At 71.2% G+C, this 112,643-nt stretch carries 99 protein-coding genes, 11 tRNA genes and 1 riboswitch (1 of these 111 cut by a window edge); of the genes, 47 read left to right on the forward strand and 63 right to left on the reverse strand.

The features are described from left to right. Positions 1-335: 335 nt before the first annotated feature. From ABZ463_RS12510 to ABZ463_RS12520, 3 genes are all read right to left on the reverse strand, one after another. Complete coding sequence (locus ABZ463_RS12510; protein ID WP_352011566.1) at positions 336-1,142, reverse strand: enoyl-CoA hydratase family protein; 807 nt, start codon at positions 1,140-1,142, stop codon at positions 336-338. 92 nt (positions 1,143-1,234) lie between these two features. Beyond that, positions 1,235-2,965, reverse strand: a complete 1,731-nt coding sequence (locus ABZ463_RS12515; RefSeq protein ID WP_362775730.1) for a protein kinase — start codon at positions 2,963-2,965, stop codon at positions 1,235-1,237. Between the two features lie 92 nt (positions 2,966-3,057). Continuing rightward, positions 3,058-4,419, reverse strand: a complete 1,362-nt coding sequence (locus ABZ463_RS12520; protein WP_362775732.1) for an FAD-linked oxidase C-terminal domain-containing protein — start codon at positions 4,417-4,419, stop codon at positions 3,058-3,060. 163 nt (positions 4,420-4,582) lie between these two features. On the opposite strand from ABZ463_RS12520, the gene ctaD reads away from it, so the two are divergent. The 3 genes from ctaD (at position 4,583) to ABZ463_RS12535 (ending at position 10,474) form a co-directional block, all read left to right on the forward strand. Further along, positions 4,583-6,256: a cytochrome c oxidase subunit I gene (gene ctaD / locus ABZ463_RS12525; protein WP_352011569.1), complete on the forward strand. Its 1,674-nt coding sequence runs from the start codon at positions 4,583-4,585 to the stop codon at positions 6,254-6,256. Positions 6,257-6,623: 367 nt separating this feature from the next. Continuing rightward, complete coding sequence (locus tag ABZ463_RS12530) at positions 6,624-9,356, forward strand: immune inhibitor A domain-containing protein (protein ID WP_352011570.1); 2,733 nt, start codon at positions 6,624-6,626, stop codon at positions 9,354-9,356. A gap of 179 nt (positions 9,357-9,535) precedes the next feature. Next, on the forward strand, positions 9,536-10,474 hold the full coding sequence (locus tag ABZ463_RS12535) for a diacylglycerol kinase family protein (RefSeq protein ID WP_352011571.1): 939 nt from the start codon (positions 9,536-9,538) through the stop codon (positions 10,472-10,474). A gap of 187 nt (positions 10,475-10,661) precedes the next feature. On the opposite strand, the gene ABZ463_RS12540 is transcribed toward ABZ463_RS12535, so the two are convergent. Further along, positions 10,662-12,077, reverse strand: a complete 1,416-nt coding sequence (locus tag ABZ463_RS12540) for an NERD domain-containing protein kinase family protein (RefSeq protein ID WP_352011572.1) — start codon at positions 12,075-12,077, stop codon at positions 10,662-10,664. A 113-nt stretch (positions 12,078-12,190) separates the two neighbouring features. Between ABZ463_RS12540 and ABZ463_RS12545 the strand changes: the two genes are divergently transcribed. Continuing rightward, on the forward strand, positions 12,191-12,724 hold the full coding sequence (locus ABZ463_RS12545) for a GNAT family N-acetyltransferase (protein WP_362775904.1): 534 nt from the start codon (positions 12,191-12,193) through the stop codon (positions 12,722-12,724). Between the two features lie 22 nt (positions 12,725-12,746). Here ABZ463_RS12545 and ABZ463_RS12550 read toward each other — a convergent pair whose 3' ends face one another. Both ABZ463_RS12550 and ABZ463_RS12555 read right to left on the reverse strand, forming a co-directional pair. Further along, entirely contained in the window at positions 12,747-13,415 is a 669-nt protein-coding gene (locus tag ABZ463_RS12550; protein ID WP_352011573.1) for a response regulator transcription factor, read from the reverse strand. Next, a complete protein-coding gene (locus tag ABZ463_RS12555; protein WP_362775736.1) occupies positions 13,412-14,608 on the reverse strand; it encodes a sensor histidine kinase in 1,197 nt (398 codons plus the stop codon). The genes ABZ463_RS12550 and ABZ463_RS12555 overlap by 4 nt, the downstream gene beginning before the upstream one ends. Before the next feature lie 475 nt (positions 14,609-15,083). Here ABZ463_RS12555 and ABZ463_RS12560 point away from each other — a divergent pair, with 475 nt between their 5' ends. The 3 genes from ABZ463_RS12560 (at position 15,084) to ABZ463_RS12570 (ending at position 17,070) form a co-directional block, all read left to right on the forward strand. Next, the gene (locus tag ABZ463_RS12560; protein ID WP_352011575.1) at positions 15,084-15,485 is read left to right on the forward strand and encodes a phage holin family protein; all 402 of its coding nucleotides are present in this window, start codon (positions 15,084-15,086) and stop codon (positions 15,483-15,485) included. Next, positions 15,482-16,174 (forward strand): DUF3618 domain-containing protein, encoded by a 693-nt coding sequence (locus tag ABZ463_RS12565; RefSeq protein ID WP_362775739.1) that lies wholly within the window; start codon positions 15,482-15,484, stop codon positions 16,172-16,174. The genes ABZ463_RS12560 and ABZ463_RS12565 overlap by 4 nt, the downstream gene beginning before the upstream one ends. Before the next feature lie 305 nt (positions 16,175-16,479). Next, positions 16,480-17,070, forward strand: a complete 591-nt coding sequence (locus ABZ463_RS12570; protein WP_362775741.1) for a hypothetical protein — start codon at positions 16,480-16,482, stop codon at positions 17,068-17,070. 44 nt (positions 17,071-17,114) lie between these two features. Here ABZ463_RS12570 and ABZ463_RS12575 read toward each other — a convergent pair whose 3' ends face one another. Continuing rightward, positions 17,115-17,852, reverse strand: a complete 738-nt coding sequence (locus tag ABZ463_RS12575) for a TenA family protein (protein WP_352011578.1) — start codon at positions 17,850-17,852, stop codon at positions 17,115-17,117. 68 nt (positions 17,853-17,920) lie between these two features. On the opposite strand from ABZ463_RS12575, the gene ABZ463_RS12580 reads away from it, so the two are divergent. The 9 genes from ABZ463_RS12580 to ABZ463_RS12620 all read left to right on the forward strand — a co-directional run bounded on the left by ABZ463_RS12580 (position 17,921) and on the right by ABZ463_RS12620 (position 26,038). Further along, complete coding sequence (locus tag ABZ463_RS12580) at positions 17,921-18,367, forward strand: HIT family protein (protein WP_362775744.1); 447 nt, start codon at positions 17,921-17,923, stop codon at positions 18,365-18,367. Between the two features lie 126 nt (positions 18,368-18,493). Continuing rightward, entirely contained in the window at positions 18,494-19,690 is a 1,197-nt protein-coding gene (locus tag ABZ463_RS12585) for a histidine kinase (protein WP_352011580.1), read from the forward strand. A gap of 99 nt (positions 19,691-19,789) precedes the next feature. Continuing rightward, positions 19,790-20,551 (forward strand): LytTR family DNA-binding domain-containing protein, encoded by a 762-nt coding sequence (locus ABZ463_RS12590; RefSeq protein WP_352011581.1) that lies wholly within the window; start codon positions 19,790-19,792, stop codon positions 20,549-20,551. Next, positions 20,548-20,955: a hypothetical protein gene (locus tag ABZ463_RS12595; protein ID WP_362775747.1), complete on the forward strand. Its 408-nt coding sequence runs from the start codon at positions 20,548-20,550 to the stop codon at positions 20,953-20,955. The genes ABZ463_RS12590 and ABZ463_RS12595 overlap by 4 nt, the downstream gene beginning before the upstream one ends. Then, positions 20,952-22,451 carry a cation acetate symporter gene (locus tag ABZ463_RS12600; protein WP_362775749.1) on the forward strand — a complete coding sequence of 500 codons (1,500 nt, stop codon included), beginning with the start codon at positions 20,952-20,954 and terminating at the stop codon, positions 22,449-22,451. The genes ABZ463_RS12595 and ABZ463_RS12600 overlap by 4 nt, the downstream gene beginning before the upstream one ends. A gap of 78 nt (positions 22,452-22,529) precedes the next feature. Then, a complete protein-coding gene (locus ABZ463_RS12605) occupies positions 22,530-22,670 on the forward strand; it encodes a hypothetical protein (RefSeq protein WP_352011584.1) in 141 nt (46 codons plus the stop codon). A gap of 5 nt (positions 22,671-22,675) precedes the next feature. After that, positions 22,676-23,926, forward strand: a complete 1,251-nt coding sequence (locus ABZ463_RS12610) for a YcaO-like family protein (RefSeq protein WP_362775751.1) — start codon at positions 22,676-22,678, stop codon at positions 23,924-23,926. 169 nt (positions 23,927-24,095) lie between these two features. Next, positions 24,096-24,431 (forward strand): DUF485 domain-containing protein, encoded by a 336-nt coding sequence (locus ABZ463_RS12615; protein ID WP_352011586.1) that lies wholly within the window; start codon positions 24,096-24,098, stop codon positions 24,429-24,431. Continuing rightward, on the forward strand, positions 24,428-26,038 hold the full coding sequence (locus tag ABZ463_RS12620; protein ID WP_352011587.1) for a cation acetate symporter: 1,611 nt from the start codon (positions 24,428-24,430) through the stop codon (positions 26,036-26,038). The genes ABZ463_RS12615 and ABZ463_RS12620 overlap by 4 nt, the downstream gene beginning before the upstream one ends. A gap of 59 nt (positions 26,039-26,097) precedes the next feature. Here ABZ463_RS12620 and ABZ463_RS12625 read toward each other — a convergent pair whose 3' ends face one another. Then, the gene (locus ABZ463_RS12625) at positions 26,098-27,021 is read right to left on the reverse strand and encodes an aldo/keto reductase (protein ID WP_352011588.1); all 924 of its coding nucleotides are present in this window, start codon (positions 27,019-27,021) and stop codon (positions 26,098-26,100) included. A gap of 187 nt (positions 27,022-27,208) precedes the next feature. On the opposite strand from ABZ463_RS12625, the gene ABZ463_RS12630 reads away from it, so the two are divergent. Next, positions 27,209-27,784: a TetR/AcrR family transcriptional regulator gene (locus tag ABZ463_RS12630; protein WP_352011589.1), complete on the forward strand. Its 576-nt coding sequence runs from the start codon at positions 27,209-27,211 to the stop codon at positions 27,782-27,784. A gap of 6 nt (positions 27,785-27,790) precedes the next feature. Here the strand turns inward: ABZ463_RS12630 and ABZ463_RS12635 are convergent, their stop codons facing one another. The 7 genes from ABZ463_RS12635 to ABZ463_RS12665 all read right to left on the reverse strand — a co-directional run bounded on the left by ABZ463_RS12635 (position 27,791) and on the right by ABZ463_RS12665 (position 35,230). Next, a complete protein-coding gene (locus ABZ463_RS12635) occupies positions 27,791-29,335 on the reverse strand; it encodes a wax ester/triacylglycerol synthase family O-acyltransferase (protein ID WP_362775754.1) in 1,545 nt (514 codons plus the stop codon). A 179-nt stretch (positions 29,336-29,514) separates the two neighbouring features. Then, the gene (gene polX, locus ABZ463_RS12640) at positions 29,515-31,197 is read right to left on the reverse strand and encodes a DNA polymerase/3'-5' exonuclease PolX (RefSeq protein WP_362775756.1); all 1,683 of its coding nucleotides are present in this window, start codon (positions 31,195-31,197) and stop codon (positions 29,515-29,517) included. A gap of 24 nt (positions 31,198-31,221) precedes the next feature. Then, positions 31,222-31,656, reverse strand: coding sequence for a hypothetical protein (locus ABZ463_RS12645; RefSeq protein WP_352011592.1), 435 nt, complete (start codon positions 31,654-31,656; stop codon positions 31,222-31,224). A 255-nt stretch (positions 31,657-31,911) separates the two neighbouring features. After that, a complete protein-coding gene (locus ABZ463_RS12650) occupies positions 31,912-33,297 on the reverse strand; it encodes a phenylacetate--CoA ligase family protein (RefSeq protein WP_362775759.1) in 1,386 nt (461 codons plus the stop codon). Between the two features lie 212 nt (positions 33,298-33,509). After that, entirely contained in the window at positions 33,510-33,953 is a 444-nt protein-coding gene (locus tag ABZ463_RS12655; RefSeq protein ID WP_352011594.1) for a pyridoxamine 5'-phosphate oxidase family protein, read from the reverse strand. Positions 33,954-33,962: 9 nt separating this feature from the next. After that, positions 33,963-34,583: a DUF4142 domain-containing protein gene (locus tag ABZ463_RS12660; RefSeq protein WP_362775761.1), complete on the reverse strand. Its 621-nt coding sequence runs from the start codon at positions 34,581-34,583 to the stop codon at positions 33,963-33,965. Positions 34,584-34,822: 239 nt separating this feature from the next. Then, on the reverse strand, positions 34,823-35,230 hold the full coding sequence (locus ABZ463_RS12665) for an aegerolysin family protein (RefSeq protein WP_362775906.1): 408 nt from the start codon (positions 35,228-35,230) through the stop codon (positions 34,823-34,825). An 862-nt stretch (positions 35,231-36,092) separates the two neighbouring features. Here ABZ463_RS12665 and ABZ463_RS12670 point away from each other — a divergent pair. The 4 genes from ABZ463_RS12670 (at position 36,093) to ABZ463_RS12685 (ending at position 40,435) form a co-directional block, all read left to right on the forward strand. After that, on the forward strand, positions 36,093-36,770 hold the full coding sequence (locus tag ABZ463_RS12670; protein ID WP_362775763.1) for an MOSC domain-containing protein: 678 nt from the start codon (positions 36,093-36,095) through the stop codon (positions 36,768-36,770). Positions 36,771-36,805: 35 nt separating this feature from the next. Then, positions 36,806-37,744: an MBL fold metallo-hydrolase gene (locus tag ABZ463_RS12675; RefSeq protein ID WP_362775765.1), complete on the forward strand. Its 939-nt coding sequence runs from the start codon at positions 36,806-36,808 to the stop codon at positions 37,742-37,744. A gap of 114 nt (positions 37,745-37,858) precedes the next feature. Further along, complete coding sequence (locus ABZ463_RS12680; protein ID WP_362775767.1) at positions 37,859-39,289, forward strand: glutamate--cysteine ligase; 1,431 nt, start codon at positions 37,859-37,861, stop codon at positions 39,287-39,289. Positions 39,290-39,391: 102 nt separating this feature from the next. After that, positions 39,392-40,435 carry a hypothetical protein gene (locus tag ABZ463_RS12685; RefSeq protein WP_362775769.1) on the forward strand — a complete coding sequence of 348 codons (1,044 nt, stop codon included), beginning with the start codon at positions 39,392-39,394 and terminating at the stop codon, positions 40,433-40,435. A 20-nt stretch (positions 40,436-40,455) separates the two neighbouring features. Here the strand turns inward: ABZ463_RS12685 and pcp are convergent, their stop codons facing one another. The 8 genes from pcp to ABZ463_RS12725 all read right to left on the reverse strand — a co-directional run bounded on the left by pcp (position 40,456) and on the right by ABZ463_RS12725 (position 45,132). Further along, a complete protein-coding gene (gene pcp / locus ABZ463_RS12690) occupies positions 40,456-41,094 on the reverse strand; it encodes a pyroglutamyl-peptidase I (protein WP_352011602.1) in 639 nt (212 codons plus the stop codon). Beyond that, entirely contained in the window at positions 41,091-41,468 is a 378-nt protein-coding gene (locus ABZ463_RS12695) for a DUF393 domain-containing protein (protein ID WP_362775771.1), read from the reverse strand. The genes pcp and ABZ463_RS12695 overlap by 4 nt, the downstream gene beginning before the upstream one ends. 44 nt (positions 41,469-41,512) lie before the next feature. Then, positions 41,513-42,400 (reverse strand): hypothetical protein, encoded by an 888-nt coding sequence (locus tag ABZ463_RS12700; RefSeq protein ID WP_352011604.1) that lies wholly within the window; start codon positions 42,398-42,400, stop codon positions 41,513-41,515. 319 nt (positions 42,401-42,719) lie between these two features. Next, a tRNA-Val gene (locus ABZ463_RS12705) sits at positions 42,720-42,794 on the reverse strand. A 14-nt stretch (positions 42,795-42,808) separates the two neighbouring features. After that, positions 42,809-42,880 (reverse strand) — tRNA-Gly (locus ABZ463_RS12710). Positions 42,881-42,957: 77 nt separating this feature from the next. Then, a tRNA-Cys gene (locus ABZ463_RS12715) sits at positions 42,958-43,028 on the reverse strand. A 25-nt stretch (positions 43,029-43,053) separates the two neighbouring features. After that, a tRNA-Gly gene (locus ABZ463_RS12720) sits at positions 43,054-43,125 on the reverse strand. Between the two features lie 90 nt (positions 43,126-43,215). After that, positions 43,216-45,132, reverse strand: a complete 1,917-nt coding sequence (locus tag ABZ463_RS12725; protein ID WP_362775773.1) for an N-acetylmuramoyl-L-alanine amidase — start codon at positions 45,130-45,132, stop codon at positions 43,216-43,218. A gap of 153 nt (positions 45,133-45,285) precedes the next feature. Here ABZ463_RS12725 and ABZ463_RS12730 point away from each other — a divergent pair, with 153 nt between their 5' ends. The 6 genes from ABZ463_RS12730 (at position 45,286) to ABZ463_RS12755 (ending at position 53,216) form a co-directional block, all read left to right on the forward strand. Beyond that, on the forward strand, positions 45,286-45,561 hold the full coding sequence (locus tag ABZ463_RS12730) for a hypothetical protein (protein ID WP_352011606.1): 276 nt from the start codon (positions 45,286-45,288) through the stop codon (positions 45,559-45,561). Between the two features lie 11 nt (positions 45,562-45,572). Further along, a complete protein-coding gene (gene glmS, locus ABZ463_RS12735; RefSeq protein WP_352011607.1) occupies positions 45,573-47,393 on the forward strand; it encodes a glutamine--fructose-6-phosphate transaminase (isomerizing) in 1,821 nt (606 codons plus the stop codon). 91 nt (positions 47,394-47,484) lie between these two features. Next, entirely contained in the window at positions 47,485-48,507 is a 1,023-nt protein-coding gene (locus ABZ463_RS12740; RefSeq protein ID WP_352011608.1) for a tripartite tricarboxylate transporter substrate-binding protein, read from the forward strand. 4 nt (positions 48,508-48,511) lie between these two features. Next, a riboswitch (cobalamin riboswitch) is annotated at positions 48,512-48,712 on the forward strand. A 150-nt stretch (positions 48,713-48,862) separates the two neighbouring features. Further along, the gene (locus ABZ463_RS12745) at positions 48,863-51,106 is read left to right on the forward strand and encodes a ribonucleoside-diphosphate reductase subunit alpha (protein ID WP_362775776.1); all 2,244 of its coding nucleotides are present in this window, start codon (positions 48,863-48,865) and stop codon (positions 51,104-51,106) included. 34 nt (positions 51,107-51,140) lie between these two features. Beyond that, positions 51,141-52,136 carry a ribonucleotide-diphosphate reductase subunit beta gene (locus ABZ463_RS12750; RefSeq protein ID WP_352011610.1) on the forward strand — a complete coding sequence of 332 codons (996 nt, stop codon included), beginning with the start codon at positions 51,141-51,143 and terminating at the stop codon, positions 52,134-52,136. 60 nt (positions 52,137-52,196) lie between these two features. Further along, a complete protein-coding gene (locus tag ABZ463_RS12755; protein ID WP_352011611.1) occupies positions 52,197-53,216 on the forward strand; it encodes a mechanosensitive ion channel domain-containing protein in 1,020 nt (339 codons plus the stop codon). 25 nt (positions 53,217-53,241) lie between these two features. Here ABZ463_RS12755 and ABZ463_RS12760 read toward each other — a convergent pair whose 3' ends face one another. Beyond that, on the reverse strand, positions 53,242-54,813 hold the full coding sequence (locus ABZ463_RS12760) for a hypothetical protein (protein ID WP_352011612.1): 1,572 nt from the start codon (positions 54,811-54,813) through the stop codon (positions 53,242-53,244). A 62-nt stretch (positions 54,814-54,875) separates the two neighbouring features. Here ABZ463_RS12760 and ABZ463_RS12765 point away from each other — a divergent pair, with 62 nt between their 5' ends. Beyond that, the gene (locus ABZ463_RS12765; RefSeq protein ID WP_352011613.1) at positions 54,876-55,643 is read left to right on the forward strand and encodes an enoyl-CoA hydratase-related protein; all 768 of its coding nucleotides are present in this window, start codon (positions 54,876-54,878) and stop codon (positions 55,641-55,643) included. A gap of 7 nt (positions 55,644-55,650) precedes the next feature. On the opposite strand, the gene ABZ463_RS12770 is transcribed toward ABZ463_RS12765, so the two are convergent. After that, positions 55,651-56,025 carry a VOC family protein gene (locus ABZ463_RS12770; protein WP_352011614.1) on the reverse strand — a complete coding sequence of 125 codons (375 nt, stop codon included), beginning with the start codon at positions 56,023-56,025 and terminating at the stop codon, positions 55,651-55,653. Positions 56,026-56,044: 19 nt separating this feature from the next. Next, the gene (locus ABZ463_RS12775; protein WP_352011615.1) at positions 56,045-56,674 is read right to left on the reverse strand and encodes a TetR/AcrR family transcriptional regulator; all 630 of its coding nucleotides are present in this window, start codon (positions 56,672-56,674) and stop codon (positions 56,045-56,047) included. 248 nt (positions 56,675-56,922) lie between these two features. Here ABZ463_RS12775 and ABZ463_RS12780 point away from each other — a divergent pair, with 248 nt between their 5' ends. Then, positions 56,923-57,594, forward strand: coding sequence for a hypothetical protein (locus tag ABZ463_RS12780; RefSeq protein WP_362775780.1), 672 nt, complete (start codon positions 56,923-56,925; stop codon positions 57,592-57,594). 41 nt (positions 57,595-57,635) lie between these two features. On the opposite strand, the gene glgC is transcribed toward ABZ463_RS12780, so the two are convergent. Continuing rightward, positions 57,636-58,886 (reverse strand): glucose-1-phosphate adenylyltransferase, encoded by a 1,251-nt coding sequence (gene glgC, locus ABZ463_RS12785; RefSeq protein ID WP_352011617.1) that lies wholly within the window; start codon positions 58,884-58,886, stop codon positions 57,636-57,638. A gap of 25 nt (positions 58,887-58,911) precedes the next feature. On the opposite strand from glgC, the gene glgA reads away from it, so the two are divergent. Further along, a complete protein-coding gene (gene glgA, locus ABZ463_RS12790; protein WP_352011618.1) occupies positions 58,912-60,096 on the forward strand; it encodes a glycogen synthase in 1,185 nt (394 codons plus the stop codon). A gap of 19 nt (positions 60,097-60,115) precedes the next feature. Here glgA and ABZ463_RS12795 read toward each other — a convergent pair whose 3' ends face one another. Then, positions 60,116-60,484 carry a PH domain-containing protein gene (locus ABZ463_RS12795; RefSeq protein WP_362775783.1) on the reverse strand — a complete coding sequence of 123 codons (369 nt, stop codon included), beginning with the start codon at positions 60,482-60,484 and terminating at the stop codon, positions 60,116-60,118. A gap of 97 nt (positions 60,485-60,581) precedes the next feature. Here ABZ463_RS12795 and pgeF point away from each other — a divergent pair, with 97 nt between their 5' ends. Beyond that, positions 60,582-61,268 carry a peptidoglycan editing factor PgeF gene (pgeF, locus tag ABZ463_RS12800; protein WP_352011731.1) on the forward strand — a complete coding sequence of 229 codons (687 nt, stop codon included), beginning with the start codon at positions 60,582-60,584 and terminating at the stop codon, positions 61,266-61,268. 22 nt (positions 61,269-61,290) lie between these two features. Here the strand turns inward: pgeF and ABZ463_RS12805 are convergent, their stop codons facing one another. From ABZ463_RS12805 to ABZ463_RS12825, 5 genes are all read right to left on the reverse strand, one after another. After that, positions 61,291-62,106 (reverse strand): hypothetical protein, encoded by an 816-nt coding sequence (locus ABZ463_RS12805; protein ID WP_352011620.1) that lies wholly within the window; start codon positions 62,104-62,106, stop codon positions 61,291-61,293. A 58-nt stretch (positions 62,107-62,164) separates the two neighbouring features. After that, the gene (locus tag ABZ463_RS12810; protein ID WP_362775785.1) at positions 62,165-65,461 is read right to left on the reverse strand and encodes a BTAD domain-containing putative transcriptional regulator; all 3,297 of its coding nucleotides are present in this window, start codon (positions 65,459-65,461) and stop codon (positions 62,165-62,167) included. A 54-nt stretch (positions 65,462-65,515) separates the two neighbouring features. Beyond that, complete coding sequence (locus ABZ463_RS12815; protein WP_362775787.1) at positions 65,516-66,073, reverse strand: GNAT family protein; 558 nt, start codon at positions 66,071-66,073, stop codon at positions 65,516-65,518. A 93-nt stretch (positions 66,074-66,166) separates the two neighbouring features. Then, positions 66,167-66,601, reverse strand: coding sequence for an Lrp/AsnC family transcriptional regulator (locus ABZ463_RS12820; RefSeq protein ID WP_352011623.1), 435 nt, complete (start codon positions 66,599-66,601; stop codon positions 66,167-66,169). Between the two features lie 191 nt (positions 66,602-66,792). Then, positions 66,793-67,698: a LysR family transcriptional regulator gene (locus tag ABZ463_RS12825; RefSeq protein WP_352011624.1), complete on the reverse strand. Its 906-nt coding sequence runs from the start codon at positions 67,696-67,698 to the stop codon at positions 66,793-66,795. Between the two features lie 71 nt (positions 67,699-67,769). Between ABZ463_RS12825 and ABZ463_RS12830 the strand changes: the two genes are divergently transcribed. After that, the gene (locus ABZ463_RS12830) at positions 67,770-68,642 is read left to right on the forward strand and encodes a 4-hydroxy-tetrahydrodipicolinate synthase (RefSeq protein ID WP_362775790.1); all 873 of its coding nucleotides are present in this window, start codon (positions 67,770-67,772) and stop codon (positions 68,640-68,642) included. 12 nt (positions 68,643-68,654) lie between these two features. On the opposite strand, the gene ABZ463_RS12835 is transcribed toward ABZ463_RS12830, so the two are convergent. The 7 genes from ABZ463_RS12835 to ABZ463_RS12865 all read right to left on the reverse strand — a co-directional run bounded on the left by ABZ463_RS12835 (position 68,655) and on the right by ABZ463_RS12865 (position 79,060). Continuing rightward, positions 68,655-69,464, reverse strand: coding sequence for a DNA-formamidopyrimidine glycosylase family protein (locus ABZ463_RS12835; RefSeq protein ID WP_362775792.1), 810 nt, complete (start codon positions 69,462-69,464; stop codon positions 68,655-68,657). 32 nt (positions 69,465-69,496) lie between these two features. Beyond that, complete coding sequence (locus ABZ463_RS12840; protein ID WP_362775794.1) at positions 69,497-69,904, reverse strand: DUF2809 domain-containing protein; 408 nt, start codon at positions 69,902-69,904, stop codon at positions 69,497-69,499. A 21-nt stretch (positions 69,905-69,925) separates the two neighbouring features. Further along, on the reverse strand, positions 69,926-71,182 hold the full coding sequence (locus ABZ463_RS12845; protein WP_362775796.1) for a sigma-70 family RNA polymerase sigma factor: 1,257 nt from the start codon (positions 71,180-71,182) through the stop codon (positions 69,926-69,928). A gap of 53 nt (positions 71,183-71,235) precedes the next feature. Beyond that, positions 71,236-72,531 carry a M1 family metallopeptidase gene (locus tag ABZ463_RS12850; protein ID WP_362775798.1) on the reverse strand — a complete coding sequence of 432 codons (1,296 nt, stop codon included), beginning with the start codon at positions 72,529-72,531 and terminating at the stop codon, positions 71,236-71,238. A gap of 36 nt (positions 72,532-72,567) precedes the next feature. Beyond that, the gene (locus tag ABZ463_RS12855) at positions 72,568-76,395 is read right to left on the reverse strand and encodes a Pls/PosA family non-ribosomal peptide synthetase (RefSeq protein ID WP_362775800.1); all 3,828 of its coding nucleotides are present in this window, start codon (positions 76,393-76,395) and stop codon (positions 72,568-72,570) included. 525 nt (positions 76,396-76,920) lie between these two features. Then, a complete protein-coding gene (locus ABZ463_RS12860; RefSeq protein ID WP_352011631.1) occupies positions 76,921-78,072 on the reverse strand; it encodes an LLM class flavin-dependent oxidoreductase in 1,152 nt (383 codons plus the stop codon). Next, on the reverse strand, positions 78,062-79,060 hold the full coding sequence (locus ABZ463_RS12865) for an LLM class flavin-dependent oxidoreductase (protein WP_352011632.1): 999 nt from the start codon (positions 79,058-79,060) through the stop codon (positions 78,062-78,064). Before ABZ463_RS12865 ends, ABZ463_RS12860 begins: the two co-directional genes overlap by 11 nt. 926 nt (positions 79,061-79,986) lie before the next feature. Here ABZ463_RS12865 and ABZ463_RS12870 point away from each other — a divergent pair. After that, positions 79,987-80,604, forward strand: a complete 618-nt coding sequence (locus ABZ463_RS12870) for a transposase family protein (RefSeq protein ID WP_362775803.1) — start codon at positions 79,987-79,989, stop codon at positions 80,602-80,604. 123 nt (positions 80,605-80,727) lie between these two features. Here the strand turns inward: ABZ463_RS12870 and ABZ463_RS12875 are convergent, their stop codons facing one another. The 7 genes from ABZ463_RS12875 to ABZ463_RS12905 all read right to left on the reverse strand — a co-directional run bounded on the left by ABZ463_RS12875 (position 80,728) and on the right by ABZ463_RS12905 (position 83,826). Then, the gene (locus ABZ463_RS12875; protein ID WP_362775805.1) at positions 80,728-81,492 is read right to left on the reverse strand and encodes a VOC family protein; all 765 of its coding nucleotides are present in this window, start codon (positions 81,490-81,492) and stop codon (positions 80,728-80,730) included. A 120-nt stretch (positions 81,493-81,612) separates the two neighbouring features. Continuing rightward, entirely contained in the window at positions 81,613-82,281 is a 669-nt protein-coding gene (locus tag ABZ463_RS12880; RefSeq protein WP_362775807.1) for a hypothetical protein, read from the reverse strand. Further along, the gene (locus ABZ463_RS12885) at positions 82,278-82,820 is read right to left on the reverse strand and encodes an RNA 2'-phosphotransferase (RefSeq protein ID WP_352011635.1); all 543 of its coding nucleotides are present in this window, start codon (positions 82,818-82,820) and stop codon (positions 82,278-82,280) included. Before ABZ463_RS12885 ends, ABZ463_RS12880 begins: the two co-directional genes overlap by 4 nt. 129 nt (positions 82,821-82,949) lie before the next feature. Next, positions 82,950-83,444 (reverse strand): hypothetical protein, encoded by a 495-nt coding sequence (locus tag ABZ463_RS12890; RefSeq protein ID WP_362775809.1) that lies wholly within the window; start codon positions 83,442-83,444, stop codon positions 82,950-82,952. A gap of 124 nt (positions 83,445-83,568) precedes the next feature. Continuing rightward, a tRNA-Val gene (locus tag ABZ463_RS12895) sits at positions 83,569-83,643 on the reverse strand. Positions 83,644-83,658: 15 nt separating this feature from the next. Then, a tRNA-Cys gene (locus ABZ463_RS12900) sits at positions 83,659-83,729 on the reverse strand. A gap of 25 nt (positions 83,730-83,754) precedes the next feature. Then, positions 83,755-83,826, reverse strand: a tRNA-Gly gene (locus ABZ463_RS12905). 237 nt (positions 83,827-84,063) lie between these two features. Between ABZ463_RS12905 and dusB the strand changes: the two genes are divergently transcribed. Continuing rightward, a complete protein-coding gene (gene dusB, locus ABZ463_RS12910; RefSeq protein ID WP_362775811.1) occupies positions 84,064-85,179 on the forward strand; it encodes a tRNA dihydrouridine synthase DusB in 1,116 nt (371 codons plus the stop codon). Positions 85,180-85,203: 24 nt separating this feature from the next. Here dusB and ABZ463_RS12915 read toward each other — a convergent pair whose 3' ends face one another. Continuing rightward, on the reverse strand, positions 85,204-85,728 hold the full coding sequence (locus ABZ463_RS12915) for a DUF2087 domain-containing protein (RefSeq protein WP_352011638.1): 525 nt from the start codon (positions 85,726-85,728) through the stop codon (positions 85,204-85,206). A 54-nt stretch (positions 85,729-85,782) separates the two neighbouring features. Between ABZ463_RS12915 and ABZ463_RS12920 the strand changes: the two genes are divergently transcribed. Next, entirely contained in the window at positions 85,783-86,160 is a 378-nt protein-coding gene (locus ABZ463_RS12920; protein WP_352011639.1) for an MmcQ/YjbR family DNA-binding protein, read from the forward strand. Positions 86,161-86,168: 8 nt separating this feature from the next. On the opposite strand, the gene ABZ463_RS12925 is transcribed toward ABZ463_RS12920, so the two are convergent. Continuing rightward, positions 86,169-88,661 carry a DUF3516 domain-containing protein gene (locus tag ABZ463_RS12925; RefSeq protein ID WP_352011640.1) on the reverse strand — a complete coding sequence of 831 codons (2,493 nt, stop codon included), beginning with the start codon at positions 88,659-88,661 and terminating at the stop codon, positions 86,169-86,171. 72 nt (positions 88,662-88,733) lie between these two features. Continuing rightward, entirely contained in the window at positions 88,734-90,035 is a 1,302-nt protein-coding gene (locus ABZ463_RS12930; protein ID WP_352011641.1) for an acyltransferase family protein, read from the reverse strand. Between the two features lie 196 nt (positions 90,036-90,231). Here ABZ463_RS12930 and ABZ463_RS12935 point away from each other — a divergent pair, with 196 nt between their 5' ends. Genes ABZ463_RS12935 through ABZ463_RS12945 form a run of 3 tightly spaced genes read left to right on the forward strand, consistent with a single transcriptional unit; the run spans position 90,232 to position 93,123 of the window. Next, positions 90,232-91,479, forward strand: coding sequence for a sensor domain-containing protein (locus ABZ463_RS12935; RefSeq protein WP_352011642.1), 1,248 nt, complete (start codon positions 90,232-90,234; stop codon positions 91,477-91,479). Further along, positions 91,470-92,117: a response regulator transcription factor gene (locus tag ABZ463_RS12940; protein ID WP_352011643.1), complete on the forward strand. Its 648-nt coding sequence runs from the start codon at positions 91,470-91,472 to the stop codon at positions 92,115-92,117. The genes ABZ463_RS12935 and ABZ463_RS12940 overlap by 10 nt, the downstream gene beginning before the upstream one ends. Before the next feature lie 4 nt (positions 92,118-92,121). Continuing rightward, complete coding sequence (locus ABZ463_RS12945; protein ID WP_352011644.1) at positions 92,122-93,123, forward strand: phosphotransferase; 1,002 nt, start codon at positions 92,122-92,124, stop codon at positions 93,121-93,123. On the opposite strand, the gene ABZ463_RS12950 is transcribed toward ABZ463_RS12945, so the two are convergent. The 5 genes from ABZ463_RS12950 to ABZ463_RS12970 form a co-directional block, all read right to left on the reverse strand. Continuing rightward, entirely contained in the window at positions 93,102-94,202 is a 1,101-nt protein-coding gene (locus ABZ463_RS12950; protein ID WP_352011645.1) for a HesA/MoeB/ThiF family protein, read from the reverse strand. The genes ABZ463_RS12945 and ABZ463_RS12950 overlap by 22 nt on opposite strands. A 90-nt stretch (positions 94,203-94,292) precedes the next feature. Further along, on the reverse strand, positions 94,293-94,421 hold the full coding sequence (locus tag ABZ463_RS12955; RefSeq protein ID WP_352011646.1) for a hypothetical protein: 129 nt from the start codon (positions 94,419-94,421) through the stop codon (positions 94,293-94,295). 53 nt (positions 94,422-94,474) lie between these two features. Then, positions 94,475-95,767 carry an MFS transporter gene (locus tag ABZ463_RS12960; RefSeq protein ID WP_362775816.1) on the reverse strand — a complete coding sequence of 431 codons (1,293 nt, stop codon included), beginning with the start codon at positions 95,765-95,767 and terminating at the stop codon, positions 94,475-94,477. A 42-nt stretch (positions 95,768-95,809) separates the two neighbouring features. Next, positions 95,810-97,663, reverse strand: coding sequence for a tetratricopeptide repeat protein (locus tag ABZ463_RS12965; protein ID WP_362775818.1), 1,854 nt, complete (start codon positions 97,661-97,663; stop codon positions 95,810-95,812). Positions 97,664-98,551: 888 nt separating this feature from the next. Continuing rightward, a complete protein-coding gene (locus tag ABZ463_RS12970; protein WP_362775820.1) occupies positions 98,552-100,327 on the reverse strand; it encodes a phosphatidylglycerol lysyltransferase domain-containing protein in 1,776 nt (591 codons plus the stop codon). 134 nt (positions 100,328-100,461) lie between these two features. Here ABZ463_RS12970 and ABZ463_RS12975 point away from each other — a divergent pair, with 134 nt between their 5' ends. Further along, positions 100,462-101,640 (forward strand): alpha/beta hydrolase-fold protein, encoded by a 1,179-nt coding sequence (locus ABZ463_RS12975; protein WP_362775822.1) that lies wholly within the window; start codon positions 100,462-100,464, stop codon positions 101,638-101,640. Positions 101,641-101,681: 41 nt separating this feature from the next. On the opposite strand, the gene ABZ463_RS12980 is transcribed toward ABZ463_RS12975, so the two are convergent. From ABZ463_RS12980 to ABZ463_RS12990, 3 genes are all read right to left on the reverse strand, one after another. After that, positions 101,682-101,756 (reverse strand) — tRNA-Val (locus ABZ463_RS12980). Positions 101,757-101,771: 15 nt separating this feature from the next. Further along, positions 101,772-101,842: transfer RNA gene (locus ABZ463_RS12985), tRNA-Cys, on the reverse strand. A 24-nt stretch (positions 101,843-101,866) separates the two neighbouring features. Next, positions 101,867-101,938: transfer RNA gene (locus tag ABZ463_RS12990), tRNA-Gly, on the reverse strand. A 147-nt stretch (positions 101,939-102,085) separates the two neighbouring features. Between ABZ463_RS12990 and ABZ463_RS12995 the strand changes: the two genes are divergently transcribed. After that, the gene (locus ABZ463_RS12995; RefSeq protein ID WP_352011651.1) at positions 102,086-102,817 is read left to right on the forward strand and encodes a winged helix-turn-helix domain-containing protein; all 732 of its coding nucleotides are present in this window, start codon (positions 102,086-102,088) and stop codon (positions 102,815-102,817) included. A 28-nt stretch (positions 102,818-102,845) separates the two neighbouring features. After that, a complete protein-coding gene (gene hutH / locus ABZ463_RS13000) occupies positions 102,846-104,393 on the forward strand; it encodes a histidine ammonia-lyase (protein WP_352011652.1) in 1,548 nt (515 codons plus the stop codon). Here hutH and ABZ463_RS13005 read toward each other — a convergent pair. Beyond that, a complete protein-coding gene (locus ABZ463_RS13005) occupies positions 104,374-105,690 on the reverse strand; it encodes an NAD(P)-binding domain-containing protein (RefSeq protein ID WP_362775825.1) in 1,317 nt (438 codons plus the stop codon). The two genes, hutH and ABZ463_RS13005, sit on opposite strands and share 20 nt — an antisense overlap. On the opposite strand from ABZ463_RS13005, the gene ABZ463_RS13010 reads away from it, so the two are divergent. Continuing rightward, the gene (locus ABZ463_RS13010; RefSeq protein WP_362775826.1) at positions 105,647-106,606 is read left to right on the forward strand and encodes a LysR family transcriptional regulator; all 960 of its coding nucleotides are present in this window, start codon (positions 105,647-105,649) and stop codon (positions 106,604-106,606) included. The genes ABZ463_RS13005 and ABZ463_RS13010 overlap by 44 nt on opposite strands. 70 nt (positions 106,607-106,676) lie before the next feature. Beyond that, positions 106,677-107,507, forward strand: coding sequence for an aminotransferase class IV (locus tag ABZ463_RS13015; protein ID WP_362775827.1), 831 nt, complete (start codon positions 106,677-106,679; stop codon positions 107,505-107,507). 72 nt (positions 107,508-107,579) lie between these two features. On the opposite strand, the gene ABZ463_RS13020 is transcribed toward ABZ463_RS13015, so the two are convergent. Further along, on the reverse strand, positions 107,580-107,996 hold the full coding sequence (locus tag ABZ463_RS13020) for an SsgA family sporulation/cell division regulator (RefSeq protein WP_089210725.1): 417 nt from the start codon (positions 107,994-107,996) through the stop codon (positions 107,580-107,582). Between the two features lie 461 nt (positions 107,997-108,457). Between ABZ463_RS13020 and ABZ463_RS13025 the strand changes: the two genes are divergently transcribed. Then, positions 108,458-108,529 (forward strand) — tRNA-Val (locus ABZ463_RS13025). Here ABZ463_RS13025 and ABZ463_RS13030 read toward each other — a convergent pair. Continuing rightward, entirely contained in the window at positions 108,503-108,973 is a 471-nt protein-coding gene (locus ABZ463_RS13030) for a hypothetical protein (protein ID WP_362775830.1), read from the reverse strand. The two genes, ABZ463_RS13025 and ABZ463_RS13030, sit on opposite strands and share 27 nt — an antisense overlap. A 61-nt stretch (positions 108,974-109,034) precedes the next feature. Here ABZ463_RS13030 and ABZ463_RS13035 point away from each other — a divergent pair, with 61 nt between their 5' ends. Beyond that, on the forward strand, positions 109,035-109,658 hold the full coding sequence (locus ABZ463_RS13035) for a DUF4232 domain-containing protein (protein WP_362775832.1): 624 nt from the start codon (positions 109,035-109,037) through the stop codon (positions 109,656-109,658). 79 nt (positions 109,659-109,737) lie between these two features. Further along, positions 109,738-110,634 carry a TIGR03564 family F420-dependent LLM class oxidoreductase gene (locus ABZ463_RS13040; RefSeq protein WP_362775834.1) on the forward strand — a complete coding sequence of 299 codons (897 nt, stop codon included), beginning with the start codon at positions 109,738-109,740 and terminating at the stop codon, positions 110,632-110,634. A 26-nt stretch (positions 110,635-110,660) separates the two neighbouring features. Here ABZ463_RS13040 and ABZ463_RS13045 read toward each other — a convergent pair whose 3' ends face one another. Both ABZ463_RS13045 and dapD read right to left on the reverse strand, forming a co-directional pair. After that, positions 110,661-111,257 (reverse strand): hypothetical protein, encoded by a 597-nt coding sequence (locus ABZ463_RS13045; protein ID WP_352011659.1) that lies wholly within the window; start codon positions 111,255-111,257, stop codon positions 110,661-110,663. Between the two features lie 118 nt (positions 111,258-111,375). Then, on the reverse strand, positions 111,376-112,353 hold the full coding sequence (gene dapD / locus ABZ463_RS13050) for a 2,3,4,5-tetrahydropyridine-2,6-dicarboxylate N-succinyltransferase (protein WP_352011660.1): 978 nt from the start codon (positions 112,351-112,353) through the stop codon (positions 111,376-111,378). A 93-nt stretch (positions 112,354-112,446) separates the two neighbouring features. Between dapD and ABZ463_RS13055 the strand changes: the two genes are divergently transcribed. Continuing rightward, positions 112,447-112,643, forward strand: the 5' end (the start) of a protein-coding gene (locus ABZ463_RS13055) for a GH25 family lysozyme (protein ID WP_352011661.1). 442 nt of this gene lie beyond the right edge of the window; only the first 197 of its 639 coding nucleotides appear in the window; the start codon lies at positions 112,447-112,449; the stop codon falls past the right edge of the window.

Genomic DNA, 112,643 nt, shown 5'->3' on the forward strand with positions numbered 1-112,643 from the left:
GCCCGTTCCGCGCGCCCGTCGAATCTCCCGCATGGTTCGCACGAGGGTAGACCGAGCGCGCGGATCGTGCCATAGCCGTCTCCCCAATCGTGATCAATATGTGTGGGAACGTCCGGCGAGCGGGCTCCTGGCTCCGCCTCCCGGGGTGCGGCGCGGGCCGGAGGGGGTCGGAAAGCGCGAACGCATGACTGATTCCTTCCCCAATCCAGCATCTTCGGACAATTGCGCGCAATCCTAGACTTCGGAAGGTTGCATGAGGGTTTCAAATCCTGAAATGCCCATATTTCATGAAATATGGGATTAATAGGACTTTTGGCGCGCGACCGCCGTACGGCTCAGGATCGCTCGGGCACCCAGGAGGGGGCGCGCTTCTGCATGAAGGCCGTGATCCCCTCCTGCCCCTCGGCGGAGGTGAACCGCTGCGCCGACAGCTCGGCCATGCGCCGCGTCCCCTCCTCGAAGGACAGCGCGGGCACCTCGCGCACCAGCCGCTTGGTGAGCGCCAGCGCCTCAGGGCCGCCGCGCAGCAGCATCCCGGCGTAGTGGGCGACCGTCTCGTCGAGCAGTTCCCCGGGTACCGCCCTGGTCAGCAGGCCTATCTCCTGCGCCCTGGCCGCGTCGAAGGTCTCACCCGTCAGGAAGTACTCGGCCGCGGCCCTGGGGTCGAGCCTGCGCAGCACGGTCACCGAGATCATCGCCGGGACCACGCCGAGCCGTACCTCGGTGAACGCGAACGACGCCGTGTCGGGGGCGATCGCGAAGTCGCAGGCCGCGACCAGGCCGAGACCCCCGGCGCGGGCGGTGCCGTTCAACCGGCAGACGACCGGTTTCGGGCTCTCCCAGATCAGGCGCATGATCTCCGGGAACGAGGCGGTCACCGGGGCCCCGGGCGCGCCGCCGGGCTCGGTCCGCTGCTCCTTCAGGTCCGCGCCCGCGCAGAAGACCGGCCCCGTCCCGGTGAGCACGACGACACGCACCTCCTCGTCGGCGAGCGCCTGGGTGAGCAGGTCCTCCAGGTCGCCGAGAAGCCGCACGGACAGCGCGTTCCGGTTGCGCGGGGAGTCCAGGGTGATCGTGGCGATCCCGCCGGACACCTCCTTGCGCACCAGGCGCTCCACTGGCCGGTCCGTGTCGGTGTTCATCCACGCTCCTTGGTCGCTCCCGGCCCCGGGTTCGGCGCCGACGCGCAGAACGGTACCCGGCGCGGCCCGGGGCGAGGCGGGCGGGACTCCTGTCAGCCGCAGTGGCTCCAGCCGCTCTTCCAGGTCGCCGTGCCGTACGTGCCGCCCCAGATGACGCACTTCTTGACGGCGGCGATCCGCACCGGGCCCGCGTAGGCGGTGAAACTGCCCGGGTTCGAGCCGGAGGCGCCCCCCTTCACCTGGAGGATCGCGTTCATCTTGATCTTCCCGGGGACCATGTACCTCGACATGGTGACGACGCAGTTCTTGCCCGCCGCGGAGTTGTAGAGCAGGTAGACGGTCGCGGCGCCGATCCCCCTTGAGTCGATCACCTTGTAGCCGGAGCCGCAGACACCGGTCGCGGTGTAGATGTTCGGGGTCGGCTTGGGCGTCGGCTTCGGAGTGGGTTTCGGCGTCGGCTTGACCGTGGGTTTCACCGTCGGCTGCACCGTGGGCTTCACGGTGGGCTTCGTAGTGGGTTTCACGGTGGGGGCGACGGTCGGTTCGACGGTGGGCTTGACCGTGGGCTTCTGCGTGGGCTTCGGGGTGGGCTTGGGCGTGGGGTCCTGGGTCGGCTTCGCGCTGGGCTCACGGGTCGCCCGAGGCGGGCCGGACGGCTGCCGGGGCCGGGCCGTGCCGGGCTCCGCGGTGAGACGGCCGACGGGCTCGGTGCTCCTGCGCTGCCGCGGGCGGGGCGTCGCGGACGTCCAGGCGGAGGGCGGGTCGGCGGGGGAGAGCACGGGGTCCGGCGACGGCGACCGCACCGTGACGGGCGGGGAGACCGCGGCCCGCGTGCTCGCGGCCCCCCAGTCGCCCTGCAGCACCACGACGGCGCCCGCCGTCGCGCCGAAGACGACGATCGCGGCGGTTCCGGCGAGCAGCATCCCGGAGGGGCGCCGCCGTACCCGTGGAGCCACGGGGGCGGGCGCCGGTGCCGGTGCCGGGGCGGCGGGCGCGGCGTTCCTGACGGGGGAGGGGACCGTGGCCCCCATCAGATGGCTGACCAGCTCCTCGGCGGTCGGGCGTGACGCCGGGTCCTTCGACAGGGAGGCGGCGACCAGCTCGCGCAGATGCCCCTCAAGACCGCCCAGGTCGGGTTCGACGGTCAGGATGCGGTTCATCACCACGGCGATGGAGTCGGCGCCGAACGCGGGCCGCCCGGTCGCGGCGAAGACCATCGTGACGCCCCAGGCGAACACGTCGGCCGCCGCCGTCACCTCACCCCCGCCGAGCTGCTCGGGAGCGAGGTAGGAGGGCGTCCCCATCGTCGTCCCCGTCGCGGTGGTCCCCGGCGAGTCAAGTGCCCTGGCGATGCCGAAGTCGATCACCACGGGCCCCTCGGGCCCCATCAGCACGTTGGCGGGCTTGAAGTCCCGGTGCAGGATGCCCGCCCGGTGGATGGCCGAAAGGGCGGTGGCGGTGCTGACCGCCAGGCGTTCGAGCGCCGCGCCCCGCCTCGGGCCCTCCCGGTCGACGAGCTGGCGCAGGGAGGGGCCGGGCACGTACTCGCTCACGATGTACGGCTGGCTGCCCGCGAGGTCGGCGTGGAGCACCGGGGCGGTGCAGAACCTCGCCACCCGCCGGGCGACGGAGACCTCGCGCAGGAAGCGCGTCCTGGCCTCGGGATCGGTGGCGAGCCCGTGGTGGAGAAGCTTGACGGCCACCTGCTCGCCCGCGGGCCCCCTGCCCAGGTAGACGACGCCCTGGCCTCCTTCGCCGAGCCTGCCGGTCAGCTCGAACGGCCCGAGCCGCGGAGGATCCCCCGACGTGAGCGGCTGTACCACGATGCCCCCCGACAAAACCTACGAATTGGGTTATGTGGTGCAGAACGCTACCAGCGTGAGCCGTGGTCCGGATGGCGCGCCGGAGACGCCCGTCAGATGGCCTTGCCGGGGTTGAGGATGCCGAGCGGGTCGAAGACCCGCTTGATCCCGTGGTGGACCTCCTCGGTCACGGGTCCCGCCTCCAGGGCGAGCCAGCGCCGTTTCAGCAGCCCGACCCCGTGCTCGCCGGTCAGTGTGCCGCCCATCCCGAGCGCCTCCCTGAAGACCTCGTCGGCCGCCGCCCACACCTGGGGCGGCGGTTCCGCCAGGCCGCGGTCGAAGACGAAGACCGGGTGCAGGTTGCCGTCGCCCGCGTGCGCGACCGTGGCGATCAGCACCCCGTGCCTGGCCGCGATGGCCTCGATCCTTTCGATCATGTACGGCAGCGCGGAGCGGGGCACGCACACGTCCTCGACCAGGCACTTACCGAGCCGTTCCTTGGCCTGGTAGGCGAGCCTCCTGACCCCGACCAGTTCCTCGGCCTCCTGCTCGGAGGAGGAGACCGCGACGAAGGGCGAGCCGTTCTCCGCGCACAGCCTGGCCATCCGCTCGGCGACCACGGGGCCGTCCGCGGCGTCCGACTGCGCGATCAGCATCGCCTGGGTGCCGGCCTCAAGCCCGATGTTGCGCCAGTCGTCGATGGCCTTGAGCGTCGTGCGGTCGAGCATCTCAAGCAGGGAGGGCTGGCACCCCGCCGCGATGATCGCCGCGACCGCGGCGGCGGCGTCCCTGAGCGAGGTGAACTCGGCCGCGATCGTCGCCGGATAGACGGCCGGAGCCCGGCGCAGTCGCAGGGTGGCCGAGGTGATCACCCCGAGCGTCCCCTCGGAGCCGATGAACAGGCCGGTCAGGTCGTAGCCCGTCACCCCCTTGACCGTGCGCCTGCCCGTCTCCAGGACCCGTCCGTCGGCCAGGACGACCTCCAGGCCGAGCGCCGAGTCGCGGGTCACGCCGTACTTCACGCACCGCAGGCCGCCCGCGTTCGTGGCCAGGTTGCCGCCGATCGTGGAGATCTCGTGGGAGGAGGGGTCGGGCGCGTACATCAGCCCGTGCGCCCTGGCGGCCCTGTCCAGGTCCGCGGTGATCACGCCGGGCTCGACCACGGCGACCTCGTCGGCGGGCGAGAGCTCCCTGATCGCCGTCATCCTGTGCAGCGTCAGGACGACGCAGCCCTCGACCGACGTCGCCCCGCCCGCCAGGCCGCTGCCCGCGCCCCTGGGCACGACGGGCACCCGGTGCTCCGTGGCCCACCTGAGGGTGGCCACCACGTCCTGCCTGGTCTCGGCCGGCACGACGGCCAGCGGCCTGCCCGGTTCGAGGAAGGTCCTGTCCCGCGCGTAGGAGTCGGTGACGTCAGGGTCCGTCAGGACCTTCTCCGGCGAGAGGGCGGCGACGAGTTCGGAGATAACGCTCACAGGGGGACTGTACGGGGCCCGGTCCGAGGGGGGATCACACGGGATGTCACGTGATGATGCGGGCGAGGCTCGGTGAGGGTTCTGCCAAATGTGGTGACGTGACGGCCAGGTGAGGAGAAGTCTCGATTCGTACGGCTGTCGCCCAACCGAAGGGAGCCTCGCTGTGACGACTGTGCAACAGCGGGCCGCGGCCGAGCCCGTCCGCGCGGGGAGGGTGGTCGTCTCGTGGCTGACGTCGACGGACCACAAGGTCATCGGAGACCTCTACATCATCACCGCGTTCGTGTTCTTCCTGATCGGCGGCGTGATGGCCCTGGTCATCCGGGCCGAGCTGGCGCATCCCGGGTTGCAGCTCGTCAACACCGTCCAGTACAACGCGCTGTTCACCATGCACGGCACGCTGATGCTGCTGTTCTTCGCCACCCCGCTGTTCGCCGGGTTCGCGAACGTGATCATGCCGTTGCAGATCGGCGCGCCGGACGTGGCCTTTCCCAGGCTCAACATGGTCAGCTACTGGCTGTTCCTGTTCGGCGGGATCATCGCGCTCGGCGGGTTCGCCACCAACGGCGGAGCGGCCGACTTCGGCTGGACGGGCTACACCCCCCTGTCGGTCGCGACCTTCTCCGGGCAGGTGGGCGGTGACCTGTGGATCGTCGGCCTGGTGTTGTCGGGCCTGGGGACGATTCTCGGCTCCGTCAACTTCATCACCACGATCATCTGCATGCGCGCTCCCGGCATGACGATGTTCCGCATGCCGCTGTTCACCTGGAACGTGCTTCTCACCGGACTGCTGGTGCTGATCGCCTTCCCGGTGCTGGCCGCCGCGCTGCTGGCGCTGGAGGCCGACCGCAAGCTCGGCGCGCACGTCTACGACGCCGCGACCGGCGGGCCGCTGATCTGGCAGCACCTGTTCTGGTTCTTCGGCCATCCCGAGGTGTACATCATCGCGCTGCCGTTCTTCGGCATCGTCACCGAGGTGATCCCGGTCTTCAGCCGCAAGCCGCTGTTCGGCTACATCGGCCTGGTCGGCGCGACCATCGCCATCGCGGGGCTGTCCGTCACGGTCTGGGCGCACCACATGTTCGCCACCGGCCGGGTGCTGCTGCCGTTCTTCTCCTTCATGACGTTCCTCATCGCGGTCCCGACCGGGGTGAAGTTCTTCAACTGGGTGGGCACGATGTGGCGGGGGCACCTGACCTTCGAGTCACCCATGCTGTTCTCGGTCGGCTTCCTGGTGACGTTCCTCCTGGGCGGCCTGACCGGCATCATCCTGGCCTCCCCGCCGCTGGACTTCCAGGTCACCGACTCCTACTTCGTGGTGGCCCACTTCCACTACGTCGTCTTCGGCACCGTGGTCTTCGCGATGTTCGCGGGCTTCTACTTCTGGTGGCCCAAGATGACGGGCAAGATGCTCAACGACACGCTGGGGAAGATCCACTTCTGGCTGTTGTTCGTCGGCTTCCACGCGACCTTCCTGGTGCAGCACTGGCTCGGTGCGGCGGGCTTCCCGCGCCGCTACGCCGACTACAGCCCGGTCGACGGCTTCACCTTCCTGAACCTGGTCTCCTCGGTCGGCGCTTTCATCCTGGGTGTCTCCACGCTGCCGTTCCTCTACAACGTCTGGTGGACCGCCAGGAACGCGCCGAAGGTGACCGTGGACGACCCCTGGGGGTTCGGCAACTCGCTGGAGTGGACGACCTCCTGCCCGCCGCCGCGGCACAACTTCACCTCGCTGCCGCGCATCAGGTCCGAGCGTCCCGCGTTCGACCTCAAGTACCCCAGGGTCGAGGCGCAGCCGCGCCAGCTCGATCCGACCGCCCCCGGCGAGGAGGTCTGAACCGGGGTCGCAGGAGAGCGAGCCACCGGATTCCCTACTCGGGGTCGTCGGCGGGCCCGGGGAGCCGTGGGAGCGGTTCCCCGAGGCCCGCCTTCCGGCTTTCACCGCGCTGACCTGCTGTGAAAGCGCTGTCAACAGAAAAATAGTGGAAATCATCACCATTTCCTGTGAAGTGATGATTCATTACAGTTTTACAACATCATTCAGCGGCTTTACTCCTGCTTTACCTTCTCGTCTAACGTCCCGCTCGGTGCGTACATAAGGCGCATCTGGGACGTTCGCGCCCGGCGAACCCGGGCAGGGAGGGTAAGCGTTGTCCAGCAAAGGCAGGGGTGCTCGAAGGCGCCTGCTCGCGATAGTGCCCGTCGTGGGCCTGGCCGCTGCGGGACTGGCGGCGGGAGGAGTGTCGGCTCAGGCGGACACCACGGTGGACACCACGGTCGCGAGGTACCAGCCGACCGCAGCCGACTACTACATCAACTACGCCACACCCAGGGACGAGCCCGAGGTGCAGGACCCGGCCGCGCCGAACTCCAAGGAGCGCCGGATCAGCCCGTCAAGGCAGATCGCCCACAAGTATTCCGAGGGTAACCCCGCCGCGGCACGCGTTCTGGCCGCGCGCGAGGCGGAGGCGATCAGGACCGGCATCAACCCCGCCGAATTCCTGTTCAAGAAGGCCAAGGTCGCCAAGCAGGCCAAACTCCTCACCGTCCTGGTGGAGTTCAACGACAAGGCCAACGACGACTTCTCGGGCTTCAAGCGCCCGCCGAACGTCAACGACGACGACCCGGCGAACTGCGTCACCGAGCCGCCGGGCACCCTGCTCAACGGCCCGCTGCATAACAAGATTCCCGACCCCGCGTCCTTGGCACACAAGGACAACAACAGTTTCTGGGTGCCTGATTTCAGCCCGGACCACTTCAACAAGATGCTTTACAGCAAGGAAGGCATCACCAAGAGGGTCCGTACCGACCTGACCGACCCCCGGGACGGCCGCAAGGGCATCAACATCGCCGGCTCCACGATGCGGAACATGTACGAGGAGCTGTCCAAGGGCGCCTACACGGTCACCGGAGAGGCCACCCCGTGGGTCAAGGTCCCGCACTCCGAGGCCTACTACGGCGCCCGCGCCTGTGGCAAGGAAGCGCAGGACATGAGCGGCCACCCGAGCAACCCGCTCGGCCCCGGCCAGCTCGCGATCGACGCGGTCGACACCCTGGCCGCCGCCAACCCGAACTTCCCGTGGGCGGACTACGACGTCGAGGACGTCGCCGACTCCGACGGTGACGGCAACTTCGCCGAGCCCGACGGCGTGGTCGACCACCTCGTCCTGGTCCACGCGGGCAAGGACAAGTCCTCCGACGGCGGCGCCGAGGGCACCTACGCGATCTGGGCGCACTCCAGCGCCGTCGCGGGTGGCTACAAGGTCCCCGGCAAGGACGTGAAGATCTCCAACTACATCGTTCAGCCCGAGGACTCCGGCGTCGGCGTCTTCGCCCACGAGTACGGTCACGACCTCGGTCTGCCCGACCTCTACGACACCACGGGCAGCGCCTCCTCGGCCGTCGACTTCTGGGACCTCATGTCGGCCGGCTCCCACAGCGGCCCGATCTTCCAGTCGATGCCGACCCACATGGGTCTGTGGGACAAGTGGATCCTCGGCTGGGCCAACCCCAAGGTCTTCAACCCCGGTGACCGCAGCCGCGTCGTGACCGTCGGTCAGTCCTCGCGCACGCCCAAGTTCACCGAGGACGGCGTCCGGGTGAACCTGGACAGCGCGCCGCTGAAGATGGTCGAGCCGCACAGCGGCACCAAGATGTGGTGGTCCAACCTCGACCAGGAGTGGGCCGACGTCAAGCTCACCCGCGACGTCCAGGTGCCCGCCGGCACGGACGTGAAGTTCTGGCTCTGGAACAACTACGAGATCGAGGAGGACTGGGACTTCGGCTTCATCGAGGTCTCCACGGACAACGGCGCCACCTGGAGCCAGCAGAAGGTCTACACCGAGGGCGGCGCCCTGGTCTCCACCGGTGACGACTACCCGGACCCGAACAAGAACCTCTCCAAGTTCAACAACAGGAAGTACGCCCTCACCGGCAACACCAACGGCTGGCGGCACGACTACGTCGACCTGGCCCCCTACGCGGGCAAGACGGTCAAGCTCAGGCTCGTCTACAACACCGACGCCGCCTTCACCCCGCGCAGCTGGCACGCCGACGACTTCTCGCTGACCAACGGCGCCCAGACCGTCTGGAGCGACGACGTCGAGGGTGGCAACCAGGGCTGGACGGCCAGCGGTGGCACCTACACCAACACCCACGGCCAGGGCTGGGGCATCAACGACGGCTTCCGTGAGGTCTCCCGGTTCTACCTCGCCGAGTGGCGTAACTTCGACGGCTTCGACAAGGGCCTGCAGTACACCTACACCACCGACTACTCGCGTGACGGCTCGTGGAAGGTGGAGAAGGTCAAGTACAACGCCCCCGGCCTGCTCGTCTGGTACCGCGACTCGACCTTCACCAACAACGTCCTGAGCAACAACCTCGAACTGTCGCCGAGCATCGGCTCCAAGGGCAGCCTGCTCCTGGTCGACTCCCACTTCGAGCCGCTGCGGCGGACCGGCGTGGCCGCGACCAAGGACACGACCATCCTGAAGAACATGCAGGGACGCGTGCAGACCTCCAACGCGGCCTTCACCTTCGGCAAGACCTACCCCTTCAAGGAGTGCATCGAGGGGCCGAACGAGCCCTTCAGCGAGTACTGCACCAACACCGCCGCGCTGCCCGGTGTGCGCGAGTTCACCGACGCCAAGACCTGGTACCCCGGGTTCGAACTGCGTGACGGCAGCCTGTACTACCGTGACTTCGACGCCTCGGTGGTCGTCCCCTCCAAGGGCGACCAGCAGTACAGCACCCGGGTGGTCAACCCCGACGGCACCCCCGCGACCGACGTGTACGGCGTCGACCTGGGCAACGGCAACGTCCTGGGCAGCGGTAACCCCGGTGACGAGGGCAAGGCCCTGGGCGTGAAGTTCAAGCTGCTCGCCCCGCTCCCCGGCAACCTCGGTGTCCTCCTCCAGGTGACCCCGCCCAAGAAGTGACCCGGCGCGTCCCCGTCCGGGCCCACCCGGGCGGGGACGACCCCGGCGAACGGTGAGACACCAGGACGCCCGGCCGGACCTTTCCGGCCGGGCGTCCGCCGTACCCGGCCGCGGGCGCAGCCCCACGATCCGGCGGGCCCTACGATCTGACGGGAAGGCAGTGGACCGGAAGGGGCGGCGTGGGCGAGTTACGAGGCAAGGCAGAGCACACCGAGGCCATCAGGACCGGGCGTAGGGTCTGCGTGGTGGTCAACACCCACTCGCGCAGGGGCCGCCGTCTCTACCCCCGGGTGGTCGCCACGCTGCGCGCCGAGGGCTTCGAGCCGATCCGCACCTTCGCCGTGGTCGACCCCCGCCGTCTGCGCGCCACCCTGGACACGGCCCTGGCCGAACGGCCCGACCTGCTCATCGTCGGCGGCGGGGACGGCACGCTCAGCGCCGCCGTCAAGCACGTCGCGCACCGGGACGTGGCCCTGGGCGTGCTGCCGCTCGGCACGACCAACAACTTCGCCCGCAGCCTCGGCCTGCCCCTCGACCTGCCGGGCGCGATCAGGGTCTTCCGCACCGGCAAGGTCGCCGACGTCGACCTGGGCGTCGCCGGTGACAGGGAGTTCGCCAACCTGGCCAGCTTCGGTGTCTCCGTCGAGGTCGCGGGCACCGTGAGGCCCTGGCTCAAACGCCTGCTCGGGCGGGCCGCCTACCCGCTCACCGCGTTGACGATCCTGCCCCGCCACCGGCCCTTCCGCGCCTTCATCACGGCAGACGGCCGCCGCCACGAGCTGCTCACCCACCAGCTCAACATCGCCAACGGCCGTTTCCACGGCGGCTGGCAGGTGGCCAGGGACATCAGCATCGACAACGGCAGGCTCGTGGCCTACCAGCTCGGTTCGGGCAAACGGCTGAGGCTGCTGGTGGAGACCCTGGTACGGGCGACGACCGGCCGCTGGCGCAGCCTCGCGGGCGGCCCCTTCGTCGTCGGTCAGGAGATGTACCTGGAGACCGACCCGCCGCTGGCGGCCGACGTCGACGGCGAGGTGCGTCTGATGACCCCGATCACGATCAGGACCGTTCCCAACGGCCTGCGCGTCATGGTCACGGACGACTTCGTCGACTCCTGACGCGCGGGGCCGTACGGAGGCGGGACCTAGGACCTGTTTTGTGGATCTTTACGCCTACTGCGGTCGTCCAGGCGGCCCCCCGCCGCGTTGTCGTCGTCGCCCATAACTCCGTTATGAGCTCCTCCTCCGCCTTGCGGGGCATCCGCCTGGACGATCCTCGCCACGGCGAAGATCCACAAAACAGGTCCTAGCGGCGGGAGGACCGCAGGAAGCGGTTGCGCAGCCTGCCGAGCAGCATCGGCTCCCGCGCGGGGGCAAGCCCCTCCCGCGCCCTGCGCAGGTCGTCGAGGGCCTCGGCGGCCGAGGGGCGCCCGGCGGAGGAGGGGTCGCGCATCCGGCGCAGCAGCTCCATCACCTCGGCGGGCACGCCGGGACGCGCCTGGCCCACGGCGTCCGACCCCGGCGCGGGCAGTCCGCCGGTCAGCAGCTGGAAGGCGATCACCCCCGCCGCGTACACGTCGGCGGCGGCGGTCATCCGCTCCGGCCTGGCCTGGCACTCGGGGGCGACGTAGTGGGTGTCGAGCACGTTGGGCAGCTCGTTGGCCACCGTGTGCGGACGCGGACCGGGCTTGGCGTAGTCGAACCCGGTCAGCATGGCCCTGCCGTCCTCGGTGACCAGGACGCGGGCGGGACTGAGCGCCCGGTGGATGACGTTGTTGGCGTGGACGTGGGCCAGCCCGAGCAACATGTCCTCGACCACGTCGAGCTCGGCCTCGACCGACGGCCGCCTGCCCGCCTGGGACATGTACAGATGCAGCGCCTGGCCGTGCACGTCGTCCAGGACCAGCACGAACCGGCTCTCGTCGTCGATGGCGAAGAAGTCGCGCGAGCGCACGACGCACGGGTGCGGGGGGATGCGGGTGAGCGACTGGTAGGCGTTGGCGATCAGCCGCCGCTCGGCCGCCCTGGGCTCCTCCTCGGCCAGCGGGTCGGCGCGGTAGACCCGCAGCAGGACCGTCTCGCTGCCCGGCAGCGTCGCGTTGATCGCCCGGTACTCGGTGGTCCGGTTGTCCCCGCCGAGCTGCTCCTCGACCTCCCAGTTGCCGAAGCGCGGCGGCGAGGTCGACCGCCGCACGCTGCCGTTCAGCGCCTCGATCACCGCCGTGCGGTACGGCCTGGCGTCCGGGGTGTATCCCCGCCTGACCCGGGAGACGTCGCTCAGCATGGCGACCAGCCCCGCCAGGTCGGTGACGTGCCGCGCGTCACGGCCCGCCGGGTCGACGAGCTCGGCGTCGGCGCCCGTCAGCACGACGACGCTGTCGACGTAGACCCGTTCGAGCTCCCGGTGGCTCTGGGTGAGAAGGCCCTTCAGCGCCCGCCCGTTGCCGCGCAGCTTGGCCACGGGGGAGCCGAAGGCGTCCCGCCGCGCGGGGAACCACCGCGTCCCGGCCACCTCGATCCTGCCCCGGGTGCCCTTGACGTCGATGACACAGAGCGAGTGGCCGGTCACGACGATCAGGTCCACCTCGAAGGCGTCGTCGCCACGGGGCACCTCGATGTTGTGCAGCAGCAGCCAGTCGTCCGGCGCGCTGTCCCGCAGATGCGCGATGACCCGCCGCTCCGCGTCGTTGACCGGGCGCCCGCCACCGACGATCTGTGCCATCTCTAGCGTGCCGCCCTTCTTCTCTGTACTTGAAGTAGGGCAAGGGTCTCATGATCTCGCCTGTCACTACTTTTCGCCACTCCGCGAAAGTAGGCTCGGCGGACGTGGAACCCATGGAGATCACCGCCGGAGCGTTGCACCTGCGTCCGTGGAACCTGTCGGAGGCCGACGCCGTGGCGGCGGCGCTGGCCCTGCGGGATCCACGGATCCGCCGCTGGGCGACCGGCCTGCCCGAGGGAGCCGACGAGCGGGCCTGGCTCGCCCAGCGCGCGCTCGGCTGGTCCGACGGCTCGGAGGCCTCCTTCGCCGTCACCGGCGCGACGACCGGCGAGGTGCTCGGCCACATCAGGGTCAGGATCGGTACCGGCGCGGCCCGCGGCCACGGGGAGGTCGGCTACTGGGTGCTGCCCTCCGCCAGGGGCCTCGGCGTGGCCACCCGGGCGCTGGGCGTCGTCGGGCGCTGGGCGTTCGGCTTCCTCGGCCTCTCCCGCCTCGACCTGCGGCACGCCACGGGCAACGCCGCCTCGTGCCGGGTCGCGGTCAAGGGCGGGTTCGTCCTGACCAGGCTCCTGTCGGAGCCCTCGTGGGTCGAGGAGGAGGGGACGGAGGAGTTCCACCTGCACACCCTGACCCCCGGGGGCCCCTGACCCGGGCCGTACGGCGGGGCGCTCAGCGGCCGTGCCGCGGGCTGACCAGGCCGGTCTCGTAGGCCAGGGCGACCACCTGGGCGCGGCTCGACAGCCCGAGCTTGGTCATCGTCCGGTTCAGGTGGGTCTTGACCGTCGCCTCGCTCACCTGCAGCTCGTCGGCGATCTCCCCGTTCGACAGCGCCCTGCCGACCAGGCGCAGCACCTCCGTCTCCCTGGCGGTGAGCGTGTCGAGCCCCGTCCACGAGACGAGCGCGGTGTCCTTCTCCCTGGTGTAGGCCTCGACCAGGCGGCGCGTCACGGTCGGCGCGAACAGCATGTCCCCGGCGGCGATGGTGCGGACCGCCGCGATCAGCCGCTCGGGAGGGGTGTCCTTGAGCAGGAAGCCGGACGCCCCGGCCCGCAGCGCGTCGTAGACGTACTCGTCGAGGTCGAAGGTCGTCAGGATCAGCACCTTCGGCTGGGCCGGGCCCGTCGTGGCCAGGATGCGCTCGGTCGCCGCGATGCCGTTCAGGTCGGGCATCCGCACGTCCATCAGGATCACGTCCGGGCGGGTCGAGCCCGCCATGGCGACGGCCTCCTGCCCGCCGGAGGCCTCCCCGGCGACCTCCAGGTCGGGGGTGGCCCGGATCAGCGCCGCGAACCCGGCCCGCACCAGGATCTGGTCGTCGACGACCAGTACCTTGATCATTGGTCTCCTCGCTCCTGAGGGGCTGAGAGCGGCAACGTCACCGTGACCTCGAACCCGCCTCCCGGCAGCGGTCCCGCGCGCATCTCGCCCCCGTAGAGCCTGACCCGTTCGCGCATCCCGATCAACCCGAGGCCGCCCCCCTCGTCCCCCTGCGGGACGGCGCCGTCGTCGGTGACCGTGATGATCAGCTCCTCACAGTCGTAGCGCAGCCGTACCGAGGCGTGGGCGGGCAGCGCGTGCTTGATGACGTTGGTCAGGCTCTCCTGGACCACCCGGTAGGCGCACAGCTCGACCCCGGGGTTGAGCCGCCTCGCCTTGCCCGACACGTCGAGGGCGACCTCGACCCCGGCGGCGCGGACGCGCTCGACGAGCTGACCGAGCTGGGGCAGGCCGGGGGTCGGGTCGTAGACGCCGTCCATGCCCGGCCGCCGGTCGACCCTGAGCACCGCCAGCAGCCGCCGCATCTCCTCAAGGGCCTCGTGGCTGGTGTCGGCGACCGTGGCCAGCGCGGTCCTGGCCGTCCCCGGGTCGCTGGCGAACACGTAACGGGCCAGCCCCGCCTGCACCGAGATCACCGACATGTGGTGGGCGACGATGTCGTGCAGCTCCCTGGCGATGCGCACCCGCTCCTCGGTGACCGCGCGCCTCGCCCGCGCCTCCTGCTCGTATCCGAGCCGCTCGGAGAGGTCGGCCAGGCGCCTGTTGCGGTCGGCGAGCCTGCGGGTGCCCAGGCCGAGCGTCCAGGCCGTCAGGACGATCAGCACGCTCTGCGCCAGGTTCAGCGCCGCCATGTCCTTCGACGCCGCGAGTGAGGACCACCACCAGACCGAGGCCGCGGCCAGGACCCCGGCGACCCCGGCCGCGAGCGAGCGCCGTACGGTCACGGTGTAGAGCGTCAGCAGGACGGAGAAGTTGTTCACGTTCGGCTGGTAGCCCAGACTGTGGTGCCACAGGGACGCGGCGACGCACAGCAGGAGCGCGGTCATGGGCGCGTGCCGCCGTACGGCGACGGGGAGGTTGGCCGCGCAGGTCAGCAGGATCGCGACCGTGTCGGGACGCAACCAGGTGCCGGTCTGGTCCTTGACGGCCCACACCAGGGTGATCCCGGTGAGCGCGACGGCCAGCAGGGTGTCGACGATCCGTGGGTCGACCTCACCCACCCGCCGCGCGAGTGCCGTCACTGTTGCCCGCATGCGCGGCATGCTAGCCAGGCGCGGACCGTCCTCTCATCGAGCCGGTGGATGAGTGACCGTACCGCGGAAGTTGTACGGCCGCGCCGCGCCTACCGCGCGGGTCACGGCCGTATCCGCCCGCGGGCCGATGTGGACCGGGTCTCGCGCGGCTTACGGTGAGTCCGCTGTGGGACGACGGCCTCGTTGTCAGGGGCCGTCTGACGTGGGTTCCGCCGGCGGCTCCGGCGTCCACGGCCGGCGCCCCGGAGCTCTCCACCCGGGGCGCCGGCCGTGGACGGGCCCTCGAAGGCGTGCACGGGGGCGGCTTTCGAGGTCACGGGCCGGTGCGGCCGGTGCGGCCCGCGCCGTGAGGCGCGGGGAAAGGGCGCGTGGCCGCGGGGAAAGGACGGGCAACGGCCCGATCAATCGTCGGTGACCTGGGGTTTGCCGTCCCGCCACAGGGTAGGCGCCTTCTCCTGTAGGGAGGAGGAACGCCATGATCGGCAATCCCAAGGACACGCTGTCGACCGCCGAGCTGATCCGGCGGATGTCACAGGAGGTCTCCCGCCTCGTCAGGGACGAGCTTCGCCTGGCGAAGCTGGAGTTCGCGGAGAAGGGCAGACACGCCGGGCTCGGGGCGGGGCTGTTCGGCGGGGCCGGTGTGGTGGCCCTGTACGGCGGCGGCTGCCTGGTGGCCGCGGTGATCCTGCTTCTCGCCCTGGTGATGCCCGCCTGGGTCGCCGCCGCCGTCGTGGGCGTCGTGCTCCTGGCCGTGGCCGCCGTTCTGGGGCTCCTCGGCAAACGGCAGGTGTCCGAGGCCGTTCCGCCCGCTCCCGAGCTGACCATCGAGAGCCTCAGGGAGGACATCGGCATGGTGAAGGAGAGTGCGCACCGATGAGCGAGAGCGACAACGGAACTCCGAAGGACGAGATCTGGGACGCGGGCACGGTCGGCGCCCACAGACAGCGGGTCGGCGCCCCGGTGGCCCCCGACGAGAGGATGTCGCTGAACGTCCCGCCCAAACAGCCGGGCGGGGGCCCCTCCTCGGCGCCCACGGGTGAGGGGGGCGACGGCACGCCCAGCCTCGCCGAGGGGGACGGGGGCACCGGACAGCCCACAGCCGTCCGGCGGACCCCCGGGAAGGCCCCCGGGAAGGCCGCAGAGGGGGCCACAGGGAAGGCCACAGGGGCTGCGGAGAGGTCTCCGGAGAAGGCCCACGGGAAGGAGACGGGCGAGGCCGGGGGAACGAGCCGGGAGTCCGTACGGCGGGACATCGAGCGGGACCGCCGCGAACTGGGGGAGACCGTGGAGGCGCTGGTGCGCAAGACCGACGTGCGAGGGCGTGTGCACGAGACGGCCGCCCAGGTCGGCGACGAGTTGCGCCGGGCGGGCGCGGCCACCGCGGCCACCGCGACCGGGGTCGCCGAGCGGGTCAGGCGGACCACCCCGGCCGACGTGCGGCGGGCCGCCGACGAGGTCACCACGCGGGCGGCCAGGCGTCCCGTCGCGGCCGCGGCCGTGGCGGCCGTCACGGCGGCCGTCGGCCTGGTCGTGTTCCGCCTGCTGAGGCGCGGCCGGAGGAGGTAGAACGCTCCACAGGCCCGACACCCGTGACCCGGTGATGTTTTGGGATGGGCGGATTCGGGGGGCGGCGGGGTAATCTGGCCGTTTCCGGGTGGGCGGCGGACCCCCTCCTTTCCGCCCGCCCGGTATCCGGGGGACCGGTGACTCCCCGCTGAACCGTTCCGGCCGTCCGTACGTAGTGATCGGTGCGGGAGGTCTTGTCCGCCGCGAGGTGGCCGCGGCCTCCCGATGTGGCGCCTCCCGAGTCCGGAGCGGGGATCGCCGCAGGGTACGGACCCCCTCTCCGGCCGATCCCCCCAGGAGGACTCATGCGCCGAGCTCTCGGCCTCACCACGGGTCTCGCCCTCGTCGCGGTCGCCCTGTCACCCATCGCCCCCGCGCAGGCGGCGACCTGCGTCAGCGCGGTGGAGAAGTGCGAACGGGAACCCCTCGTCAAGATCAAGCTCAAGGCCAAGGGAACCCCGCGCGTCCACCAGGGCGGGCGCGTCACCTACACCCTCGACTACTCCATGACCTGGATGGAGTCCTTCGCCCCCTACTGGGCCTCCTTCTGGGTCGGCGGCACCCTCCCCAGGGGCGCGAAGGCCCCGCGCACGGCGACCCTCATGGACCCCTCGGGCAGGAAGGTGGCCACCTTCCCCTGCCACAGGTACCGTGACGGCCTGTGGTGCGAGGTTCCCAGCGACGTCTCCAAGCCGGTTCCGCACAAGGGCAGGATCGTCCTGAGCACCACCCTCGCCCGCCACGGCGGCAGGACGGCGGTGGCCAGACTGGGCTTCGACAGCGTCGACGGCCTCGGCCAGAAGGACTTCGAGCGGCACTACGGCCGCGCCGCCGCGCGTGACCGGTTCTGCGTCTTCCGTTTCACCAAGACCGTCGTCACGAAGGTGCGTTCCTGACGTCGGCCGCCGCCGGGGCCCGCGGGAGCCCCGGCGGCCGGCTCTCACGAACCGGCGGCCATGTCGAAGAAGCGCAGCTCAAGCCGTACGGCCCGGCGGAAGACGTCGAGCACGCGGGCCTGCTCCCGCGCGGGGAGCGCGGGGCCGAGGCGGTCGAGCTCGCCGCGCAGGAAGGCGACCCAGGCGCGGAACGCGGGTCCCTCGTGCAACTCGATCCACTCACGGTGCACGAAGCTCCCCGGGCCGCCGGGACCGCCGGGCAGCGGCTCCTCGGCCAGGCTCGCCCAGCCGAGGTAGCTCCACTCCGCCACGCACAGGACCGCCAGGATGGCCGGGTAGTCCAGGCTCCTTCTGGCCTCGTCCATCAGCGCGCGGAAGTCGGCCGTCACCGGTTCGAGCGGGGGAGCGGTCAGCTCGGCCTCGCTCGCGCCGAGGGCGGCCAGCGCCCGGTGGAAGTAGGTCTTCTCCTCCGTCGTCGCGGTCTCGCCGAGGAAGCGGCCGAACGGCACCCGTGACTCGAAGTTGTCCGCGGCGGCGACGGCGGCGCCGAGCAGCGCGGTGAAGGAGTCGACGAACTGGAAGTCCTGCACCAGGTAGCGGCGCATGGCCTCCTCAGAGGTCAGCCCCCGGGTGATGGAGGCGGCGAACGGGTGGGTGACGACCGCCGTCCACTCCGGCTCGGAGCCGGAGCGCAGCCACTCGCTGAAGGCCGGGTCCGCGGCGTCCGCCCGCCACCCGTCGTAGGAGTCGCTCCAGGGGGTCTGACGGGGCTCTGCGGACACGGGTTTCTCCTCGCGGACGGGAACACGACCGGGGTGAATGCTAGTCGCGCCCCCTCTATCCTGGGGGGATGCCAGCCGAGGGATGCCTGTTCTGCGCCATCACGACGGGGGAGCGGCCGGGAGAGGTGGTGTTCTCCGACGAGGTGGCCACCGCCTTCCTGGACATCCGGCCCGTCTTCAAGGGGCACGTCCTGGTCGCCCCCGCCGCGCACGCCGAGACCCTCACCGACCTGCCTCCCACCTCGGTCGGCCCGTTCTTCCAGCGGGTCCAGGCGGTCGCCGCCGCCGTCGAGCGGGGGCTCGGCGCGGGCGGCACGTTCGTCGCGATGAACAACCGGATCAGTCAGAGCGTGCCGCACCTGCACGTCCACGTGGTGCCCCGCAACCGCAAGGACGGCCTGCGCGGCTTCTTCTGGCCTCGGACCGCCTACGACGGCCCGGGGGAGGCCGCGTCGTACGCCCTGCGTGTCCGTGAGGCCCTCACGCCTTTCAGCCCCTCGGCGCGGACGTCCTGAAAGTGGTGTTCCTGAAGGGGTCCGGGCCGGTCGGCATGTCTTTGATCTACAACGTAAAGGCATGGGGAGGGGATCTGATCTCCGTCGGAGGGGCGCCGACCCACGTGCGAGGATAGGGTCCGGGACGTGGAACCCCTCGTCGCCGCGCTGCTCGTAGCCGCCCTGGTGGGCGTCCCGGCCCTGGTGCTGTGGCGCGTGCTGCGCGGCAGGCGCGAGCTGGGCAGCAGCCCGGCCGAGCGCGCCACCTTCGAGACCCTGCACACCGCCTCCCTGGCCGCGCCGCCGCTGCGGGCCGGGCTCACCGAGGCGGGCACCCAGAAGGCCTCGCGGCATCTGCGCGAGCTGCTGGGCTCCCCGGCGCTGGCCATCACCGACGGGCAGCGGCTTCTGGTCTACGACGGCGAGGGGGAGCACCACGCCGCCGAGGCGTTCGCCTACGCGGCCAAGACCCTCGGCGGGGGCCGTACCCAGGTGCTCGGCCCCGAGGTCGTCTCGTGCGACATCCCGGAGTGCCCGATCAGATACGCCGTCGTGGTGCCGCTCACCACGGACGGCCGGGTGGTCGGCTCCCTGGCGGCCTACGGTGGGCACGCCTCGGCCGGCCTGGTCAGGGCCACCCACGAGGTGGCCAGCTGGGTCGACTCCCAGCTGGAGCTGGCCGAGCTCGACCGTTCGCGGACGCGGCTGATGGAGGCCGAGGTCCGCGCGCTGCGCGCGCAGATCTCCCCGCACTTCATCTACAACTCGCTGACGACCATCGCCAGCTTCGTGCGCTCCGACCCCAACCGCTCCCGTGAGCTGCTGCTGGACTTCGCCGACTTCACCCGCTACTCCTTCAGGCGGCACGGGGAGTTCACCACGCTGGCCGAGGAGCTGCGGTCCATCGACCGCTACCTGACCCTGGAACGCGCCAGGTTCGGCGACCAGCTCCAGGTGACGCTGCGGATCGCCCCGGAGGTGCTCGCGGTCGCCGTGCCGTTCCTGTGCCTGCAGCCGCTGGTGGAGAACGCGGTCAGGCACGGCCTGGAGAGCAAGCCGGGCATCGGCCGCATCTCGATCATCGCCGAGGACGCCGGGGCCGAGTGCCGGATCAGCGTGGAGGACGACGGCGTCGGCATGGACCCCGAACGGCTGCGCCGCATTCTGGCCGGGGACGCGGAGGAGCGCTCGGGGACGGGCGGGGTCGGCCTGGCCAACGTGGACGAGCGGTTGCGTCAGGTCTACGGTGACGAGTACGGCCTGGTGGCCGAGACCGGCAAGGGCGCGGGAACCAAGGTGAGCGTCCGTGTGCCGAAGTACCACCCGGGTGTCTCCGCCCACTGAACACCTTTCTGTGGATTCGGCAGGTCAGGAACTGTTGACAGGTGATGTCTGATTCATCACCCTCTAGGGATTCCCCCTCGACGATCCGGAGGAGTGCCCGTGACCGGTCTTCGAGTCCTGGCCGTCGACGACGAACTTCCCGCCCTGGAGGACCTGGCCTACCTGCTGCGGGACGACCCGAGAATCGGAGAGGTCGCGCAGGCGAGGGACGGCGCCGCGGCGCTGCGCGTGCTCGACCGGGCGATCGCCGACGGGCGTCCGATCGACGCCGTCTTCCTCGACATCCGGATGCGCGGCCTGGACGGGGTGGTGCTGGGCAGGCTGCTGTCGCAGTTCGCCAACCCGCCCCGGGTGGTGTTCGTGACCGCCTACGAGGAGCACGCGGTGGACGCCTTCGAGATCAAGGCGGAGGACTACCTGCTCAAGCCCGTCAGGCCCGAACGGCTGGCCGAGGCCGTACGACGGGTGTGCGTGTCGGCCGAGCTGCCGGACGGGGACGGGGCGAGCCGGGCGGGGCCGGGCACGATCCCGGTCGAGCTGGGCGGGGTGACCCGCTTCGTGGCCAGCACCGAGGTGCGCTACGTCGAGGCGCAGGGCGACTACGCGCGCCTGCACACCGCAGGCGGCAGCCACCTGGTCCGCATCTCGCTGGCGACCCTGGAGGAGCGGTGGTCCTCGGCGGGGTTCGTGCGTGTGCACCGCAGCCACCTGGTGGCCGTCAAGCACATCGACGAGCTGCACATCGACTCGGGGCGGTGCGTGGTGCGCGTCTGCGGGACCGAGATCCCGGTCAGCCGCAGGCACACCCGGGAGCTTCGCGACCTGCTGGTCCGCAGGGCGCGCAAGGGCAGGCCCGAGTGAGCAGGGCGGGGGCGGAGCACCCGCGCGGGGACGAGGGCCGCCCGCGCCGCGAGGTGGTGACCAGCCCGCGCACCACGGCCGCCCGCAACCCCCGTTACCCGGTGGCCAGGGAGATCGACGAGCAGACCAGCCTCGGCGAGGTCTACATGCGCTCGCTGGTGCGCACCCAGTTCCGGCTCGCCCTGTTCGTGTGCACCGTGCTGGCCTGCGTGGTCGGCGGCCTGCCGCTGCTGTTCCTGCTCGTGCCCGAGCTGCGCGCGGTCCTGGTGCTGGGTGTCCCCCTGCCGTGGGTCGTGCTGGCGGGCGTGATCTACCCGGTCTTCGTCATCGGCGCGTGGCTGTACGTACGGCAGGCGGAGCGCAACGAGCGCCACTTCGCCGACCTGGTGGACCGGGCGGGGTGAACGTCGTCTACGGTGTGGCCGCGGTCGTGCTGGTGATGCTCACCACGGTGCTGATCGGGGCGTTCGGCATCCGCCTGTCCCGCACGACCTCCGACTTCTACGTCGCCTCCCGCACGGTCTCCCCGCTGTGGAACGCCTCCGCGATCGGCGGGGAGTATCTGTCGGCGGCGAGTTTCCTGGGCATCGCGGGGCTGATCCTGCTGTACGGCGCGGACATGCTGTGGCTGCCCGTCGGCTGGACCGGCGGTTACCTGGTGCTGCTGGTCCTGGTCTCGGCGCCGCTGCGCCGCTCCGGCGCCTACACGCTGCCCGACTTCGCCGAGGCGCGTCTGGAGTCGATGGCCGTACGGCGGATGGCCGGGGTGCTGGTCGTGCTGATCGGCTGGCTGTACCTGATGCCGCAGTTCCAGAGCGCGGGGCTGGTGCTGCGGGCCGTCACCGGGGCGCCCGACTGGGCGGGCGGGCTGGTGGTCGCGTGCGTGGTCGGGGTGAACGTGCTGTCGGGCGGTATGCGTTCGATCACGTTCGTGCAGGCCTTCCAGTACTGGCTCAAGCTCACCGCGCTGGCCGTGCCGCTGGTCTTCCTGGTGCTGGCCTGGCGGGCGGACGGCGCACCCGGCCTGAGCGCGCGGGACGTGGCCACCTGGGCGCTGCCGCTGTCCGGCGGCAGGGAGTACGGCCTCTACTCGACCTACTCGCTGATCCTGGCCACGTTCCTGGGGACCATGGGGCTGCCGCACGTGCTGGTGCGCTTCTACACCAACCCGGACGGGCGGGCGGCGCGCCGTACGACGCTGGCGGTGCTGTCGTTGCTGGGCCTGTTCTATCTGATGCCGGCCCTCTACGGCGCGCTGGGCCGGGTCTACCTGCCGGGGCTGCGGGGCAGTGACATGGTGGTGCTGACGCTGCCGGGGCGGCTCGTCGGGGGCGCCGCGGGCGACCTGCTGACCGCGCTGGTGACGGCGGGGGCCTTCGCGGCGTTCCTGTCCACCTCCTCGGGGCTGACCGTCTCGGTCGCGGGGGTCATCGGGCAGGACATCCTGCGGGGCGGGGTCCGCTCCTTCCGTGTCGCGGCGGTGGTCGCGGTCGCCGTACCGCTGGTGCTCGCCTCGTCGGCGCGTTCGCTGCCGGTCGCCGACGTGGTCGGGCTCGCCTTCGCGGTCTCGGCCTCCTCCTTCTGCCCGTTGCTGGTGCTGGGCATCTGGTGGCGGCGCCTGACGCCGCCGGGGGCGATGGCGGGGCTGGTCGTCGGCGGCGGCCTGGCCTGCGGGGCGGTGCTGCTGACGATCGGGGAGGGGCCGCACACCGGGCTCGCCGGGGCGTTGCTGGCCCAGCCCGCGGCGTGGTCGGTGCCGGTCGCGTTCACCGTCATGGTCGTGGTCTCGTTGCTGACCAGAAGCCGTATCCCGCCCGGTGTGGCCAGGACGATGGTCCGCCTGCACACGCCGGAGACGCTGGATCTCGACCGGGGTGACTGGCACCCCCGCTCTACTTGACAATGATCTATGACTTATGTCGAAATGGCCTGTAATATAAGGACATTTCTGTTATTCGAGTGACAACAGGAGCGTGCGATGGGCAACAGCAACTCCAACGGCCAGTCGCTTCTCAAACCGGACGGGTTCCAGCTGGAGGACAACTTCTCGGTGACCCTGTCCGAAAGGGTGCTCCTCGACGAGTTCTTCACCGTCCGGTTCGCTCCCGGAACCCTCTGACGACGATGGCGCGCGCCCAGCGCGAGCGCGGCACCGGCCTGACCGGCGCGCTCGCCGTCATCGAGTCCGTACTCGCCGACCGTGGGCTCTCGGCCGAGCTGGTCTCGGCGGGGTCGGCGGAGTTCCCCGTGCACCGCTGCACCGTGCGCGACCCCGAGGGCCGCGCGGTCACCGCCTCCCTCGGCAAGGGAGCCGGCGCCCAGAGCACGGTCAGCGCGCTGTTCGAGGCCTGGCAGCACCTCCAGCACGAGGAGGGGCAGGCGGCGCTCGCCCACGACAGCGGGCGGGTGCGGGCCATCCCGGTCGGGACGGTGGTCTCCCAGCCGGAGCTGCGCGGTGAGGAGATGATCCAGCGCCTGGCCCGCGACTACCCGGACGCCGGTCTCGCCTGCCTGCGCGCCGAGCCGCTGAGCCCGGGGCGGTCCCCGGTGTGGTATCCGGCCTTCTCCCGCTCGCCCTCCTGCCGCAGTCACCCGATCCCCGGGGACGACCTGCGCTACGAGCCCTACCTGCGCTACGCCTACGACAACGGCACCGCGGCCGGGGTCAGCGAGCAGGACGCCCTCCTGCACGGCCTGCTGGAGGTCGTCGAACGGGACGCGCTGTCCCACGCGCTCCTCGACTGGTACCTCGGCGGGAGGTCGAGACTGTCCGCGCTCGACCCGGAGAGTCTCCCGCCCGACCTGCGGCGCCTGCACGATGAGGCCGCGACCTATCTGGGAGCGCTCCCCATCATCATCGACATCACCTCCGACCTGGGCATCCCCGTCTACTGCGCGCTCCCCTCCCGGGCCGGGCCGTACCCGGGGGTGATCGGCTCCGGCGCCTCCCTCGACCCGGAGTACGCCGTCGAGCGGGCGCTGACCGAGGTGGTCCAGTCGTCGTTCAACCTCTCCCTCGGCGTCGACCTGACCCTGGGCCGCAGGCTGGAGAGCCTGCGGCGCTGGCCGCTGCTCGAACGCTGCGCCCGGCTCGACCCCGCCCCGCTGCTCGACCGTGTCGTCTTCGACGCGAAGCTGCCCGAGGCCGGCCCCGAGAACGGCGGGCAGGGCGTCGGCGAGCAGATCGCCGCGATCCTGCGGACGCTCGGGCACGCCGGGTTCGGGGCCTACTCCTTCCGGTGGAACCCCGAGCATGACAGGTGCCCGGTGCTCACCGTGATCGTCCCCGGCCTTGAGGCGTTCTCCATGGTGCACAGCGCGGTGCCCGTCCTGCCCACCGGCAGGGCCCTGCGGCGCCTGGCGGGCCGCCGCTGACGGGCTCCCCCGGCCGCTCGGCGCACGGAAAGGACCTTTCACCGCACACCATCACCAACTTGCCGCGACACGACGCCACCTGGGCGAAGAGCCTCTCGGCGGTACTCCACGCGGGGTACCGTCCCCTCCTACGTTATCCGTGATCCACATCACATATGCGGGAGGTCCGATGACCGCCGGGCGTAAGGAACCATCGGTGTACGAACGGATAGAGGGTGAGGAGGGCTTCCAGGAGCTCAGACGGCGCTTCCGGTCCTGGGCCTTCCCGATGACCGCGGCCTTCTTCGCCTGGTACCTGCTGTACGTGGTGCTGTCCGGGTGGGCGCGTGACTTCATGGGCGTCAAACTCTTCGGCAACGTCAACGTGGCGCTGATCCTCGGCCTGCTCCAGTTCGTCTCGACCTTCTGGATCGCCTGGGCCTACTCCCGCTACGCCGAGCGCAGACTGGACCCGCTGGCCGAGGAGCTCCGCCGTGAGGCCGAGCGCGAGAGGGAGGCGGCGTGAGCCACCAGACGCTCTCCACGGCACTGTTCCTGGTCTTCGTCGCGGCGACGCTGGGCATCACCTTCTGGGCCAGCCGCAACACCAAGGACGCCGCCGACTTCTACGCGGGCGGGCGCTCCTTCAGCGGCCTGCAGAACGGCCTGGCGATCGGCGGCGACTACATGTCGGCCGCCAGCTTCCTCGGCATCGCGGGCATCATCGCCCTGTCCGGCTACGACGGCTTCCTGTACTCGATCGGCTTCCTGGTCGCCTGGCTGGTCGCGCTGCTGCTGGTCGCCGAGCTGATGCGCAACTCCGGCAAGTACACCATGGCCGACGTGCTGGCCTTCCGGATGAGCCCGCGCCCGGTCCGCACGGCCGCGGGCGTGTCGACCATCACCGTCTCGATCTTCTACCTGCTGGCCCAGATGGTCGGCGCGGGCGCGCTGGTCGGCCTGCTGCTCGGCATCACCTCCTCGACGGGCAAGGCGCTGACGATCGTCGGCGTCGGCCTGCTGATGGTCATCTACGTGGTCGTCGGCGGGATGAAGGGCACCACCTGGGTGCAGATCGTCAAGGCCGTGCTGCTGATGACCGGCGCGGCCCTGGTCACCCTGCTGGTGCTCGGCCGGTACGGCTTCAACATCTCCGGGCTGCTCGGCTCCGCCGCCACGGGCAGCGGTAAGGGCGACGCCTTCCTCATCCCCGGCCTGAAGTACGGCACCGCCGCCCAGGGCCTGGCCGGGAAGATCGACCTGATCAGTCTCGGCCTGGCGCTGGTGCTCGGCACCGCCGGCCTGCCGCACATCCTGATCCGCTTCTACACCGTCCCCACCGCCAAGGAGGCCCGCAAGTCGGTCCTGTGGGGCATCGGCATCATCGGCGTCTTCTACCTGCTGACCCTCGTGCTCGGCTTCGGCGCGGCGGCGATGGTCGGCGGCGAGGCGATCGCCGGGCAGGACAAGGCGGGCAACACCGCGGCGCCACAGCTCGCCGAGGCGGTCGGCAGAGCCGTCTTCGGCGAGGTCGGCGGCACTATCCTGCTCGCGGTCATCGCCGCCGTCGCCTTCGCGACCATCCTGGCCGTCGTCGCCGGTCTGACGCTGGCCTCCTCCTCCAGCTTCGCCCACGACCTGTACGCCCACGTGTTCAAGCGCGGCAAGGTCACCGAGGGGGAGGAGATCCTGGTCGCCAGGATCTCGGCCTTCGTCATCGGCGCGGTCGCCATCGGGCTCGGCATCCTCGCCCAGGGGCAGAACGTGGCCTTCCTGGTCTCGCTGGCCTTCGCGGTCGCCGCCTCGGCCAACCTGCCCGCCATCCTCTACAGCCTGTTCTGGCGGCGCTTCAACACCGCGGGGGCGGTCTCGGCCATCTACGGCGGCCTGCTGTCGGCCCTGATCCTGGTGATCTTCTCCCCGGTCGTCTCGGGAGGCGCCACCTCGCTGTTCCCCGGCGCCCACTTCGCCTGGTTCCCGCTGAGCAACCCCGGCATCGTCTCGATCCCCCTGGGCTTCCTGGCGGGCTACGTGGGCGCGCGGCTCAGCAAGGAGTACAACCCGGGCAAGTACGCCGAGATCGAGGTCCGCTCGCTCACCGGCATCGGCGCCGAGCAGGCCGTACGGCACTAGGAACGGCACCGGATAACGTCCGGGCACCGGTGGGCGGGGGCCCGTCGGTGCCCGGATTCTCATCGTGAGGCCTCATCCAGCAGGGCCAGCTCCTCCTCGCCCAGCTTCAGATCGGCGACGGCGAGCAGCTGCTCCAGCTGCTCCACGGTGCGGGCGCTGGCGATCGGGGCCGCGACCGTCGGCTGGGCGGCCAGCCAGGCCAGAGCCACCGTCGCCTGGGCCACCCCACGCTCCGCGGACACCCTGTCCAGCGCGTCCAGCACCCTGAGGGCACGCTCGGAGGCCAGGTACGGCGTCGCCCCGCCCGCGCGGGCGCTGCGCACCTCGACACCGGGACGGTACTTCCCGGTCAGGAACCCCCTGGCCAGCCCGAAGTACGGCGTGCTGACCAGGCCGTTGGCGGCGACCACCTCGCGCAGCCCGCCCTCGTAGTCGCGTTCGAGCAGGTTGTAGTGCTGCTGCAGAGCGACATAACGGGCAAGGCCCTCCCGCTCGGAGATCGCCAGTGCCTCGGTGAGCCGCTCGGCCCCGTAGTTCGAGGCCCCGATGTCGCGAACCTTGCCCTCGCGCACCAGGGCGTCGAACGCGCCGAGGGTCTCCTCAAGCGGCGTCTCCTGGTCGTCGACGTGCGCCCAGTACAGGTCGATGTGGTCGGTCCGCAGCCGCCGCAGCGAGTCCTCGACGGCCAGGCGGATGTTCGCCGCCGACAGGCCGGCCCGGCCGCTCATCGCGCCGACCTTCGTCGCGATCACCATCCGGTCGCGGTTGCCCCGGGACTCGAGCCACTCGCCCAGGACGGTCTCCGACTCGCCCCCGGAATGACCCGGGATCCACTCGGAGTACACGTCGGCGGTGTCGACGAAGTTCCCGCCCGCCTCGGCGTAGGCGTCCAGGACGGCGAAGGAGGCGTCACGGTCCGCGGTCCAGCCGAAGACGTTGCCGCCGAGACAGACGGGGAAGAGGCTCAGTTCGGAGAAGGTCATGCTGATCAGGGTAGGCGTCCGGTGATCACGGACCGCACCGGGCACCCTTTGGCGACGGTCCGGAAACGGTCGCGAAGGGCGACGGCGGGTGAGCGGGGAACCGATGAGGGGACGCTTTCCCCGCGGTAGGGAAACCAGCGGGAAACCGGCATGGAAAACCGCGCCACCAGGCGGTTATCGTCTGGCTGTGGGCAGCCTCAGACCGCGCTCCGGCGACGCCCCGGGCCCGGACGCGCGCACACGCATCCTCGACGCCGCGGAGAAACTGTTCGCGGGCGGTGGCTACGAGGCCACGCCGACCGCGGCGATCGCCCGCCTGGCCCGGGTGCCGAAGGGGCTCGTCTTCCACTACTTCCCCAGGAAGATCGACGTGCTGGTCGCACTGGTCGACGAGCGCACACTCGTCGAGGAGACCCCCGAGGTCGAGGCCGTCCCCGGCGACGCGGCCAAGAGCCTGTCCCGGCTGGCCCGCCGCCTGCCGCTGCGGGCCTCCCCGGCGATGCGGCGCATCCTGTTCCGCGAGGCCGACACCCACGGCTCGGTCCGCGACCGGCTCGGCAGGCTGAACGGGGAGATCGTCAGGCGCGCCAGGTTCGCCCTGGAGCTGGCGCTGCCCACCCCGCGCGGCGACGCGGCCCGGCTTGAGGTCGCGGCGGTCACCTTCGCCGCCGTGCTGCTGCACCAGGAGAACCTCTGCCAGCTCACCGGCCACCACATCGACCCCGACGCCGTCGCCGAACTGATCGCCCACGCCCTGGGATGAGGACGGTCAGGAGCGCGGATCCAGCGCGGCCAGCTCCTCCATCGCCTCCCGCAGGTGGTCCATCAGCCGCCACACGTCCTTCACCCGATCCGGGCAGGCAAGGACCCCGAAGTCCAGCGACCCGTCGTAGGAGAAGCAGGTGATGTTGAGGCCGCCGCTCATGTCGCTCAGCGCCGAGACCGGATGATAGGCCAGCAGCCGGGCCCCGCACAGATAGAGCGGCAGCTGGGGACCGGGCACGTTCGACACGATCAGGTTGATCGGCGGCAGCGTGACCGAGGCCAGCCGGGAGATCGCCGGGGTCGCCACCGAGGTGAGGACCGTGGGCAGCAGCGTGGAGAGCCCGTCGAGCCAGGTGGCCGGTGACTCGGCGAACCGGCGCTTGGCCACGCGCATCGTCGCGCCCATGGCCCGCAGCCGCTCCAGCGGGTCGGCCACGTCCGTCGGCAGCTGGGTGACCATGACGGACAGCCGGTTGCCGACCACGTCTCCGGCCCGCGCGGCGGCCGTACGGACCGAGACCGGGACCGCGGCGACCAGCGGCCGGTCGGGCAGCGCGTGGTGCTCGCGCAGCCAGGAACGCAGCGCCGAGGCGCACACCGTCATGACCACGTCGTTGACGCTGAGGCCGAAGGACTTGGCGACGTGCCTGACCTCGGTGAGCGGGATCGAGCCGTAGGCGAGACGCCGCTTGGCGCTGATCGGGCCGTTGAACGGCGTGCGGGGAGCGGTCAGCGGCGGCAGCTCGGGCAGTTCCGCCTGGTTCCCGGCGATCGTCCTGGCGGTCTCCGCGACCGTCCGCGCGCCGGGCAGCGCCGAGACCCCCGGTATCGCGTCGAGGTCGGTCATCATCCGGCCGAGCGCGCGCAGCGCCCTGCCCGGGTACGTCACCGACCTGCCCGCCGCGGCGGTGAGCATGGCCAGCGGCCCCAGCGTCTCCTCGCCCTCCGGTACGGCGAGCGTCCCCTGACCGGGGGCGGCCTCGGCCTCGGGGGTCCTGGAGGCCCCGTGAGCCCTGTGAGCCCTGTGAGCCTTGGGGGCCTTGGGGGCCTTTGAGGTTTCGGGGGCCTCGGGGGTGAGGTCGAGCATGGCGGCCAGGGTCTCCGCGCCGGTGACCCCGTCCAGGGCGCAGTGGTGGATCTTGGCGTAGAGCGCGACCCGCCCCCCGGCCAGTCCGTGGATGAGACACATCTCCCACAGCGGGCGGCCGCGGTCGAGGCGCCGTTCGTGGAGCCTGGCGACCTTCCTGGCGAGCTGCCTGTCGTCCCCGGGCGCGGGGAGGGTCAGCTCGCGGACATGGCCGGCGACGTCGAGGTCGGCGACCTCCTCCCAGTACGGCCTGCCGAGGCCGAAGGGCACCTCGGCCAGGCGCAGGCTCAGCACGGGCGCCAGGTGCAGTCGTTCCCTGAGCCGGTCGACCAGCGCCTCCCTGGTCAGCGTGCCCCCCGGGCACCCCGCCGGGTCGAGGATCGCCAGCCCGGCGACATGGGTCGTGGTCGTCGGCGTCTCGGCGTGCAGGAACTGTGCGTCGAGGGCGGTCAGCTGGCGCATCGGTCGGACCTTCTCACGGAAAACAGACTGTTCACGTCCATCATCGCCCCGCTTCGCCCCGGGGCCTCAGGACGCCCCCGCTCTTCACCACACTAAATACGCATGCCGTACAGGAAGGGCGTTCCATCCCACCCGGTCAGGTAAGGGTTGCGCACGCGAACGGCATGAAGCGCCGCGGATCATGGACGCAGAAGGTCCAGCAGCCGTTCGACCGGCCAGGTGTTGACCACGTCCTCGGCGGTCAGCCAGGCGCGCTGCGCTACGCCGACCCCGAAACGCTGGTTGTCCAGGTGGGGCACAGCGTGGGCGTCGCTGTCGATCGAGAAGCGCACCCCGTGGTGGCGCGCCAGCCGTACCAGGTCCGAGGGCAGGTCGGAACGGTCGGGGAAGGAGTCGATCTCCATCACGGTCCCGGTGCGGGCCGCGGCGCGGAACACCTCGTCCCAGTCGGCGTCGACGGGAGGGCGCCTGCCGATCCGGCGCGTCGTCGGATGGCCGATCACGTGGACGTGCGGGTTCTCGCAGGCGGTGACGAACCGCCTGGTCATCTCCTCCCGCGACTGGGTGAAGTGGGAGTGCACGCTCGCCACGCACACGTCGAAGCCCGCGAGCACCTCGGCGGGCCAGTCGACCGAGCCGTCCGGGGCGATGTTGAGCTCGGTGCCGTGCAGCAGCCGCATGTCCGGATAGTCCTCCTGGAGCCGCCGCAGCCGCTCGCGCTGCTCCAGGGCCTTGTCCAGGGTCATCCGCTGCATCGCCAGGTCGGGGGCGTGGTCGGTCACCGCGTAGTAGGAGTGGCCGCGCGCGTGGGCGGCGGCGACCATCTCCTCAAGCGAGGCGATGCCGTCGGTCAGGTCGGTGTGGGTGTGCAGGTCGCCCCGCAGGTCGCGCTCGGTGACCAGGACGGGCAGCCCGTCCCTGAGCGCGGCGTCGATCTCACCGCCGTCCTCCCGCAGCACCGGGGGAATCCACGCCATGCCCAGCGCCCGGTAGACGTCCTCCTCGTGCTCGGCGGCGATCACCCGGCCACCGTCGAACAGGCCGTACTCGGAGAGCTTCCAGCCCCTCTTCACCACGATCTCGCGCAGGTGCACGTTGTGCTCCTTCGAGCCGGTGAAGTACTGCATCGCCGCGCCCCACGACTCCGCGGGAACCAGGCGCAGATCGACCTGGAGCCCCTCGTGAGTGCGCACCGAGGTCTTCTTCTCGCCCGAGGCGATGACCTCCGCCACGTACGGCTGCGCCCTGAAGACCTCCATGAGGCTCTCCGGCCCGACCGCCAGGATGTCCACGTCGCCGACGGTGTCCCTCATCCGGCGCAGCGACCCGGCGTAGGCGATCCGCTCGGCGGGCAGTGAGGCGATGATCCGCTCGGCCAGCTCCATGGCCACGCCGATGTGCACCCGCCTGCTCGCCACCTCAAGCTGCTCGATCCCCCTGAGGAGGTTCTCCTCGGTCTTGGGCCCGAAGCCCCGCACCCCCCGAAGCCGTCCCTGCCCGATGGCCTCGGCGAGCGCCTCCGGGGAGTCGATCCCGAGCTCCTGGAACAGGAGGACCGCCTTCTTCGGGCCGAGGGAGGCGATCCGGGTCAGCCGCCGCACCCCCTCGGGAATCCGCGCCCGCAGCTCGTCGAGCTGGTGGAAGCCGCCCCGTTCGAGGTACTCCTCGACCTTGCCCGCGATCGCCGCGCCGACGCCGGGCACGTTCCTGACCGGGGTGGCCGCGATGTCCTCGGGAAACCCGGCGATCGCCTTGGCCGCCTTCTGGTAGCTGCGCACCCGGAAGGCGTCGCCGCCCGCCATCGCGAACAGCTCGGCGTACTCCTCAAGGGCCGCCGCCACGGCGTCGTTAGCTCGTGCCATGACAGAAGCCTAGATCTCCCGTGGCTACGCCACGGGCGCACCGCCGATGGCGCACGCCCGGCACGGGGGCCGCCCGCAGGTGCACTGCGTGATGGCGCCCAGGACGTCGTGGTCGTGGTAGAGGCACCGGTCCCGGCAGGTGTGGCGCGGGATGAACCCCGCCTGGATCTCGTCCGGCCAGGGCTCCTCGCCGTCACGGCAGCGCAGGAACAGCTCGGGGTCGGCCACGTGCAGGTCCTCCATGCTCGCCCTGGCCTGGCTCTCCAGCCCCCGGGCCTGCACGGTCACGGCCTTGAGCTGCTCGGCGAGACCGGAGTAGCGCTCGTCGCCGGTCCGCACGTGCGCGGCCCGCAGCGCCATCACCGCGTTGCCCAGGAAGCGGGTCGCGTCCTGCAAGTCGGTGGTGTGGTGCATCTGGACGCCGGTGACACCCCGCACCCAGACGGCGTCATTGTTCATGAAAGAACCTTTCCACTTTCGTCTGGGTGCCAGCATAACCGGGCCTTTGTGTTTTCTTGGTGCCGCGACGACATTCTTTACGGTAGGTCTCGGGGTGCGGCCGCCATTCGATCACCGAAGCCCCTGTTTTTCGCGCGTGGGCCGTTGAACTGGGGAGACGATTGGTTCCGATCGGCCGGGCCGTCCTCGTCGAGGAATTCGCGATCATTTTTGGGAAGGCCCGTCAGGGAAATGATCCTTCTCCCGGCGAGGGTTTCACCCCCTGGTGTAACGGTGCTTTCCGCCCGGCGGGAAGTACTCCGGGTCGCCCTTCTCCCTCAGGGAGACGACCGGGTGCCGCCGCGCCGGGGGCACGTACGCGGCGAACTCGCTGTTGAGACGCAGCAACTGGGCCAGGATCGACTCGCCGACCAGGCGCTCCGTCTCCGCCGAGCCGCGCACCCCGGCCGCCAGCTCGACCGCGACGGCCAGCCGCCGGTCGTGCCCGGCGTCCTCGGTCACCTCAAGGACGAACCTGCCCGTCACCAGGGAGCTGACCTGCGGCTGTTCGAGTCCGGCCGAGATGTTCTCCGGATAGACGTTCGCGCCGTAGTAGGAGACCGTGAAGTGACTGCGGCCGAAGACGTAGGCGAACGGCAGACGCGGCTCCGCCGAGGTCGGGCGGAAGCCGTGCCCGGCCAGGAACCCGAGCATCCGGTCATGGGGGACCAGGCCGCCCTCGTCGGCGATGTGGTAGCGGACGAGCGGGACGCCGTTGTCGCCGGAGAACAGCAGGGTCCCCTCGTGCTCCTCGAAGAAACGCACGGCCGGGTCGTACTGCAGGAGGGTCGGCAGCCGCTGCCGGCCGAACAGCTCCTCGGCCACCTCGGGGCGCTCGGCCAGGAAACGGCGGATGCGGATGGACAGCGGCGTCTCGTTGCCGAGCACCCCGGCGTCCGCGGTGCCGTACAGGGAGGCGGTGTCGAGCGCGGGGTCGGTCATCCCCGCCCGTTCGGCGACCAGGGTGCGCCACTGCTCGCTGAACACCTCCCCGGCGGTGACCAGCTTGATCGAGTAGTCGGCCCAGGGCACCCCCTCGGCGATCCCGGCGTCGATGACGTCCTTGAGGAAGGGGGGATAGCCGAGCAGCACGACCTGGTCGAAGTGCGGGGCCAGCTCGGGGATCACCCGCAGGATCTCCCGCCGGTCGCTGCCGGGCGCGACGCAGGTGATCGGATACCCCCTGGCGGCCAGGTGACGGCAGCAGGCCAGGGTGAACAGGCCGCCGACCCAGGTGCCGAGCGCGAAGCAGACGACCGCCAGCGTACGGCGCCCCGCCGCCCCGAAGGCGTCCCTGAAGACCTCCTCGAAGCGTTCGGAGATCACCTGCTCGTCGGCGACGGAACGCGGCCAGAACGACGGCGTCCCCGTCGACCCCGACGAGACCGAGATCATGTCCCCGATCACGCCGTCCCGGCACAGCTCGGGCAGGGGATAGCGGCGGGTGTAGGTGTCCTTGCTGGTCAGCGGCAGCCGTACGAAATCATCAAATGTCTTGATAAGGGCGGGATCGATGTCCCGCTCCCTGAGGAACGCGCCATAGGCGGGCACCGACGCCGCCACCCGATGAAACAGCTCGATCACGCGGTCACGAGGGTCCATCGCTCGACTGTACGGTCCGGCGCCCCGGCCGGGCGAGCACCCGGCCGGACGGTCCGCCACCCGCTCAGGCGGGCACCCGCCGGACGGGCCGGTACCCCTCAGACGGGCACCGGCCAGAGGCGGGCAGACGGCCGGACGGGCACCGGCCAGGTGCCGGCGGCCCCGGGCCAAGGTGTCGATCAGGAGCCGCGCTAACCCGGCCGGGAACCACCTCAGGGATTGCCCGCCTGGCGGTCGGGGGTCAGCAGGACGACCGTCCGCCGCTCCTCGGCCATGACCCGGTCGTAGGCCGCCCAGTCGTCGTGGGTTCCGCCCGCCGCGCCGAAGACGAACCGCAGCAGCAGCCGCAGCCCCTCGGCGTCGATCCCGGGCAGCGGATCGTCCGGCCCGGCCAGCTCGACCGGCCCGTCCGCCGACGCCCACCGCCAGCCCGCGCGCAGCACCACCGAGGCGTACGGCCTGGCCCGCAGGTCGGCGAGTTTGCGGGAGTCACCCCTGACGACGAACCCGACGATCGGCCGCCCCGTGACGGGGTGGTCGAGCACCCCCGCGTTGACCACGGATGAGCGGATCGTCCCGTCTGAGCGGAAGGTCGAGACGACGGCCAGGCCATGGTCTCCGCCGACCAGTTGCGCGAGGTCCGTGAGATCGGTCATCGTCCGACCCTAACCCTCCTCCTGGATCAGGAAGGGCTCGACGGTCTCGGTGGTCCCGGTGGTCCCGGTGGTGGTCTCGGCCGTGGTCCGGCCCGGCCTGCCCGGCTCGCCGGCCGTCGCGCCGCTGCCCGAGTGGCGCCGCAGCAGTTCGAGGTGCCTCAGCAGGACGGGCCTGGCGTCGGCGGCCAGCCGCTTGACCTGCGCCGAGGAGCCGTCGGCCAGCTCCTTGGCCCCCCGGGCGAGCGCCGCACGGCGGTCGACGGCCGCGACGGACAGCCACGCCCAGTCGAAGGCGTCCCCGTTCCTGGCGGAGATCCGGTTGTACTGGATGCGCTGCGCCGTGGTCGCCTCCTCGGGCAGGGACACCGAGAGCCGCTGGGCCACCTGCCTGACCTCCGCGTCCAACCGCGTGTGGTCGGTGACCAGCCGCCTGCCCAGGGCCCGCACGTCCCGGTCGTGACCCTTGCGAACGGCGGCCCTGCCCGCCGTGATCCCGGCCAGGTTGTCCTGGTGGGCCTGGACCAGGAACCTCCTGTCCTGCTCGTTGGCGTCCGGCGGCGCCGTGGACGCAACCGCGCCCGCGGCCGTACCGCTCAGCGCCATGACGGCGACGGCTGACAGGGCGATCATCTGCTGAATCATGCTGGCCTTTCCCCGGTGGTCCGTGCTTGGAGACGTCACCTCCCTGCTATACGCGGCTTTCGATCTAGAGACCGGCACGTGGGCGGCAAGCCCGGGGAAAGATCGCCGACGGCTCCGGTGCACTCAGTGGATGGCGACCCGGGGCCGGGAGCACTCGATCGCGGGAGGGTCCATGTGGACGCCGGGGCCTGACCGGTCCCGCCGGGACCGGTCAGGCCGGGGAGGGGTCAGCTCACGTGCGCGTCGACGGTGGCGTTGTCGCCGTTTCCGCCGGTGTAGCGGGTGGTGAAGGCACCGTCGGTGCCGTCGAAGTCGTAGCCGTTACGGCCGTGGTAAGGGTTGTCCCAGTGGAAGCGGACTTCCTTGCCCGCGCGGGAGCAGTTGCCGGCGCGGTACTTGATCGCGGCCTCGGTGCCGGTGAGGACGCCGTCGGACTCGGTCTTGAAGTAGTCGCTGCTGTGCGGGGCGATGCTGGAGTTGGGCTCGATGACCCAGATGCCGTGGTAGGTCTCCTTGCCGATCTGGGTCAGTGTGCAGTCGGTGACGTTGTGGAAGACGACCTTGGTGCTGCGGGCGGCGTTGGACGCGGCGGAGGCGTTGGCGGCGACCGGCGTCAGCAGGGTGACAGCGGCGATGCCGGCGAGGCATCAGGGACGAGTCTCATGGAGATCCTTTCTGCGACTGCCCGGGGCGTGGGCCGGTTCGATTACGGCGAGTGAATATTTCATCGCGATGAGTTGTTCCATCAGGCAGTGGATCCGTATTTCCCGGCGATCATTACCTGGCGTCACCGGGATTGGATCGGTGCCGGCCGCTGTGTCCGGCCGTTGAAATCAGGGCGGCCCTTGCTCATCCACATGAATATCGATTCGGGGCCGTTCCCGGGGTGATGAACAATCGCGCGAGATTCGTTTTGTGTGGGGCGGACCACGCAAGACCGGAAAGTGCCATGGCCGGGGCGCCCTTGTGGGCGGCGTGGCTCGCTCGCCCCTGGACTTGATCTTCGATGATGAGCTCTGGCAGGCTTTCAGGGAGGGCGACGCATCCCTGGGTCTTGGAGGGGTTGACCCGGATGGTTCTTGGAGCCGTGCAGTGGATTGCGCTGGGGGCCGGATGCCTCAATGTCGCGTTGGGCGTCTACGCGTTGGCGACAAACCGGCTTCCCCGTGTCCCCTTCCTTTATTGGGATTTTGTGCCTCGCCGATATGGATGGGGGCAACTGATGACGTCCCTCTTCGTATTCGTCGTCGCGTTGGAGCCGGCGATGACGGAATGGCCGTACGAGCTGCTCGTCGTGGTGCTCATGTTCGGGTTCGGGGCCTTCCTCGCAGGACTGTGGACGATGTGCTCGGGAAAGCAGGCCCGGCAGACCCCCTGAACCCTTTTGGGATCGGAACCCGGGACGACACGGGAAGACCGGAACCGCGGTCTCGCAGGTGGTGAGGGGCCCTCCCGATGGGGTGTGTACCGATCCGGAGAGCTTTGTAGGCTGCCTCCATGGCTCACCTTCTCTCCGTCAACGCCGGGCGCGGCCGTCCGGCGGACTACACCGACGCCGCCCTCACCGGGATCGACAAGCGCCCCGTGGCGGGGCCGGTGGCCGTGGCCGCGCCGGGCGGGCCGACGGGCACGGCCGGAAGCGGCGTCGCCGGGGACGTGATCGGCGACCTGCGCGACCACGGCGGCGACGACCAGGCGGTCTACGCCTATGCCAGGGAGGACCTCGACCTCTGGCAGGCGGAGCTCGGGCGTGAGCTGTCCAACGGTGTCTTCGGGGAGAACCTCACCACCTCGGGCCTGGACGTCAACGGGGCACTGATCGGCGAACGCTGGCGGATCGGGGCCGATCTGGTGCTGGAGGTCACCTCCGCGCGCATTCCCTGCCGGACCTTCGCGGGCTGGCTCGCGGAGAGGGGATGGGTACGGCGGTTCACCCAGGTCGCCAGGCCCGGCGCCTACCTCAGGGTCATCGAACCGGGGCGGATCGAGGCGGGAGACCGGGTCGAGGTCGTCCTGCGTCCCGAGCACGACGTGACGGTCGAGGTCCTCTTCCGAGCCCTGACCACCCAGGCGGAGCTGCTGCCCCGCACGCTCGCCGCGGGTGAGGCGCTCAACGTGCTGTCCGCCGAGCGGATCCGCAGGCGGCTCGAACGGATGAACGGCGTGCCCTCCTGATCGTGGGTCGCCGGCTCAGGCCCGACAATGCCGTTATGAGCTCATCCCCACACGACCATCCCCTGCCACCCGCCCGGATCGAGGAGGTCTCGGACGGCGTCTACGCCTACGTTCAGCCCGACGGGAGCTGGTGGGTCAACAACACCGGTTTCCTGGTCGGTGAGCGCGGGGTGATCAGCGTGGACTCCTGCTCGACCGAACGCCGCACGCTGGCCTACCGCGAGGCGATCAGGTCGGTCACCGCGAACCCGATCACGACGCTGGTCAACACCCACCACCACGGCGACCACACCTTCGGCAACTTCGCCTTCCCCGAGGCGACGATCGTCGGCCACGAACGGACCAGGGAGGCGATCCTCGCCGAGGGCATCCCCGCCTACCGCACGATCGCCTGGACCGAGGTCGACTGGGGAGACCTGCGGGCCTGCCCGCCGTTCCTCACCTACACCGACGGCGTGACCGTGTACTCGGACGAGCTGCGCTGCGAGGTCCGGCACATCGGCGTGCCCGCGCACACGACCAACGACTCCATCGTGTGGATCCCGGAGCGGTCGCTGCTGTTCGCGGGAGACCTGGTCTTCAACGGCGGCACGCCGTTCGTGCTGATGGGGTCGGTCCTGGGGTCGCTCGAAGCCCTCGACCGGATCGAGGAGCTGGGCGCCGCGACCATCGTCCCCGGGCACGGCGACGTCTGCGGGCCCGAGGTCATCGACCGGGTGCGGGGGTACCTGCGGTTCGTGATGGACACCGCCGAGCGCGGCAGGGCGGCCGGCCTCTCGCCGCTGGAGACCGCCAGGGAGACCGACCTCGGCGAGTACGGCGCGCTGCTCGACCCCGAGCGGATCGTCGGCAACCTGCACCGGGCCTACGCCGACCTGGACGGAGCCGCCCTCGGCGGACCGGTCGACCTGACCACCGTGATCACCGACATGCTGGCGTTCAACGGCGGCAGGCCGCTGACCTGCCTGGCCTGACCCCGGCCTGGCCGCATCGCCGTACGTGGCGGCACTTGCTCGGTGGGCTGATTAGAACCGTCCAGCCGGGACAGGGAGGAGGCAACAGCAGGAGCGACTGATCGGACGGTGCCGATGGGCCAGCAAGTCGACAAGGACCGCTTCACCGAGGCGGAGTTCGCCCGCTTCGGGAAACGGCTGGAGGAGCAGCTCGACCAGCTTCGGGAGCTGCTCGCCAGGCCGGGCTTCGGTGCGGGACCGGCGACGATCGGGGCCGAGCTTGAGCTTTTCCTCGTCACCCCGGAGGGCAGGCCGCTTCCCCGCAACCACGAGGTGCGCGAGGCGGCGGACGACGAGCGGCTCGTGCCCGAGCTGGGCAGGTTCAACCTGGAGGTCAACCTGACGCCGCTGCCGATCGCCGGGCGCCCGTTCACGGGGCTGGTGCGCGAGCTGCGGGAGACCATGGCCATGGCGGACGCGGCGGCGGCGACGCAGGGCGGCCGGGTCGTGGCGATCGGAATCCTGCCCTCGCTCAGCGAGTTCGACTTCACCCACGAGGCGCTCAGCGACGAGAGCCGCTACCGGGCGCTGAGCCGGGGGATGCGGCGGCTGCGCGCCGAACCGTTCCGGGTGAGCATCGAGGGGGCCGAGCAGCTTGAGCTCGAGGTCGAGGGGGTGATCCTGGAGAGCGCGAACACCTCCTGGCAGGTGCACTTCCGCACGCCTCCCGGTGACTTCGCCCGCGTCTACAACGCCTCCCAGCTGGCCATCGGGCCGGTCCTGGCGGTGAGCGGCAACTCGCCGGGCTTCCTGGGCAGGAGGTTGTGGGAGGAGACCAGGATCGCGCTGTTCGAGGAGGCCGCCGACGACCGTGACGTGGAGCGGCGCGATCGCAGGGACAGGCGGGTGGCCTTCGGCTCCGGGTGGGTGACCGGGGCAGGGGAGATCTTCGAGGCGTGCGTCCGCGACTACGAGCCGGTGCTGCCGATGACCTGGAAGGAGAGCCAGGAGCAGGAGGTGCCGGAACTGGCCGAGCTGCGGCTGCACCAGGGCACGGTGTGGCAGTGGAACAGGCCCGTCTACGACCCGGCGGACGGCGGTCACCTGCGGGTGGAGATGCGTTCGCTGCCCGCGGGGCCGACGCCGCTGGACATGGCGGCCAACAGCGCGTTCCTGCTCGGACTCACCGCCGCCCTGGCGGTCGAGCCGGTCGAGGAGTTCCCCTTCTCCGCCGCCTACCGCAACTTCTACCGGGCCGCGATCCACGGCCTGGACGCGCCACTGGCCTGGCCGGGCAGGCCGGGGGAGATCCCGGCGGCGCGGCTGGCGCTCGACCTGCTCCCCGCGGCCGCCGCCGGGCTCGAACGGGTCGGCGTGCTGCCCGAGGAGGCCGAGTGGACGTTGAACATCATCCGGGAGCGGGTCGGGCGGCGCCGTACCGGGTCGGTCTGGCAGCGGGAGGCGCTGGGTGACCTCGCCGGGGACCCGGCGGCACGGGCCAGGATGGTGGCCCGCTACCGGGAGCTGGCGCTGACCGGCGCGCCCGTGCACACCTGGCCGGAATGATCCTCCAGATTTGATCACAAAAGGGGCCTGAGACCGGCATACTCGTGAACTCCGCATCTCGACCGCCTGCCAGGACGGCCGTCGGAGAAGGAGAATCCCCTTATGAGCGCGATGACGGCCACGGCGGTTGAACCGTTCGAGCTGAGACGTGACGACGGCGACCTGGCGGCCGGGGCCGGGGCACTGGGGAGATGGCTCAAGCGGGTCCCTCTGGAGACCGTGCTGACCAAGGCGAACCGGGTGGCGATCAGGAAGGGAGCGGCCGGGACCAGGGCGTTCGGTACGATGAACCCCAAACCGGTCGACTGGTACTGCTTCGACGCCGCGGACAACGAGGTCACCGACTGGTACCCCCAGGGCCTGACCTGCTCCTCCGACGCGGGCCTGGCCAGGAACGCCTTCGTGGTGAGCTGGTACTTCAAACCCCAGTCCGCGCCGGAACGGGGCATCCGGCTGTCCTTCCTCGACCCGGCCACACTGCGCTACCGGCACGTCCTGCTCGTGGTGGCCGACACCGCGGGCGGCATCTCCCCGATCAACATCCACGCCGGAGGCGTCGCCTGGTACGGCGACCTGCTGTACGTCGCCGACACCGAGCGGGGCATGCGGGTGTTCGACACCCGGCAGATCTTCGAGGTGAACGGCGACGGCACGACCACGATCGGCAGGAGGGGCGGGGTGTACACCGCCTTCGGCTACCGCTACGTGATGCCGCAGACCGGCGCCTGGAGCCGTACGGGCGAGGCCAGGTTCTCCTTCGCGGCCGTGGACCGGAGCACCACCCCCGGCACGCTGGTCTCCGGAGAGTACGTGGAGACCCGGCAGGAGGCAGGCAGGGTCGCCCGCTGGGCCTTCGACCAGGACGGCTCCCTGCGGGCCGACGACGCCGGGGTCGCCAGGGCCGTGGACGCCTACCTCCTGCCCGAGCCGAAGATCCAGGGCGCGCTCTCCTGCAACGGGACCTGGTACCTCAGCCAGGGCGCGGGCTCCACCAGGAACGGCGCCCTGCTCGTGGCGGGGGAGACGGTGGCCAGGCGGCCCTACCCGAGCGGTCCCGAGGACCTCACCTGCGTCCGGGACAGGAACACGCTGTGGAGCGTCACCGAGTTCGCGGGACGCCGCGCGGTCTTCGGCGTCCCCCTGTAGATCGGCCCCCGCGGCGGGGCTCAGTGCAGGGAGCCGCCGACCAGGCGCAGGTCGTCACCCACGGAGACGGCGGCGGTCACGATGGCGGTCAGCGCCGTCGCCGCCGTCGCCGAGGGCATCGAGGGCATTGAGGGCGCAGTGGGCACGCCGCGGCCCAGGGCCTGCTCCGGGGTGAACGGCAGGTGCACGAACCCGCCGCGCATCCTGGGCCGCTCGGTGGCGATCAGGTGCATCAGGCCGTAGAAGAGGTGGTTGCAGACGAACGTCCCGGCGCTCTGCGAGACGCTCGCGGGCACCGAGGCCGCCCTGGCCGCCGCGACGCACGCCTTGACCGGCAGCGTGGCGAAGTAGGCCGCGGGACCGCCGCGCACCACGGGCTCGTCGATCGGCTGCCGTCCCGCGTTGTCCGGGATGCGGGCGTCGTCGAGGTTGACGGCCACCCGTTCGACCGTCACGTCCGGTCTGCCCCCGGCCTGGCCGACGCAGACGACCACCGACGGGTCGTGCTCGGCAACCGCCGCCCGCAACCGCTCCAGCGACTCGCCGAACACGCACGGCAACCGTACGGCCCGCACCCCCTGGACGAGGCCGACCGCCTCCCAGGACGGATTGACCGAGGAGCCGTCGAACGGCTCGAAGCCGGTCAGCAGGACGGTCATCGTCGCTTCGAGGGCAGGGCGCAGGCGGGGGTGCCGCCCGGCAGGCGATGGCGGTTGGCCGCCACGAGCCGGTAACCCCAGTGGGCCACCCAGCGCAGCGGCGGGACCCGCAGCGCGTGCCCGGCCAGGCTCCACGGCCTCCCGGCGGCCAGGAACAGCCGGGCGACGGCCTGCGCGCCGCCGTACAGACGGCCGTCCTCGGCCCACAGGACCTCGTGTTCCGCGCGTTCCCGCGTGGTGCCGAACTCGGCGAGGTCCGCGAACTGCCAGGGGACCGGGCGCGCGCGCAGACCGATCCTGCGTTCGGCGAACCCGATGCAGGTGGCGCAGAAACCGCAGTCGCCGTCATACAACAGCACTGGTTGTCCCGTCATGGGAAAAAGGTACCCATCCGGCGGGAGGGGATACCGATTCAGGGTCAACGGGAGAGGGGGCCGTCGAGGTAACGGAACGCCTCATGGGCGGAGCGGAGACTGTCCCGCAGGGCACGCCGCAACTGCTCGGCGTCCTCGCTGAGGTTGCCGATCTCCGGGGCGAGGAACCGGGCGGCGCCCGTCTCGGCGACCAGTTGCTCGTACTCGGGAAGCTGCGCGCGCAGCACCTCGATCTGCCCCTGGGAGACGAGGGCGTGGTCGGCCTGCGTCACGTGGGCGGCGTACCGTTCGAGCGCCTCGACCCGCGCGACGACGGCCGCCTCGCTGGCCGCGAGGGCCCGCTCCATCGGCGCCATGGCGGCGGCGACCTCGGGGGTCCTGCCGCCCCTGGCCATGTGACGGTGCCTGGCCCGCAGCTCCGACAGCTTGGTCAGCAGCCGGGCGATCTGCCACTCCTCCGCCGGGAGCATCACCGCGTTGCGCACGCTGTCGAGCATGCCCATGACGTTGACCCGGGAGCGCAGGATGTGGTCGATCGCCCGCTGCGCCCGGCCGAGCAGTTCCCTGGCGCCGTAGTCGAAGTCCTCAAGGATCAGGTAGCCCCCCCGGTAGTGCCGGGCGTGCCGGTACAGGACGCGCTCGACCGAGTCGGCGGGGGCGGGCTTCGTCGCCAGGTAGATGACACCCAGGACGGTCAGGCAGATGACGGCGGCGGTGATGGAGAAGGCCAGCGGGACCCCGACGAGCAGCGTGCCGCCCAGCCCCGCCAGCATCGTGGCACCGAAGGTGGCCACGATCACCGCCGGGACGCGTGCGGCGCCGTCCGGTTCGGGATTCCAGCCGGATCTGAACCGGGAGAGCAGGCGTCCGTTCCGGCGCATGAGGCTGGCGACTTCGGCCGGTACCTCCGGATCGACCACCACGCGATGCACAGGCTCGCCCCTTCCACCACGGCTGACGAACGTGGCAATCAACCGTTTTTTGCATTATGTGTCCCTCTATGGTGCCTCCTCAGCGGTAAGAACCGCGTGTGAAACGTGACGTTGAGTTTTCGATCAACGTGCGGGGACCTCCATGACCACCGCAGACCCCCGCCGCCGGCTGCTCAGACGACCCCGGGCACCTGCCCTTGGGTTCCAGGTTCCGGGTCGTCGCCCGCCTCGCCGTACCCGGCCGCGTGAACGACCGTGAGTCTGCGCACATGGGAAACGAAAAACCCCGGACCCTTGGCGGGCCGGGGTTTCGTTGTCGTGGTGGACGATACAGGGATTGAACCTGTGACCTCTTCCGTGTCAGGGAAGCGCTCTCCCGCTGAGCTAATCGTCCTCGGGAAACATCAGAGCGGAAGACGGGATTCGAACCCGCGACCCTCACCTTGGCAAGGTGATGCTCTACCACTGAGCCACTTCCGCACAACCGCCTCGGGTCGCCCCTCGGCCGCACTCGCGCTACCTTATCGGATGCCGGAGCCCCCGACGTCGGTGCACTGAGGTGGAGACGGGATTTGAACCCGTGTACACGGCTTTGCAGGCCGTTGCCTCGCCTCTCGGCCACTCCACCAGTCAGGCCCTCGCGGACCTGCCGGAGCGGAAGACGGGATTCGAACCCGCGACCCTCACCTTGGCAAGGTGATGCTCTACCACTGAGCCACTTCCGCGTGTCGCCCGGAACGATGTCCGGTGCACGGGAAAACTCTAGCGCCTCCGGCGGGCGGATGCGCGCAACCGAGGCGGTGTGCGGAAGATCGTCATGGTGAGATCACCTGGACGTCGGAGGCGCGGACGAACATCACCCGGTGGCCGAACTGGATCTGCCGGTAGCGCGCGTCCCCCGTGACGACCCGGTGCCGAACCGCGGCCGTGGCGGAGGAGCGCAGGTAGGAGCCCCTCGTCGTCAGCCCCAGACTGTAGAACTGCCCGGCGGGCAGGGAGTACTGCAACGGGACGAGGCGCTGCGCGGACACACCCCTGGGATAGGCGGAGCGCTCGGGATAGGCCCTGCCGTACAGCCTGACGGAGGAGCGGCCGGGTTTCGGGGTCACCAGGCCTCCCGAGGCGGGCATCGAGGCCGGTTCGCCGGCGGGGTCGTGGAACCAGGCCTTCTGGCCCAGATACCAGATGGCCGTCCAGTCGCCCTCGCGGCCCGCCAGGGCGTAGCGCTGACCGGTGGAGGCGCGGGCCGCGTGGTCGTAGACGTTGTAGGTCGAGTCGCCGCCGGGGTGCCTGCCGACGTCCCTGACCAGCGGCGCCTCATCGGAGGGGGCGCTGTACAGCCAGACCGAGGCCGCGCTCGCGGGCATGCACTCCCCGGAGGGGAGACAGCCGGTGAAGTAGGGCTGGTTGAGGACGTAGTCGGGCTTGATCATCACCGAGCGCGCGTCCTGGTCCCCGGAGGCGGTCAGCGGGTGGCCGAGCAGTTCGAAGTAGTGGGCCCAGTCCCAGTAGGGGCCGGGGTCCTGGTGCATGCCGCGGACGGTCTCCGGGGTGGTGCCCGGCACGTTGTCGTGGCCGAGGATGTGCGCCCGGTCGAGGGGGATGCCGTAACGCTCGGCGAGATGGGCCACCAGCCTGGCCGACGCCTGGTACATCGCCTCGGTGAACCAGGCGCCCTTGGCGAGGTAGCCCTCGTGCTCGATGCCGATCGAGCGGGAGTTGAAGTACCAGTTGCCCGCGTGCCAGCCGATGTCGTCGGGCCTCAGGTGCTGGGCGATGTGCCCGTCGCCGGAGCGCACGGTGTAGTGCCAGCTCAGGTAGTCGGGGTTCCTGACGAGCCTGGTCATCGCGTCGTAGGAGGTCTCCCCGTCGTGGATGACGATGTAGTCGACCTGGCGACGGCCGTCGTAGCGGTCGTGGTTGCCGTGCCCGCCGTTCCTCGTGCGCCGGTAGGCGGCGGGAACCCACTCGCAGGAGACCTCCGGGGGGCAGTCGGGCGTCACGGTGCCGGACGCGCGGCGCAGCCCGGGTGTCCCCGTCCCGGCCGGTCCCAGGCCGGGCGCGGGCGGCAGGACGATCCGCTCGCCGCTGTCGGTCACGCGGGAGGCCCCGGCGCGCATCGTCGCGTAGACCGCGTCGGCGAAGGCCCGCCCGGCCCCGGTCTCACCGGGTCCCGCGTACCGCGCGACCGCGGCGTACCAACCGGCTGCTCCGGCGTCCGGCCTTCCTCCGGAGCGCCGCTGGTGGTCGGCGAGCAGCGCCGCCCCGGCCCGGATGTTGGCGGCCGGGTCCGCGCGCAGCACACCGGGGTCGATCCCGGTCAGCTCGGCGGCCCGGCGCAGGGTGTCCTCGGGCGGCGCGGGCGCCACGTCCCGGGCCCTGACCCGGTACGGCCTGCTCTCGTCGCCCCGGGGGTCGCCCTCGGCGTCCCGGTGGACGCCGTCCCCTGTGGAGGCCCGGGTGACGGCCCGGCCGTCGACCAGGTGCATGGGGCCGTAGCCGCCCGCGACGCTGGGCAGCCGGCCGTTGACGTCCCAGCGGGACTCCAGGTAGGACACGGCCAGCAGCACGTTCTCCGGCACGCCGTACTCTCCGGCCGCCCGGGTGAAGGCCTCCCGCAGGCTCGCGGGGGCGGCAGGGGACGCGGAGCCGTACGGCGGGGGCTGCCAGGCGGGTGCCGGAGCCGCCACTGAGAGGGCGGCGACGATCGATATCCCCGGCAGACGGCGCATGAGGTTCCCTTCCGGCGTGATCACTACCCAGAGTTATGGGTGGTCGCGGACCGTCTTATGGCCGGGCGGAGGGAGATCCACGGCAATCTTTCCTGCCCGGAATCGGGCAGAAAACTTGGTAAACGCCAACATGGCTGCGTATGGTCCTCCTCTGTGTCGACGGCATGGCATCCCCACGAGGACCTCATCGCCCACCTGACCCGGACGAGCGCGCTCGGTCCGGGAGAGGCCGCGAGGGTGGTGGCGGACGTGCTGGCCTACTTCTCCGAGCCCACCGAGGAGTTCGTCCGGCGGCGTCACGCCGAGCTCAAGTCCAGGGGGCTGGTCAACGACGCGATCTTTCCCAGGATCGCCGCCGAGCTGAGCTCCCGCCGTGTCGCCGCACCGGAACTGTCCCTGCGCCAGTTGCGCCGGATCGTCTACGGGTAAGGAGCGGTCAGATGTGCGGAATCGTGGCCTACGTGGGGCCGAAGGACGCGGCCCCCATCCTGCTTGAGGGCCTGCAGCGCCTTGAGTACCGCGGTTACGACTCGGCCGGCGTGGTGGTCTCCAACAGAGGCCTGAAGATGCGCAAGGTCAAGGGCAGGGTCGCCGACCTGGCGGCCGTAATGCCCGCCAGGTTCAAGGGAACCCTGGGCATCGGGCACACCCGCTGGGCGACCCACGGCGCGCCCAGCGACGTCAACGCCCACCCGCACCTGTCCGCCGACGAGCGCGTCGCCGTCGTGCACAACGGCATCATCGAGAACGCCGACGAGCTGCGGGCCAAGCTGGAGGCCGACGGCGCGGTCTTCCTGTCGGAGACCGACACCGAGGTGCTCGCCCACCTGATCGCCCGCACCGTCGAGGACACCGACTCGCTGGCGGAGGCGGTCCGCGCCGCGCTCAAGCGGGTCGTCGGCACCTACGGCGTCGCGGTGGTCGACGCCCGGCGCCCCGGCGAGGTGGTCGTGGCGCGCAACGGCAGCCCGATCGTGCTGGGCATCGGCGAGAAGGAGATGTTCGCCGCCTCGGACGTGGCCGCGCTGGTCCGCTACACCCGCCAGGTGGTGCACCTGGAGGACGGCGAGCTCGCGGTGCTGAAGGCCGACGGCTTCAACACCTTCTCCAGCGACGCGCGGGAGACGGCCAAGGAGCCGCTGACGGTCGACTGGGAGGCCGGGCACTACGACACCGGCGGCTATGAGCACTACCTGCTCAAGGAGATCTCCGAGCAGCCGGAGACGGTCGCCAGGACGTTGCGCGGGCGCCTCGACGACCGCTTCCACATCGCCCATCTGGGCGGGCTCAACATGGACGCGCGGGAGAGCCGCTCCTTCCGCCGGGTGAAGATCATCGGGTGCGGCTCGGCCTACTACTCGGGTCAGATCGGCGCCCAGCTCATCGAGGAGCTGGCGCGCATCCCGTCGGACGCCGAGCCCGCCAGCGAGTTCCGCTACCGCAGCCCGGTCGTCGAGCCGGACACCCTCTACGTGGCGATCAGCCAGTCGGGGGAGACCTACGACACCCTGGCCGCCGTCCAGGAGCTCAAGCGCAAGGGCGGCCGGGTGCTCGGCATCGTCAACACCGTCGGCAGCGCCATCGCCAGGGAGGTCGACGGCGGTCTCTACCTGCACGCGGGCCCCGAGGTCTCGGTGGCGAGCACCAAGGCCTTCACCTCGACCGCGGTCGCCTTCGCGCTGCTCGCCCTGCACCTGGGAAGGGTGCGCGACCTGTCGCCCGCCGACGGCCGGCGCATCGTGGAGGGCCTTCGCGCGCTGCCCGGCCAGATCGGGGAGATCCTCGCCCTCGAACCCCGGATCAAGGAGCTGGCCGGCAAGTACGCCGGCTCGCCGAGCATGATGTTCGTCGGCAGGGTCAGGGGATACCCGGTGGCCAGGGAGGGCGCGCAGAAGCTCAAGGAGGTCTCCTACGTGCACGCCGAGGCCTACCCGGCCAGCGAGCTCAAGCACGGGCCGCTGGCGCTGATCGGCCCGGAGATGCCGACCGTGGCGGTCGTCCCCGACGACGAGCTGCTGGACAAGAACCTCACCACGCTGGGGGAGATCCGCGCGCGCGGCGGGCGGGTGCTCATGGTCGGGCACCGCGAGGCCGATCCCCGGCTGGCCGACGACTGCCTGGTGGTGCCCAGGAACGAGATCGAGCTCGACCCGATCCTGCTGTCGATCCCGCTGCAGCTGTTCGCCTACCACGCGGCCGTCGCGCTCGGCCGCGACGTGGACAAGCCGCGCAACCTCGCCAAGAGCGTCACCGTGGAGTGAGCGCCTGATGCCCCAATTGCGGTGCAGAGAGTGACATATCTGCAACGTAGGGTATCGAGAGATCTGGGGGATCTCGGCGGAAGGGACGCTTATGCACCGTAGGCGATTCCTCGCGCTCGCGCTGGGGGTCATGGTCGCCGGGGGCTGCGGTGACATGGGAGGCCCCGGTGCGGGGTGGGCGCGCAGGCTGACCATCGTCGCGCCGGTCGTCCGCGGGCGGCGCTGGGACCAGGCCGCCCACGCGCTGGCCGCGATCCTGACCGGCGAGAGGATGGCCGGTGCGGTCGAGGTGAGCGGCGCGGGCGCCCAGGGGATGGCCGCCCTGACCGCGTTCGCCGCCGCCGTCGGGGGCCCCTTCGCGCGCGAGGGCCGGGTGTTCCTGGCGGGCGTGCCGATGCTGGCGGGCGGCGAGACCGCCGACGCGGACTCCGTGCTGGCGGCCTCGACCCCGCTGGCCAGGCTGGCCGGAGACTGGTCCGTCCTGGCCGTCTCCCCGAACTCCCTGCTGCGGACCTTCGAGGACTTCGTCGCGGCGCTGCGCCGCGACCCGGCGCGGCTGGTGGTCGGGGGAGGGGCCGAGGGCGGCTCCGACCACGTGCTCTACGGCATGATCGGCAAGTGCCTCGGCGTCGACGTCAGGCTGATGGAGTACGCCGGCTACCCGACCGAGTCCGAGGCCGTCGAGGCGCTGCACGAGGGGCGGGTGGCCGCGCTCCTCGGCTCGGCCGGCTCCCTCCTGCCGAAGATCGCCACGGGCCGGCTGATGCCGCTCGCGGTCTCCTCGGGGGAGCGGATCGACGGCATCGACGCGCCGACGCTGATGGAGCGGGAGGTGCGCCTGGAGTACGCCGACTGGTGCGGGGTGCTCGGTCCCCGGGCCATGAGCCCCGGCGACCGGGACGGGGCGGTCGCCCTGTGCGACCGGATCGACGCCTCGCCCCGATGGCAGGCCGTGTGCGCGGCCAACGGCTGGCACCGGGCGTACCTGAGCGGTGACGACTTCCGCCGGTGGCTGGTCACGGAGACCCGCCGTACCCGCGCGGTGCTCAACGAGCTCGGGTTGCTGAGCATCCCCGACACAAACTGTTGGGGTGGTTGCGTCAGGCGGCACTAGATGTAGGATCCTGGTCGTCGCTGGTTCGCCCACGAGGGCGAGGCAACAGGGAACCCGGTGAGAGACCGGGACTGCCCCGCAGCGGTGAACGGGAACGAAAGCCGTCAACTGAGCACTGGGTGAACCACGCCCGGGAAGCGACGGCCGGTAGGAGCGCGCGTCACGCCCGTGAGTCCGAAGACCTGCCCGCGGTGTGTGGAGAGGGGACCGACCAGGCCCCCGCTCGGCACGAGAGTTGTCCAGGGCTTCGAGGGAGAGCCGCGGGACGAGGCGGTCCGGCGTGCCCGGGAGCCGCCCGTTGACGCGCGCCCTGCTCCGTGAGCCGTACGGGGATTACCTGCACGAGGGGTGGCACGTGACACAGACCTTGGCCGAGAAGGCGGAGAAGACCGGGCACTCGCCGGACGATCGCAGGCGGGCGATCGAGGAGGCCGCGGCCCGGGTGATCACCGACCCGGAGAACTCCAGAGCCGCCGCCAGGCTGCTGACCGGCCTGATCGCCGAGGAGGCCGCCGAGCACGGCGTCACGACCTTCTCCGAGTCGATCGCCGCGACCCACGGCGCGGGGCTCCTGCAGGACGGGCTGGCCGCCTTCGTCGCCGCCAACGCCGCCGCCCTCGACGCGCTGGTCGACCCGGCCGCCGACGACAGGTTCGAGTACTTCGGGCTGCGCACCGTCTACGACCGCTACCTGCTGCGCCACCCGAGCACCCGCAAGGTCCTCGAACGCCCCCAGCACTTCCTGCTGCGCGTGGCCTGCGGTCTGTCGGAGACGGTCGAGGAGGCCGCCGAACTGTACGGGCTCATGGCCACTCTGTCCTACCTGCCCAGTTCGCCCACCCTGTTCAACTCCGGTTCCCGCAGGCCCCAGCTGTCCTCCTGCTTCCTGCTCGACTCCCCGAGGGACGAGCTAGAGGCCATCTACCAGCGCTACGGCCAGGTCGCCCGCCTGTCGAAGTACGCCGGGGGCATCGGCATCGCCTGGACCCGGGTCCGCTCGCGCGGCTCGCTGATCCGCGGCACCAACGGCCACTCGAACGGCATCGTGCCGTGGCTGCGCACCCTCGACTCCAGCGTCGCCGCCGTCAACCAGGGCGGCCGTCGCAAGGGCGCGGCCTGCGTCTACCTGGAGCCCTGGCACGCCGACATCGAGGAGTTCCTCGAACTGCGCGACAACACCGGCGAGGAGGCGCGCCGTACGCACAACCTGAACCTCGCCAACTGGATCCCCGACGAGTTCATGCGGCGGGTCGAGGCCGACGAGATGTGGTCGCTGTTCGACCCCAAGGAGGTCCCGCACCTCACCGACCTGTACGGCGAGGCGTTCGAGGAGGCCTACCGCAGGGCGGAGGCCGAGGGCGGGTTCGTCAGGCAGGTCCCGGCCCGCGCCCTGTACGGCCGCATGATGCGCACGCTCGCCCAGACCGGCAACGGCTGGATGACCTTCAAGGACGCCTCGAACCGGACCTCGAACCAGACGGCCCGTCCGGGCAACGTCATCCACCTGTCGAACCTGTGCACCGAGATCCTGGAGGTCACCAGCGACGCGGAGACCGCCGTCTGCAACCTCGGCTCGATCAACCTGGCGGCCCACCTCACCGCGGACGGTGTGGACTGGGAGCGGCTGCGCCGTACGGCTCGCACCGCGGTCAGGTTCCTGGACAGGACCATCGACCTGGGCTTCTACCCGACGCCCGAGGCCCGCGCGGCCAACGAGCGCTGGCGGCCCGTCGGGCTGGGCGTGATGGGGCTGGCCGACGTCTTCTTCGCGCTGCGGCTGCCGTTCGACTCGCCGCGGGCGCTTGAGCTGTCGACCCGGATCGCCGAGGAGATCGCGCTGGCCGCCTACGCCACCTCCAGCGACCTGGCCGCCGAGCGGGGGCGCCACCCCTCCTACGGGGACACCCGCGCCGCCGACGGCGTGCTGCACCCCGACCACTACGGGGCCGCCCGTTCGGCGGAGTGGACGGCGCTCAGGGAGCGGATCGCCGTGACCGGCCTGCGCAACTCGCTGATGATCGCGATCGCCCCCACGGCCACCATCGCCTCCATCGCGGGCTGCTACGAGTGCATCGAGCCCCAGGTGTCGAACGTCTTCAAGCGCGAGACCCTCTCCGGGGAGTTCCTCCAGGTCAACCGCTATCTGGTCGCCGACCTCACGGCCCGGGGCCTGTGGACCCCGCAGATCAGGGACGCGATCAAGCGGGCGGACGGCTCGATCCAGGACGTCCCGGGCATCCCCGACGACCTCAGGACGCTCTACCGGACCGCGTGGGAGCTGCCGCAGAAGGCGCTGATCGACCTGGCCGCGGCGCGCGCGCCGTACATCGACCAGTCGCAGTCGCTCAACCTGTTCATGGCGACCCCGACCATCGGCAAGCTCTCCTCGATGTACGCCTACGCCTGGCGCTCGGGCCTGAAGACCACCTACTACCTGCGCTCCCGTCCGGCCACCCGCATCGCGCAGACCACCGTGTCGGCCGCTGTGCCGGCCGCTGTGCCGGCCGCTGTGCCGGCCACCGCGGCACAGTCGCTCCCCGAGCAGGACGTGATCGCCTGCTCGCTGGAGAACCCCGAGTACTGCGACGCCTGCCAGTAGGCCCCGTGACCCAAGCCGAAAGGTCATTCTCCGAATGCTGCTCGACCCCGGTATGAACCTCACCCTGCGCCCCATGCGCTACCCGGACTTCTACGAACGCTACCGGGCGGCCATCCGCAACACCTGGACCGTCGAGGAGGTGGACCTCAACTCCGACGTGGCGGACCTGGCCAGAATGACGCCGGAGGAGCGCCACCTGATCAACCGTCTCGTCGCGTTCTTCGCGACCGGTGACTCGATCGTGGCCAACAACCTGGTGCTCAACCTCTACCAGCACGTCAACGCCCCCGAGGCGCGCCTGTACCTCAGCAGGCAGCTCTACGAGGAGGCGGTGCACGTCCAGTTCTACCTGACGCTGCTCGACACCTACCTGCCCGACCACGAGGAGCGGGCCAGGGCCTTCGCCGCGATCGAGCACATCCCCTCGATCAGGGACAAGGCCGAGTTCTGCTTCCGGTGGATCGACTCGCTCGGCGGGCTGACCAGCCTGCGGACGCGGGACGACCGGCGGGCGTTCCTGCTCAACCTGATCTGCTTCGCCGCGTGCATCGAGGGCCTGTTCTTCTACGGGGCCTTCGCCTACGTCTACTGGTTCCGCTCGCGGGGCCTGCTCGGGGGCCTGGCCACCGGGACCAACTGGGTCTTCCGCGACGAGTCCATGCACATGGAGTTCGCCTTCTCCGTGGTGGACACCGTACGGGCCGAGGAACCCGGCCTGTTCGACGACGAGCTCGGCGCCCAGGTCACCCGGATGCTGGAGGAGGCGGTCGCGGCGGAGCTGGCCTTCGCCGAGGACCTGTGCGGCGAGGGCCGGTCCGGCATGGACCCCGGCCAGATGCGGCAGTACCTCGAATACGTGGCCGACCAGCGGCTGACCCGGCTCGGGCTGCCCGTCCGGTACGGCACCGCCAACCCCTTCGCGTTCATGGAGCTGCAGGACGTCCAGGAGCTCGCGAACTTCTTCGAGCGGAGAGTTTCGGCCTATCAGATAGCAGTTGAGGGAACTGTCGCTTTTGACGAGGCCTTCTGAATAGGCCGCGCGTCCCGGGGCATCCACCCGGCAAGCGACCGTCAGGGGGGAAGAGCGTCCGTGTCCAGATGGATCATCCTGATCGCCTCGATGCTGGCCGCCGTCGCCTGCGTGGAGATGGTACGGCGGGCACTGCGCTGGAGGCTGATCGGCGAGCGGTGGGTCCTGGCCGGGCCGCTCGTACGCCGCTGCACCTGGCCCGCCTTCGCCCTGGCGGTCGTGGCGACCGCCAACACGCTCTACCTTCCCGGCATGGCCAAGGGGACGGTCGACGAAGCGATCGAGCGGACGATCACCCTTTTCATGATCGGATGCGTCACCTGGCTGGCCATCCAGGCCGCCTACGCGGTCACCGACGTGGTCCTCGACCGCCTGGTCAGCGTCGAGGGGGAGCGTAACCGGCGGGCCAGGAGGATCCGCACCCAGATCTCCCTGGTCCGCCGGGTCGCCTCAGCGGTGGTCGTCCTGCTGGCGCTGGGCGCCATGCTGTTCACCTTCCCGCAGGTACGCGCGCTCGGCGCCGGACTGCTCGCCTCGGCGGGCATCGCGGGCGTCGTCGTCGGCATCGCCGCCCAGTCGATGCTGGGCAACCTGCTGGCCGGCCTGCAACTGGTCTTCAGCGACGCGCTCAGACTCGACGACGTGGTGGTCGTGCAGGGGGAGTGGGGGCGGATCGAGGAGCTCAGCCTCACCTACGTGGTGCTGCGCCTGTGGGACGAACGCAGGCTGGTGCTCCCGGTCTCCTACTTCACCACCAACCCGTTCGAGAACTGGACCAGGCACACCAGCCGGGTGATCGGCGCGGTGATGCTCAGGATCGACTGGACCGTCCCCGTCGAGGAACTGCGCGTCGAGCTCTACCGGGCCCTGCGCGAGCACCCGCTGTGGGACCAGAAGGACTGGACCCTCCAGGTCACCGACACCCTGCCGAACGGGCTGCTCGAAGTGCGGGCGCTGATGAGCGCCGCCGACTCGCCGAGCGCCTTCGACCTCAAGTGCGACATGCGCGAGCACCTGGTGAGATACGTCAGGGAGAAGTACCCGGAGGCGCTGCCCAGACTCCGGGTGGACATGGCCTGACCCCGGCGCGCTCAGGACGGCCCGCTCAGGACGACGGGCCTGGACGCAGCACCCGGGCCGTGCCCGCGATCAGGGCGGTGGCCAGGATCCAGCCCGAGGCGATCAGCGTCCAGGCCAGCCACCGCGTCCAGCCGGTCGGGTCCCACGCCCCCCGCTGCTCGAAGACGCTCACCGGGGCCAGCAGGTCCAGCGTGTAGACGAACGGCTGGAAGACCCTGATCTCCTCCGGGTCGATCTGCGTCGGGGGGACCGCGGCGAAGACCCCGGTGCCCGCGGCCAGCAGCACCGCGACCCACAGCCCGGCGAGCCAGGGGCGGTAGCCGTACCCGACGACGAGGTCGAGCAGCCTGCCCCAGATCCGGCCCGCGGGCCTGAGCGTACGGCGGCGCCGCCGCTGCTTGGCCAGCAGCACCCGCCGGGCGTCCTGCTCGTGGCCGATCCGGCGGAACCACGTCGCCAGCTGCTCGTACGGCTGCGGACGGTAGCCGTAGGAGTCCTTGTCCACCCAGACCAGGCGGTCGTTGACGCTCCAGGCCGAGCCGCGCAGCGCCTCGTAGACGAGCCCGTTGAGATACACCGCGCCCGGATAGTCCGCCGGGGCGTCGAGCAGCACGCCGATACGGGAGTAGGCGAGGTTGACCTCGCCCTCGATGGAGTCGGGCCGCAGGATCAGCTCGTCCATCTGGGCGTGACTCAGGTGCAGCACCCGGCCGGGAGCCCGCAGCGTCGCCCCGTCGAAGGACAGGACGCCGTTGACGCGCGAGTTGCGCATCCTGATCGTGCCGGTCGCCTGGAAACCACGGCTCAGCTCGGCGGCCCCCGCCTCCATGAAGTCGGCCTGGATCGCGTAGGGGCCCGTCGCGGTGATGACCGACCGCTGCAGGTAGATGCCACCCCGGAACTTCGCGCCGATGATCCGCAGGCCGCCGTTGACCCGCATGTCCCGCATGAACGCCCCGCCCTCGACGGTCATGCCGCCCGCCCACAGCGCCCACTGCCCGTGGCGGTGACCCCGCTCCCTGAGCTCCTCCTCCGACATCCTCCTGCGCACGTCCCGGACCGCGTTGTCGGACGCCTCGGTGGTCTCCTCGGCGCTCACCCGTAGCCCCGCGAACCGGACCTGTCCCTTGACCTGGGCGTTGTCCAGCCGGATACCGCCGTGGACGGTCGAGCCGTCGAAGTCGAGCATGGCGTTGACCGTGCACCCGGCCGCCCTGATCCGCGCTATCTCGCACCCGCGCAGCCGTACGCCGACGGCGATCGTGTCGGTCATGGAGACGCCCCCGGGCAGGTAGCAGTTGACCATGTGCAGCTTGCCGGTCAGCGTGGCGTCGGCGAGGTCGAGCACACCGGTGACGTGGGCGCCCGCCAGCCGCAGCCCGGCGCTCCTGCCCGGCTCCGGCGGCCGCGCGCCCCGCAGCAGCGCCGCGACGACCTCCGCCCTGACCGTCCGCTCCGGTCCCCATCCGGGGCCGTTGGCCGGGTCGTCGGCCTGGTCGTCCCCGCTGCGCAGATCGACCCAGGAACCCGAGGGGTAGGCGTCCCAGATGCGGCGCTCGGCGGAGTTCATCCTCGGGAAGGGGGGCTTCAGCCGCATCCTGCCTCTCAGGTTCGGGGGTGCCTCGGCGCTGTGTGAAATGTCCAGGAAGAATCTATCTCGTGGAGATCTTTAATGGTTTCGAATTGTCCGTCGACGGCGATGTCGCGACCCTGCGGATCAACCGTCCCGCCAAGCGCAACGCGATGACCGCGGCGATGTGGCGGGCGCTGCCCACGATCCTGGCCTCGCCGGCCGCCGATCCGGCCGTGCGCGTCCTCGTCCTCACCGGCGCGGGCGGCACCTTCTGCTCGGGGGCGGACATCTCCGAGATCGCCGGGCTGGCCGAGGCGGGCGACGACACCGGCCTGACCGTCGTCGCCGAGGAGGCCCTGGCGGGCTTCCCCAAACCGACGATCGCGATGATCGAGGGCTTCTGTGTGGGCGGGGGCTGCCAGCTCGCCATGGCCTGTGACCTGCGCCTGGCCGCCGACGACGCCCGTTTCGGGATCACCCCGGCCAGGCTCGGCGTCGTCTACCCGCTGAGCGCGACCCGCCGCCTGGTCGGCCTCGTCGGTCCCTCGGCCGCCAAGCTCCTGCTCTACTCGGCCGACCTCGTCGACGCCGCGACCGCGCTGCGCACCGGCCTGGTCGACGAGGTCCACCCGCCCCGCGAACTCGGGGAACGCGTGTACGGCCTGGCACGTACCTTCGCGGGACGCTCCCAGCTCACCCTGGCCGCCACGAAGGAGATCATCGGCGACATCGTCGAGGGAGGCGACGCCGAGACACGCGTACGCGACTGGCAGCGGCGCTCCGGCGCGGAACGGGCCGAGGGGGTCGCCGCCTTCCTGGAGGGAAGGCCCGCCCGCTTTCCGTGGCGCCGGTGACCCCCGCTCACCCGGGGGACATGACCTCGAAGAGGTGACCGTTCTCGTCCCTGAAGAACAGCCCGCGAGGGCAGAGCGGATGGTCGACGCGGCCGTTGTCCGGGGCGTCGGGGCGGCTGCCGTACGGCACGCCTCCGGCGCGCAGCCGGGCCAGGACGCCGTCGAAGGTCGCCGGGTCCACCTCGAAGGCGAGATGGACCGCGTGGGGCTCCTCGACCGTCATGTAGTCGAGGGTGAGGGAGTCGTTGACCCGCACCGGGACGAAGTGACCGCGCGAGCCCGTGGGCGGCAGGCACTCCAGCCCCATGACGTCGGCGAGGAAGCGGGCGGCCCGTCCGTTGTCCGCGGCGGGGACGATGGTGTGGTTCAGGGTGACGGTCATGACTGTCCTTTCACCTCGGTCAATTCAGGATTCCGTGGACGAACACGTCCACGATCTCGGCGACGCTCGGTTCGACGTCGGCGGCCGAACCGCGGGCGCCGGCGAACGTCAGGCTGAGGAAGAGCGCCGCCAGCCGCTCCGGGGGCAGCCTCAGCCGGTCGCCCTCGGGTTCGAACAGCTCGGTCAGGGCGTCGCGGGTCGCCTTGAACGAGGCGGCGCGGTCGGACGGGGCTCCGGCCCCCTCCTCCTGCGTGCGGGATCCGCGTGAGCGGCGCCCCGAGGCGTGCAGGGCGCCCAGGACCGTGCCGATCCGCGCCATGTGCGCCCGCATGGCCTCGGCCGCCTCGGTCAGCCGCTCGGTCAGCGGCTGGTCGAGGGGGACGGAGGCGAGTTGTTCGAGCACGTGGTCGGGGCGCAGCACCTCCACGACGCAGGCGTCGAGCAGCTCCTCCTTGTCGGTGAAGGCTCTGAAGACGGTGGCCTCGCCGATCCCGGCCGCCCTGGCGATCTGCGCGGTGGTGACGGCGGCGCCGTACTCCGCGACGAGGGGGAGCGCGGCCATGACGATCATCTCCCGGCGGCGTTCCTGGCTCATGCCCGGAGCACGCCGCCGGGCCGGGTCGGGTGTCGCGTTCTCTTTGGGTCTCATGCCTTTCATGATGCGGAGTGAGTACTCACTCCGTCAACGGAGATATTGAGATCCCTGGCACCGGGTGACCCGAAATATGTCCTTTTCGCAGGTCAGAACGCTGGGAAAAAGAGGAAGGTTCTTTGGCGAAGTGGCCGCGGAGCGCCCTCAGGAGGGGCCAAGCTGAGACCCGCGAGGACTCACCCCCCGCGTTCCCACTCTCGCCGGCGTGGCCTGACCACGCTGGACCACGACGTACGGAGCCCCCCATGCTCACCCCCACCATCGAGGACCGGGTCACCCGCCTGGAGGAGGATTTCATCGTGCTCGGCACCAGATGCGGACAGCAGGCCTCGGTGCGGGCCTACGAGGCGCTGACGCCCGTCCACACGAAGCTCGACGTGCTGACCGACCGGGTCGACCTGCTGGCCGACGGGCTCAAGCAGGTCGGGCGGCGCGTCGAGCGGGTCGAGCGGCGGGTCGAGCAGGTCAACGCCAAGGTGGACCTGCTCCGCGACGAGGTGCGCGAGCGCTTCGACGCCGTCGACCGGCGCTTCACCGCGATCGACGAGCGCTTCGCGGCCGTCGACCGGCGCTTCGCCGCGATCGACGAGCATTTCGCGGCCGTCGACGGGCGCCTCGACGCCATCGACAGGAGGTTCGAGGCCGTCGACGAGCGCTTCGACGCCATCGACAGGAGGTTCGAGGCCGTTGACGAGCGCTTCGACGCCATGGACCGGCGGTTTGAGGCCATTGATCGGCGGTTCGAGATGATCGACGAGCGGTTCGAGGCCATGGCCAAGAGGTTCGAGGCGCTCGACGGGCGTCTTGATGTGATGGACCGGCGCTTCGACCGGCTGGAGGAGCGGATGGACGAGATGGCGGTGACCAGCGCCGCCATGTTCCAGGCCATCCTCGACCGGCTTCCCGCCCCGGCCTGACCGGAGGACCGTCCCGCGCGCCGTCCGACGGCGCGCGGACACTAACGTTCGATGACCTCGTTCTTGCCGATGACCACGATGCCGTTCTGGGTCACCGCGAAGCGGCTGCGGTCGTATTCGAGGTCGAAGCCGATCCTGGCGCCGTCCGGGATGACCACGTTCTTGTCGATGATGGCCCTGCGGACGACGGCGCCCCGCCCGACCTTCACGTTGCCCATCAGCACCGAGTCCTCGACCCTGGAGTGGGAGTGCATCACCACGCCGGGGGACAGGACGGAGCGCTCGGCCAGGCCGCCGGAGACGATCACACCGGCGGAGACGAGCGAGTCCACGGCCCGCCCGATCCGGTCGCCGTCGTTGTGCACGAACTTGGCCGGGGGCAGCGGATCGTGGCCGGTGTAGATCGGCCACTGGGTGTTGTAGAGATTGAAGACCGGGTGCGCCGAGATGAGGTCCATGTGGGCCTCGTAGTAGGCGTCCAGGGTCCCCACGTCCCGCCAGTAGCCCTTGTCCCGGTCGGTCGAGCCGGGCACGACGTTGTCGGCGAAGTCGTAGACCTCGGCGCTGCCCGATTTCACCATCATCGGGATGATGTTCCCGCCCAGGTCGTGTTTGCTGGTGGGGTCGAGCGCGTCCTCCCGCAGCGCGTCGAGCATCGCCTGGGTTCTGAAGACGTAGTTGCCCATCGAGGCGTACACCTGGTCGGGCGCGTCGGGAAGGCCGACGGCGTCCTTGGGCTTCTCCCGGAAGGCGGCGATCTTCCGGCCCGCCGGGTCCGTCTCGATCACGCCGAACTGGTCGGCCAGTGAGAGGGGCTGCCTGATCGCGGCGACCGTCACCTCCGCGCCGGAGTCGACGTGCTGGGCCACCATCTGGCGGGGGTCCATCCGGTAGATGTGGTCGGCGCCGAACACGATGACGTGCTCGGGCATCTCGTCGTAGACCAGGTTCAGGTTCTGGAACAGCGCGTCGGCGGAACCGGAGAACCAGTGCGGGCCGAGGCGCTGCTGGGCGGGCACCGGGGTCACGTAGTTGCCCAGCATCGACGTCAGCCGCCAGGTCTGGGAGATGTGCCGGTCGAGACTGTGGTTCTTGTACTGCGTCAGCACCACGATCTGCAGGTAGTTGCCGTTGGCCAGGTTCGACAGGACGAAGTCGACGAGCCGATATATCCCCCCGAAAGGTACTGCGGGCTTGGCCCGGTCAGCCGTCAGCGGCATCAGCCGTTTACCTTCACCACCGGCGAGCACGATCGCGAGGACTCTCATATGCAGGACCCTAACCTGACGCACTGGGATGAAACACTAGGGTGATCGCATGCGCGTTGATCTGCTGAGCCGTGAGTATCCGCCCGAGGTGTACGGCGGGGCGGGGGTTCACGTCGAGTACCTCGCCCGTGAGCTGCGCCGGCTTGCGGACGTCCGCGTCCGGTGTTTCGGTCCGCCTCGTCCCGAGGAGGGGGTCACGGGTTACCGGGTTCCCGAGGGGCTCCAGGAGGCCAACGCCGCGCTGCGGGTGCTCGGCGTCGACCTGGAGATGGCGGCGGGCTGCGCGGGCGCCGATCTGGTGCACAGCCACACGTGGTACGCCAACTTCGCCGGTCACGTCGCCAAGATGCTGTACGGCACGCCGCACGTGGTCACCACGCACAGCCTGGAGCCGCTGCGCCCGTGGAAGGCGGAGCAGCTCGGCGGCGGCTACACGCTGTCGTCGTGGGCCGAGCGCGGCGCGCTGGCGACCGCGGACGCGATCATCGCCGTCTCCGAGGGGATGCGCCGTGACGTGCTGGCCTGCTACCCGGAGATCCCGCCGGAACGGGTCAGCGTGATCCACAACGGGATCGACACCGGCGAGTACGCCCCGGACCACGGCGTCGACGTGCTGGCCCGGCACGGGATCGACCCGGGCAGGCCGTACGTGGTCTTCGTCGGGCGGATCACCCGGCAGAAGGGACTGGTCCACCTGCTCCACGCGGCCAGGGAGTTCGACCCGGGGGCGCAGCTCGTGCTGTGCGCGGGCGCGCCGGACACCCCGGAGATCGCCGAGGAGGTCGCCGGGCTGGTGCGGGGGCTCGAACAGGAGCGGGAGGGCGTCGTGTGGATCTCGGAGATGCTGCCGCGTCCCGAGGTGATCCAGATCCTCACCCACGCCACGGTCTTCGTCTGCCCCTCGGTCTACGAGCCGATGGGCATCGTCAACCTGGAGGCCATGGCCTGCGAGACCGCCGTCGTCGCCACCGCGACCGGGGGCATCCCCGAGGTGGTCGCCGACGGTTCGACCGGCCTGCTGGTCCCAATCGCACAGTCGGCCGCCGACGGCACCCCCGACGACCCCGAGCGGTTCGCCGCCGACCTCGCCGAACGGGTCAACCGGCTGCTCGCCGACCCCGCGCTGGCCGCCGAGCTGGGGGCCGCCGGGCGGGTCAGGGCCGTCGAGCACTTCTCCTGGCCCAGGATCGCCGAGCGGACCATGGATCTGTACCGCTCGCTCACCCGTCCCTGACCGCCGGCGCACCGGGGCCTCAGGACCCGGTGATGAAGTGCAGGATCACGTTGTGCGCGTGGTGGGCCTTCCCGTCGCCACGGAACTCGACCTCGTAGGTGTGGGTTCCCACATGGACGGCGATGGCCCCGGAGGAGAAGAACGATCCGGCGAAGGACCGGTTGCTCACCACGCTCACCGCGGAGGTCCTGGCGTAGGGGATGCTGGTGAGGGCCATCCGCTTGCCGACGAAGGACTTGTCCTGCACGATCACCCTTTTGTCGGTCAGGCCGAGAAAACCGGTGCCGGTGCCGATCGCGTCGTAGACGGCGATGATCTTTTCCCCCGGCAGCAGGCCGCTCTCGATCTGCTGCAGTTGTTCCTTCCGGTCATAGACGATCTTCGTCATCGGACTCCCGTTCCGTGGGGATGCGTCGTCCGGAGAAACGGACGGGACCGGGAGGGCGGTTCCATCGGTCGGTAAGGTCGGGGCCGTGAAATTTCAGATGAGGATCACCGACCGCCACGGCGGTGTCAGCGCGGAGCCGTACCACGGCCGCAATCTCGGCGGCCTGTGCGGCGACGACCCGGAGGCGGTGGCCGCCAACCGGGCCACGACGGCCGCGGAGTTCGGCCTCGAACGGGTCGTGTTCATGCGGCAGGTGCACAGCGCCGACGTCCGTCACGTGACCGAGCCCTTCGGGGACGATCCGCCCCCGCTGGACGGCGTGTGCACCGACGTTCCCGGCCTCGGCCTGGCGGCGTTGTGCGCGGACTGCGCCCCCGTCCTGCTGGCCGACCCGGTGGCGGGACTGGTCGGGGCCGCGCACTCGGGCAGGGTCGGCACCGTCCTCGGCGTCGTCCCGGCCCTGGTCGAGGAGATGGTCCGGCGGGGCGCAGATCCGGCGCGGATGACCGCTCTGATCGGCCCGATGGCCTGCGGCAGCTGCTACGAGGTGCCCGCGGCCCTGCGCGCCGAGGTCGCGGCCGTGCTGCCCGAGGCGTGGTCGATCACACGCGACGACACCCCCGCCCTCGACCTGCGCGCCGCGATCAACTCCCAGCTGGGCAAGGCCGGGGTGCGTGAGGTCACCCACGACACCCGCTGCACCATCGAGACCGAGGACCTGTTCTCCCACCGCAGGGACGGCAGGACCGGCCGCTTCGCCGGCTATGTCTGGCTGGAGCCCTGACCCGAGGGAGAGGGCCCCGGCGTCAGCCCGCGGCCAGGACGCTCCCGTAGGCGCGGGCGGCCAGATCGGCGATGAGGCCGTGCGCGCCCAGCGGGGCGGCGCACTCGGCGTCGATCCGCGCGGCGGTGGCGCCTGCGAGGTCCGCGCCGGTCTCGGGGCCGATGAGGCAGGGGGACAGCGCGATCCGCTGCGCGCCGATCCCGCGCAGCCGTGCCGCGGCGTCGGCGGCGTCGGGGGCGCTGTCCAGCGAGGCGACCAGGACGGGCAGCGTCAGCCGGGAGGCCAGCAGCACAGCGGTCGGCTGCGCCTCGGCCGCCGCGGCCTCCCCGCCGACCGTGGCCAGGATGACCGCGTCGACCGGGCTGGACACGTTGAGCAGCCGCATCCGGTCGGCCCTGGCGAGGTCCCGCTCAGCGAGGCGGATGTGCAGCGCCTCCGCCAGCAGCGGGTGCGGCCCCAGCGGCTCGGTGACCGTGACCGTGACCCCGCTGGCCGCGACCGCCCCGGCGATCAGCGGGTCGGCGACCGGGTGCGGGCCGGTCAGCAGCGGAACCACGACGGCGGCGGTGCCGTCCTGCGGCCGTTCCCGGCCGGAGTCCTCCAGCGCGGCGACCAGTTCCTTGCCGTCCTCGCCGAGACCGACGAGACGGACCTCGATCTGCGGGTTGTCCCCTCGGATCAGGGCGGTCAGTTCGGCGGCGACACCGGAGCCGTCACCGAGCGTGGCCAGCACCAGCGCGGGTGCCTCCGGCGGAAGGTGGGAGGGCACGGGTCTGCGGTGCCTGCCTGACGGCCGCACGGCGCGCCCGCGTACGGGGAGGATGGAACTCTCACTCACATGCGCGGACTCTAGGCCCATTTCACGCTTTCCGTCAGCGAAAAAGGCGGCAATTCCGTCACGACATTTCCGAGGGTGGAGGAACACGCCGTTCGACCGTTCCAAGTTCGCTGAGCAGCGCCTGACTGCGTTCCGCCCAGTGGGCCAGACCGAGCGCGCGGTGGGTGGCGACGGCCGCGCGGGCGTGTTCCCGCGCCGCCTCGGTACGGCCGAGCCGCGCGGCCAGCCCGGCCAGCACATGGTGGGTCGAGCCCCACGCGACACAGCCCGTGCCCGCCACGACCAGCTGGTCGGCCCAGGGCAGGAGCGCCTCGTAGAGCGGCCCGGGCTCCGGCACGCCGATCCCGGCGGAGACGGCCCCCCAGACGGGCAGCAGGAAGTCGGCGATCCAGTCCTGCCCGACCTCGGTGCCCCAGCGCTCGGCCAGCTCCCGCGCCAGGTCCGGCCTGCCCGCCTCGACCGCGGCCAGCACGGCGACCGGGCGCAACGGGACCATCGGCGCCCGCTCCGCCGCCTCGACCAGCTCGTCGAGCACGAGCCGCGGCCGGCCCCGCCCGCTCTCGCAGACGAACCTCGTCAGCAGCCTGCGGAACTCGGCGCCCTGCCACAGGCTGGAGCCGTACCGGACGTCGTCGAAGGCGCCGATGAGCGCCTCGGCGTCCGCCCAGCGTCCCTCCAAGGTGCACCTTGCGGTCTCGGCGATGCGCACCATCGCCTCAAGCTCGGGGCGGCGCACCTCGTCGAGGAGTTCCTCACAACGGGCCAGGTCGCGGTCCCAGGCCGTCAGGTCGCCCGCGCGCAGCAGGCAGGCCATCCGCAGCACCCGCGCCACGAGCTCGGCCGCCCTGGTCAGCCCCGGTACGGCCAGCATCTCCCCGGCCACCGCGAGCCGTTCGGCGTTGCGCCCGGGGACCCAGCTGACCAGCAGGTGGTTGTTCAGGGTGCGGGCGAGCAGCCCGGGGTCGCCCAGGGAGCGGGCGATCTCCACCGCCCGCGTGGCGTGCAGCTCGCCCTCGGCGCGCCGGGGCCCGTAGTACAGCTCCATGCCCAGTGTGCCCAGCAGCGCGGCCCGGTCGTGCTCGGTGAGCGGCCCGGCGAGCAGGTCCTCCAGGACGGCGATCATCCGCTCGTCGACCACGCCGTACGGCCGCCAGTTCCACACGGCGAGCCCGCCGAAGACGGTGACCGCCGAGACCAGCGCGGCGCGGTCGCCGGTGCGCAGGGCCAGGCCGATCGCCTCCTCCAGGTCGCCGAAGGCGCCCTCGGCGTCTCCCACGGTACGGCGGGCCTGCCCGAGCTCGGTCAGCACCGCGCACCGGCCCGCCTCGTCACCGGAGGGAAGACAGGACAGCGCCAGCTCCCACAGCTCGACGGCCTCGGCGTAGGCGAGCCGCTCCACGGCCTGCCGCGCCGCGTGCCCCGCGTGTTCGACGGCCCTGGCCGCCCCGCCGACCGAGGAGGCGGCGGCGAAGTGGTGGGCCAGCCGTACCGGCTCGACGCCCGGCGTCCGTTCGAGGCAGCGGCCGATCCTCAGGTGCAGCCGGGCGAGCGCGAGGCGGCTCAGGTCCGAGCAGAGCGCGTCACGCACCAGGGCGTGGGAGAAGCGGTAGTCGAGGCCGCCGGGCACCTCGGCCAGCAGCCCGGTCGCCACCGCGGGTTCGAGCAGGGACATCACCTCCTCGACAGGGACGTCCGTCACGGCTTCGAGCAGGCCCGCCTCCACGTCGCGCCCGGCGACCGCGGCGACGCCGAGCAACTCCCGCGTCCGTTCGGGGAGCCTGGCGACGCGCCGGCCGATGACGTCGCGCGCCCCGGGCGGCAGGGCGGAGGACAGTCCTCGCTCGCTCCTCCTGAGGCGCACCAGCTCACCCAGGTAGAAGGGGTTGCCGCCGCTGCGTTCCAGCAGCGCGGCGGCCAGGCCGGGGGTCTCCTCGACCCGGTGCCGCCGCAGGTACGCCGAGACCTCCTCCGCGCCGAACGGCGTCAGCTCGATCCGCTCCGTCTCCGGCTGCCCGGCCAGCGCGCCGAGCGTGTCGCGCAGCTGCCTGGGATGCTCGCCGGGTTCCGGGCGCAGCGTGGCCAGCACCAGCACGGGGCGCCGGGCCAGCTCGCCCGCGACGAAGCCGAGCAGCCGCAGTGAGGAGACGTCGGCCCAGTGCAGGTCGTCGAGGATCACGAGCAGCGGGCCGCCGGTTGCGGTCAGCGTGGAGACGACCGACTCGTACAGCTCGAACAGCGCGGCGTCGGGGTCGGACCCGCCCGTGAGACCGCCGGGCGGCCAGGACCCGGCACCGCACTCCCGCAACACCTGCCGCCAGGGCCAGAAGGCGGGGGCGCCGCCGTCCAGGCAGCGTCCCCAGGCCACCGTGAAGCCCCGGGCCTCGGCCTCCTCGGCGGCGGCCTGGGCGAGCCTGGTCTTGCCGATCCCGGCCTCCCCGGTGACCAGCAGCACGCCGCCGGTGCCGCGCCGTACCGAGGCCAGCCGTTCCCCGACGGACCGGAGCTGGGCGGAGCGCGCGACCAGCTCCTCGCCCGCGGCGGGTGCGACGGTCCGCACGGCCACGGTCGGTGCGGGGGCCTCCAGTTCGGGGGCGTGCCCGAGCACCGCCTCCTCAAGGCGCCTGAGCCGGGGGCCCGGGTCGATGCCGAGGTCCTCGGCGAGCCGCCGTCTGGCCCTGCGCAGCGCGCCGAGCGCGTCGGCCTGCCTGTCCGCGCGGTACAGGGCGAGCGCGAGCAGCCTCCACGACCGTTCCCGGTAGGGGAACTCCTCGGTCAGCGCCTCCAGGGCCGGTACGTGCGCGGCGTCCTCGCCCAGGGCGAGCAGCGCCTCGAAGCGGTCCTCGACGGCCGTGGCCCGGATCTCGGTGAGCCGGGTGACCGAGGGCCTGGCGAAGGCCAGTTCGGCGAACTCCCCGAGCGGTTCGCCCCGCCACAGGGCGAGTGCCCGGTCGAGCGTCTGGCGGGCCTCGGTGTGTTCTCCCCGGGCGAGCGCGCGGGCGCCGTCCTGCGCCCAGGCGGTGAAGCGTGTCAGGTCGACCTGGCCGGGGGCGACGGCCAGCAGGTAGCCGGGCTCACGGGTGAGCAGCACCGAGGGCGGGGTGCGGGGCCTGCGGCCGGGTTCGAGCACCTTGCGAAGGTGCGAGATGTAGGCCTGGAGCGTGCCCGTCGCCCCGGAGGGGGCCTCACCGGCCCACAGCTCGTCGATCAGCCGGTCGAGCGGGATCACCCGGCCGGGGTCGAGGGCCAGCATCGCCAGTACGGCGCGTTCCTTACGGGTGCCCAGACCGAGCGGCCGGTCTGAGGCGTCGCGGACCTCCAGGGTGCCGAACAGGCGGAAGGTCAGCCCTGTTGTCATTTGCCCTCGTATGTCGGCTGTGGTGGTTCGCCACACCCTACGCTCAGAGGGGGGTCAGACGTCCCGGTAGCCCTCCCACTCGTCCTCGATCGCCGAGTGGACGACGGAGTCACGCCAGGTGCCGCGGGCCCGCACGTGGTGCCTGATCCTGCCCTCCTCGACCATCCCGGCCATCAGCATGGTGAGCTGGGCGGCGGTGTTCGCCGGAGACCTGGCGCCCCAGACGCGGTGCAGGCCCAGGTGCCGGAAGCCGAAGACCAGCAGCAGCCGGACCAGGTCGGTGCCGATGCCCCTGCCCCAGTGGTCGGGGCGCAGGCCCATGCCGATCTCGGCGCTGTGCGGGTGGTCGTGCTCGATGTGCAGCCTTCCGACACCGATGGTCCGGCCCTCGGCCACGTCGGTCACCGCCAGGACGTACAGCCTGCGGGGTTCCGTCCCCGCGGCCCGCATCGCCTCGGCGACGATCTCCTCGACCTCCTCGCGCGTCCTGGGGTCGAAGGGAAGGTGCTCGGTCGCCGTGGGGTCGCCGTAGACGGCGTGCAGCGCGTCCACGTCGTCCACGGTGACCTCTCGCAGCCTGAGCCGCCTGCCCGGTATGTCAACGTGGCGCATGCGCAGACGCTAACGCCTTTCCGAGGTCCGCCGCCAGAGATCATTCCGCACGGCAACTATCCCGTAGGTAACAAATGTCGCCGTACGCCCGGCTCAGTCGTGCTTCGCGGGGGAGAGGGGACGCCAGGGGACCGGGCTGGACAGGACCATCATGCTCGACGGGTGACCGTACGGCGCGAGCCTGTCGATCAGCTCCTCGAAGGCGATCATGGAGGCCGCGGCGACCCGGATCAGGCAGCAGGTGTCACCGGTCACCCGGTGAACCTCCAGGATCTCCGGCCAGGCCAGCGCCTGCTCGTCGCGGAGCACACAGCGCGGCCCGTAGCACGCCATCCTGATCAGCGCGGCCACCCCCCGCCCGGCCAGCGCCGGATTGACCCGCGCGTGGTAGCCGGTGATCACGCCCGTCTCCTCAAGGCGCCGCACCCGCTCGGCGACGGCCGGGGCCGACATGTGCACCCGCCGGGCCAGCTCGCTGTAGGACAGCCGCGCGTCGCTCTGCAACTCCGCCAGGAGTGTCCAGTCCATCGCGTCCACTATCACGCTCCGTTATCCGTTAACCGATCGGCTTCGTGACCTTCTGATCGGAAGGCGGAGGACGTCGACCGCCTTCCCTTATTATCCCGATGCTGGACAATGGTGGTGCACTTCGGAAAAGCCCCTCGCCGGAAGCGCGGGGCGGTGCCTCACCTTTCATATCACATGAGGTGACCGGTCGATTACCTGGAGAATTCCCATTGCCGCCCGCCGGCCGTCCCCCGGGGGAGCGAGGAGCGCAACGCCAAGGTGAGGGCCGTCAGCGCCGGGTGCGCCGAGGCCCCCCGCCGGAAGGCGATCCGGGTACGGCGACGCGTCGGCAGCTCGGTGAGCCGGACGTTCCCCGGCGGGTCGGCCGCCCCGAGCCCGGGCACGAGCGCGACCCCCTGCCCCGCGGAGACCATCGCGAGCACGGCGGTGAAGTCGTCGATGTGGTGGCGGATCCTGGGTGAGAACCCGGCCGTCTGGCAGGCCCGCATGGTCATCTCGTAGCAGAGCGTCCCCGGCTTCGACACGATCCACGGGGCGTCGTGCCGCTCGGCGAGCGAGTCGCCCGCCCGGTCGGAGGCCAGATACATCGGCTCGTCGAGCAGCGGCTCGGTGTCCAGCGTCAGGTCGGGCGCCGCGGGCACGAGGTCGTACTCGTGGATCAGCGCGGCGTCCAGGTCGCCCGACCTGAGCCGGGGGGCGACCTCGGCGGGGTCGATCTCGTCGACCATCGGCTCAAGACGCGGATGGTCGCGGCCGAGCGCGGCCAGGGCCGCGGGCAGGATCGTGCGGGTCGCGACCGGGAAGGCGCCGATCCTGATCGTTCCCGCCAGTCCGGTGCGGGCGGTCGCCAGCTCCGCCGCCGCCTGTTCGAGCCGCTCCAGCACGGCCTCGGCGTGCCGTACCAGGGCGGCTCCCGCGGGGGTGAGCGCCACCCGCCTGCCGGTCCGTTCGAGCAGCGCCACACCCGCCTCCCGTTCCAGCGCGGCCAGCTGCTGGGAGACCGCGGAGGGGGTGAACGTCAGGGCCTCGGCCACCGCGGCGATCGTGCCCCGGTGGGAGAGTTCGCGGAGCAGACGGAGACGGCGCACATCGAGCATCAGTTCAGCTTAACGGTTTCTGAAGGAAACGGAACTGGACCTGTATGGTCGTCGGCCGGAAAGCTGGGGACATGACTCTCAGCGGTGTTTACCTTCCCCTGATCACCCCGTTCGCCGGAAACGGCGAGATCGCCCTGGACGCCCTGGAGGACCTGGCGCGCGCCGCCCTTGAGGAGGGCGCCGCGGGACTGGTCGCGCTCGGCACCACCGCCGAGGTCGCCATGCTCGCCGAGGAGGAACGGCGGGCGGTCGTCGAGGTGTGCGCGAAGGTGTGCCGGGAACGGTCCGCCGAACTGATCGTCGGCGCGGGTTCGAGCGACACCCGGGGTTCGGCCGAGGCGCTGCGCGCCCTGAAGACCTGGCCCGAGGTGACCGGCGCGCTGGTCACCGTGCCCTCCTTCGTCCGCCCCTCTGAGGCCGGGGTGCTGGCCCACTTCACCGCCCTGGCCGAGCAGACGCCGGTGCCGATCGTCGTCTACAACATCCCCTACCGGACCGGCCAGTCCGTCGGCGCCGCCACCCTGCGGCGGATCGGGGAACTGCCCATGGTCGCCGGGGTCAAGCACGCCGTCGGCGGCGTCGACCAGGACACCCTCTCGCTGCTGGCGGACCCGCCGGAGGGCTTCGCCGTACTGGCCGGGGACGACCCCTACCTGTCGGCGCTGCTGGCCCTGGGCAGCTCCGGCGGCATCCTCGCCTCGGCCCACCTGCGCACCGGGCTGTTCGTCGAGCTGGTCGAGGCCTGGCGCTCGGGAGAGGTCGCCCACGCGCGAGCCCTGGGCCACCGCCTGTCCGCCCTGTCGGCGAGCGTGTTCACCGAGCCCAACCCCACCGTCATCAAGGGCGTGCTGCACGCCCAGGGACGCATCCCGACCGCCTCCGTCCGTCTCCCGCTGGTCCCGGCGGGCCAGGACTCCGTCGAGGCGGTGCTGCGCCTGCTCTGACGCCGCCCGGGCTCAGCCGCCCTGGCAGCCCGGGCACCAGAAGAGGTTGCGTCCCGCGAGCACCCCGGTCCTGACCTCGGAACCGCACAGGAAACACGGCATGCCCGCCCGCCGGTAGACGTAGACCTCGCCGCCGTGCTCGTCGACGCGGGGCGGGCGGCCCATCGCCTCAGGGGTGTGCTCCGGCCTGACCGTGTCGATGTGCCCCAGGCGCACTCCCTCGGCCATCAGCAGCACCAGGTCGTCCCAGATCGCCGTCCACAGCTCCCGGGTGAGGTCGCGCCCGGGCAGCGCGGGATCGACCCCCTGCCGGAACAGCGCCTCCGCGCGGTAGATGTTGCCCACGCCCGCCACGACCGACTGGTCCATCAGCAGCACCCCGACGGCCGTACGGCTGCGCCCGATCCGCCGCCAGGCGAGCTCGGGGTCGGCGTCGGCGCGCAGCGGGTCGGGACCCAGCCTGGCGTGCAGAGCCTTCTTCTCCACCGGGTCGATCAGTTCACAGGTGTTGGGGCCGCGCAGGTCGGCGTACTCGGCGGTGTTGCTCAGGCGCAGCCGTACCACGCCGGTCGGGGCGGGCGGCGGCGCCTGACCGAAGGTGTACTTGCCGTAGATGCCGAGGTGGATGTGGACCCACCGGTCGTCGTCGAAGCCCAGCAGCAGGTGCTTGCCGTGGGCGTCGGTCTCTCTGAGCACCCGGCCGTCGATCTGCGCCGCTCCGGCGGCGAACCTGCCCTGCGGGCTCAGCGCGCTGACGACCGTGCCGGCGAACACCTGCCGGTGCAGCCCGGCGAGCCGGTGAATGGTGTGTCCTTCAGGCATGGTCCACACATGGTACGGCCCCGGCGCTCCGCTCACCCACGGCGAAGACGCAGGACGAGGGCGTGACCGGCCCACGACAGGGCGGCGCCGACGGCGTAGGCCACCAGGTCGGCGGCGCCGAACGTGCTGCCGAGGACCAGCCTGGCCAGCACGCTCGCCTCGGACAGCGCGGCGGGCACCGGGGTCAGCTGGGCGAACTCGACCGCCCAGCTGACGGCCAGGGCCCACGACGCGGCCCGGCCCGCCGGCAGGCGCGGCGCCACGACCACCACCAGCGTGTGGACGAGCACGGTGTACAGGGCGTCCCCGGCGTACTTGCCGAACCAGCCGCCGGTGACCGCGCGGACCGCGAGCCCGGCGGCGACGGTCACGACGGCCGCGGCCACGGCGGCGAGCCGGACACGGGTGGCGGGGGACAGGCGGGCGGGGAGGACTGGCACCCGCCCACCCTAGTGAACCGCTCACCCCAGCCGGGCGGCCCGCGTCTCCAGATAACGCCGCTCGGGCAGGCTGGTGGTACGGCGCGCCGCCGTCCGGTAGCGCTCCCTGGCGGCCTCCCGCTCCCCGGCCATCTCCAGCAGGTGGGCGCGCACCGCGTCGAGCCGGTGGTGACCGGAGAGCCGCCCGTCGGAGTCGAGCGTCTCCAGCAGGGTCAGCCCCGCCCTCGGCCCCCGGACCATCGCCACGGCGACCGCGTGGTTGAGTGTGACCACGGGGCCGGGTGAGAGCCGGGAGAGCAGTTCGTACAGGGCGAGGATCTGCGGCCAGTCGGTCTCCTCCGGGCACGCGGCCTCGGTGTGGACCGCGGCGATCGCCGCCTGGAGCTGGTAGGGGCCGACCGCGGAGCGGGACAGCGCGTTCGTGACGAGAGCGACGCCCTCCTCGATGCGGACGCGGTTCCACAGGCCGCGGTCCTGTTCGGTGAGCGGGACCAGGGCGCCGTCCCGGCCGGTGCGCGCGGGCCGCCGCGCGTCGGTGAGCAGCATGAGCGCCAGCAGCCCGGCGACCTCACCGTCGCCGGGCAGCAGCCGGTGCAGGGCGCGGGTCAGCCTGATCGCCTCCCCGGTCAGCTCCCCGCTGTGCAGGTCGGGGCCTGAGGTCGCGGTGTGCCCCTCGGTGAAGACCAGGTACAGCACGTGCAGGACTGCCCGCAGCCGCTCGGCCCGTTCCTCACGCGGAGGCATGCCGAAGGGGATGCCGGTCGACCTGATGCGCTGTTTGGCCCGGCTGATGCGCTGGGCCATGGTCGCCTCGGGGATGAGGAAGGCCCGGGCGATCTGCGCCGTGGTCAGCCCTCCGACGGCGCGCAGGGTGAGCGCGACCTGGGAGGAGGCGCTCAGCGCCGGATGGCAGCACAGGAACAGCAGGGTGAGCGTGTCGTCCCGGCCCGGAGGCCGCTCCTGCTCCGGGCTCGGCACGACCGACTCGTCGGCGGGCGCGCGGAAGGCGGCCGTGACCTCCCTGCGCCTGCGCGCCCGCTCGCTGCGCCACTCGTCGGCGAGCCTGCGGGAGGCCACCGTGACCAGCCAGCCCCTCGGGCTCTGCGGCACCCCCTCCTTCGGCCACCGTACGGCCGCGGCGAGCAGCGCCTCCTGAACGGCGTCCTCACACGCGTCGAAGTGCCCGTGGCGGCGGACGAGCGCGCCCAGGACCCGCGGCGCCAGCTCGCGCAGCAGATCCTCGACGTTCACATCCCGGCGGGGATCGTCAGTGACCACCTCTCCACCCTCGCCGCCGCGGGGCCGGGCTGTCGACTCCGCGTGTGCCGGTCTCAGGGCAGCGGGGGCAGGCGGGAGCCGTACAGCCAGGCGGACAGGACACCGTCGAAGGAGCGCGTCGTGTACTGCAGCGCCAGGTCCAGGAACGCCTCGGTGCTGACGTTCCCGTGCCGGTTGGCCGTGGTCCACTCGCGCAGCAGCGCGAAGAACATCCGGTCGCCCAGGATGCGCCGCAGCGCGTGCAGGGTGAGCGCGCCGCGCTTGTAGACGCGGTCGTCGAACAGCCGCCGCGCCCCGGGGTCGGCGAGCACGAAGTCCTGGGGAAGCGCGGACAGGCGCCGGTGCCAGCGCGCCGCGTGAGCGTCGGCGCTCTCCTCGCCGCAGGCCTCCGACCAGATCCACTCCGCGTAGCAGGCGAAGCCCTCGTGCAGCCAGATGTCACGCCAGTCGGCGGCCGTCAGGCTGTTGCCGAACCACTGGTGCGCCAGCTCGTGGGCGACCAGCCGTTCCTCGCCGCGCCTGCCGTCCACGTGGTTGAGGCCGAAGATCGACATGCCCTGGGCCTCGATCGGGATCTCCAGCTCGTCGTTGACGACGACCGCGGTGTAGGAGCCGAACGGGTACGGGCCGAACCGCTCGGAGAAGACCGCGAGCATCCGCTCCTGCCTGCCGAAGTCGTTGCGGGCCCTGGCCGCCGCCCCCTGCGGAAAGGCCAGGCGTACCCCCTCTCCCGTCTCGGCCAGCTGGTAGCGGCCGATCTGCACGCTGGCCAGATAGGTCGCCATCGGCTCGGCCTGCTCGTAGACCCACGTGGTCGCCGAGGAGGCCCGCCGTCTGCCGGTCAGCTCGCCGTTGGCGATCACCGTGTACGGCGAGGCCGTCGTCACCGAGATCCGGTAGGAGGCCTTGTCGTCCGGCCGGTCGTTGCACGGGAACCACGAGGGCGCCCCGATCGGCTGGCTGGCCACGATGACGCCGTCGGTGAGCTGTTCCCAGCCCAGCTCACCCCAGTGGCTGGCGACGGGCCGGGGAGCGCCCGCGTAGCGCACCTCGACGGTGAGCGGACCCGGTTCGATCCGCTCCCGTCCCTTCGGGGAGAGGTGCAGCTTGCCGCCGTGGTGGGCGAAGCGCGCCGCCCTGCCGTCGAGCAGCACCCCGTCGACGCGCAACGCCCCCAGATCCAGGGACAGGCGGGTGAGCGGCCGCAGCACCCGCGCCGAGATCCTGGCCACGCCGCCCAGCCTGTTGGGGCCGACCCGGTAGTCCAGGGAGAGGTCGTAGTGCTCGACCCGGTAGGCGTCGTCACCGTGCGAGGGAAAGTAGGGGGGACGGGGGGTGTTCGCGACCACGTACTTCCTGTGTGCCTTCCTGCGACGCGGGGACGCCTACGCGCGCTTGTGCCACGCCGCGATCGGGTTGCCGAACCAGCGGGTCGCCCGAGGCACCGACTCGCCGCGCATCACCAGGGACGCCGGTCCGACCGTGGTGTTCTCCCCGATCGTCGCCGCGGGCAGCACCACCCCGTGCGGGCCGAGCGTCGCCCCGTCCCGCAGAACGACAGTATCGATGCTCATGACCCGGTCATGGAACAGGTGGGTCTGCAACACGCAGCCCCGGTTCACCGAGACCCCGTCGCCCAGGGTCACCAGGTCGATCTCCGGCAGCCAGTACGTCTCACACCACACGCCCCGGCCGACGCGCGCGCCCATCGAGCGCAGCCACAGGTTCAGCGGCGCGGTGCCCAGCCACATCCTGGCGAACCAGGGCGCGGCCAGCACCTCGGTGAAGTTGTCCGCCAGCTCGTTGCGCCAGACGAAGGAGCTCCACAGCGGCCGGTCGCCCACCGTGATCCGGCCGAGCAGGACCCACTTGGCCACGGTGGTGACCGCGGCGGCCAGCACCCCGGCGCCGAGCAGGACCACCCCGCCCAGCAGCGCCGCGACCGCGAAGCCGTACGAACGGGTCAGCCACAGCAGGCACAGCGCCACGAGCACGGCGAGCGCGACCGTGCACATCGCGGGCACGACACGGCACAGTTCGACCGCGGCGCGGGCGGCCCGCAGCCGGGCGGGCGGGTCGTAGGTGCGGCTGCGGTCGGTCTCCTCGGCGGTACGGCGCAGCTCGACCGGAGGCATGCCCAGGTAGGACGAACCGGCCTTGGCCTTCTTCGGCGCGGCGGACAGCACCGCGACCAGCCCGTCCTTGGGCACCTTGCGGCCGGGGGCGGTCATCCCCGAGTTGCCGAGGAAGGCGCGCTTGCCGATCCGCACCTGGCCGACCCGCAGCCGCCCGGCGTCCAGCTCGTACGGCGCGACCATCGTGTCGTCGGCGAGGAACGCGCCGTCTCCGACGGAGGTCATCGAGGGAAGCGCCAGCACCGTGGACAGCTCGGCGTCCCGGCCGACCCGCATGCCGAGGGCGCGCAGCCAGACGGGGGTCGCCATGCTGGCGTACAGCGGGAACAGCCAGACCCGTGCCATCGACATCAGCCGCCCCGTCGCCCACGCCTGCCAGGCCTGGCGGCTGTGCACCGGGTGGCTGCCCGGCCGCAGGCCGATCGCGAGCAGCCGTACCAGGACCAGGATCGACAGGGCAGTGCAGGCCATCCACACGAGGGTGGCGACCGGCACCCGGTACAGCAGTTCGGCGGGCGAGGCCGGGGCCCCGCCCATCAGCACGACCAGCGCGGGCAGCGCGGCGACGACGGGAACCAGGCCGAGCAGTGGCGCGGACAGGCCGTAGACGGCGGCCCAGCGGGGGGAGCGCGGCGGCCTGCTTCCCGGGGTGTGGCGAGCCTTGCCCATCCTGATCGCGGGAGCCCCGGCCCAGCGCTCCCCGGCCGGGACGGCGCCCGCGACCGCTGAGCCCGGAGCGACCTGCGCGTTCTTGCCGACCCTCGCGCCGGGGAACAGGGTCGAGCGGGCGCCGATCGTGGCGGAGGCGCCGATCTTGATCTCGCCGACCCGTACCCGGTCGCCGTCGATCCAGTAGCCGTTCAGATCGACCTCGGGCTCGACGGCGGCGTTCCTGCCCAGCTTGAGCATGCCGGTGACGGGCGGGGCGGAGTGCAGGTCGGCGTCCGCGCCCACCTGGGCGCCCAGCGCCCGCGCGTAGTGGGTCAGGAAGGGCGCGGCCGACAGCTCCATGACCCCGAGCCGTTCGGCGAACCGCTCGGCGAACCACAGCCTCAGGTGCGTGGAGCCGCCCCGCGGGTAGGAGCCGGGGCGCAGGCCGCGCAGCAGCAGCCTGGCCACGCCCGCGGCCAGCGCGATCCGTCCGGCGGGGGAGACGAAGAGCACCGTCCCGGCCAGCACCCACCACCACGAGACGACGGGCGCGCCGGGCACGATCAGATTGGTCAGCGCGACCAGACCGACCAGCCAGCGCAGCACGCCCGCGGTGAGCAACGGCACGGTGAGCGCCGCCTGCACGAGCGAGGCGCGGCGCGGCATCGGCGCGACGACCCGCTTCGTGGTCGCCGTCTCCGTGGAGTCCCCGGCCGACAGGTGCGCGGCGAGCCGCCGCAGCGTCGGGTGCTCGTAGACGTCCCCGACGGTCACCGAGGGATGACGCTCCCGCAGCGCGGAGACCAGCCGGGCCGCGGCGAGACTGGTACCGCCCTCGGCGAAGAAGTCGCCCTCGGTCCCGCCGAGGACGTTCTGCCAGCACTCGGCCACCCACGGGTCCACGTCCACCTGCCGCTGCGCCTGCCGGGGCAGCGGCCAGGGCAGGGCGTCACGGTCGATCTTGCCCGAGGTGCGGGTCGGCAACTCCTCGACCAGCGCGATACGCGGGACCAGCGCGGCGGGCAGCGCGTCGAGCAGCCTCTTCCTGGCGTCCGCCTGGTCGAACCCCTCGCCGGGCACGACGTAGCCGACGAGCAGCTGGTGCCCGCCACCGGTGGTGCGCACCGCGGCCGCGGCCCCCGCGACGCCGGGCAGCGCCTGCAGGGCGGAGTCGACCTCACCCAGCTCGATCCGGCGTCCGCCCAGTTTGACCTGTTCGTCCGCCCTGCCGACGAACAGCAGTCCCTCGGGCTCGGCCCGCACCAGGTCACCGCTGCGGTAGGCGCGCTCCCAGCCGAGGGAGACCAGCGGGGCGTACCGCTCGGCGTCCTTGGCCTGGTCCAGGTAGCGGGCCAGGCCGACGCCGCCGATGACCAGCTCGCCGGTCTCGCCCATGGGCAGCGGGTCGCCGCCCGCGTCGACGACGGCCAGCTCCCACCCGGCCAGCGGCAGGCCGATCCGCACCGGCCCCTCCCCGGTCAGCGGGGCGGCGCACGCCACCACGGTCGCCTCCGTGGGCCCGTAGGTGTTCCACACCTCCCGCCCCGGTACGGCCAGCCGCTCGGCCAGCTCGGGCGGGCACGCCTCCCCGCCGAAGATCAGCAGCCGGACGTCGTCGAGCGTCTCGACCGGCCAGAGCGCGGCCAGCGTCGGCACCGTGGACACCACCGTGATGCCCATCTCGGTCAGCCAGGGACCCAGGTCCATGCCGGTGCGCACCAGCGCGCGGGGCGCGGGGACCAGGCAGGCGCCGTGCCGCCAGGCCAGCCACATCTCCTCACAGGAGGCGTCGAAGGCGACCGAGAGCCCGGCCAGCACCCGGTCACCCGGCCCCAGCGGCTCGTCGGTCAGGAACAGGCCGGCCTCGGCGTCGACGAACGCCGCCGCGCTGCGGTGGGAGACCGCGACGCCCTTCGGCCTGCCCGTCGAACCCGAGGTGAAGATGATCCACGCGTCGTCGTCGGGGCCGGGAGGCGCGGCGGACTCCCGGCTCAGGGAACCGCCGAGGGGACCGGAGATCGTGATCGCCGCGCCCTCGCCCACGACGGCGCTCACCGCGGCCTCGCCGAAGACCAGCTCGGCCCGCTCCTCGGGGTCGTCCGCGTCGACCGGCACGTAGGCCGCGCCCGCCGTCAGCGTGGCCAGGATCGCGACGTAGAGATCGACGGTGCCGGAGGGCACCCGGATGCCGACCCGGTCGCCGCGTCCCACGCCCGCCGCGCGCAGTTCCCGGGCCATCCGGTCCACCCGCTCGCGCAGGCCGGCGTAGTCGAGCCTGGTCCGCCCGTCGTCGAGGGCGGCGGCGTCGGGGTGGCGCCGCGTGGTCTCGTCGAGGATGTCGATCAGCGTGCGGGCGGGCGCGGCGGGCCCTCCCGAGAGGGTCGCCTGGGCCGGGGCGTGCTCGATGTCCACCGTGGTCGGATGCAAGGTCTCTCCAGTCGGACGACCGAGGCGCGCGCCGGATCACGCTCGCCGCATGTGGCTCCCTGTGAGTCCACTCGTTGCCGTCGCCATCCGACGATCCTAGAACACCCGCTATTCAGACATTTTCGGTCTTTTGGCGTTATGGCTGGTCAATGGGGGGCCACGACTTCCCCAGGTCAAAGCGATCACGGGGTGCGAGGCCGTACGAGGAGTGTGATTCCTGCCACTTTCCGTGCGTGGTCCAGGATGTGTGCCGAGTGGCGTTGTCGCAGGTCCGAAGGCTTTCCCGGAAGTTAACCCGATTGTCGGCCGCTGTTCTTCCCGTTGTGTGTGACGAGAAACTCCCGCGCCCTGCCGCCCTCGTGGGTCCACGATGCCCCGTCGATCATCGTGGCAATTATTTGTTCACACTTTAGAAAGGCAGGGTTAATTAAAGGGAGAGGCGAACCGATATTTCCGGGCGTAGGGGATTGGGATCTTCCCCGGCGCCGGGGGACCAGGGCCCCCGCCCCGGTCACACCTTCCGGGCTATCGTACGGCGGCGCCGCGCAGCAGCGGCAGGACGTGCGCCCCGACCCGGTAGGCCTCCTCAAGGTGAGGCACCCCGCCCAGGACGAACGCCTCGACGCCGAGCCCGATCAGCTCGTCGAGCCGCGCCGCCACCTGCCGGTAGTCACCGACCAGCCCGAAGGCGGGGCCCGCGCGCAGCACGTGGAACCCGCCCCACACGTTGGGTGAGATCTCAAGCGCGCGGTAACCGCCCCGCGCGCCGTTCCCGCCGGAGCCCATGTCCTGACCCCGCTGCCAGCCGACGGAGTCGCCCAGCCCGACGTAGGCCGGGGTCGCGGCGGGGCCGGGCCGCGACCAGCCGCGCTCGACCTCCTGCCAGGCCTCCTCCTCGGTCTCCCTGGCCAGCACGTCGAGCCGTACGGCGAACCTCGGGGCACGGCCGACGCCCACACTGTGCTCGCGCACCTGCTCGAACTTGGCGGCCAGCGCGGCCGGGGGCTCCAGCCAGGAAAGGTAGTAGTCGGCGTGCCTGCCCGCCGCGGCGATCGCCGCCTTCGACGAGCCGGTGAAGAAGACCTCGGGGAACGGCTGCCCGGCCAGCGCCGGGGGCAGGCCGCCACCCCGCACCCGGTAGAAGCGGCCCTCGTGGTCGTAGGAGTGGTCGGCGGCGTACCAGACCCCCCTGAGCACGTCGAGGAACTCCGAGGTGCGGGCGTAGCGGTCGTCGTGCTCGACCCTGTCCCCCCACCACAGCTGCTGCGGGCCGCCACCGCCCGAGATGACGTTGTAGACCGCCCGCCCGCCGGTGGCCAGCTGCAGGCTCGCCGTCATCCGCGCCGCCTGAACCGGGTGCAGGAACCCGGGCTGGAAGGCGATCATGAACCGGTAGGTGCTGGTCTCCCTGGCGAGCGCCGCCGCGGCGGCCCACGGGTCGTCGGTGTGCGGAAAGGAGGGCAGCAACGCCCCGACGAAACCGGACGCCTCCGTCGCCTTGGCCACCTCCGCCAGATAGTCGACGTGACTGTAGCCGTCGGGCTTGCCGTGCCTGAGGCCGGGCGCCAGCCCGCCGACCGCGCCGGGGGCGAAACCGCCCCGGCTCGCGGTCCCCTTCCTGCGCAGCGACGGCTGGTCGCCCTCCATGGCCATTCGCCAGTAGAAGTCAACCGGCATTATGGATCTCCTTAGCCAACAGCGGGAGCAGGTGTTCTCCCAGCCGGTAGGTCTCCTCCAGGTGCGGTTCCACCTCCAGGAAGAACGCGGAGACACCCCTGTCGAGGTAGCCGCGGATCGCCGCGGCGACGTTCTCGTAGGACCCGACCAGGCCGGCACCCCCGAAGCCGTGCCACAGTCTCGTACCGCGTTCCGGCTCGGGGAAGGTCTCCCGTGTTCCCGAGCGCAGGAGCCACAGCCGCAGGGCGTCCCTGCGCGCCTCGTCGTCGTCCTCCCTGGCCAGCACAGGCAGGCGCAGGCCGTACGCCAGGTCGCGGCCGAACTGGGCGGCGAGCGCCTGCAGTTCGGCGATCGCGGGGTCCAGGTCGTCCTCGGGGCCGAAGACGTGCAGGTCGGCGTGGCGGGCGGACAGTGACATCGCCTCGGCGGAGGTGCCGGAGAGCTGGACGCGGGGGAACTCCCGGCCGGAGAGGGGGAACAGCAGGCCTCCGCCGAGCACCTCGTAGAAACGCCCGGCGAAACCGTAGTCCTCCTCGTGCCACACCCCCCTGGCCACGGTGAGGAACTCCTCGGCGCGGGCGTAACGTTCCGTGCCCTCGACGAAGTCTCCCTGGGAGCGGGCCACCCGGGGGTCGAGGTCGACGGCCAGCCGCCAGTCGAGACGGTCGCCGGAGAAGCGTTGCAGCGACGCCGACAGCTTGGCCGCGTACACCGGGGTCGCGATTCCCGCGTGGAACTCCGCCGAGACCCGCATGTGCCGGGAACCGCGCAGCAGCCCTCCGGCCACGATCAGCGAGTCCTGTCCCGCGGGGTCGAAGGGCGCCAGTACCCCGCCCAGTCCGGCCAGCTCGGCCGCCCTGCCGATCCTGGCCAACCGCTCGTACGGCCCCGCCGCGCTGGGCCGTACGTCGGTGACGAACCCCGGCAACGTGGGAAAGGTGCTCGTGCCGTCCTCTGCGGGCAGGGTCAGATGGAACTCGGGTCTCACGTGCGAGCCCCCTGCTGAATCGCCACGGAAAACCTCGGAGCGGCGAAAGGGGACGTAAGTGCGTCACTCCGGTGCATACCGGAACGAACAGTCATCGAAATCCTTTCTGCGTAGGGACTTCAGGTTTCAGTCCTGCGGAAACGTGTTTCGGTGCTGCGCCCGGCGAGGAGGGCTCACTTTTCCCGCCGCCGGGCAGGGGTCCCCAGACAGTGATCGTAAGATAAAAACCCACAAAATCCACGAAGAGTCCGATATTTCCCACAAAAGATGGCGGTTGTGAGGCTTCAGGTACCCCTGTTCACTGCCGAAGCCTTCAGGGTCACCCGCCACGCGCCGCCGCCAGGGCGAACCTCCACGGCGTCGGCCCGCGTCACGGGCTCCCGGCGGGGCATGACGACGGCGCGGCGGCAGGCCCCGCGATTCCGGCGGGCGCGCTCCGCGGCAGATGTCCTCGAAGTCCCGCAGGCTTTACGGACAGGGCGAAATCGACTTTCTCCACCGCGTCCTACCGGGCCCGCCGGTCGCCCTTCCGTGGCTCTGGGGACCGGCGCGCTCCCCGGCCCTCGTGACCGAGGTGATCTCGGCTGTCGAGTACGGCTACGGCCTGGCGCTCACGCGGGCCTTCGAGACCCTCGCGGCGGGCCGTGAACGTCAATAAGGTGACGATTCCACCTGCGGGGTGCCGCGAACGAATCCATCCGTTCTTCTCGTCGGTCGTATACGTCTGGGGATTTCCAGATCTCCGCCGAGATGGATAATGAGGCTTGTGAGATGAATTATCGGTTTAGTGAGCCTTTTTCATCTTCTGGCGCTGGGCCGCTGGTCACAGCATGATCGCGAGTTGCGGATTCGGCGTGTGACATAGAGAAACCCCTGTTAGGCGGGTTGATCACCACAATCACCGCGTCCGAACCAGAGGTCTCTGCGTGCTGTTCTATCGCGCTGCCGTCGATTTGTCGCGTTCAACGCTGAACTACGTTGCCGGGCTGATCCGCCGTCGTCGCAAGGCGATCGGGTCGACGTGGCGGCTGCTCGACCCCGGCCGGCAGGCCCTGCTGGTGCTGGTCTATCCGCGCAAGGACGAGACGTTCACCGAGATCGGCGCCGGCTTCGGGGGGTCGGCGACGACGGCCTGGCGGTACGTGGAGGAGACCGTCATGCTGCTGTCAGCCTGCTCACCCAAGCTCACACCGGCGTTGCGGAAGGCGAAGAAGGCCGGGCCGACCCACGTGATCCTGGACGGGACGCTCATCCCCACCGGCCGCGTTCGGGCCGACCGCCCCCACTTCTCCGGCAGGCATCGGGTGCACGGGATGAACGTGCAGGTCATCGCAGGTCCGGATGAGGCGATCCTGCGGACGTCCGGCGCGATGTCGGGCAAGACCCACGACCTGACCGCCGCCAGAGCATGGGGCATTCCGCGCGAACCGGAGAAGGCGGGGATCCTCACCCCGGCCGACAAGGATTACCAATGGATCAGGGGCACCGCCGTCATCACCCCGTACAAGGGCAAGAACAAGCCGGAGCCCTCGTCTGGCTCCTGACCTCTTCTCCGACTGTCATTGGGCCGTCCCCCCCGGCGAACGGCTGTGTGCCAAGGCTCTGTCCTGGTCGAAAGCAGCCCGGAGCCCGGCCGTCCGGTGAAACGGCCGGGCGGTTCGGGGGCCTCAGGCGGTGGTGCTGGTGATGACGGCGAACAGGGCGCCGTGGTGGTCGGCGAGCACGGCGAAGCAGCCGACGCCGGGCACGTCCGAGGCGGGCACGTGGACGGCCCCGCCGAGCTGCTCGGCCAAGGCCACGGTCGCCTCACAGGAGGCGACTTCGAAGTAGGGCAGCCAGTGCGGCCTGCCACCCTCCTGAAGCGGCATGAGCCCGCCCTGGTCGGCGTTCTCCCCCTCGGCGGGGGAGACCACGACGTAGGTCATGTCGCCGAACGGAGTCTCCTGGGCCCGCCATCCGAAGACCGCCTGGTAGAAGGAGCGGGCGGCGTCGGGGTTCGGGACGTACAGTTCGGTCCAGGTCAGGGAGCCGGGGACGGTGGCCAGGTCGAAACCCGTGGTCGCGATGGGCTGCCAGACGGCGAACTCGGCCCCCTCGGGGTCGGTGAAACCGGCCATCCGGCCCTCGCCGAAGACGTCGTGGGGACCGAAGCGCACCGTGCCGCCCGCCTGCTCGACGGCCTTGGCCGTGGCATCGGCGTCGTCGGTGCCGAAGTAGAGGGTCCAGGCGGAGGTCGCCCCCACGTCGAGCGGCCCGACTGCGGCGACGGTCCTGCCGTCGAGCTGGAGGAAACCGTAGTCTCCGGCCTCGGGACCGGCGGCCTGGAAACTCCAGCCGAACAGGGAGCCGTAGAAGGCGGCCGAGGCCGCGACGTCGGGCGAACCCAGGTCGATCCAGCCGGGGGCGCCGGGGACGTGGTCAGTGGTGATCATGGCGTGCTTCCTGAGGAGGAGGATCAAGGACGTGTCCTCCGGAGACCACCACTGCGGGAAGGCGCCCCCTTCGGATCGCGCACAGCATCGCAGAGGCGACCGACAATTCCCGGCGCGCGATCAGAGGGCCCAGGTCGGCCGATATTCGACGTGCAATCTGCCCGAACGTCTCCGCCGGCCGAAGTCGATCTCCGCGCAGAAGTGGCCGTCCGGCCGCTCCGCCAGATGGGCGGGGGCCTCGGTGACCAGCGGACGGATCATGGTGGCGCCCGTGCGCCGGAACGCCTCTGGACCGCCGACGACGAAAAGCGTCCTGGCGGCCACGGCGAAGTGGAGGTGGTCGTGATACTCCCGGTGGGCGACCCGGTCGTGGTCGATCATGCCCGCGTCGGGGAAGACGTCCCCGGGAGGCGACACGGTGTGCGGACGTCCCGTCCCCAGCCTGGCCCGTACGGCGGGCCAGCGCGACGGGGGGAACCGCATGGAGTGGTGGACGAGCACCAGGTCCAGGGGCTCCACACCGGAGTCAGGAGCCGGTTCCTCCGGCGGGAGGTTGGCCCGCATGGGCAGGTGGACCAGCGAGTGACGGGAACGCGCGGCCAGCCCCCACGCCACGGCCAGTACGGCCGCCGCCTCACCGTCCACATACATGGCCAGGGCCCAGCCTCCGTCGTCGAAGAGGAAGGCCCGTCGTGGTGGCCGGTCGGGCCACAGCACCCGGTACTCGTCGCGGCCGAGCCGTACCCGGCTGATCCGCATCCGCTGTCCCGTCCGGGAAGAGCGCGTCATCCGGGAAGGCGCAGGAACGACGGGGGAACGTGGTCGGTGAGCCAGACGCCGTTGGCACTGATCCGGAACTCGTGACCCGCGGCCCGCATCGCCGCGGCGTCCACGACGAGGACGACCGGGACACCCCTGCGGGATCCGACCCGGGTCGCGGTCTCCCGGTCGGGGGAGAGGTGCACGTGGTGGCGGTTCATCGGCCGCAACCCCTCGGCGCGGATCGCGGCCAGGTTGCGCGCGACCGTGCCGTGGTAGAGGGTCGCGGGCGGCTCCGCCACGGGAAGGCCGAGGTCGACGGCGACGGAGTGGCCCTGGTTGGCCCGGATGCGGCCGTCCTCGATGACGTATCTCCGCTTGTCGTTGTCGGCGACGACCTGTTCCAGCTCGGCCGGGGAGAAGGGGAAGCCGTGCGCGGCGGCGGCCGTCAGGAGCGTGTCGACCTCGACCCAGCCACCGGCGTCGAGGGTGATCCCGATCCGCTCGGGCCGGTGCCGCAGGTGCTTGGCGAGATACTTGGAGATCCGCACCGTCCGCCGTTCGTCCATCACAGCCTTTCCAGGACGCCGCACCCGTGCTGCGGGCGGGCGGCCTCCACCGTTTCCCATGGATTCTCACGCGTCCGCGCGGGGCGGGCCAACACGTTTTCGCGCTCGCCCGCCCCGGCGTTCGTCCGGTCACCGGTCCCGGAGGAAGGCGAGCATCTCGGTGCGGGTGCCCTCGTCCGGCTCGACGGCCGAGGCCCGCCGTACCCAGTCCCGGGCCTGATCGGGTACGGCCTCCTCGGGCCAGACGGACAGGGCGGCCCAGGGGGAGTCGTCCGGAGACGTGCGGAGGAAGGCCAGGACGCTGAGCAGGCTGTTCAGCCTGCCGAGAGTGGCCTGCCGGGTGGCGAGGAGCTCGGCGAAGCGGCGGATGACGGGCAGGGCGTCGGGGTAGTCGTCCATGTCCTCGGCCGGCCCACCCTGTGCCAGGGCGGTCAGTATGTCCCCCGCGCCGTCGAGCAGGGCGTCGTCGACCTCCGCTTCGAGGAGCGCCGAGTACAGGTCACCGGTCGTGGCCGCGAGGTGGGCCAGGTACTCGTTCATGATGTCGTTGCGGAAGCCGTACCGCAGCAGCCAGGCCTTGATCTCCGGATCGTCGCAGTCCTTCGTGGGAGGAAAGCCGGGCAACGGGACGAACATCGGTACCGGCGAGGGGATCGGCCGGAAACGACAAAAGCCCCAGACTCTCGGCGCGCGCCGTGAGCTGGAGCTTCGTCTGTCCGTCGACCAGGCCGGGCCTGGCGGTGAATTCTGGTGGACGATACAGGGATTGAACCTGTGACCTCTTCCGTGTCAGGGAAGCGCTCTCCCGCTGAGCTAATCGTCCTCGTTGAAGAACCAGAGGTGGAGACGGGATTTGAACCCGTGTACACGGCTTTGCAGGCCGTTGCCTCGCCTCTCGGCCACTCCACCGGAGTGAGAGCCCGAAGACCCTTCGAGCGGAAGACGGGATTCGAACCCGCGACCCTCACCTTGGCAAGGTGATGCTCTACCACTGAGCCACTTCCGCGTGTTTTCGCCGGGTGTTTTCCCTGCGGCAACGAGAGAACTCTAGCGGGTTTTCCGAGTGCTTGCGTAACCGCGGTCAGCCGAGGCCGCGGAGACGCGGCGAAACCACGTTCGACGGCGGGCAGGTGATCCGTGGCCGCAGGAGCGTCCTGTCCTCCACCGTCGGCGACTGTCGGCGTGGGTCCACCCCGTCCAGGCGGAATTCGTCCCATCGGGCTCAGTGCGGTAGAAACACCAGGTGGAGTCGTTGAAACTGGGGTCGCTCGAGGTCTGGCCTCCGGTGGTCCTCGCCCCCATGGCGGGCATCACCAACGCGCCGTTCCGCACGCTGTGCCGGGAGCAGGGCGGGGGGCTGTTCGTCTGCGAGATGATCACCACCAGGGCGCTGGTCGAGCGCAACGCCAAGACGCTCAAGATGATCCGCTTCGGCCCCGGCGAGAGCCCGCGCAGCCTCCAGCTCTACGGGGTCGATCCGGCGACCGTGGGCAGGGCGGTCCGCATGGTCGCGGAGGAGGACCTGGCCGACCACGTCGACCTCAACTTCGGCTGCCCGGTGCCCAAGGTGACCCGGCGAGGCGGCGGGTCGGCGCTGCCGTACAAGCGGAACCTGCTGCGGGCCATTCTGCGTGAGGCCGTGCGCAACGCGGGGACGCTGCCGGTGACGATGAAGATGCGCAAGGGCATCGACGACGACCACCTCACCTACCTGGACGCCGGGCGCATCGCCGTCGAGGAGGGGATCGCCGCGGTCGCCCTGCACGGCCGTACGGCGGTGCAGCACTACGGCGGCACGGCCGACTGGGACTCCATCGCGCGGCTGAAGGAGGCGGTGACCGAGATCCCGGTGCTCGGCAACGGCGACATCTGGAGCGCCGAGGACGCGATGCGGATGATGGCGCGGACGGGCTGCGACGGTGTCGTCGTCGGCCGGGGCTGTCTGGGGCGCCCCTGGCTGTTCGCCGACCTGGCGGCGGCGTGCGACGGTGGCGCCGAGGTGGCCAGGCCGACGCTGGGACAGGTCGCCGCGACGATGGACCGGCACGCGACGCTGCTCACCGAGTGCTTCGGCAGCGAGCAGCACGCCGTCGCCGACTTCCGCAAACACGTCGGCTGGTACCTCAAGGGCTTCGTGGTCGGCGCCGACCTGCGCCGCCGCCTGGCCACCGCGGAGACCCTGGACGATCTCAGGCGGGGGCTGGCCGAGTTGGACCCCGGCCAGTCCTGGCCCGAGGGCGCCGACACCCCGCGCGGCAAGACCCATCCGCGTGAGCGCGTCCACCTGCCCGCCGGCTGGTTGGACGACCCCTACGAGATCGTCGTCCCGGACGCCGAGCTGGAGGTCTCGGGCGGCTGACCGGAGCCCACGGCCCAGGCCCGGTCAGCCGACCGTGTCGACCGGGCCGCCGCTGCGCCAGTAGACGTTGTTCTCCCGGCTCAGCAGCCCCTCGTCCACCAGATAGCGGCGCAGCGCCGCGTAGTCGTCGTGGAAGGCGCGCAGCGTGACGTCCACGTCCTTCTCCGGGTAGCGGACCCCGGGTTCGAAGACCTGGACGATGTAGTTCAGCACGACCAGCTGCTTGTCCCGTTTGCTGGGGATAGCCCTGAGCCGTCCCTCGACGAGGAAGGACCGCAGAATCCTCTCCTCAGCCGAGACCGCGGGCTCGGCGGGCTTGGCCGAGGCGTGCAGCAGCTCACGGAACCGTTCCCGCCGCGCCTCCCAGTTCCCCTTCTCGTCCCGTACGGCAAGCCCGCCACGCTCCAGCCTGTCCAGCGCCCGCCGCACGACCTGCCTGTCGGGCCCGGCCTCCTCGGGGGCGCCTCCCAGGACCAGGGTGGAGAACACCCGCAGCGTGTCCTCCTGGTAGAGCAGGCCGAGCACCTGCCTGATCGCCTCGTCGCTCATGCCCCCATTCTTGTCGGTCCCCTCTGGTAGTTCTGCACCATGCACAGTCGCGGAGTGAGCCCTGATGAGTTCCTGCGGATCGCGTCCTCGCTGCCGGAGGTCGAGCTGGTCCAGCACAGTGAGGAGTGGGTCGGGCTCAGGGTGAGGGGCAAGGGCTTCGGCTACCTGTCGGAGGCCAAGCAGAGCGCGCAGCTCAAGGCGACCCTGGCCGAGCAGGCGGCGATGGTCGGCGAGAGTCCGGAGGTCTACGGCCGGTCGTGGACCAGCGGCCAGTTCGGCTGGGTCGAGATCCGCCTGTCGCTGGCCGACCCCGAGGAGCTGACCGAGGTGGTCACCGAGGCCTGGTGCCTGACCGCTCCCCGCTCCCTGGCCGCCGACCACGAGCGCCGCCTGGGCCTGGTCCCCCTGTCCCCGGACCTGGTGGACGACTGAAAACCCCGTTACAACCGATTCAGGCCGATCACATGCACGACAGCGCGGCCCTCCTCGTCGGAGGCGCCCAGGTCGACCTGGGCGTCGATGCCCCAGTCGCCGTCGCCCGCCGGGTCGGCGATGACCTGGCGGACCCGCCAGAACTCCTTCTCCTCCTCGATGCGGAGCAGGCCGGGGCCACGGGCGTCGGGGCCGGTGCCGATCTCGTCGTGGTCGTCGTAGTAGGCGTCGAGCGCGGCTCCCCAGTCGACGTCGGGGGCCAGCTCGGCCAGTTCCTCCTCCCTCTCCACGGCGGCCAGCTCGACCAGCCGGAACATCGCGTTGCGCACCAGCACCCGGAAGGCGCGGCTGTTGGCGGTGACGGGCTTGGTCTTCTCCTCAAGGGAGGGCGCCTCGATCTCGCCGGAGGGGTTCTGCAGCTGCTCCCACTCGTCCAGGAGGCTGGAGTCGACCTGCCGGACCAGTTCGCCGAGCCATTCGATGAGGTCGATGAGGTCCTCGGTCTTGAGGTGCTCGGGGATGGTCCGTGACAGGGTGCGGTAGGCGTCGGCGAGATAGCGCAGTACGGTGCCCTCCGACCTGGCCAGCTCGTAGAACTGGACGTAGTCGGCGAAGGTCATCGCCCGTTCGTACATGTCCCTGACGACCGACTTCGGGCTGACGGTGTAGTCGCCGACCCAGGGGTGACCGCGGCGGTAGGTCTCGTAGGCGCCCAGCAGCAGGTCGGCGAGCGGCATCGGGTAGGTGACCTCGTTGAGGAGCTCCATCCGCTCCTCGTACTCGACGCCGTCGGCCTTCATCTGCGCGACGGCCTCCCCCCTGGCCTTGTTGAGCTGGGCGGACAGGATCTGCCTCGGGTCGTCGAGGATGGACTCGATGATCGAGACCATGTCCAGGGCGTAGGAGGGCGACTCCATGTCCAGCAGTTCGAGGCTGGCGAGGGCGAAGGTGGACAGCGCCTGGTTGAGTGCGAAGTCCTCCTGCAGGTCGACGGTGAGCCGGGCCATCCTGCCCTGTTCGTCGGCCTCGGGAAGCTTCTCGACCACGCCGCCGGCCAGCAGGGAGCGGTAGATCGCGATGGCCTGGCTGATGTGCCGCCGCTGCAGTTTGCGGTCCTCGTGGTTGTCGGTGAGCAGGTGTTTCATCGCGGCGTAGCAGTCGCCCGGCCGGTTGATCACCGCCAGGAGCATCGCGTTGCTGACCTTGAACCGGGAGGTCAGCGGTTCGGGTTCGGCGGTCTGCAGCTTCTCGAAGGTCTCCTCGCTCCAGCCGACGAAGCCCTCCGGCGGCTTCTTGCGGGAGTAGCCGCGCCGCCGCTTGGGGTCGTCGCCGATCTTGGCCAGGGCCCGTTCGTTCTCGATGACGTGTTCCGGGGCCTGGCAGGCGACGTAGCCGATGGTGTCGAAGCCCGCCCGGCCCGCGCGTCCGGCGATCTGGTGGAACTCGCGGGCGCGCAGCCGCCGTACCTTGTTGCCGTCGTATTTGCTCAGCGCGGTGAACAGCACCGTCCTGATCGGCACGTTGACGCCGACGCCGAGGGTGTCGGTGCCGCAGATGACCTTCAGCAGGCCCGCCTGGGCGAGCCGTTCGACCAGTCTGCGGTACTTGGGCAGCATTCCCGCGTGGTGCACGCCGATGCCGTGCCGTACGAGACGGGACAGGGCGCGGCCGAAGCGCGTGGTGAACCGGAAGTTGCCGATCATGGCGGAGATGGCCTCCTTCTCCGCCTTGGTCGACATGTTGATGCTCATCAGGGCCTGTGCCCGCTCCATGGCCGCGGCCTGGGTGAAGTGGACGACGTAGACCGGGTACTGGTTGGTGGTGAGCATCTCCTCCAGGGTCTCGTGGAGGGGGGTGAGCCGGTAGGAGTAGACCAGGGGCACCGGGCGCTCGGCGTGCTTGACGACCGCGGTCGGCCTGCCGGTGCGGCGGGTGAGGTCGGCCTCGAACCTGGTGACGTCGCCCAGCGTCGCCGACATCAGGATGAACTGCACGTTCGGCAGTTCGATCAGCGGCACCTGCCAGGCCCAGCCCCGGTCGGGTTCGGCGTAGAAGTGGAACTCGTCCATCACGACCTGGCCGATGTCGGCCTGGGCGCCGTCGCGCAGCGCGACGTTGGCGAGGATCTCCGCGGTGCAGCAGATGACGGGGGCGCCGGGGTTCACGCTGGCGTCCCCGGTCATCATGCCGACGTTCTCGGTGCCGAAGATCGCGCACAGGTCGAAGAACTTCTCCGAGACCAGGGCCTTGATCGGCGCGGTGTAGAAGGTGCGCACGTCCCGGGTGAGCGCGACGAAGTGCGCTCCGGCCGCGACCAGGCTCTTTCCCGAGCCGGTCGGGGTCGACAGGATCAGGTTGTTGCCCGAGACGACCTCTATCAGCGCCTCCTCCTGGGCGGGATAGAGGGTGAGCCCACGCTCGGCGTTCCACTCGACGAAGGCGTCGAAGATGGTGTCGGGGTCGGCGTCGATCTCTTCTGGCAGGCGATCTACAAGGCTCACGGTTCAATACTGCCGAAGAACTGGAGGTGGTCGGACCGGCCCGGCGGCCACCACGCGCCGGAACCGCCCCACTTAATCACGATAAATCGGGATTTGACGGGGTGTTGAAACCGGGGAGTGGCCGAGCAACAGGCCCGTCACCAGCATGCCCGCCCCCACCATCGGCACCGGCCCGGGAACGAAGCCCATCACGGTGAAGATCAGCAGCCCCGCCCCGGTCAGCGCCCCGGCCACCACGATCCTGGCCGTCCCGCCCCGGTACGGCGAGGCCGCGCCCGCCGCCTCGAACCTGGCGAACCCCCGCAGCAGCGGCCACAGCGCCAGGACGAGCACGAGCAGCCAGTGCGGCCATCCGGACAGCCACGCGGACGTCCCCGGCTCCGGCGTCGAGACACCGAGACCCACCACGACCACCGCGGTCACCACGAACAACGCGCTCATGTGCCACAGGTAGACGGTCATCATCCTGGAACCGGCCCAGCGCAGTGCCCTGGCGACCCCGGGCCATCCCGCGAACTCCGTGATCCACGGGCGCAGCGCGGCGGCGAGCCCGATCTGGCCGACGCCGACCGCCAGCAGCGCGATCGTCGGCGGCGCCATGTTCGAGACGGCCGCCCCCGGCATCCCGATCATGCTGCCCGGATACGGGCCGAAGGCCACCAGGGCGGCCGCCGTGCCGTACCCGGCGAGTGCCAGCAGCCAGGGGCGGCCAAGGCGCCCGTCGGCGTAGAGGAAACCGAGCTGGTGCACGGCCAGCCAGACCAGTCCGACGTTGACGAACCCGATCACCTCAAGCCCGCTGGTGAAACGCGCGACGTCGGCCACCACGGCCCCGGCGGACAGGGCCACGGGCACGCGCCAGCCGTACACCATGTTGAGCCTGAGCATCCGCGGGGTCAGCGCGACCACGACCAGGTAGACCGCCAGGAACCACAGCAACTGCCCGGCCAGCCGCGCGGCCGTGACCACCGGCTGCTGCGGAACGCCCAGGGCGAGCAGCAGGTGCGGCAGCGGGATCCAGACCGCGGCCAGCGGCACAACGGGCAGGGCCAGCCTGCGCAGCCGCGCCGCCAGCCAGACCGGGATCGTCTCCCCACGCCGTACGGCCGCGCGCCAGCTGATCGCGTTGGCCGCGCCCCCGGCGAAGAACACCAGCGGCATCACCTGGCTGATCCAGGTGATCGCCCACGCCCAGCCCGTCGCCAGCGCGTTCCCCGTGGTGATCCGGCCCTCGGCGAACGAGAGCACCGGCATGCTCCAGTGCTGGAGCACGACCAGGGCCATGCCGAACACACGCAGAACGTCCAGAAAAGGGTCACGTCCCGGAGGAGGCGGTGCGGAGCGGGCCGTCGAACGGGGGGCGATGAGGGTCACGGGGGTCTCGATTCTCGGGAGAACTCGGGGAGGGGCCGGTGAGACGACCCTCCCGCGCGGCCCCGTGCCGGCGCAGTAACGCACGCATCCGTCTTGACCTCGCCGTCACCCCCCTGCCCGGGGTAGGGAAAACCCCACCCCTTGACACCGGCACGCAGGGTCGAAGGACCGCTACGGCGCTCATACGGTTGGCGGCATGAGAACCGTCTTGCGCCGCATCGGCTCCGACACCCGATATCTGATCGCCGGGTTCCCGCTTTCCCTCGTCTTCTTCGTCCTGGCGGTGGTGGGTTTCTCCGCGGGCGTCGGAACGGTGGTCGTCTGGGTCGGTCTGCCGATTCTGGCGGGAACGCTCATGATGGCGCGTGGCATGGCCGATGTGGAGCGGCGGATGCTGCCCGAGATACTCGGCCGTCCCGTGCCCAGGCCGCGCTACCGGCCGGCACCGGAGCGCGCCGGAGCGTTCCGCCGCATGGTGAACCCGCTGACCAGCGGGCAGTCGTGGCTCGACCTGCTCTACGGCATCGTGTCCCTCCCGCTGGCCATCCTGACCTTCGTCGTCGCGGTCGTCTGGTGGGCGGGCACGATCCTGGGGCTGACCTACCCGATCTACGGATGGGCCATCGCCAGGATGCCGGACAACCACGGACTCGCCGAACTGCTCGGGTTCGGCGACAGCGCCGTGGTCGAGGTGGCGTTCAACACCGCCATCGGGGTGCTGTTCGCCGTCACCCTGCCGTTGATGCTGCACGGCGCCGCGCTGGTGCGGGCGGGCCTCGGCCGCGCCATGCTGACCGGCGTCGCCGAACTGCACGAGCGCATCGACGACCTGGCCCAGGGCCGGGCGGCCGCGGTCTCCGCCGAGGCGAACGCGCTGCGCCGTCTCGAACGCGACATCCACGACGGGCCGCAGCAGCGCCTGGTCTCCCTGGCCATGGACCTGTCCCGGGCCCAGCGCCAGCTCAAGCGCGACCCGCAGGCGGTCGAGGAGATGCTCAGCCAGGCCATCACCTCGACCAGGGAGACCCTGGACGAGTTGCGGGCCCTCTCCCGGGGCATCGCGCCCCCCATCCTCACCGACCGGGGACTGGCCCCCGCCCTCGCCGCGCTGGCCGGCCGCTGCACGATCCCGGTCGAGCTCGACATCCAGATCACCGGCCGCTTCGCCGCCGCCATCGAGAACACCGTCTACTTCGTGGTCGCCGAGTCCCTGACCAACGTGGCCAAGCACAGCCACGCGAACGTCTGCACGGTGACGCTGAGCAAGGCCGGTGGCGTCCTCATGCTGACCATCGGGGATGATGGGGTCGGCGGTGCGCACACCGCCAAGGGACATGGCCTGTCCGGCCTGACCGACCGTCTCAAGGCGGTCGACGGGACACTCGCGGTCGACTCACCGCTGGGCGGGCCGACGGTGATCGTGGCGGAGGTTCCGTGCGGGTAGTCGTGGCCGACGACGCAGTCCTGATCAGGGAGGGCCTGATCAGGCTGCTTGAGGAGTTCGGATGCGAGGTGGTGGCGGCCGTCGGCGACGGTGACCGGCTGATCGAGGCCGTCGCCGAGCACAGGCCCGACGTCTCGGTCGTGGACGTCAGGATGCCTCCGAGCTTCACCGACGAGGGCCTGCGGGCGGCCGTCGAGGCGCGCAGGCGGGTGCCGGGCGCGCCGGTGCTGATCCTGTCCCAGTACGTGGAGGTCTCCTATGCCGACGACCTGCTCGCCGACGCCAGGGGCGCGGTCGGCTATCTGCTCAAGGACCGGGTCGTCGACGTCGACGACTTCATGGCGGGCCTGCGCGCGGTCGCGACCGGGGGCACCGTCTTCGACCCGCAGGTGGTGGCGCAGCTGATGGTACGGCGCCGCCGCGACGACCCGCTCGCCCAGCTCACCCCGAGAGAGCGCGAGGTGCTCGGCCTGATGGCGGAGGGCAGGTCGAACCCGGCCATCGGACGCCAGCTGGTGATCAGCGACGGCGCGGTCGAGAAGCACATCCGCAGCATCTTCGCCAAGCTCGGCCTCTACGCCGAGGACGGCGACCAGCACCGCCGCGTCCTGGCCGTCCTGGCCTACCTGCGCTCCTAGGAACATGCGGGCCCACGACCTGTCCGCCGGAGAGGCGGTGCTGGCCCGGGTGCACGGCGTCGCCCGTGAGGCGGCCCGCCTGTACGGCCTGCCGGACGCCGAGGTCACGCTGATCAACGTGTCGGAGAACGCCACCTACCGGATCGACGACCCGGCGACCGGGGAACGCCGGATCCTGCGGGTGCACCGGCTCGGCTACCACTCGGCCCCGGCCATCATGTCGGAGCTGGCGTGGCTGGAGGCGCTCAGACGTGAGGCCGGGGTCAGGACCCCCGAGGTGATTCCCACGCCCGGGGGACGGCGGGTGCTGACCGTTCCCGGCGCGCAGCCCCGCGACTGCGTGATGTTCGAGTTCCTGCCGGGCGCAGAACCGCCCCAGGACGACGCCCTGGTGGCCGGGTTCGAGCGGCTGGGCGCGCTCACCGCGCGGATGCACCGGCACGCGCGCGCCTGGCGGCCCCCCGCCTGGTTCACCCGTTTCCACTGGGACCACGACGCGGCCCTGGGCGTCGAGTCGCGCTGGGGCCGCTGGCGGGACGGGGTGGGCGTCGACGACCGGGCCCGTGCCGTACTGGGGCGGCTCGACGCGCGGCTGCGGGAACGGCTGCGCCGCTTCGGCCGGGGCCCGGAGCGCTACGGCCTGATCCACGCGGATCTGCGCCTGGCCAACCTGCTGGTGACCGGTGGCGGGGAGCCCAGCGTGATCGACTTCGACGACTGCGGTTTCGGGTGGTACCTCTACGACCTGGCCGCAGCGCTCAGCTTCATCGAGCACGACCCCAGGGTCCCCGAACTGGTCGACGCCTGGCTGCGGGGCTATCGCGCCGTCACCCCCCTGCCCGCGCGGGACGAGGCGGAGGTCTGGACGTTCGTCATGTTCCGCCGCCTGCTGCTGGTCGCCTGGATCGGCACGCACACCGGCGTGGAGACCGCAGCCGAACTCGGCGCCGCCTACACCGAGGGAACCTGCGAGCTGGCCGAGCGCTACCTGTCCGGGAGACTGTGAGGCCCGCGGCAGCTGTCGCACCTTCCGGCCTCGCCGTACTCGCGGAAGACGAGCTGGTCGGGCGCGATCAGGTTGACGCCGTGGATGAAGTTCGCGTGGATCTCGGGGACGCGGGTGATGGTCCTGACGACCGCGTTGGCGACCAGGTGACCGGAGATCCCGGCGGAGGCGGCCGTGACGCCGGGGCCGCCGAGGTCGACGGACAGGCCAAGGGAGTCGGCGTGCAGCGGGGTCTGGAGGTTCCTGTGCCGTTCCTGTGCCTCGATGACGCACTCGTAGCAGAGCCCGTGTCCGGGCAGGAAGACGCCGACCGTCACGAAGGGACCGTTGTAGCCGCCGCCGACCCACGGCAGCCCGGCGGCCGCGCACGCCCGGCTCGTCCACACCCTGATCCCGCCGGGCCCGCCGGGTTCGTCGGCGCACAGCGCCACCACGTCGTAGCCGTCCATCAGCCGGGCCAGGTCCTCCTGGGAGGTGGTCCGCGCCCGCTCGCCGGTGATCCGCACGTCGGAGTTGAGGGCGCGCAGCCGCTCCAGGGCGGTCTCGGCCTTCGGCCTGCCCACGTCCCGTTCGGAGTAGAGGACCTGCCGGTTGAGGTTCGACAGTTCGACCAGGTCGGGATCGACGCAGTGCAGGGTCCCGACGCCGGAGGCCACCAGGGCCTGCGCCGCCGTCGCCCCGGTGCCGCCCAGGCCGATCAGGAGGACCCGGGCCTGGCGCAGCCGCAGCTGAGCCTCCCAGCCGTGCTCTCTCGGGGTGAGGTCGGCCCAGCGGAAGAAGGCGTGGCTGCGGCTGTAGCGCTCCCTTTCGCGGGGGGACAGCTCCTCGGGCGCGCTCGCCCCCGCGTCCTCGACGTGACCGGAGCGGATCAGTTCGCCGACCAGCTCGGCCGCCTCGGCGGCGGGCAGGCCGGTCAGGAGCCCGGCGATCTCGGCGGGGCTCCGGGTGCCGTCCATCGCCCGCAGCGCCTCCCACACCAGGCCGTCCGGATCCTCGATCTCCTCCGCCACCCCGTAGACCTGGCCGCCGATCCGGATTCTGCCGTCCGCCAGCCGGTAGGCGGTGTGCTCCTTCTTCACTCTCGGTAACCGCACGGCCTCCCCCGGAGGACCTCACTGGGCCGGTCCGGCGTCACTCGGGAGACACCGGACCGGCCGGAACCCTAGGTGTCAGTTGCCACTGGAGTTGCTGGCGACGTTACCGGCCATCTCGATCTTGTCGAGCCTGCGGATGCGGATTCTTCTCTTGATCTGTGCCGCACCCGCGGTGGGCCTCGGGCTCTTGTCGTTTCCGGCCATCACGCACTCCATCCGAATCGGCCGTGCTGGTCTTTCCTTCGAGCTGTCCCGCCTTACTGATGATCATAATGGGAGGCGACGGAAACGACTTCAACCCTCTTTCTCGCTTTAGTGGGATTTGGACGGTATTTACTTCTGAAGTATGTCGTTCCCGAAGTCATGAAGGCCGTCAATGGCAGAGCGACACCCGCGAAACCGGCCATCAGAAGAACCGGCGCGCTTCCCAGAGCCGCCTCGGCGGGGCCGGTGAGAATCAGGCCGAGAGGAGTGAGCGCGGAGGCGGCGATCCAGTCGAGCGAGACCACGCGCGCCAGCCGTTCCGCGGGCACCTCGTGCTGGAGCGAGACCACCCACTGCACGGAGAAGACCTCGATCCCGAACCCGGCCAGGGCGAAACAGACGTAGACGATCCACGGGGCCTGCGAGAAGCACAGGGCCGGAGGCACCAGCCCGTACGCCGTCAGCCCCGTGATCGCCGCGAGCCCCGGCCGCCGGGGCTTCCAGAGCATGCTGAACACCCCTCCCGCCAGGCCGCCGACGGAGAGCAGGGCGAGACCGGTCCCGTAGAAGGCGTCGCCCCCGAAGCTCTCCCTGGCCAGGACCGGGAGCAGGACCTGCGCCGGGGCGATCGTGAGCATCGACTGCAGCGCGGTCACCACGATGACGGTCCCGATCCAGCGCCTCAGCCAGACCTCGCGCACCCCCTCGGCGATCTCCCGCCAGGCCGAGGCCCTGGCCGTACGGACGACCACGGGCTCCCGCAGGAGGACCAGGGCGCACAGGCTGAACGCGAAGGCCCCCAGGGCCGCCACGAAGGCCGCCCTGACCGGGGCCGACGAGACCAGGAGGGCGCCGAGGCCGGGACCGGCGATGGCGCCGACACGCCAGGAGACGGCGTTGAGGGCCGCCCCCGCGGGCCGCTGCTCCGGGGTGAGCACCGACCCGAGGCACGCCTGGAAGGCGGGGCGGAAGAAGGCCTCGGCCGCCCCGGCGAGGAAGACCATCCCGCCGAGCACCCAGGCCGAGGTGACGCCCGCCAGGCCGGCCATGACCACGCAGCACAGGAACGCCTGCGAGGCGAGCATGACGTGCCGTCTGGGCAGCCGGTCGGCCCACACGCCGCCGAAGAGCCCGAACAGGACCAGGGCGGCCCAACGCGAGGCGAGCACCGCCCCGACCTCCGTGGCGGTGCCGCCCGCGTCGAGCAGTGAGACGACGACCGCGACGGGAAACACCTGGTCTCCGGCCACGGAAGCGATAAGGCTTATCCAAAGGGTCCGGAATTCCCGATTTCCTAATACCGAGCCGGTGAGCCACTTTGGGATAAGCCTTCGGAGGGCGCTCATGCTGGTGAATGATGCGCTATTTCCCCGTGGGTAACAAGGTTGTCAAGGGCGCTGTAGCGCCTCTCTTATCTCATCGTCGTCAGGGGCGAGATCCAGCGCCCGGGTGAGGTCGGCCACGGCCTCCTCCTCCCGTCCGGCGGCGCGCAACGCCATCGCCCGGTTGAACAGCAACGCCGGGTCGGCGCCGGGTTCGAGGGCCCGGGTGAAGTCGGAGACCGCTCCCTCGGGGTCGCCGGTCTCGAACGCCAGCATCCCCCGGCTCGCCCAGGCCGCCATCAGCGAGGGGGAGAGCTCGATGGCCCTGTCGAAGGCGGCCCTCGCCCGTTCGGTACGGCCCTGCGCCATCTCGATCTGGCCGAGTGCGCACAGCAGGTACGGGTTGAGCGGGTCGATCCGCAGCCCCGCCTCCGCGTCGGCCCTGGCCCTGCCGTACTCGCCGAGCGCGGCCAGCAGGCCCGCCCGGTTGGCGAGCCCGTCCACGAACTCCGGGTCGAGTTCGAGAGCGTGGTCCAGGTCGGCGAGCGCTCCCTCGTGGTCACCGGCCGAGAAGCGGATCTCGGCCCGGTTGTAGTACGGCTCGGGGAAGGGCGGCCCGACCCGCATCGCCGTCTCGTAGTCGGCGACCGCCTCCTGGCTCCTGCCCAGCCGGTGGAGCAGGTTCCCCCGGTCGATGTAGTAGTCGGGATGGCCGGGATCGATCCCGATCACGGTGTCCAGGTTCTCCAGGGCCTCCTCGGGGCGGCCCAGCGCGACGGCCAGCTGAGCCCTGTTGGCCAGCAGCACCATCCGGTGGATCGGGTGCTCACCGGGCGGCAGGTCCCGCTCCGCCAGGCCGAGCGCCTCCTGGACGAGGTCGAAGGCCCTGCCGGGACGGCCGAGGCGCAGCTCGACCAGTGCCCGGCCGTTGAGGTCGAAGCCCAGCCTGAAGGCCCGTTCGCGGGGGTCGGGAAGCAGCCCGGAGATGGCGACGGCCTGGTTCACCCAGGCGAGCGCGGCCTCGGGGTCGCGCCTGGCCGGATCGTGGTCGCGGACCTTGAGCATGGCCGTCGAGTAGGCCGCGGAGGCGTGCGTGACGGGGGAGACGCTCTCTCTCCTGGCCCGGTCGAACAGGGCCAGGGCCTCGGGCTCGCGGCCGAGCGCGCCCAGCGCGGTCGCGGTGTCGTGCACCAGCCGCCACCAGGTCTCCTCGGGAGTCTCCCGGGTCTCGGCGGGACCGGCCAGGGCCAGCGCGCGTGATCCCAGCTCGGCGGCCGCGTCGTGACAACCCGCCTCAAGACACCACTCGACGGCGAAGCGCAGCGCCTCGACCGCGCTGTGCGGCCGCGTGCCGTGCTCACGGTGGTGCGGGATCGCGCCGAGCCGCGCCCCGATCGTCCCCTCCCGCTCCAGCGCGTCGGCGAGCGCGTCGTGCTCCTCGGGGCTGAGGGACTTCTCCGGCACGACCTGCCCGCCGGTCACCACGGTCAGCAGCCCGGGGTCGATCCGGCGGCGCAGCACCGCCAGCAGTTCCCTGTCGGTCGGGTCCGCCTCGTGGACGTTCTCCACGACGAGCGTCCTGGGCCCGGTCTCGGCCAGATGCTCGCGGAGGAACTCGGCGAACCCGTTCGACAGACGCAGGGTACGGCGGGGCGCGTGGACCAGGATCCGCTCCGCCTTCGGCAGCAGACCGGTCAGCGACCGGCGCCTGAGCGGGATCAGGTGCTGCGCGTCGGGCGCCACCGCCCGCAGCTCTATGTCGTAGCGGGCCACCAGCTCGGGCCGCGCGACGGGCACGAGAGCAGAGACGATCGCGCTCGCGGCCGTGTACGGCCCGCGCAACCGCCGGTCGGCGTCCACGGGGGGCAGGAGCAGCGGGGCGAGGGGCGGGTCCTCCTGGGGGAACGATCCCAGACTCACCGGTCTCCTTTAAGTCACCTGTGTGTTCGTAAGGGGCCGGCGCCCACCACTGGGCGCCGGTTCCGTTGGCTCGACGTCAGCCGACATGCTTGGGGCTGGCGGCTCCGCTGAGCGTAATCGTGCCGGGCTTGTGAACAATTACTCGCTTCATTGCGTTGCCTCTCCCATAAATAAGAACAAATCGCAAGTATTCGCACCAGTCATATGGATTGACAAGGCATATCCTCAGACTGGCCGAATCAGGACACACCTATGGACAAACCGGTTCAAGAGGCATATTTCTGGCGAGGCTGTGTCCAGTGAAAGCCCATACGCGCCTGATCGGAGGAGTCGGCATGACGGGTCGCCCGAGCCCGTACGTGCCCGATCCGGCGGGGCCGGGCACGTACGGTCACGCGGTGTGCTCGTACGGCAGGGCACTTCCGCGCCGTGGGGCGGGGCGGAAGGCGGGCGCCGGGGGCGGGGTCACCTGGTGTGGGCACGCTCCCAGAGTACGACGGGCTCCGGCGCGGAGCCGCGCGGGTGCCGGAAACGACCCCTGACCTCCCTGTGTGCCGCGCGCCTGGCGAGACCTCCCGGGTGCCGGCGGTGCGGCGCCGGGAGTGCGGGGGCCTCTGGGGGAACGGGTGCGAGAAGAGGTCCCGGAGGACGGCGGGGTGCCTCGTGGGAGGAAAGCATCTTCTGGGGAATGAGGGACTCAACGGTAAATCCGCCTCTTCTGGTGGAGAAATCGAGATAAGTCCCCATGGTTTATTTCTTGGAAAAGTCAAGTGTTGGGATGACTTTTCTGGAAAAGCCTGGATATTGGGGAGGGGGTCCGGAAACCGCTCCACGGGACGGTCCGGCCCGCGGCCCGCCGTACCGGAGCGTGACCGGTTCCGGCGCGCCTCAGCCGGGCAGCGCCGTCCGCTCCCCGGGGACGTCCCCGGGACGGGAGCGGCGCCTGCGCCTGAGGGGGACACCGGGGAGGGCGACGTTGATGAAGGCCTCGGCCTGGAGGGCGGCGATGCCGATGCGCGGCAGGTCGCGGGCGGCCGGGTAGACCACGAACCTGGGGATCCACAGCGGGTGGAACTTCGCGTTGAACCTGTACAGCGACTCGATCTGGAACCACCGGGACAGGAAGACGAGCACGGCGTGCCAGGCGCGGAGCACGGGGCCCGCTCCCAGCCGTTCGCCCCTGGCCAGCACCGCCCGGAACATCGCGAAGTTGAGCGAGACCCTGCTCACCCCGAGTTCGGGGGCGGCCTGAAGGGCCTTGACGATCAGCAGTTCGTTGAGCCCCGGATCGGCGTCGCGGTCACGGCGCATCAGGTCCAGGGAGATGCCGTCCCGTCCCCAGGGCACGAAGTGCAGCACGGCCCGGATGTCCTCGCCGGGCGGGGCGGCGCCGTCCTCACAGGACCGGTGTGCGGTGACGACGACGCACTCGTCGTCCGCGGGGTCGCCGAAGCGGCCGAGCGCCATGGAGAAGCCCCGTTCCGTCTCCGTTCCGCGCCAGGAGTCCGCGGCCTCGCGGATGAGCCTCCTCTCGGTCTCGGAGAGGGTCCCGACCCGCCGCACCCGGCAGGTGTAGCCCGCGCGTTCGACGCGGTTGACCATCTGGCGGACGTTGCGCATCGCCCTGCCCTGGAGGGTGAAGCCCGCCGTCTCGACGACGGCCTCGTCGCCGATCTCCAGGGCGGACAGGTCGCCCTCCCGCGTCCAGACCTCGCCGCCCGCCTCGCTGCACCCGATCACGGCGGGCACCCAGGCATGCCGGGTCGCCTCGTCGAGGAAGCGCCTGATCGCGCCGGGCCACGCCTCGATGTCACCGACGGGGTCGCCGCTGGCGAGCATGACCCCGGCCACGACCCGGTAGGCGATCGCGGCCTTGCCGGAGGGGGAGAAGATCACGCTCTTGTCGCGGCGCAGCGCGAAGTAGCCCAGCGAGTCGCGGGCGCCGTGCCGGGCGAGCATCTCCCGCACGGCCTCCTCCTGCTCCCCGCTGAGCTCGGCGGCCGGCTTCTCCGGGCGCAACGCCAGGTAGGCGGTCGTCACCGCGGTGAGCAGCCCGAGGCCGGTGAGGGAGAAGTAGACCAGGTCGGCGGTCCTGCCGGAGGAGTAGACGACCGGTCCCTCCAGGCCGACGAGTCCCAGCAGCACGTGCTGGAGCCGGTCGCTGAGACTCGGGTCCCCGACGATGGTGTGCGGGTGGGTGTTGACCACGACCCAGCCGATGGCGACGTCCAGGACGAACATGAGCAGGAGGTTCCACACCGCGCGCCAGCGCGTCCTGGGGTCGGAGAGGGCGTGGAACTCGCGGCGGTTGACGACGAGCACCGCGAAGACCAGCATGCTGATCGCGGCGCCGATGATCCGGTGCATGTGCACGAGTTCGATGAGGGCGCTCAGCGGCAGCAGCAGGACCACGGTCCGCCACGCCCGCACCTTCCTGCGCTTGAGGGCGTGGGCGAGCATGACGAGCAGGATGCCCATGACGAGAGAGGCCGCCTGGGCGATCGAGGTGACCGTGCCCGGCAGGAAGCCCGCGATCTCACTGACCCGCGTCCCCCTGAACGGGGGGACGACGGCCTTGACGATGTCCAGAATCCCGATCGTCAGCGACGCGTAGCCCGCCGCGGCGGGCACCCAGGGGCGGGAGATGGGTGGACGTTCCCTCATGAGAGGAGGCTAAGCGGTGACGGTCGTCGCTCCGCGCAAGCCCGGCCAACACGACGTTAACTGCGGCCTTACCCGCGCTGAGTAAGTTTGGCGCACAGATCGAGCGGGGACGCGGTAACCGGGTGAGGGGCGGCATGGGAATCACCGCAGTCGGGGTGCAGCTTCTCTTCGGCCTGCTCGCCGTCGCGGCGCTGGCGGCGTCGGTCTGGGCCTGGCCGCTGCTGAGCGGGCGGACCTGGCGTTCGGTCCTCGGCCGGGTCGGGGTGCTCGCGGGAAACCAGATTCTCACCCTGGTGGCGCTCGGCCTGGTGGCGAACGCCTACTTCGGGTTCTACGGCTCCTGGGGTGACCTGCTCGGCACCGAAGGCGACGCGGCGCCGCCCATCGTCGCCGGGGACGGCCGGACCGCCGCCTCGGGACGTCCCGGCCAGGGAGTGACCGAGGTCGGCCAGGTCGCCCTGCCCCCGGGTACGGCGGGCAGGCTGGAGCAGGTCGTCATCTCGGGCGGGGAGAGCGGGATCTCCTCTCCCGGATACGTCTACCTGCCCCACGAGTACTTCGAGAAGAAGTACGCCGGCCGGCGCTTCCCGGTGATCCTCGCGCTGACCGGTTACCCGGGAGACGCCAGGAACCTGATCACCAGGCTGAACCTTCCCGCCATGGCCGCGAAGTCGGTCGCCGGGAAGCGGATGCCTCCCACGATCATGGTGCTCATGCGTCCGACGGTCGTCCCGCCCCGCGACACCGAGTGCGTGGACGTGCCCGGCGGGCCCCAGGTGGAGACGTACTTCACCAGGGACCTGCGGGCGGCCGTCGCCGCCTCCTACCGGACGGGTCTCGACGCGCGGAGCTGGGGCGTCTTCGGCGGTTCGACCGGCGGCTACTGCGCGCTGAAGATGTCCATGCGCCATCCGGAGGCGTTCTCGGCCGCGGTCTCCCTGTCCGGCTACTTCCGCGCGGCCGTCGATGTGACCACGGGCGACCTGTTCGGCGGGAGCGCGAGGCTGCGCGAGGAGAACGACCTGATGTGGCGGCTGCGGAACCTGCCGGTCCCGCCCGTCTCGGTGCTGGTCACCAGCAGCGAGAGGGGGGAGAGCGGCTACGCCGACACCCGCGCGTTCCTGGCGCTGGCGAGGGAACCGATGCGGACCGCGTCGCTGATCCTGCCCAGTGGTGGCCACAACTTCAACACCTGGAACCGGGAGATCCCCCAGGCGCTGCCCTGGCTGGGCGAGCGGCTGCACGCCCCGGCGGCTTCCGGGGAGCACTCCGCCCAGGCGGGCGGCCGGGCCGTACGGCAGGGGCGGAAATGAACGATCCCCCCCGGGCCGTGGCCCGGGGGGGATCGCTGGGATGGTGGACGATACAGGGATTGAACCTGTGACCTCTTCCGTGTCAGGGAAGCGCTCTCCCGCTGAGCTAATCGTCCTCGTCGAAGAACCAGAGGTGGAGACGGGATTTGAACCCGTGTACACGGCTTTGCAGGCCGTTGCCTCGCCTCTCGGCCACTCCACCGAGCGGGGCCGCGGCCCCTGTTCGAGCGGAAGACGGGATTCGAACCCGCGACCCTCACCTTGGCAAGGTGATGCTCTACCACTGAGCCACTTCCGCGTGTGTTCCCGGACGAGCCGGTCTCACGGACAGAACTCTAGCGAATACTCGCCGACTCCCCAAACCGGATCTCGCCGCCGCAGGGGGTTCGTGACTCCCATGGACACTTCGATACCGGGCGAAAGATGTGAAAGGTAACGTCAGGGCATGGTCGCCGAACACATCGCCGCCGATGCTGACATCGCCCCCGTCGCCGCGCTCATCGCCGATCCGGCGAGGGCCGCGATGCTGACCGCGCTGCTGGACGGCCGCGCGCTGGCCGCCGGTGAGCTGGCCGGGCTCGCCGGGGTGAGCCCGCCGACCGCCAGCTCCCACCTGGCCAGGTTGCTGGAGGGCGGGATGGTCGAGGTCATCGCCCAGGGAAGACACCGCTACTACCGCCTTGCGGGCCCCGAGGTCGCCGAGGTGCTGGAGGTCCTCGCGCGGGTGGGGGCGCGTCCCGAGGTCCGCTCCCTGCGCCAGTCCCGCCAGGCGCGGCTGCTGGGGGAGGCGCGGACCTGTTACGACCACCTGGCGGGCCGGGCGGGGGTCGATCTGCTCGGGGCTCTCAAGGCCGCCGGGTACCTCGCCGGGGAGGAGGCCTTCGAGGTGACCGGCCGGGGCAGACGGGAGCTCGGCGACCTCGGCGTGGACGTGGACGCGGTCAGGGACACGCGGCGCAGATTCGCCCCCGCGTGCCTCGACTGGACGGAACGCAGGTTCCATCTCGGCGGAGCCCTCGGCGCGGCTGTGACCTGCGCTCTTATGGAGCGTGGATGGTACAGACGTGGGGTGGTCCGCAGAGTGGTCGAAGTCACAGAAAAGGGCAGAAAAGGCATAGCGGCGATCTATGCATGTAAGGAGCTAACATCGCATGCACTAGTTACTGAGATGCGCTGAGACGCGTTGAGTTCGAGAGAGTGACGCCATGGGTGACAGAGCGGTCGTGAACGTCGGGCCGGAACCGCTGAGCTTCGACGAGGTGACCATGGTGGCCCGGCACGGCGCCGAGGTACGCCTCACCGACGACGCCGTCGCGGCCATGGCCGCGGCCAGGATCCGCGTGGACGAGCTCGCGGAGAGCCCGACCCCCGCCTACGGCGTCTCGACCGGCTTCGGGGCGCTGGCCACCCGGCACATCGACCCCTCGCTGCGCGCCCAGCTCCAGCGTTCCCTCGTCCGCTCGCACGCCGCGGGCTCCGGCCCCGAGGTGGAGAAGGAGGTCGTCAGGGCGCTGATGCTGCTGCGCCTGCACACCCTGGCGACCGGCCACACCGGGGTGCGCCCGAAGACGGCCAAGGTCCTGCAGGACCTGCTCAACGCCTCGATCACCCCCGTCGTGCACGAGTACGGCAGCCTGGGCTGCTCGGGCGACCTCGCCCCGCTCTCCCACGTGGCCCTCACGATCATGGGGGAGGGCGTCGTCCGCGACGCGGCCGGAGACCTGCGTGACGCCGCCGAGGCGCTCAAGCAGGCGGGCATCGAGCCCGTCGAGCTGGCGGCCAAGGAGGGCCTGGCGCTGATCAACGGCACGGACGGCATGCTGGGCATGCTCATCCTGGCCATGGACGACCTCGGCCGCCTGTTCAGGACGGCCGACGTCTCCGCCGCCATGAGCGTCGAGGCGCTGCTCGGCACCGACCGCGTCTTCGCCGCCGACCTGCAGGCGTTGCGCCCCCACCCCGGCCAGGCGGCCAGCGCCGCCAACCTCAGGGCACTGCTCAAGGACTCGGGGATCATGGAGTCCCACCGGGACGGCACGTGCACCCGGGTCCAGGACGCCTACTCCCTGCGCTGCGCCCCCCAGGTGGCGGGAGCCGCCAGGGACACCCTCGCCCACGCCGCCGTCGTCGCCGAACGTGAGCTGGCCTCCGCGGTCGACAACCCGGTGGTCCTGGCCGACGGCCGGGTCGAGTCGAACGGCAACTTCCACGGGGCTCCCGTCGGCTACGTGCTCGACTTCCTCGCCATCGCGGTCGCGGACGTGGCGAGCATCTCCGAGCGCCGTACCGACCGGATGCTCGACGTGGCCCGCAGCCACGGCCTGCCCGCCTTCCTGGCCGACGACCCCGGCGTCGACTCCGGTCACATGATCGCGCAGTACACCCAGGCCGCGATCGTCTCCGAACTCAAGCGTCTGGCGGCACCCGCCAGCGTCGACTCCATCCCCAGCTCCGCCATGCAGGAGGACCACGTCTCCATGGGCTGGTCCGCCGCGCGCAAGCTGCGCCGCGCGGTCGACGGCCTGACCCGGGTGCTGGCGGTGGAGATCCTCACCGCGGCCAGGGCGCTGGACCTCCGCGCGCCGCACCGGCCCGCCCCCGCGACCGGGGCCGTTGTCGCCGCGCTGCGCCAGACGGTCGCGGGCCCGGGCCCCGACCGCTTCCTCGCCCCCGAGATCGAGGCGGTGACCAGGCTCGTGGCGAGCAACGCGGTCGTCGCCGCAGCCGAGTCCGTCACCGGGCCGCTGGAATAGCCGCCACCACCTCGATCTCGATCATCAGGCCCGGCATGAACAGCCGGGACACCTCGACGGTCGTGCTGGCCGGGGGCTCACCGGTGATGTGACGCCCCCGGACCTCGCCGTACTCCCTCAGCCGTGACATGTCGGTGAGGAAGGTCCGGATGTGGGTCACGTCGTCGAACGAGCACCCCTGGTCGGCGAGGATGCGCGCCAGCATCTCCATCACGTGCTCCGACTGGCGGGTCATGTCCCCCTCGCCGACCACCCGGCCCTCCTCGTCGAGCGCCACCTGACCGGAGACGAACAGCAGATCCCCGGTCCTGGTCGCGTGGGAGTAGTACCCGTTGGTCGCGGGCACCGAGGCCGGGTTCACCTTGCGCACCCCCGTGTTCCCCGTACGGCCCGCCGTCACGTATCCGAAGACGGCCGTCAGGTCCTGGTCGCCGAGCCCGGCGGAGACCGCCCCGAGCAGCAGTTCCTCGGCCGCCGCCGCCAGCGTCCGCGTCCCGTGTCCGGCCAGCCCCAGGTCCTTGGCGGCGAGCCCGAGGGAGTAGGCGGTCGGTTGCGGCCCGTTCTCGACGACGGGGCGCACCCGTTCGACGAGTGAGGCCAGCGGGGTCCCGCCGAGCACGTCCAGCAGCGTCCCGGTGTCCACACCGGCCGCCGCCGCGTGGGCCAGGTTCTCCGCGAGCAGCACCTGCGCCGGGACCAGCGCGCTCATCACCGCGAGCTTCAGCGCCGCCCCGGAGCCGGGACCGCCGCTCTCCCGTACCCGCCCGAAGACCTCAAGCACCTCGCGGCAGCGGGCCAGGTCTCCGGCGTCGCCGCCGGCCAGCACCGTCAGCGTGCCGTCCGCGGCGGGTCCCACACTGCCGAGCACCGGCGCGTCCACCAGCCCGACCCCGGGGGGCAGCAGGTCACGGAGCCCGGCGACCGCCTCGGGGCCGATCGTGGACATCTCGACGACCAGGGCTCCCGGCCGCAGCTCCGGGGCCGCCGCGGTGAGCACCTCCCGCACCGCCGCGGGGCCGGTGAGCATCGTGATCACAAGGTCCGCCTTCGCGACGGCCTCGGCCGCCGTCGCCGCGCTCACGGCCCCCTCGACCGTACGGGGAGTGCGGTTCCAGACCGTGACCTCGTGCCCCGCCGCCACGAGCCGTCGTGCCATCGGGGCGCCCATACGCCCCAAACCCAGGAAGGAAATCATGCCGTTCACGCTATGAGGGGCCAAGGCATTCCACCAGCGACTAGATTTCATGCATCCCATGCGAAGGAAGAATGTGTTCGACATCGACGCCCTGCGCCTCATGGACGCCGTCGTCAGGACCGGCTCGTTCACCGGGGCCGCGGCCCTGCTCAACTACACCCAGTCCGCGGTCTCCCGGCGCATCGCCTCCCTCGAACAGCAGGCGGGCGGCCCGCTGTTCGAACGCCTCCCCAGAGGAGTACGGCTCACGCCCGCGGGCCAGGCGCTCCACCTGCACGGGCTGGCCGTGCTCAACCGGCTCGCCATGGCCGAGGAGGAACTGGCGGGCATCCACGGCGGCTACCGGGGACGGCTGCGCGTCGGCGCCTTCGCCACCGCCAACGTCGCGCTGGTCCCCAGGGCCCTGCGGGACTTCGGCCGCGAGTTCCCGGGAGTCGCGCTCACCGTGGTCGAGGGGCCGAGCGCGGGCCTGCTGCGCCGTATGCGGGAGGGGGCCCTCGACATCGCCGTGATCAGCGACTACCCGTCGGGCCTGCCGTACGAGGAGGAGGTCGAGACCGTCGAACTGGTCGATGACGAGCTGCTGGTCGCACTGCCCAGGGACCATCGGCTCGCCGCGGGGCCGGAGGTGGACCTGCGGGAACTGCGGGAGGAGACCTGGATCGAGGCGGCCCCTCCCGGCGGGACGACCATGCTCGACACGGCCTGCGCAAAGGCGGGCTTCAGCCCGCGCGCCAGGCTCAGGATCGCCGAGTGGACCGGGAAGTTCGGCTTCGTGGCCGCGGGGCTCGGCGTCACGCTGGTTCCCGGCATCGCCGCGCACGCCGTACCCCGCGACCTGGTCCTGCGCTCGCTGGGCGACCTCGCCCCGCGCAGGTCCGTGTACGCCGCGCTGCCACGCGCCACCCCGCCCTCGGTCCTGCCCGCGGCCCGCGCGCTGGCCGGGTTCCTGGCCGACGCCGTGGGGACGGCGGCGTTTCCGCCGGCGGGATCGGCACCGCCGTCCGCGCGGGCATAACCTGGGGCGGCGTCCCGTGAGGAACGGCACTTGTTCCACCATCAGATCCGGCAGTTTCAGGAGGAGCCCGATGAACGTCCCCGTCTGGGTCAACGGGCGGCTCGTAGAGCCAGAGCAGGCGACGGTCTCGGTCTTCGACCACGGCCTGCTGGTCGGCGACGGCGTGTTCGAGACCGTCAAGTGCGTCGGCGGCGTCCCCTTCGCGCTCACCCGGCACCTCGACCGGCTGCTGGTCTCCGCGACGCGGATGGGCATGGCGGAGCCGGACGTGGAGTTCGTCGCGGCGGGCGTGCGCGCCTGCCTGGCACAGGCGCCGTCGTGGCCACTCGGCCGGATCCGCATCAGCTACACCAGCGGCCCCGGCCCTCTCGGCTCGGACCGGGGCGGGACGGACGGCACCGTCGTCGTGATCGTCGCGGACCAGAAGCCCTTCCCCGCGACCGCGGACGTCACGGTGGTGCCGTGGGCCCGCAACGAGCACGGCGCGCTGGCCGGGGTCAAGTCGACCTCCTACGGCGAGAACGTCCTGGCCCTGGCCTACGCCAAGGCCAGGGGAGGTGGCGAGGCGATCTTCGGGAACCTGGCGGGAAACCTGTGCGAGGGCACCGGCAGCAACGTCTTCGTCGTCCGTGACGGGCGGATCGTCACCCCCACGCTCGCCTCGGGCTGTCTGGCCGGGATCACCCGCGCGCTCACCCTCGAATGGTGCGGGGGAGCGGAGGAGGACCTTCCCCTCTCCGCGCTCGCCGAGGCCGAGGAGGCCTTCCTGACCTCGACGACCCGCGACATCCAGCCGATCAGGACGGTCGGAGGGACCGTGCTCCCCACCGCCCCCGGCCCGGTGACGGCCAAGGCGATGCGGGTCTTCGCCGAACGGAGCGCGGCCGACGTCGACCCGTGATCCGTCATGGGAACGCCGCAAACGCGACGCCGCCCGCGGGCCTGAAGCCTGCGGGCGGCGCCGGACGGAGCCTCAGGAGCTCCAGAGCATGTTGCTGAGCTCGGCGTCGAGGTCCATGAAGTCGGTCTCACGGCCCGCGGGGACCAGCTCGTAGGTCCGGTGCAGGAACTCGGTGAGAGGCGCGAGAGGCACCTCGAACAGAGCCTGCCCGAAGGGCGAGGTGAGACTGATGTGCAGTGTCCGTTCGCCGTCGGCGCGCGCGGGCCACACCTGGACGTCTCCGTCGCCGACCCGTCGCACGATGCCGACGGTCAGCAGTTCACGGGCGAAGATCCACTCGACCGGTTCGTCGTTCCCCACATGGAAGGCCATTCTGATCGCGTAGGGATCATCGGCCGTGTAGCTGAGTCCGGCGAGCAGGGGGACGGTGGTACGGTCGGGGACCACAAGCCGAAGGCCCAGCTCGGCAGAGACGGTGGAGCTGTTCATCGTCAGCCAAACCTTTTTCGTCGTCGGTCCCCTCTGCGGGGCTTTCACTGCTCTGGCGGACTCTTCGTCCCGAGCTATGACGCGGAACAAAGAAACCTGTAGGGAAGATTCCGCCTCCGGGCCCTTCTGTAACGCACATCACAGCGCGACATTTGGGTCTCTACCTGGCTAAACATCACCAACAGGGCCATATTTGCAAGGGTTTTGCGTATCGTTTTGGTCACCGTCGACTCCCCCTGCCGGGGCGTCTCGGGCCATAGAGGTTGAGCCTGGGTCGTACGGTGCTTCTACGGATCAGGACGATGCTATGACACCGTAGCCCCCTGCTGGACGCATCCACGGACCTTTGGTTCGCGTCCGTGTCGCGCCTTCAAGATCGTCTCCTCTCCCGCGTCGCTTCGCCAGTGCTCTCGGATTGCTGTATGGTTTTCCACGTCGGCACCGTCAGGCGCCGACAGGGCGGGCGATTAGCTCAGCGGGAGAGCGCTTCGTTCACACCGAAGAGGTCACTGGTTCGATCCCAGTATCGCCCACGCGAGTAAGACGCAGACATTGGCCCGGAGGTTTACCCGAACCTCCGGGCCTGCTGCTGTCCGGCCCCGGATGCAGACCCTGGAAGGGTCCCCTCCGCCGAAGGCGAGGATCACGACCCGCTCTCCGTCATGGTCGACGGCGGCTCCTCCTTCCCGGCCTGCGGGGAGCCCGTACCCGCCGGACGACATGCTCGGCATGGGAAGGCACTCCGGTTCGAAGGACGGATCGGTGCGGCTTCCGGCGCCCAGTTCGCGGTAGGTCTTCGTGGGGCGCTGTTCGACCGTGCTCGTGGTGACGTAGAGCTTCTTTGAGACCTGCCGGTCGGTGTCGCCACGCGCGGCGAGCACGGCGACCCGGTGCCCGGCCCTGCTCAGCTGGTCGACGGGGAGCCGGGCGTCGAGCCATGCCGTGGTCACGGCGATCCGGCGTTCCGCCGTGACCACGGGGTACGCCTGGCCGGCGAGGCACGCCAACAAAACCCGGGCGCCGTGTGTCCAAGAAGATATGGAATGGAGAAACAGGACACGACGTGGCCCGGCGACCTCCCTGGTGACGGCGGCGGTGCTGGCCGCCGTCACCGCGTGCGCCCCGCCCGCGCTCTCCGGGACGGCCGCCGCACCGGTCCCGGCGCGACCCACCGGCCCCCCGGCGGGCACGGGGACACAGCAGAGCACCGGGACTGCGGTGTTCGAGGGGGCGAGCCTGTCCACCACGGCCGCCGGGCGCTGCCGTACCGAGGGGCTCAGGGCGGGCGTCGGCCGGGTGGACGCGGGGGCGGGGCAACGGTACGCGCCGCTGGTGCTCACCAACACCTCGGCGAAGAGCTGCTGGGTCTACGGCTTCGTCGGCCTGGTCATGTTCGACGCCAAGGGGGACGCCCTGCGCACCAGGGTCCGCAGGGAGAACGTCCCGGCGCACCGGGTGACACTGCGCCCCGGGGCCTCGGCGCACGCCAGACTCCACTGGACCACGGTGCCGAGCGGGCGCGAGACCTCGTGCCCGTCCGCGGCACGCCTGATGATCATTCCGCCGGACGAGGTGGCGCACCTGGAGATCCCCTTCGCCGGTGTGGTCTGCGGCGACGGCAGGCTCGACGTCACCCCGATGGTCTCCGGCTCCAGGCTGTGAACGCGCCGGGAGCCGCGTTCTCCGAAAAACGATCAACAGGTGCCTAAACTGGCCGCAGTCACGAGAACGGAGTTCTGTGGTGCGGATCGGACTGTCACTCGGTGAGCCGGCGGGTCCCGGCGAACTGGTGAACCTGCGCAGGCAGATCGAGAGGGCGGCCGACGACGGCTTCTCCTCCGCCTGGCTGTCCAACATCTTCGGCCTCGACGCGCTGACCGCGCTGGCCGTCGCGGGTGGTCAGGTGCCCGGGATCGAACTGGGCACCTCCGTCGTGCCCGCCTATCCGCGCCATCCGGCGGCTCTGGCCCAGCAGGCGCTCACGGTCAACGCCGCCCTCGACGGCAGGCTCGCCCTGGGCGTCGGCCTGTCGCACAAGGTCGTCATCGAGGGCATGTACGGCTACAGCTTCGACCGGCCTGCCAGGTACATGCGGGAGTACCTCTCCGTCCTGGTGCCTCTCCTGCGCGGCGAGCAGGTGGCCTTCGAGGGCGAGACCCTCACCGCGCGGATCGGGCTGACCACCCCCGGCGCCGGGAACCTGCCCGTGCTGGTCGCCGCGCTGGCCCCACGCATGCTCAAGCTGGCGGGAGAGCTGGCCGACGGAACCGTGCTGTGGATGACCGGCCCCAAGACCGTGACCGAGCACATCGCGCCCGCCGTGACCGAGGCCGCGCGGGCGGCGGGACGGCCCGCGCCCAGGATCGTGTGCGTCCTGCCGGTCTGTGTCACCGACGACGCCGAGGCCGCGAGGGCGAAGGCCGCCGAGCTGTTCGCGCTCTACGGTGAGCTGCCGTCCTACCGGGCGGTCCTCGACCGGGAGGGGGCCGCGGGCCCGGCGGACATCGCGATCATCGGGGACGAGGAGAGCGTCTCCGCCAGGATCGGCGAGCTCGCCAAGGCCGGGGTCACCGACTTCGCCGCCGCGGTGTTCGCCGAGGGCCGCAGGACACGGGAGTTCCTCAAGACCCTCCTGTGACGCCCGCCGTCATGACCGCGCTCCTGTCAGAGGCCGAACGCGGTCAGTGTCACCCACGCGGTGCCGAGCCCGGTCAGCGCCCCGACGGCGACCTGGGGCGGGGTGTGGTGGCCCAGCCGTACCCTGGCCCAGCAGACGACGGCCACGACCAGCGCCCCCGCGGCCAGTGTCGGTACGGCGGGCAGCACCCTGGAGAGCACGACGACGCTCCCCGCGGACACGGCGGCGTGGAAGGAGATCTTCCACCTGAGCGTGACCGGGACCGTCACCGCGAGGGCGGCCAGCATCGCGGTCACCGTGGAGACCAGCAGCGTGGGCGCCCGCAGCAGGACCAGCAGCACCAGCGCGGCCAGCACCGCGCAGACGGCGACCAGCAGCGGCTTCGTCCGGCTCGCGCGGTCGACCAGATGGTGGGAGTCGAGCCGCCCCGAGCGGACCCCGGCCGCGATCACCCCGGCGGGGACCCCGCCGCACAGCGCCGAGGTCCCCAGGCCCCACAGGACGCCCGGCCAGCCGTCGGCCAGCAGCCCGACGACCGGGGGCAGCGCGATGACCAGCACCTGCGGGGCGAAGACGCCGGTGACCAGCCGGGCCGCCGCCGTCCCCGGCTCATCGCGTGCCATCTCCCGACCGTCCATGCCGTCCTCCCCGCCTGTGCCAGGTCCGCCGGGATAACCTTGGCAGGCGGGCGGCCCCGGGGTGACATCCCGCAGGCCGCCGGAGCGCGGTGGGCGTGTGAGGTCAGTCGTTGGCGTGCAGGGCGCTGTTGAGCTCGATGCCCGTGCCGGAGCGCGGCACGACCTCGACGGCCCCGGAGGTGGAGTTACGGCGGAACAGCAGGCCCGGCGAGCCGGAGAGCTCGGCGGCCTTGGCGACCTTCCCGTCGGGCAGGACGACCTTCGTCCCGGCCGTGACGTACAGGCCCGCCTCGACGACGCAGTCGTCGCCCAGCGAGATGCCCACGCCACTGTTGGCGCCGAGCAGGCAGCGGCTCCCGATGGAGATGACCTGCTTGCCGCCGCCGGACAGGGTGCCCATGATCGAGGCGCCGCCGCCGACGTCGGAGCCGTCGCCGACCACCACGCCCGCCGAGATGCGGCCCTCGACCATGGACGTGCCGAGCGTGCCCGCGTTGAAGTTGACGAACCCCTCGTGCATCACGGTCGTGCCCGCGGCCAGGTGGGCGCCGAGGCGGACCCGGTCGGCGTCGGCGATCCGCACTCCGGAGGGCATCACGTAGTCGGCCATCCGGGGGAACTTGTCCACGCCGTGGACGGTCACCGGGCCACGCGCGCGCAGGCGCAGCCGTACGGCCTCGAAGCCCTCGACGGGGCACGGGCCGTGGCTGGTCCACACCACGTTGGCGAGCAGGCCGAAGATGCCGTCCAGGTTCTGCCCGTGCGGCTGGACGAGCCGGGCGGAGAGCAGGTGGAGACGGAGGTAGACGTCGTGGGTGTCGGCGGGGGCCTCCGACAGCTTGGTGATCCCGGTGAAGACCGCGACCACCTCGACTCCCCTGGCATCGTCCGGTCCGAGAAGCGCGGTGACCTCGGGGCCGAGGGCCTCGGCGGCCTCCTGGGCGGTCAGCCGCCTGGTGCCCGGCGAGGCGGGGTCACCCAGGCGCGGGTCGGGGAACCAGGTGTCGAGCACGGTGCCGTCTGAGGCGATGGTGGCGATGCCGACGCCGTGGGCGCCGGAGGTCTGAGCTGCTGCGTTCACGCCGACCAAGCCTAGTCAAAGCGGGTGCAACGGCCGTACGGCGAGGGTGTGGCCGGCGTGTGCGCAAGCCTCTCCGTCAATAGCCTGGCCGCCATGTTGCCCATGTTGCACGGCATCGACGTGTCGAACTGGCAGGGGGCGGTCGACTGGGGCGGGCACGCCGACAACGGCGTGTCCTTCGCCTTCGCCAAGGCCACCGAGGGGAGCACCTTCACCGACCGGTGGTTCGAGCGCAACTGGACCGGCATGCGGGAGAACTGGATCGTCTGTGGCGCCTATCACTTCGCCAG

Origin of the sequence: Streptosporangium sp. NPDC020145 (assembly GCF_040631275.1) — a bacterium.
In the GTDB taxonomy this organism is placed as follows: Bacteria; Actinomycetota; Actinomycetes; order Streptosporangiales; family Streptosporangiaceae; genus Streptosporangium.

What these genes read in the sequence shown, in the direction of transcription:
- ABZ463_RS12510 (WP_352011566.1), bottom strand. Translation starts at nt 1,142, where the DNA reads ATGAACACCGACACGGACCGGCCAGTGGAGCGCCTGGTGCGCAAGGAG.
- ABZ463_RS12540 (WP_352011572.1), bottom strand. Translation starts at nt 12,077, where the DNA reads ATGGCACAGATCGTCGGTGGCGGGCGCCCGGTCAACGACGCGGAGCGG.
- ABZ463_RS12545 (WP_362775904.1), top strand. Translation starts at nt 12,191, where the DNA reads ATGGAGATCACCGCCGGAGCGTTGCACCTGCGTCCGTGGAACCTGTCG.
- ABZ463_RS12550 (WP_352011573.1), bottom strand. Translation starts at nt 13,415, where the DNA reads ATGATCAAGGTACTGGTCGTCGACGACCAGATCCTGGTGCGGGCCGGG.
- ABZ463_RS12555 (WP_362775736.1), bottom strand. Translation starts at nt 14,608, where the DNA reads ATGCGGGCAACAGTGACGGCACTCGCGCGGCGGGTGGGTGAGGTCGAC.
- ABZ463_RS12560 (WP_352011575.1), top strand. Translation starts at nt 15,084, where the DNA reads ATGATCGGCAATCCCAAGGACACGCTGTCGACCGCCGAGCTGATCCGG.
- ABZ463_RS12565 (WP_362775739.1), top strand. Translation starts at nt 15,482, where the DNA reads ATGAGCGAGAGCGACAACGGAACTCCGAAGGACGAGATCTGGGACGCG.
- ABZ463_RS12570 (WP_362775741.1), top strand. Translation starts at nt 16,480, where the DNA reads ATGCGCCGAGCTCTCGGCCTCACCACGGGTCTCGCCCTCGTCGCGGTC.
- ABZ463_RS12580 (WP_362775744.1), top strand. Translation starts at nt 17,921, where the DNA reads ATGCCAGCCGAGGGATGCCTGTTCTGCGCCATCACGACGGGGGAGCGG.
- ABZ463_RS12605 (WP_352011584.1), top strand. Translation starts at nt 22,530, where the DNA reads ATGGGCAACAGCAACTCCAACGGCCAGTCGCTTCTCAAACCGGACGGG.
- ABZ463_RS12610 (WP_362775751.1), top strand. Translation starts at nt 22,676, where the DNA reads ATGGCGCGCGCCCAGCGCGAGCGCGGCACCGGCCTGACCGGCGCGCTC.
- ABZ463_RS12615 (WP_352011586.1), top strand. Translation starts at nt 24,096, where the DNA reads ATGACCGCCGGGCGTAAGGAACCATCGGTGTACGAACGGATAGAGGGT.
- ABZ463_RS12625 (WP_352011588.1), bottom strand. Translation starts at nt 27,021, where the DNA reads ATGACCTTCTCCGAACTGAGCCTCTTCCCCGTCTGTCTCGGCGGCAAC.
- ABZ463_RS12635 (WP_362775754.1), bottom strand. Translation starts at nt 29,335, where the DNA reads ATGCGCCAGCTGACCGCCCTCGACGCACAGTTCCTGCACGCCGAGACG.
- polX (WP_362775756.1), bottom strand. Translation starts at nt 31,197, where the DNA reads ATGGCACGAGCTAACGACGCCGTGGCGGCGGCCCTTGAGGAGTACGCC.
- ABZ463_RS12645 (WP_352011592.1), bottom strand. Translation starts at nt 31,656, where the DNA reads ATGAACAATGACGCCGTCTGGGTGCGGGGTGTCACCGGCGTCCAGATG.
- ABZ463_RS12650 (WP_362775759.1), bottom strand. Translation starts at nt 33,297, where the DNA reads ATGGACCCTCGTGACCGCGTGATCGAGCTGTTTCATCGGGTGGCGGCG.
- ABZ463_RS12655 (WP_352011594.1), bottom strand. Translation starts at nt 33,953, where the DNA reads ATGACCGATCTCACGGACCTCGCGCAACTGGTCGGCGGAGACCATGGC.
- ABZ463_RS12660 (WP_362775761.1), bottom strand. Translation starts at nt 34,583, where the DNA reads ATGATCGCCCTGTCAGCCGTCGCCGTCATGGCGCTGAGCGGTACGGCC.
- ABZ463_RS12670 (WP_362775763.1), top strand. Translation starts at nt 36,093, where the DNA reads ATGGCTCACCTTCTCTCCGTCAACGCCGGGCGCGGCCGTCCGGCGGAC.
- ABZ463_RS12675 (WP_362775765.1), top strand. Translation starts at nt 36,806, where the DNA reads ATGAGCTCATCCCCACACGACCATCCCCTGCCACCCGCCCGGATCGAG.
- ABZ463_RS12680 (WP_362775767.1), top strand. Translation starts at nt 37,859, where the DNA reads ATGGGCCAGCAAGTCGACAAGGACCGCTTCACCGAGGCGGAGTTCGCC.
- ABZ463_RS12685 (WP_362775769.1), top strand. Translation starts at nt 39,392, where the DNA reads ATGAGCGCGATGACGGCCACGGCGGTTGAACCGTTCGAGCTGAGACGT.
- pcp (WP_352011602.1), bottom strand. Translation starts at nt 41,094, where the DNA reads ATGACCGTCCTGCTGACCGGCTTCGAGCCGTTCGACGGCTCCTCGGTC.
- ABZ463_RS12695 (WP_362775771.1), bottom strand. Translation starts at nt 41,468, where the DNA reads ATGACGGGACAACCAGTGCTGTTGTATGACGGCGACTGCGGTTTCTGC.
- ABZ463_RS12725 (WP_362775773.1), bottom strand. Translation starts at nt 45,132, where the DNA reads ATGCGCCGTCTGCCGGGGATATCGATCGTCGCCGCCCTCTCAGTGGCG.
- glmS (WP_352011607.1), top strand. Translation starts at nt 45,573, where the DNA reads ATGTGCGGAATCGTGGCCTACGTGGGGCCGAAGGACGCGGCCCCCATC.
- ABZ463_RS12740 (WP_352011608.1), top strand. Translation starts at nt 47,485, where the DNA reads ATGCACCGTAGGCGATTCCTCGCGCTCGCGCTGGGGGTCATGGTCGCC.
- ABZ463_RS12750 (WP_352011610.1), top strand. Translation starts at nt 51,141, where the DNA reads ATGCTGCTCGACCCCGGTATGAACCTCACCCTGCGCCCCATGCGCTAC.
- ABZ463_RS12760 (WP_352011612.1), bottom strand. Translation starts at nt 54,813, where the DNA reads ATGCGGCTGAAGCCCCCCTTCCCGAGGATGAACTCCGCCGAGCGCCGC.
- ABZ463_RS12770 (WP_352011614.1), bottom strand. Translation starts at nt 56,025, where the DNA reads ATGACCGTCACCCTGAACCACACCATCGTCCCCGCCGCGGACAACGGA.
- ABZ463_RS12775 (WP_352011615.1), bottom strand. Translation starts at nt 56,674, where the DNA reads ATGAGACCCAAAGAGAACGCGACACCCGACCCGGCCCGGCGGCGTGCT.
- ABZ463_RS12780 (WP_362775780.1), top strand. Translation starts at nt 56,923, where the DNA reads ATGCTCACCCCCACCATCGAGGACCGGGTCACCCGCCTGGAGGAGGAT.
- glgA (WP_352011618.1), top strand. Translation starts at nt 58,912, where the DNA reads ATGCGCGTTGATCTGCTGAGCCGTGAGTATCCGCCCGAGGTGTACGGC.
- ABZ463_RS12795 (WP_362775783.1), bottom strand. Translation starts at nt 60,484, where the DNA reads ATGACGAAGATCGTCTATGACCGGAAGGAACAACTGCAGCAGATCGAG.
- pgeF (WP_352011731.1), top strand. Translation starts at nt 60,582, where the DNA reads ATGAGGATCACCGACCGCCACGGCGGTGTCAGCGCGGAGCCGTACCAC.
- ABZ463_RS12810 (WP_362775785.1), bottom strand. Translation starts at nt 65,461, where the DNA reads ATGACAACAGGGCTGACCTTCCGCCTGTTCGGCACCCTGGAGGTCCGC.
- ABZ463_RS12815 (WP_362775787.1), bottom strand. Translation starts at nt 66,073, where the DNA reads ATGCGCCACGTTGACATACCGGGCAGGCGGCTCAGGCTGCGAGAGGTC.
- ABZ463_RS12820 (WP_352011623.1), bottom strand. Translation starts at nt 66,601, where the DNA reads ATGGACTGGACACTCCTGGCGGAGTTGCAGAGCGACGCGCGGCTGTCC.
- ABZ463_RS12825 (WP_352011624.1), bottom strand. Translation starts at nt 67,698, where the DNA reads ATGCTCGATGTGCGCCGTCTCCGTCTGCTCCGCGAACTCTCCCACCGG.
- ABZ463_RS12830 (WP_362775790.1), top strand. Translation starts at nt 67,770, where the DNA reads ATGACTCTCAGCGGTGTTTACCTTCCCCTGATCACCCCGTTCGCCGGA.
- ABZ463_RS12835 (WP_362775792.1), bottom strand. Translation starts at nt 69,464, where the DNA reads ATGCCTGAAGGACACACCATTCACCGGCTCGCCGGGCTGCACCGGCAG.
- ABZ463_RS12860 (WP_352011631.1), bottom strand. Translation starts at nt 78,072, where the DNA reads ATGCCGGTTGACTTCTACTGGCGAATGGCCATGGAGGGCGACCAGCCG.
- ABZ463_RS12875 (WP_362775805.1), bottom strand. Translation starts at nt 81,492, where the DNA reads ATGATCACCACTGACCACGTCCCCGGCGCCCCCGGCTGGATCGACCTG.
- ABZ463_RS12880 (WP_362775807.1), bottom strand. Translation starts at nt 82,281, where the DNA reads ATGACGCGCTCTTCCCGGACGGGACAGCGGATGCGGATCAGCCGGGTA.
- ABZ463_RS12885 (WP_352011635.1), bottom strand. Translation starts at nt 82,820, where the DNA reads ATGGACGAACGGCGGACGGTGCGGATCTCCAAGTATCTCGCCAAGCAC.
- ABZ463_RS12915 (WP_352011638.1), bottom strand. Translation starts at nt 85,728, where the DNA reads ATGAGCGACGAGGCGATCAGGCAGGTGCTCGGCCTGCTCTACCAGGAG.
- ABZ463_RS12935 (WP_352011642.1), top strand. Translation starts at nt 90,232, where the DNA reads ATGAGAACCGTCTTGCGCCGCATCGGCTCCGACACCCGATATCTGATC.
- ABZ463_RS12945 (WP_352011644.1), top strand. Translation starts at nt 92,122, where the DNA reads ATGCGGGCCCACGACCTGTCCGCCGGAGAGGCGGTGCTGGCCCGGGTG.
- ABZ463_RS12955 (WP_352011646.1), bottom strand. Translation starts at nt 94,421, where the DNA reads ATGGCCGGAAACGACAAGAGCCCGAGGCCCACCGCGGGTGCGGCACAG.
- ABZ463_RS12960 (WP_362775816.1), bottom strand. Translation starts at nt 95,767, where the DNA reads ATGAGCGCCCTCCGAAGGCTTATCCCAAAGTGGCTCACCGGCTCGGTA.
- ABZ463_RS12970 (WP_362775820.1), bottom strand. Translation starts at nt 100,327, where the DNA reads ATGAGGGAACGTCCACCCATCTCCCGCCCCTGGGTGCCCGCCGCGGCG.
- ABZ463_RS12975 (WP_362775822.1), top strand. Translation starts at nt 100,462, where the DNA reads ATGGGAATCACCGCAGTCGGGGTGCAGCTTCTCTTCGGCCTGCTCGCC.
- ABZ463_RS12995 (WP_352011651.1), top strand. Translation starts at nt 102,086, where the DNA reads ATGGTCGCCGAACACATCGCCGCCGATGCTGACATCGCCCCCGTCGCC.
- hutH (WP_352011652.1), top strand. Translation starts at nt 102,846, where the DNA reads ATGGGTGACAGAGCGGTCGTGAACGTCGGGCCGGAACCGCTGAGCTTC.
- ABZ463_RS13010 (WP_362775826.1), top strand. Translation starts at nt 105,647, where the DNA reads ATGCGAAGGAAGAATGTGTTCGACATCGACGCCCTGCGCCTCATGGAC.
- ABZ463_RS13005 (WP_362775825.1), bottom strand. Translation starts at nt 105,690, where the DNA reads ATGAGGCGCAGGGCGTCGATGTCGAACACATTCTTCCTTCGCATGGGA.
- ABZ463_RS13015 (WP_362775827.1), top strand. Translation starts at nt 106,677, where the DNA reads ATGAACGTCCCCGTCTGGGTCAACGGGCGGCTCGTAGAGCCAGAGCAG.
- ABZ463_RS13020 (WP_089210725.1), bottom strand. Translation starts at nt 107,996, where the DNA reads ATGAACAGCTCCACCGTCTCTGCCGAGCTGGGCCTTCGGCTTGTGGTC.
- ABZ463_RS13035 (WP_362775832.1), top strand. Translation starts at nt 109,035, where the DNA reads ATGGAATGGAGAAACAGGACACGACGTGGCCCGGCGACCTCCCTGGTG.
- ABZ463_RS13045 (WP_352011659.1), bottom strand. Translation starts at nt 111,257, where the DNA reads ATGGCACGCGATGAGCCGGGGACGGCGGCGGCCCGGCTGGTCACCGGC.